This is a genomic window from Acinetobacter haemolyticus (assembly GCF_900406815.1).
GTDB lineage: Bacteria > Pseudomonadota > Gammaproteobacteria > Pseudomonadales > Moraxellaceae > Acinetobacter > Acinetobacter haemolyticus_A.
Window position 1 is genome coordinate 1 of sequence record NZ_OVCN01000015.1, and the last position, 99,755, is coordinate 99,755.

Below are 99,755 nucleotides of genomic sequence, written 5' to 3' on the forward strand. Positions count from 1 at the left end.
ATATAAATGACTGATATAGAAATAGAAACACATCCCTTACAACCTTTTCTCTCTTCTAATGCAAAGCTGTTAATGTTAGGAAGTTTTCCACCGCCGCAAAGCCGTTGGAAAATGGATTTTTACTATCCGAATTATCAAAATGATATGTGGAGAATATTTGGTCTAATTTTTTTTAAAGATAAAAATCATTTTTTAGATTTACCAAATAAGAATTTTAAGGAACAGCATATTCGTGACTTCTTGACCGAAGTTGGCATTGGAATATCTGATACGGCTTATCAGGTGAAGCGACTACAAGGTAATGCATCGGATAAGTTTTTAGAAATCGTTACACCTACAGATTTATCAAAATTGCTTGAGCAAATGCCATTGTGTCATACCATCATGACCACAGGTGATAAAGCAACAGATACACTAATGCAGCATTTTCCAGAGCAATCGAACAAGCCAATGATAGGGCAGTCTGTGCAGGTTAAACATCTTGATCGGGAATTGAATTTATACCGACTACCATCATCATCACGGGCATATCCATTGGCTTTAGAGAAAAAAGCAGATGTTTACCGTCAATTATTTATGGAAATAGGATTAATCTAGTAGCTGTTTACATCATCCATTCAACAGGAAAGTAAGTCACAACATTCATTGTAAATCTTTGAAAGGGAGTACTTTCAGGATCATGAGAATGCTTAATAATTTCGCCATCTTGTTTATGTTCGTACCAAATGATATTTCCATTTTCATCCAGTCCGAGTTGATAGGCAATTTGTAGCAAATGTTGGTCAAGCATTTCAGTAATTTGGTTTTGTAGTTGATCAGATTCAACCACCAAACCGACCTCGGTATTTAACTGAGCCGATCGTGGGTCAAAGTTAAAAGAACCAATAAAAACTTTACCATCTACATCGAAAAATTTTGCATGTAAGCTTGAACGATTTTTACCTTTTACTGGAATGACGCTGCCTGTGGCAACTTCATACCAAGTCCTTTTCTTACGTTCGATATTCGGTTTAAACTCATAAAGCTGTACATCATTTTCTAAAAGAGATTTTCGATATCGACTATAAAAAGAATGAACTACGGCGACATCATTGGCAACTAGACTGTTGGTCAATACACGAACCTTGATACCGTTATTTGATAATTGATTTAAGTATTCAGTACCACGTTCGGTGGGTACGAAATATGCTGAAACCAATTCCATATGCTGTTCAGGTTTTCCCATAATTTTTAAGACCTGAGAATACAAAAGATCCTGTTGCTCTGCTTGTCCAGTGACTTTGTTGGGGTGATCTGCCACAAAATGCGCTTTGGCCCATTGAATAGGGTGGTTTTGAAGTCGGATTTTTAAATAATCTTGAGCCGTTTCCAATTTATTCTCTGTTAAAGTATTTTTTTCATCTAAGGCTTGATAGCGCTGTTTAATTTGTTCGAATTGTTGATTTGTTCCTTTACCAATTAACTGTTCAGTTGAATAACTTAAGTCGCTATTCCAAAACGCATTGAATATTTCAACTGCATGATCAACCGAAGATCCATAGAATAAAATATCCATATCACTAAACTGAAATTGTTCACTTGCTTCAAAATACTCACTACTAATATTACGACCACCTGTCACAGCAATTGATGAGTCAGCAATCGTGAGTTTATTGTGCATACGATGGTTGATCTGTTTGAACCGAAAAATATAATCAATAAATCGCAGATGTCTAAACTTATATGGATTGAAAATACGAATGTTTAAATTAGGATGCTGAGAAAGTGCTTTAAGGTTTTTATCAAGTTTTGTTCCATTTTGATCGTCGATTAATATACGGATTTTTACCCCGCGATCTGCAGCTTTAAGTAACTCATACAGCATCAAGTTACCGATAACATCATCATTCCAAATATAATATTGCAGATCCAGTTGATGTTTGGCATTTCGAATTAAATGCATACGAGAGGCAATACTTAGAAAGGCATCATCCAAAGCTAAAACAGCTGTTAAGCCCTGTTCAATGTTAAGCTCAGATTGTGGGTCATTTACCCATTTTGTTTTATTATCCAAGGGATTACTCCACTCATTATTTTGATTGGTTGGTAAAGTGCAACCATTCAGCCAGAACACGATTGCCAATGTAGTAACTTTAAAAAGGTATAAATTCTTTATCATTTCGTTATGAAGGCTAAATCCCTTTGTAATTTATATGTTATTGATTTTATATATCTCTAAAAAATTTTTATTTCTAAGGGTTTAATGTAACTAATCACCTTAATTCCATGTAAAAGTATTGCTATTGAGTAAGGGTACTATACTGGTGTATAGTATATTTTTGGATTTAATGTGATGACATTATGCCTAAACAATTTGAAGACAAGAAAAAGATTCTTACGCGTGTGAGACGAATCCAAGGGCAGGTTCAGAGTGTAGAACGTGCGTTGGAAAATGATGCCGAATGCGCTGATATTTTGCAGCAAATTTGTGCAGTGCGTGGAGCAATCAACGGTTTGATGACTGAGCTGCTCGAAATTCATTTAAAAGATACATTAGTTGTAGGTGATTCTTCAGAGTTGCAACGCAGCCAAGAGTTAACTCAAGTCAGTAAAATTCTTAAGTCTTATTTAAAGTAATATTAAGGAGCAATATTGTGATTAAATCTCGTGCAGCCGTGGCCTTTGCCGCAGGCGAACCATTACAAATCGTAGAACTTGATGTTGAACCACCAAAGGCAGGCGAAGTCCTCATCAAAATTACTCATACTGGTGTATGTCATACTGATGCCTTTACGTTATCTGGTGACGATCCTGAAGGTGTTTTTCCAGCAGTATTGGGTCATGAAGGTGCAGGGGTTGTCGTTCAAGTTGGTGAGGGCGTTACGAGCGTTGCGGTGGGTGACCATGTTATTCCTCTTTATACCGCTGAATGTAAGGAATGTTTATTCTGTAAATCTGGTAAAACCAATCTTTGTGTTGCGGTCCGCGCGACTCAAGGTAAAGGTGTGATGCCTGATGGGACAACCCGTTTTTCTTATAATGGTCAACCGATTTATCACTATATGGGATGTTCAACCTTCAGTGAATATACGGTAGTCGCAGAAGTTTCTTTAGCTAAAATCAATCCAGAAGCAAACCATGAACAAGTGTGTTTGTTAGGCTGTGGCGTGACGACTGGAATTGGTGCAGTACACAATACTGCTAAAGTTCAAGAGGGCGATAGTGTTGCTGTATTCGGTTTAGGTGGTATTGGTCTTGCTGTTGTGCAAGGCGCACGTCAAGCCAAAGCTGGACGTATTATCGTGATCGATACTAATCCAGATAAATTTGAACTTGCAAAACAGTTTGGTGCGACTGATTTCTTAAATCCTAAAGATTATGATCAACCTATCCAACAAGTTATTGTTGAAATGACAGGTTGGGGCGTAGATCATTCTTTTGAATGTATTGGTAATACCAATGTGATGCGCTCTGCTCTGGAATGTGCACATCGTGGTTGGGGTCAATCTGTAATTATTGGCGTAGCGGGTGCAGGTCAGGAAATCTCAACTCGCCCATTCCAATTGGTGACAGGTCGTAAGTGGATGGGTACTGCTTTTGGCGGGGTAAAAGGGCGTACTCAATTACCTAAAATGGTTGAAGATGCAATGAATGGTGAAATTCAACTTGAGCCATTTGTAACACATACAATGCCATTGGATGACATTAATGAAGCTTTTGATTTAATGCATGAAGGCAAATCAATTCGTACGGTTATTCACTTCTAATTATTAACGTTTAGATTTGATGATGCTTTTGCATCATCAAATCTCAATAATGAAGCGTTTCAAAGCCACATTTCAAAAAATACCTAAAATATAGATGCTCTCATGATCAAGATTTTTGGTCTGCTCAAAGCTGATTACTGACAATGATCAAATTGATAGCTTTAATTTCTCAACTTGTAAATCCAAGAAAAACTTTGCTCTAAAACTAAGCTTAATTTCTTAAATCTAATCGCGTCTTGCTGGATTGTGGCGCAACTGCATTAAAACAAAGCCTTTTTAGCACCATTACTTAATCTGTAAGTTTAAAAATTCATGATGAATAAAGTAATTAATTGAATTTTATATAAAAAATAAACTGGCACACTTTCTGCATTTAATTATCCAAACTTGTATACAAGATGGGATTCATAAAATGCATGAGATAAAAACTTTAGGTTGGACAATTTCAGAGTGGCAAATAGCTTATTCGAAAAATGAGATCCAACTTGATACTTTAAAAGATTTGGTTGCATCAATTGATCCTCAAGACAATGCGTGGATTTCAATTGCGACGGTGGAACAGATTGAACAGCAAATTCAAGTTCTCAATGAATTAACTAAAGAAGCTGAAAGTTTAGCAAAACAATTTCCACTCTACGGTGTTCCATTTGCAGTTAAAGATAATATTGATGTTGCTGGGTTTGTAACTACCGCAGCTTGTAAAGCTTTAACTACTGTTGCAGCAGAAGATGCTGAAACAGTACGTTTGTTAAAACAAGCGGGAGCAATCGTAGTTGGTAAAACCAACCTTGATCAGTTTGCAACAGGTTTAGTAGGAACTCGTTCTCCATATGGTGCTGTTGCAAATACATTTAATTCTAAATATGTCAGTGGCGGTTCAAGTTCAGGTTCAGCAAGTGTGGTTGCTCGTGGATTTGTTCCATTTGCATTAGGCACAGACACCGCAGGTTCAGGGCGTGTACCCGCAGCGTTTAACAATATTGTTGGGCTGAAACCAACCAAAGGGCGTTTTTCAAATCGTGGGTTATTGCCAGCATGTAAAAGTCTAGATTGTATTTCGATCTTTGCCTTAACGGTTGCCGATGCAGATCTAGTCGCTCATCAAATCGAAGCCTACGATGCTCTGGATAGTTATTCACGTAAGCATCCAAAGAATGTGCCAGCGCATTTCTCTAGCAAATTAAAATTTGCCATTCCAGAAAAGCTAAATTTCTTTGGAGATGAACAAGCTGAAAAAGCATTTCAGCAAACAATCCAATTACTTGAGTCATTAAATGCTGAAATCACTAAAATTGATTTTTCAGATTTTGAGCAACTGGCAGCGCAACTATATCAAGGTTCATGGGTAGCAGAACGTACCGCAGCCGTTGAAGATTTACTGAAAGCTAATCCTGATGCATTTGATCCAACGGTATTAGAAATTATTAAAAACGGCGAAAAATATTCAGCGATGGATGCCTACAATGCAGAATATTTAAAACAAGATTTAGCTCGAAAAATCCAACAAAGATTGGCTGATTTTGATGCCTTAATTGTTCCAACCGCACCTACAATTTATACCATTGAGCAGCTTCAACAAAATCCGATTGAATATAACGCTCATTTGGGAACATATACCAATTTTACCAATTTAGCCGATCTCAGTGCGCTTGCATTGCCAGCAGGATTTAGAGCTGATCATCTACCGTTTGGAATCACTCTAATTGCGCCAGCTTGGCACGATGCGGCATTGGTTCATTTTGGTAAAGCTTGGCAAAACTATCTTGCACTGAAATTAGGAGCATTGGATAAAGCTCTGCCTTTAAGTTCTGCTACGCCTATTTCGCAACATCATATTCGTGTTGCAGTCGTTGGTGCTCATCTAACAGGTATGCCATTAAATTTTCAATTAACCACACGCGATGCCGTGCACATCGAAACCACAACAACTTCTAAAAACTATGCGCTTTATGCTTTGAATGGAACAGTTCCGCCGAAACCCGGCTTAGCACGTCAGCAAGATGGACAAAGCATCATTGTTGAATTGTGGGATGTTCCTACTGCTCGATTTGGTGAATTTGTGGCAGAGATTCCAACACCTTTAGGGATGGGCAATGTCGAATTACAAGATGGGCGCTGGGTGAAAGGTTTTATCTGTGAGCCTTATGGCATAAATGATGCAGAGAATATTAGTCATTTTGGTGGATGGAGAGCTTATATCCAGCATCGTAACAGCCAAGCAGCAAACACAGCGAATTAATTGGGGGGGAAATCATCATGTTTAAAACTGTACTTATTGCAAACCGTGGTGAAATTGCTGTTCGAGCGATTCGCACACTTAAAAAATTAGGTATAACCAGTGTTGCTGTGTATTCGGATAGTGATCGTTATGCGCAACATGTCGAAGATGCTGATATTGCGATTGGATTAGATGGTTTAAAACCAGCCGATACTTATTTGAGTATTGAAAAATTAATTCAGGCAGCTAAACAAACTGGCGCGGAGGCAATCTTTCCAGGTTATGGCTTTCTTTCTGAAAGTGCAGATTTTGCTCGTGCTTGCGAAGAAAATAATATTGCTTTCATGGGACCAACGGCTGAGCAAATTCTAGAATTTGGTCTAAAGCATCGTGCTCGTGAATTAGCTGCTGCTGCCAATGTACCAATGACACCGGGAACTGGATTGTTGGATAGCTTAGAAGAAGCACTGATTGCCGCAGATCGTATTGGCTATCCAATTATGTTGAAAAGTACTGCTGGCGGTGGTGGTATTGGTTTGACTCGTTGTGATTCGCCACAAGCCTTGACCGACGCTTACGAAAGTGTAAAACGTTTGGGCGAACAGTTTTTCAAGGATGCAGGCGTATTTATTGAATGCTTTATTGATAAAGCGCGTCATGTTGAAGTACAAATTTTTGGTGATGGAAAAGGGCAAGTCGTTGCCTTTGGTGAGCGTGATTGCTCTTTGCAACGTCGTAACCAGAAAGTGGTAGAGGAAACGCCTGCGGCAAATTTACCTGAAGCGACACGAAAAAAACTACATCAAGCAGCGGTAGAACTGGGTAAATCCGTTAATTATCGTAGTGCAGGAACAGTAGAGTTTATTTACGATGCCAATCGAGATGAGTTTTATTTTTTAGAAGTGAATACACGCTTACAGGTTGAGCATCCAGTCACTGAGATGGTTACAGGCTTAGACTTAATTGAATGTATGCTCAAAGTGGCTGCTGGTGATGAACTTGATTGGACATATCTCAACAATATTCAGCCTAAAGGCGCAGCGATTGAGGTTCGTGTTTATGCTGAAGATCCTGTTAAAAATTTCCAGCCTAGTCCCGGTGTACTGACAGAAGTTGCATTTCCAGAAGGTACACGTGTTGATACTTGGGTGAAAATGGGCACAGAGATTTCTCAATACTTCGACCCGATGATTGCCAAAATTATTGTACATTCTGACGATCGTGCTAGTGCTATTGAAAAATTAAAGCATGTATTGGCTGAAACTCGATTGAATGGCATCAGCACAAACTTAGATTACGCACGTGCCATCGTTTCAGATCAGCGTTTTGAATCTATGCAAATTTGGACAAGAATGTTGGATGATTTCAATTACACGCCAAACGTGATTGAAGTGGTTCAAGCAGGGACTTTAAGTTCAATTCAAGATTATCCGGGTCGTACAGGTTACTGGGATATTGGTGTACCGCCATCAGGTCCCATGGATGATTATGCATTTCAGCTTGCCAATCGTATTGTTGGAAATGATGCTAAAGCCGCAGGTTTTGAGTTTACCTTAGTTGGACCGACTTTAAAGTTTCATACAGATACAACCATTGCTTTGTCGGGTGCAAGCTGTACTGCGTTGTTAGATGATCAGGAAATTGATTTTTGGAAACCTGTTGAAGTTAAAGCAGGACAAATTCTAAAAATCGGTCAAGTTGAATCAGGTTGCCGTACATATTTAGCGGTACGAAATGGTTTGGATGTTCCTGTTTATTTAGGTAGTCGTTCTACCTTCGCACTTGGTAATTTTGGTGGTCATGCAGGTCGTACCTTACGTGTCGGCGATATGATTAAAATGGTTGATCCAGCATTTGCTAGTGCAGAATTGCCACTTGCACATGATGAACCCCAAGCGTTATCGGCTAACTTGATTCCTGAATACACTAATGAATGGGAAATTGCGGTGTTATATGGTCCGCATGGTGCACCAGATTTCTTTAAACCTGAGTACGTAGAAGAGTTTTTTGCTTCGGAATGGACAGTGCACTTTAACTCAAATCGTTTAGGCGTGCGTTTGTCAGGACCAACGCCAAGCTGGGCAAGAGAAAATGGTGGTGAAGCAGGTCTACATCCATCGAATGTCCATGACTGTGAATATGCAATCGGTGCAATTAACTTCACAGGCGATTTCCCTGTGATTCTGGCGAAAGATGGTCCAAGTTTAGGCGGTTTCGTTTGTCCTGTGACGATTGCCAAAGCAGAACTTTGGAAAGTGGGTCAGCTTAAAGCTGATGATAAAATTCGCTTTTATCCGATTAGTGTTGAACAAGCCAATGAACTTGAACGTCAGCAAATTGAAAATATCCAAAACTTTGCTGAAGCAAGCAAAGTTGTAGAAACGATTGAGCCAATTCAAGAGGTTGTGAGTACGATTTTGGCACAACGTGAACCAACTGAATTGTCGCCAAAAACAGTGTATCGTCAAGCAGGTGATAGTTATATTCTCTTAGAGTATGGTGACAATGTTCTGGATTTAGCTTTACGTTTACGTGTGCATCAACTGATTCAAATGATCCGTGATGCAAAAATTGCGGGTGTATTGGAGCTGTCACCGGGTGTTCGTTCACTACAGATTAAATACGACGGCTTAGTAATTCCACAATCACAATTGATTGCTCACTTACTTCAACTTGAAGAGGAAATGGGGGATTTAAGTCAATTAAAAATTCCATCTCGTATCGTACATTTGCCAATGGCATTTGAAGATAGTTCGACTTTAGGAGCTGTAGAACGCTATCAAGAAAGTGTTTGCTCTAAAGCACCGTGGTTGCCAAATAACGTTGACTTTATCCAACGCATTAATGGTTTGGCAGATCGGAATGAAGTTAAAGATATTATTTTTGATGCGAACTATTTAATTCTTGGCTTGGGTGATGTGTATTTAACTGCACCTTGTGCCGTGCCAATCGACCCACGTCATCGTTTACTGAGTTCTAAATATAACCCAGCTCGTACTTTTACAGCAGAGGGAACAGTTGGGATTGGTGGTATGTACATGTGTATCTATGGCATGGATTCACCGGGCGGCTATCAATTGATAGGACGTACTTTACCGATTTGGAATAAGTTTAAGAAAAACAAACAATTCGGTGATAAGCAATGGTTCTTACAATTCTTTGATCAAATCAAATATTTTGAGGTGACAGAAGAAGAACTGAATCAATGGCGTGCTGACTTTGAAAATGGTTGTGCTGAGATCAAGATTGAAGAAACAGAATTCGATTATGCGGATTATGTAAAATTCTTAGAGAATGAAGCTGAAAGTATTGCCGAGTTTAAAGTTAAGCAACAACAAGCATTCACAACTGAAGTGGATCGTTGGAAAGAGGAGTTTGCAGCTCAGCCTGTAGAACAGATTCAAGAAAATAACCATGCTGATTACAGTCATTTAGCATCATTAAATGCATCGATGACAGGTAATATCTGGAAAATTTTTGTTGAACATGGTCAAGAGGTTAAAAAAGGTGAAACTGTTGCTATTATTGAAGCAATGAAAATGGAACTTCCTGTTTATGCAGAAGAAGATGGCATTGTAAAAGCCATTATTTGTAGAGCAGGGCAAACCGTACATAGTGGTGAACCACTGGTTTATATGGAATAAGGCAAGGCTGCATGAAAGAAATCAAAATAAAAACTACAAAAAGCTCAGACAATTTGTCTGAGCTGGTTTACCAACGCATCAAGAATGATATCTTTGATTTCAAACTGATGCCGGGTGAACGTTTCACTGAATCTGAAGTTGCAAAAGCTTATGATGTAAGTCGTACCCCAATCCGACAAGCACTATATCGTTTGCAACAAGAGGGTTATGTGGATGTGAGTTTTCGTAGCGGTTGGCAAATCCGACCGCTTAATTTTCGATATTATGAAGAACTTTATGATGTGCGGATCGTATTAGAAAAAGATTCCATTCGTAAACTTTGTCAGATGGATCATCAAAATTCGGTTGAATTATCGGTTCTAAAAGATTTATGGATGATTGAACCTCATCAATATCTAAAAGATATTAAACAACTGTCACAACAAGATGAGGATTTCCATTGCGCTTTAGTTCGTGCCTCTGGAAATAATGAAATGGCGAGAATTCATCGTGATTTGAGCGAGCGAATTCGTATTATTCGTCGTTTAGATTTCTCGAAAGATTATCGCATTGAAGCGACTTATCAGGAACATCAGAAAATACTGGGTTATATTTTTAATCGTAAAGTAGATGAAGCCATTCAGGCGATTGAAGCACATATTATGCAAAGTCGTGATGAAGTGAAAAAAATTACTTTACAGATGTTGGACTCGAGTCAGTTTTATTGATTTACGAGTTCACTAACACCGCATAATCTTTACTAAGGTTGTATAAGCCTTAGTAAAAACTCTTCATTCCATGCCTAATCCTGCATAAAACTAACATCTTTTATTCATTTTCTATTTAATAATAAAGATCAAATTTACAATCATCAGATGAAACATGAAGAATGATCAAATAATTACATAAATTTTTCTGAAACTTGTGGATAAAGAAAGCTTCTTTGCTACAGAGATAGATGGCATCACTTTGATGCGCGTTGATCACAACACGCCGCCACTAACCGTACTGCAAGAACCGACTCTAGTTTTTGTTTTACAAGTAAGCTTAAAGCCCCATTCAATATTGGGTTTTTTCTTGAGTAAACTTTAAAATCTGTAAGCTAGCTGACAAATCGTGTCCGCAATATTGATTATGTTAGGAAAGTAGCAATAAACGAACAGATAGTTAGAGTTGATCAATGAAAATATGTATTTATGGTGCAGGCAGTATTGGATGCTATCTGGGCGGTAGACTCGTTGCTGCAGGTTATGACATAGATTTTATTGTTCGTCCTAAAACTCAGCAAGAACTTCAAACTTACGGTTTAACCGTTTCAGATTACACAGGATTCAAGCAAACCGTTCCTGCAAATCAATTCCAAATGAGCATTGATCCCAATGCAGCAGCTCATGCAGATATTATCTTGGTTTGTGTGAAATCAGCATCTACTGAACAAGTTGCTTTTGAATTAAAAGATATTTTAAAGAAAAAGACCATTATTATCAGTTTTCAAAATGGCTTAAGTAATGTGGGAGTTCTAAAACGAATTTTAACAGACCACACTATACTCGAAGGAATGGTACCTTTTAATGTCGCAGCTTTGGGAAATGGTAAATTTCATCAAGGAACAGATGGTGTTTTGTATGTAAAAAGCCATAAGCAATTGGCTGAACTCGTGCTTGCATTTCAAAAAGCAAAGCTAGAAATTCAGTTAGAACAAGATATGCAAGCTGTACAATGGGCAAAATTATTGTTGAACTTAAATAATTCAATCAATGCACTATCACAACTTCCACTGAAGCAACAATTATCTATTCGAGAATATCGTCAATGTTTAGCACTTGCCCAATTAGAAACATTAAATCTCTTAAAAATAGCCAAAATCAAGCCAGCCAAACTAACACCCATTCCAGTACAATTTATTCCTAAAATTTTAAAACTACCTAATCCTATATTTAAGATTATCAGTAAGAAAATGCTCGCGATTGATCCACTTGCACGTTCTTCGATGGCTGATGATCTAATGGCTGGAAGAAAAACTGAAATCGATTGGATCAATGGCGAAGTTGTTAATCTAGCGAGCCAATTGAATTTGACAGCACCAATTAACCAAAAATTAATTGAGCTGGTAAAACAAGCAGAATCACAGCCGAAAGCATGGTCTGGATCAAAACTTAAAGCACAGTTAATGCAATTGTGATTCGATTCTCCATAAAAAAAAAGCGTATAGCATCGCTATACGCTTTTCGATAAGAAATTTAGATTAGACCGCTTTTGTTGTCTCTTGTGGTCCGAATCTTGTTACCCAAATTCCAAAAATCGTCGCAAAGATATACATGAAGATTGAATACACAGCAGCAGGCATTGCGATGGTGGTACTAGCCATAACTGTGAGTGCAATGGTCATCGCCAATGTACTATTATGAATCCCGATTTCAAATGCACATGCACGTGCTTGATATGAACTGATACCAAGCATACGTGGAACGAAATAACCCACCATTAAACTAATTGCACAGAAAAGTGCAGTTGCCAAACCAATTTGTCCAATGTAATTCATCAGATTTTCGCGCTCAGTAATAATTGCACCTAGAATAATGATTACGAGAAAGATCACAGCAAAGATACGGACTGGACGGTTAAGCTTTTCAGCAAAATGAGGTGCGTAATGACGAATTAACATCCCGATACCCACAGGCACCAAAATAATTAAAAATACCTGCATCACTTTTGAAAACTGCAAACCAACTTGCTGACCTTCATTCATAAAATGAAGAATAGAAAAATTGACAATAAAAGGAAGGAATACGGCTGCTAGCACAGCATTAATCGCTGTTAAACTAATATTGAGCGCAATGTCACCCTTATATAAATAGCTAAATAAGTTTGCTGTTGTTCCTCCAGGGGAAGCCGCAAGTAGCATTAAGCCAACAGCCAATAATGGTGGTAAAACTAAGATTTTACAGATTAAAAAGGCAATCCCTACCAATAGAACCAACTGACAAAATAAAGCGATAAAAATGACTTTTGGTTGTTTACTAATCCGAGTGAAATCTTTTAATGTTAATTCTAAACCCAGTCCAGCCATAACTATTGCTAAAGCAATGGGTAAAAAAAGTGTGATCAACCCTGAATCCATATTTGTTTCTTCCTTTTAATAAATATTATTTGCACGAATAGATGTTGTTTCATCGTGCCCAATAAGAAATCGAATCCTTTGATTTCTTATTGCTCTTGGGAAAGCAGACACGAAGAAACAACATATTTAAAGAACCAATATTATATGCATGTGAATTTAGTTATTTTTCCTAAATCATTTCACTTATTTAATACTACGCATTTTTCTATCGGATTTTGTCTACTTTACGACAAATTTATAAAAATTTAATGCAATAATTTTAAACTTAGCATTCATATATAAGGTTTGGTTACATTTTTACAACCATTCGTAATGTTGACAGGTCTGTCTGACAAAAGAAATAAAAAATGTGAATAAGGCGGTATTTGATCCTCAGATTAGACGTCAGTATGAATAATAATATTTATTTTTATCATATAGATAAAGTGAAATTTTCAATAGAATAGAGATTTTAATTGATATAGTTAATAATTATTGTTTTCATTTAAACACTGGAAAATTAATTGACCTAAATGCACAAGTGTACTGAAATTATGGTCAATGACACTAAATTACATCGAGAAAGATAATTCTCGCCAATTTGATATGCGTAACCATTCATTTGTCTTAAATAAGTGAAAGTTACAGAAATCTTTAAGTCGAAATAAAAGAATTTATATTACAAATTTTGGAATGAAATATGGACGTCGTAGCACGTGTGGAGGCTGAGGAAATAGAGACCAAAGTGCAAAAAAAGCAAAAAGTCACTTGGATCGTTTTTTCTTTACTTTCGCTATTTTTATTAATTGGGGTGATGTATTACTTTTTTGTATTTCGATTTTATCAATCTACAGATAATGCCTATGTTCAGGCTGATCTCACTTGGGTGATGCCAAAAGTTACGGGTGAAGTTGTGGAACTGGTGATTGATGATAATCAATATGTCAAAAAAGGTGACACTTTAGCGATACTCGATCAGCGTGATTATCAAGCAAGATTTAACCAAGCAAAATCCTTGGTCACCTTAAAAGAAGCGGCACTTGTCGTCCAAGAGCAAAATGAAAAATCAGCACAATCTTCTATTCATGAAGCAAATAGTGGGGTACTTGCTGCTCAAGCAGATTTATCACGTCTAAAAAAAGATTTTTTACGTTATCAAGACTTGTTAAAAGATGGTGTGATTACGCGACAGAATTTTGAAAGTATTCAATCCCAATATTTATCTGCACAAGCTCAGCTTAGCCGTGCATTGGCAGGGGTAAATGCTGCAGAAGCACAATTTGGTAGTTTAAAAGCCAGTCGAGCGCAATTGCTTGCAGATATTCAAAATGCGAAGGCGAGTTTAGATCTCTTTCAGATAGATTTAGCATCAGCAAAGATTATAAGCCCTGTCACTGGCAAAGTAGGAAGTTTGGCGATACAGAAAGGTTCTCGCGTAAGTCCTCAAACTCGTTTAATGGCGATTATTCCTGAAAATAGTTTATACGTACAAGCTAATTTTAAAGAAACACAAATTGAAAAAATGCATATTGGGCAGTCTGTCATCTTAAAGCTCGATGCTTATCCAAGCCTATCTTATACAGGAAAAATTGAAAGTTTCTCTCCTGCATCGGGGGCCACTTTTTCGCTTATGCCTCCAGACAATGCCACAGGAAATTTTAATAAAGTCGTACAACGAATTCCTGTACGCATTGCGATTGATCCAAGTCCCCATACCGAACTTATTAAACCAGGTATGTCCGTCAAAGCCACCGTCAATTTAAAAACTTAACCATCGCGATTTTAGGGAACTAAATATGGATAAGCATTTAGATGAGGAATGGAAGTTCCCGACTAAAGTCGCGTGGGTCATTTTTACTGCCATGATTTTTGGCAATTTTATGGCGATTTTAGACATCCAGATTGTTGCGAGTTCTTTGAATGAAGTTCAAGCAGGCATGAGTGCGAGCCGTTATGAAGTAACTTGGGTTCAAACGGTGTATTTGATTGCTGAAATTATTGCGATTCCGATGTCTAGCATTATCTCGAGAGTTTTATCGACTAGGATTTATTACACCCTTTGTGCTGTAGGCTTCACGATCAGTTCTTTACTTTGTGCGATGGCATGGAATTTAGAAAGTTTACTGGTATTTCGTGCGATACAAGGTTTTATGGGGGGAGGAATGATTCCAACCTCTATGACAGCTCTGTATTTACTTTTTCCCGAAGCAAAACGTGCATTACCTTTGGTTATGTTTGGAATGATCAGCACCTTAGGACCTGCGATTGGGCCTACTATTGGTGGTTGGTTAACAAATAGTTTTTCATGGCACTGGATGTTCCTGATCAATATTATTCCTGGAATCATCATTGCAACCATTATTTTTTCTGGACCAGATATTGATCGCGCGGATCATAGCTTACTGAAAAAAATGGACTGGATCAGCCTTATTGCCATGGCAATGTTTTTAGGCGGTTTGGAATATTTCCTCGATGAAGGTGCTCGACATGAATGGTTGGTGGATACTGGTGTACGGACTGCATTTTTGATCTGCATTGCAGGGGGATTGATATTCTTCTATCGAAGTTTTACACAACCTAAACCTCTGTTGGACTTGAGTGTGTTTAAAAATAAAAACTTTACCCTAAGTGCCATTATCACCTTTGTGATTGGTATGGCGCTCTATGGTTTGGGATATATGATCCCCGTTTTTCTCGGACAAGTACGAGAAATGAATAGTAGCCAAATCGGACATATCATGATGGTCACTGGTGTGGTGATGTTCTGTTTTGCTCCATTTCTAGCATGGTTAATACCAAATTTTGATACCAGAAAAACCGTATTTGTTGGGATGATCATGGCTGGATTTGGAGTTTTGCTCAACTCGCATCTGAGTATTCATAGTGATTATGATTTTATGTTTTGGCCGCAAATTTATCGGGGCATTGGCCTGATGATTTGTTTGATTGTCGTCTCACATCTGGCGATGAGCACGCTGCCCTTAAACAAGATTGCGGATGCTAGCGGGATTTATAACCTGATGCGTAATATCGGTGGGGCGGTCGGATTAGCATTAATAAACTCATCACTAGATTGGCTCACGGCATTACACGTTACGGAATTAAATCAATATATGACCCCACAAAACTGGATTTTTGTGGAGCGTTTAGAACAACTGACAGCTCAATATCAGGAAGTGGGTTCAAATGCTCAGCAGATTGCACTGAGTATTATTTATCGTGACATCCATTATCAAGCATTGACATCAAGTTTTAATGATTTACTGCGTATGCTTGCAATCATTATGTTTATTGCTGCCTTTCTCACATTTTTTATGGACAGGGGGGAGAAAATGAAAGTTTAAAAAAATATCTGAGGGTAATTTTCCTAAAAAGGAAAATGTATTTCACATAAAAATAATATTTATATAAGTATCAAGCTGTCTTGGGGACGAGAATACTTATATAGGTTTAAAGGTTATATCTTATGATTAAGACAACATATAAGCTTATTTCTAAATTAAACAGCAAAGAAGCAACTTATGGGCAATACGTTGAAAAAGAGAAAATTGATCTTGCTCAGCTAAAAATGATGTATTCGATTTATGAGCAATACTATGAAAATACAAAATTCTCTATCTTTGCGGATGACTTTAAAAAGAAAAGTGGTGCAATATTAATTTTTAATTCAAAAACTGATGAAATAGTTGGCTTCTCAACAGTTGCTGTTCAACATTTTTATTTTGAAGGAAAAGATTATACCGTTTTATTCAGTGGAGATACGGTTATTCTGAAGGAATATTGGGGAACGCGTACTTTACAAAGTGCAATGTTGAAATTCATGATGAAACTTAGAGTTAAATACCCATTTAATGAACTCTATTGGTTATTAATCTCAAAAGGCTATAAAACTTATTTATTATTAGCCAATAACTATTATGTATATTATCCAAATATGCAAGATGAGAACCAACATCTGGCGGCAGTCGTTGATCATTATTGTGAGAATTTCTTCAGTGAATATTATGATAAAGATATTGGATTATTAAACTTTGGTGATGATTATCAGCCTTTAAAAGGTGAAGTTGCGCCAATTACTGATGAAATGAGAATAAAAAATCCTAAAATCGAATTTTTTGAGCAACTTAATCCAACATGGACAATCGGCACAGAATTACCATGTATAGGAAGGTTAGGTTGGAAAGATTTAGCTCGTTTTCCTGTGAAGTTAATTTCAAAACCGATGAGCAAGGGACGTTGTGAAGCAATTATCACAAAGCAAAACATCCAAACTGGAGTTTCAAAATGAAAAATGGACAATGGCTAAGCTCAGGATCACATTTTATTTTGAAGCAGTGGTGTAAAGCAACTGATAGAAAGTTTAGAAAAAAAGCAAATCAACTTGAAGCGACCCAACGTCAAATTCTTAGTTCTATTTTACAGTCTTCAACTTTAGCGATTGAAAATCGAGTTGTGAATTATGAGCAGTTCGTAAATGCTTTTATGCCAAGTCGTTATGGTGCATGGCGAGAAGATATCCATCTATATCGAGAAGAAAAACGTGTACTTTCAAATAGTAAGTTGATTCGTTTTCAACCTACCAGCGGCTCTAGTGAACAAATAAAATTTATTCCCTATACTCAACAATTTTTAAACGAGTTAGATCAAGCCATTGCAACATGGCTGGCAAGCTTATATCGAAAATGCCCTCAGCTCCAATCAGGAACCCATTATTGGTCAGTTTCGTGGTTACCTGAAAGTCAAAGAGAGATTTTAAAAGATAAAAATCTAAACGATGACAGCGCATTGTTAGGATTGGGGAAACGGATTTTATCTAAGTTTACGCAAGCGGTTCCAAGCAATGTTGCGTTTGCTTCAAATGCGGATGATGCTTTGTTTGCTACAATTTGTTATCTCGTTGCAAATCGCAATCTGGCAATGATCTCGGTGTGGAGCCCAACCTTCGCTTTACAGCTACTTGATCGTTTGCAAAATATGCAACAAGAAGTGAAAGATGTTTTAGCGACAGGGACATGGGGGAATCGAGCATCCTCCTTACAACAAGTTCAAGCTCCACACTGTCCATATAGTGCTGAGTGTTTGAGCATGAGCATCGTTGATGGGCAAATTGATTTTCAAAAACTATGGCCACGTTTAAGTTTAGTTTCTAGCTGGGATACGGCAGGCTCAAAAGCATGGGCTGATGTATTAAAAACTAGATTACCTTTCGTACAATTTGAAGGTAAAGGATTATGGGCGACTGAAGGTGTTGTAACAATACCCTATCAGGATCAATATCCACTTGCTTACCAAAGTCATTTTTATGAATTTGAATATTTAGAAGGCGAGCAACGTGGTCACGTTGTGCCATCGTGGAAGCTCAAGCTCGGTGATGTCGTTAGTCCGATCTTAACTTCTGGTAATGGCTTATTAAGATACTGTCTTGATGATTGCATTCGCGTCACAGGTTTCTTAGAACAAGTCCCATGCTTTGAGTTTTTGGGTCGTCGTTTTGGTGTTGATCTTGTAGGTGAAAAATTAGCGCCTGAAACAGCCCAGCAACTTTTATCTCATCTAAATCAAACCCAATCGAAGGCGATTTCTTTACTGGCGATTGATACACAACAACAAACAAAACCTTTTTATTGTGTCTTATTTGAGGGTGATATTCATCGCCAGATTGATCATGAGTATATTGACCAGATCTTACGGCAAAATTTCCATTATGAGCTGGCTCGTAATTTAGGGCAGTTGGATCAACCGCAAATTCGACAAGCAGATAATGGTTGGGATGCTTATAAAAAACTCGTGATGTTTGACGGTATTATTGAAGGTAATATCAAGCCTGAGCCTTTGAAGAAAATTAGCCTGAGCAGTTTAGAGCAGCTATGATACAAGGGATGAACCGGATGATGCGACTGGCACATCGAATTACTAAATATCAATATTTAATGCTTTCTAGTATTTTAACTATAACGAGTTCACTCAATGCCATGACTTTAGATCAGGCATTGAGTGCCAGTTTAAAGCATGAAAGTCGTCTAGAACTGAGTCGCTTAGATGTAAATCGTTCCACTGCAATGTTAGAACAAGCGAAGCAACGAGATGGTCTTAAAATTAATCTCGTCGGTCAGTTGGACTATGAAAAAATTGAAACACCTGAAACAGTGTTATTTCCCACTGAAGGTAATCGGCGAGGGCGTAGCCTGCAACTTCAGTTAGATTACCCGATTTATACTTCAGGTCGGCATCGTTTAGGTGTAGACGTCGCTAAAAGTCAAGTCGCGGCTCAACAGCAATCTTTTTCTGATCGTAGATCAGAAACGATCTTAAATACAGTGATGGTTTATACCGATGTATTGAAGAAAAAAGCTATCCTCGATTTGAGAAAGAAAACGCTTACCAACTTGCAGCGTTCGCTATTCGAATCACAACGTCGGTTTGATGTCGGTATGATTACCCGTGCAGATTTGGCTCAAGTCTTGGCACAAGTTGCTCAAGGGCAAGCCGATGTGACTCAGGCGCAATCAAATCTTAGTATCAGTGAGGCACAGTTTTATCAGATTACGGGTATTTACCCAGAACATTTGGCTAAAGTTGATCAATTACCAAGGGTTACACTGACTCTAGATGAAATTTTAGCTAAAACCAAAAATCATCCAGCACTGATCCAAGCCAAATATGAGAAACAAGCTGCCGAACAACAATTTGCGCTTAGCAAAAGAGAGTTATGGCCGACTGTGATGCTGACCAGCCGTGCAGGAAAGCAAGAAGAGGCCAGTTATATCGGCTCTGAAAGTAATAACTATATGTTTGGAGTACAGTTAAATGTGCCTTTATTCGATGATGGATTAAATCGTGCGAATGTACGCAAAGCCCAGGCGGATGTGGATTTAAGTCATCAGAAGATTAGAAGTTTAGAGCTGGATTTAAACCAACGAGTACAAACCACCTATGCCCAGCTTTTAAGTGTTCGGCAAAATAAAAATGCACTTCAAAATGCTATCGATGCAGCAGAAATCGCATTGTTATATACACGTAAAGAATTTGAATTGGGCACAAAAACGACTTTTGATTTACTTAATACCGAACAAAAATTACTCGATGTGAAAACACAAAAAACGGTGAATGAGCAAGATGAGATCGTTTTTGTTTATCAGTTATTGGATCAAATGGGTGAGTTAAATCAATTGTTCACAACACAGCATCAAAAATAAGGGAAATAATAATGAACACAAGCCCAGCCAGAGAACATCCTGAAAGTCATCTTGTGACAAGGGAAGCAACGCTAGAGGATGATCATGCCCTAAGAACATTGATCGCTGTACCCATGACTACCCGAGGGATTCAGATTAGTTTTCAACGTGAACCAAGCTATTTCAAAGCCTCTGATATCCTGTATAAACATAAATTGCATGTTCTGATTGAGGATAAAGAAAATCAGAAAAAAGTTGCCTGCTATAGCAATGGTTATCGACCATGTTATGTTAATCGAGAGATACAAAACTTTCGATATGCAAGTGATTTACGTGTTGATCATCAATATCGCGGAAAATCTCTAGTGAAAATGCTAGGCGCTCATGTCGAAAAAAATATGCATGATCCTAATTTTAGTCAAATGATTATTTTTGATGATAATCATGCTGCACGTGCGGCTATTCAAACACCTAAAACTGGCATGCCTGATTATTATGATGAAGGATTGATTGAGACATTAACATTAACGAGTTTAGGCCGACTGAGTAAACTAAAAAAATATATACAGGCTCAAACGTCGAATTATGAAACTGCTGATGAGATTTGGTCCTGCACTGCTGGGATTGAACATATTGCTGCAATGAATGCTTTTGTGACGGAAATGTCAGATTATTATAATTTTATGCCTGCATATAATTTTGAAGAATTGGCTGAAGGGAATTGTTATTTTTCTGGTTTAAAACTCTCGGATTTTTTACTTTATTTTCATAATGATAAAATCGTAGGAATGTTTGGGTTATGGGATCAACATGGTCTTAAACAAACCAAGATATTGCATTACAGTCGCATGATTGGATTGTTTCGTCCGATTTATAATTTATGTACGATTTTTAGCAAAAGTTTAATTTTGCCAAAACGTGGTGACTCTGTGAAATACCATGTATTACATAGTTTATTGTGTCATCCAAGCGCTTTGTTTTTGCACCATCGTATGCTCACCGATGCTTATCAGCGTTCCAAGCAACTGGGGATCGGCGCTGTAAGTTTTACCTTGTCCCATCAAGATCCCCGTTATCAGCTCAATCAATTTTATAAGGGAGAGCGTTTAACTGGAATGCATGGTTTTATTAGTTTTCAAGGTGATCCTCGCCCCAATTTTGACAAAAACTTAATCCCATATCTTGAGGTGGGACGGATCTAGCATAAATTGAACAGACTGCAAAATATTGAGTATTGAGCAGTCTTTTCAGAAATGAATGTTTTAAGCTGCTGTATTTCTGGACAGATTCCGGTTAAATCACTTCGAAATACAGACAAAAGTTATCAATTTCATAAAATACTTCTATAATAACGCCCATCATTACGAGTTGCAGAGCGCATGTCATCTCGACAATCTCTTGCGACTACGCATTATTAAGTCAATTTAACATTACAATTCGGCTTATTTATCAATATTTTCAATCTTTTGTGTCAACCACATCAGACTAACTTAGGTGCCAGCATGGAAATCAAGGTTAATTACCTCGACAACCTTCGACAAGAAGCCAAATTCGATGACTTTACGGTAATCGCCGACCAACCGATTCGCTACAAAGGAGATGGTTCGGCACCGGGTCCATTTGATTATTTCTTGGCATCATCAGCACTGTGTGCTGCTTATTTTGTAAAAGTTTACTGTGCCGCGCGTGATATCCCGACTGATAATATTCGTTTATCGCAAAACAACATTGTTGATCCAGAAAACCGCTATAAACAGATTTTTAAAATTCAGGTTGAACTCCCAGCTGATATTTCTGAAAAAGATCGTCAGGGGATCTTGCGATCAATTGACCGTTGTACCGTTAAGAAAGTCATTCAAACGGGTCCTGAGTTTGTCATTGAAGAAGTAGAAAGTATCGATGCGGATGCTCAAGCCTTATTGATGCCAAATCTTGCATCTGAAAATACCACTTATATTCAAGGTAAAGATTTACCTTTAGAAGAAACTATTGCCAATATGTCCGCGATCTTGGCTGGTTTAGGCATGAAGATCGAAATTGCATCATGGCGCAATATCGTACCGAATGTTTGGTCGCTGCATATCCGTGATGCGCAGTCACCGATGTGTTTTACCAATGGTAAAGGCTCAACCAAAGAAAGCGCATTAGCATCTGCATTGGGCGAGTTTATTGAACGTCTTAATTGTAATTTCTTCTATAACGATCAATTTTGGGGAGAAGAAATTGCCAACGCAGCGTTTGTGCATTACCCAGACGAGAAATGGTTTAAACCAGGGCCAAATGGCGAATTACCAAAAGAAATCTTGGATGAATATTGTCTTGAGATTTACGACCCTGAAAAAGAGTTATTAGGTACACATTTATACGATACTAACTCAGGCAATATCGAACGTGGGATTTGTTCACTTCCTTTTGTTCGCCAATCTGATGGTGAAACTGTTTATTTTCCATCGAACTTGATTGAAAACTTATATCTCAGTAATGGGATGAGTGCAGGCAATACATTAGAAGAAGCCCAAGTTCAGTGTTTATCTGAAATTTTTGAACGTGCTGTAAAACGTGAAATTATTGAAGGTGAAATTGCACTACCTGATGTTCCTGAAGACGTTTTGGCAAAGTATCCAAGTATTGTTGCAGGTATCCAAGGCTTAGAAGAACAAGGTTTTCCAGTATTGGTTAAAGATGCTTCTTTGGGCGGTCAATTCCCTGTGATGTGTGTCACTTTGATGAACCCACGTACAGGCGGTGTGTTTGCCTCATTTGGGGCACATCCAAGTTTTGAAGTGGCTTTAGAACGTAGTTTAACTGAGTTATTGCAAGGTCGTAGTTTTGAAGGTTTGAATGACTTACCTCAACCAACCTTCCAAAGTGAAGCAGTGACCGAACCGAATAATTTTGTGGAACACTTTATTGATTCAAGTGGCTTAGTCTCTTGGCGTTTCTTCAGCGCTAAATCTGATTATGATTTTGTAGAATGGGATTTCACCAATGATGGTGAAAACTCGAATGCGGATGAAGCTGCTGAATTGTTTGGCATTCTTGAAGAAATGGGCAAAGAAGTCTACATGGCTGTCTATGAACATTTAGGTGCTACAGCTTGTCGTATCCTCGTACCAGATTATTCTGAGATTTATTTAGTTGAAGATTTGATTTGGGACAATACCAATAAAGCATTGGCATTCCGTGAAGATATTCTAAATATTCATCGTTTAGATAATGAGCGTCTTGAAGCGCTGGTTGAGCGTTTAGAAGAATGTGAACTTGACGATTATACTGAAATCACAACCTTAATTGGCATTGAGTTTGATGACAATACGGTTTGGGGACAATTGACACTGCTTGAATTAAAGCTCCTTATTTATGTTGCTTTGAAGCAATTTGAAGAAGCCAAAGATTTAGTTGAGCAATTCCTCCAATACAACACCAACACTGTAGAACGTGGTTTGTTCTATCAATGTATGAACGTCGTGTTGGAAGTTATTCTTGATGACGAGATGGAGTTGGAAGATTACGAAAAGAACTTCCGTCGTATGTTTGGTGATGAACGTATGGATGCTGTCGTGGGTTCAGTTGAAGGTACTGTTCGTTTTTATGGTTTAACACCAACCAGTATGAAACTCGAAGGTTTGGATCGTCATTTACGCTTGATCGAAAGCTACAAGAAGTTGCATGCTGCTCGTGCAAAAGCAGTCGGTTTAAATAAATAATTAACAGCATGAGTTTTTAAATTCATACTGAATACACTTGACTAAAAACGCCTATATCGTGGATAGTTAAGTGTATTTTTTTATTAAAATCAGACAAATAAATTGAAATTATATTTTATTATGAATAGCATTCATAATTTAAGATTATAAAAAATCATTTCATGCATATTTAGATTTTTTGTAGGCTATTGAAATCAAGGGAATAGAATTAGGTACGGAGCGACCAATGAGAACCTATATAAATAGCTTATCGGTTCTATAAGATTTCAACAGAGTTTCTGAACTGTTATGAAAAATTAATTTTCAAAAAAAAGATATTACAACACTAAAGAGTAGAACAATGAAACAGCTCGATTTTTCTATTATTGATCCGCACATACACCAATGGGATCCTTACCATACTCCGCATTCAGCTGCTTTATTGGTTAAGACATTGGGGAAATATCCATTTCTTATGGATAAGATTCTTCGTTTAGTAAAATCTAAAGCCTTGTTGGACACTCTGGGGCAAACGCAACATGTATTAAACCCATATTTACCTCTGGATTATCATCAAGATTTAGATGGCATACGAGTTGAAAGTGTCGTCCATGTCGAAGCCAACTGGCATCACCATAAAGGGTTTGGCGTCGTTGAAGAAACGAGATGGCTAAGCCAGTTCGATTTTGCAACTTATGATTTAAAACTTGCTGCAATTGTAGCAACGGCAGACCCACGTCGCCGGAAATTCGCAGATATTCTAAAAGCTCATCGTGATGCGAGTCCTTTGTTTAGAGGAATTCGCAAGATGTCTTCTTGGCATGAGGATGATGGCATCTATCGATGGTCTAAAACACCTCATTTATATCAGTCTAAAAAATTTTTAAAGGGATTTGAGCAACTCGCCAAAATGGATTTGTCCTTCGACGCGTGGGGCTATTCAACTCAATTAAATGAAATCACCGCCTTGGCCAAGCAATTTCCAGAAACACGGATTGTCGTGGATCATCTTGCAACACCCGTTGGATTATTTGGTGCAGTAGGGAAGAAGACTGGAAAAACAGCAGATCAACGTGATGCGATATTTAAGCAATGGCAAAACGATCTGAGCACTTTAGCAGAACAGCCGAATGTGCATGCAAAAATATCAGGGCTTATGATGCCCGTATTGGGGCATACATTTTATAAAGAAAATCGGACGGCAACTGTTGCTGAAATGGTTCACCGATTAACTCCGCTAATACAGCATGCGATCCATGTCTTTGGTACAGATCGAATCATGTTCGCTTCAAACTATCCAATGGATAAACCTAACGCACGTTTAAATGATCTGATACAGGCTTACATCAAAATGATTGAGCCTTATGGTTCAGAAGCTTTGCAAGCAATCTTCAGACAAAACGCAATCAATTTTTATCAGTTTAATATCAACTAAATAAAGAGTCATCTTATGCAAAGTTTTAACCAAAAAGTCGCTGCAATTACAGGTGCCGGTTCTGGAATCGGACAACAACTTGCTATTTTATTGGCAAAGCAAGGTACACATTTAGCTTTGAGCGATGTGAATCAGGAAGGCTTAGCTGAAACATTTGATCTTGTTAAATCCTATCCAGTTAAAGTCACGCTTAGCACCTTAAATGTGGTTGATCGCACTGCTGTAGAGCAATGGGCTGCAAATACCGCCCAAGAACATGGAAAAATTAACCTCATTTTTAATAATGCAGGTGTGGCACTGGCAAGCACGGTTGAAGGAATGAGTTATGAGGAAATGGAATGGGTATTTGATATTAATTTTTGGGGTGTTGTACATGGTACCAAAGCATTTTTACCTTATTTAAAACAAAGTGGTGAAGGGCACATCATCAATATCTCTAGTCTATTTGGTTTGACTGCCCAACCTACGCAAAGTGCATACAATGCGACTAAGTTTGCTGTACGTGGATTTACCGAATCGCTTCGTCAAGAGCTTGACTTACAAGCCAACGGCGTAAGTGCAACTTGTGTGCATCCAGGTGGTATTCGGACCAATATCGCAAATAGTGCACGTATGAGTGACAGTATTCGTGCTTTAGGATTGAATCCCGCAAAAGCAAGTAAAGCTTTTAACAAGGTACTCAAAACCCCACCAGAAGAAGCAGCAAAAGTGATTTTGAATGCGGTCAAAAAAGATCAGCGCCGAGTTTTAATTGGCAATGATGCCAAAATCCTAGATCTAATTCAGCGTGTAGCACCATCACATTATGCGCAAGCATTGAATTTATTCACCAAAAAGAAAAAGTAAGATTTGAGTTCATCCTCTATTTGATTCACAAAGCTCTAAAGTAAGATGTCATTTAGGGCTTTGTGAATCAATAGATTATGCTAAATATTGAATGTTAAATTCTCTATAAAACATTCCCAAAGCCAACATAGCCATCATGACAGACAGCGTTCTTAATAAAATGGTTTGTACTTTTATATCATTGAGAACTTTCTTTAGATTCCACGAAAAAAAGACATAAAGTCCGCCAATGATGGCAAGCGTGAAGATGGTAATAGACACAAGAAACCAGCTTTGCTTTTGCAATGACTGCGCGCCGAAGATAGCAGGTACAATCGCAAGATAAAATGAAATGGTTTTAGGATTACTCAAAGTAATTAACAGCCCATCTTTATAGGAAAAAAGCGTGTTTTTGAGATTTTCAGGTGCTTCATTTTCCAAAAGATTACCTTTAAAAAACCAAAACTTATAAGCTAAGTAAAGCAGGTACGAACTTGATAGTAGTATCAAATAAAAAACCAAATGTGGACTGAAATGATGAAAAGAAGAAAAAAGAAAAATTGAAATCAATAAAAAAGTGAGATCTCCTGTGATGAGACCACACAGCATCATCAGTCCATTTTTATATCCCTGTACTAAAGTCTTAAACATAAGACCAGTCATGCCTGGTCTAGGGAGGATTGCAGCTAATCCTAAAGTTAAAACATAGGTCATTGTTTGTGTGAGATGTTCCATGTCAATTAAAACCAAATGAAATCGGATCTCTATTTTTTAATAAATACATAGGTAAATTTGATCTATATGTTCTAGTAAATATCAAAAATAGGGTATAAATAACCCTATATTTAACTTTAATAGAAATGTTATGCCTAGTTTGAAAATTGATAAAACTGATGCAAGAATTTTAGAGTTGTTGCAAAAGGACTCAAGAACCACAAATGCTGACTTATCAGAACAGTTAGGTCTTTCAACCTCGCCCTGTTGGCGAAGAGTCAAACATTTAGAAGACACCAAAGTCATCAAAGGATACGGCGTTTTACTTGATCGCAAAAAACTTGGCTTAGGTGTGATGGTGTTTGTCCGTGTATCGATTGATAGTCATAGCGAAAGAGAGGCAAAGAAATTTGAAGAAGAAGTCACTGCTTTAGATTATGTCGTTGCATGTTATAGCATTGGCGGTGATGCTGACTTTTTGTTGCAAGTCGTATCACCAGATCTCGATACCTATGCTGAATTTTCAATGACGACCATTCGAAGATTGCCCGGAATCAAAGAAATGCAAAGTATGTTTGTGCTAAAGGAAATAAAGCCTTTTTTATGTTTTCCAGTAAAAGCTCAGAAATAAGAGCCGCTTAAAGTTTAGAAAACTTTATTCTTATTCTTTCTTGATTTTATAAATGATAATTATTATCATTTATAAACACTTTGTTTTTGAGTCAATGATTGTGAACAAAAACCCGATACTCGTTGATGAATTATACAGAAACCATAGCGGGTGGCTTCATCATTGGCTGCGAAAGAAAATAGGAAGTTCTGAGCAAGCTGCTGATCTAGTCCATGATACATTTATTAAAATCTTGCAGACACGTGATGAGCTACTGGGCGTCAAAGAACCAAAAGCTTATTTGACTTCGATTGCCAAAAATTTATTGATCGATCAAGTAAGACGTAAAAGAATTGAACAAGCGTATCTTGATGGTTTGAGTGAAATGGAATACATGCTTGATGCGGTTGTATCTCCAGAAGAACAGGTGCAAATCATTCAGGCGATCCATCAATTATGTAAAGCGTTAGAAGCGGTTTCTGAAAAAGCACAACAGGCTTTTATCTTGCATTATTTAGAGGGTTATACGCATAGGGAAGCGGCTGAACGAATTGGGGTTTCAACCAAGATGATCCAAAAATATTTAGCCAATTGTTTAGTACAGTGCTATCAAAACCGAATGGATAGGGATGCATTGATGTAAATGACAAACAATCATAATAACCAACAATTGGTTGAAGAGGCGGCACAGTGGATTGTGCAATTAAGCGCGGATGATGAGGTGACTCGTCGTAATGCAGAAGTGCAATTCAAACAATGGAAAGAAAATAGTCAGCAACATCAAAAAATTGCAAATGATATTGAACGCTGTCTCGGTTCGATTCACAAATTATCTCATAATCACCATAAAAAAATTGCAAAATCGGCACTCAAAGCTGGGCTGGGATCAGGAAAGGTTTATAAAAACATTCGAACGGGTACAGCATTTGCGATCCTTCTATGTACTTTAGGTATTGGTACACTTTATTTATCAACTACATCATTAGGTTATATCACTGCGGATATTCGCAGTAATTCTAGCCAGTGGACCACTCAAACATTACAAGATGGTTCACAAATCATTCTTCGCGGTAAAAGTGCTGTCAATATTGATTTTAAGTCTGACCAAAGAGTGGTTGAGCTGGTGCAAGGAGAAATATTTGTTGATGTTGCCAAAGACCAGCAGCGACCTTTTATTGTCCGAACCTCTCATGGACAAATACAGGCACTCGGAACAGCTTTTAGTGTTGCTTATCAACCAGAGATAACAGAATTAAAAATGCTGCATTCAAAAGTTCAAGTGCGAGCCAAACCATTCAAGACCACGTCTGTAAATAAAGCCAATCAAACAATAGTTGAAGCAGGGCAAGCAATTGGAATAGATCAAAATGGTTTAACGCCAATTTCAGCACTAAATCGCTATAATGAGCAGCAAAAGTGGAATAAACATCAGTTGATGGTTGAAGATCTACCACTTAATCAAGTGCTGAAAGCCTTGGATCAGAACTACAAAGGAAAAATCATTTTTAATGATTCAGCACTAAGTAATATACAAGTCAATGCTGTATTACCACTAGACCAAACACAAGATGCACTTAAACTACTCGGCGTAGTTTTTCCTCAATTAAAAATATATCAAATTACGCCTTATGTGATTTTTGTGAAGACTTAGCATAAATTTTTAATTTTTTGGTTCCACTTTTTTCTTACTTGTTCGTCATAGTAAATAGAAGCAATAAATTTGGATTATTTTAATTATTTGTATTGAATGATTCTTATTTCTATTTACTGGGGTGTGTAATGGAAAACTTGGGAAATAGCCAGCAACAGAGAAAAAGTCTGTTTCGACTATCAAAGCTTGCACTTGCAATCTATACCGTGGGAATCGGGAGTATAGCCTTACCGTTACATTCTGCGTATGCAGCAACGACAAATGCCAAATCTTATAATATTTCAGCAGGTACATTGGCCAATGTGTTAAATCAATTTGCTGAGCAATCGGGCACTTCGCTTGCAATCGATGCACAACAGTTAAAAGGCAAAAATAGTACTGGCCTAAAAGGAAGTTACTCCATAGAGCAAGGCTTTCAACATATTCTCATGAACACAGAATTTTATGCTGTGAAAGTTGGGCAAGGCTATACACTCACAAAAAAAGCACCACCATTAACGGTCAATCAAGCTGCTTTAGTTTCACCTATGAGTGATCAGCGCGATTCAATGAACGAAGCCTCAGCTCGTTTAGCTCCTATCGTTGTCTACGGTCAAGAAGATCGTGATACACAAGGCTATAACAAAGTTTATGACGCAAATCATTCTTCAGTGTATGCAGGTAAAGAATATGTAGAGCGTTTTAAAGGTACGAATCCCGCTGATATATTACAAGGTATGGTCGGGGTGTATAGTGGTGATGCGCGGAATAGCGGCGCACTTGATCCAAGTGTTCGCGGTGTGCAAGGTGTCGGTAGAGTACCATTAACCATTGATGGAACAGAGCAATCGATCGCTGTTTGGCGAGGGTATAACGGTGTTAACAATCGGAATTATATTGATCCGAACTTGATCGCTGGGATCGAGGTCATCAAAGGACCTTCACTAGAACGTAATGCCACAACATCTGTTGGCGGTGGGGTGCTGGTTAAAACACTTGAAGCTGATGATATTGTTCGCGCAGGAAAAACCTTTGCTGCTGAATTAAAAGTAGAAGGCTCAACGAACTCAATAGATCCATCGCTACCCGACATGAGTAAGGTTGGTCGAGATTATAGTGAGACAACACCATGGATTGAAATAGATCGTGCACGATATGATCCTGATATTTACAAGAAAAATAGAACTCGAAAAGATAACTCTAATTTCTCTGGCGATGATTTAGCCGGTCGACTTGCACTGGCAATGAAACAAGATCAATTCGATTTATTGGCTGTTTATGCTGTTCGGGAACGTGGTAACTATTTTTCTGGTACGCACGGTGCTGGTTATTACAAACGTGCTGAACCTAATAATGACAATTTCGATTTTATTCCATACTTTGCACATGCCTATAAACCAGGTGATGAAGTTCCAAATACATCTAGCAAGATGGAATCTTGGCTTTTCAAAGGAACATATCGACCTACAGATTTCCAAACATTCAAACTTACTTATCGCGATACTAAAAATAAATTTGGCGAAATCATGCCATCGCGCATTCAATGGGGAATAACGCCTGATTTGGGTGTACCTCAATGGCCGCTCAGTGATGTCCGTTCAAAAGCATACAGTTTGGAATACAAATTTAAACCTGAGCACAATCAGTGGGTTGATTTATATGCCAATGTTTGGCAAACCGATACTGAAAGCCAGACTTATACTCGTGGCGGTTGGCCAACCACGATAGACTTTCGTGATAACAAAATTATTAATACCGCTATCAGTCATTCAGATAATACCCGTAAGGGCATTACCGTGAGCAATAAAGCACATTTAACTGATCAACTCGATTTGACGCTGGGTGGAAGCTTCTTAAAAGAAAAACTGACATCTGATGATGTCTATGGTGATCATGGCTCAAGCTATTCTTTATACCAAGCCTTACCTCGTGCAGGCCGTAGAGAAGAGAAAACATTTGATTTTAATTTTAATTATCGTCCATTGTCTTGGTTAAGCTTCGATGCGGGTATGCGTTACCGTTCTTATTGGGCTTTTGATGACTTCTTAAACAAATCAATCCGTGATGGGGTTGATCCTACGCTCAATCCATTATTTACCAAGAAAAATAGACTCAAAGAATATAGTTTTGAATATCGAACCATGCCTGGAAATTATGATGCTCAGCAGCAGCGCATGATCAACCTACTATCGCAACGCTATGCAACGAGCAATCCTGATTGGGATGGTCGCTTAGAGACTGTACCTGCATCAGAGACAAATTTATATAGCCGAATTTGGTCACAAATCAATACGTTGACATGGAAAGCAGATCCAAATGGTCATTTGGCTTTGGCTGACAACATTTTGGATCAACTGAACGCTTTAGATCAGAAATATGTAGTAATCGGAAATGGCTTTAAGCCCGCTGTAATTGAACAAGTTCCCATTGAATCTGTAAACAAAGTTAAAGATAGCGGTTGGGCACCTCAGTTAAGTGCTGCCATTCAATTGACTGAAAATAACCGACTCTATGCACGTTATGCTGAGGAATATCGTTTGCCGAGTTTATTTGAAAGCACTGTCGGTTTTTCAGCAATGATGCCTTATCAAACCGTCAAACCAGAACATGTTTTTAACTATGAAGTGGGTTATGTCTATGATATGCGTGACTGGTTCAGTTCAGCACGCAATGCTGATTTTAAACTGGCGTATTACTACAACAAGACCAAGAACGTGATTGAAAGAAATCAAAATCTGATTTTTACCAACATGGATGAGCAAAAACTTTCAGGTCTAGAACTGCAAAGCCGTTTTGACAGTGGTGCTTTCTTCACAGATTTAAGTTTGGCTTATAACCTCAAAAATGAAGTCTGTGATAGCAATAGTGCGATTGACAGGATGATCAATAGTGGCACTGTACAAACAGATCATGGCATTCAATTCCGTGATGCTTACCAACGCTGCGTCGATGATGGCTTTCCCAATGGTTATCTGGTGACAATGTCTACGCCAGAACTCAGTGCACATGCATTATTCGGCGCACGTTTTTTTGATGAAGCGCTTGAACTTGGGGCACGTGCAACTTTCTATAAAGGTTATGAAAGCCCACTGCGTAAAAATAATGATGATAGCGTCAATAAAGGTTACTACCTCAATGTTCCTTTGGCGTGGGACGATACATGGATTTTTGATGCTTATGCACGCTATCAAGTAGATACCTACAACACCGTTGAGTTTGTAGGAAATAATCTTTCAAACCAATTTTATATTGATCCGCTTACTCGGAGTGCGATGGCCGCACCTGGTCGCATTCTTAAAATCAGTTGGACCACTAAGTTTTAACTCAGAATTTAATTCCTGCTTTTGGTGAGTTGGAATTAGATAGGCGTAAATAATAGATTTGAATGATTATTATTTACATAACTAAAAAGCAGTTTTATAGATTCAACTGCTCATACAACGACATGATAGCGATAACGTTATCCTTATTGAAACAATAACTTATCTTCAAATAAATGGAGTAACAATAAATGAAATTCTCTCAACTATTCATCGGTTTGATCGCATGTTCTGCTGTATTTTCACATGCAGCTATTGATGGTGCTTCTAGCAATGAGGCAAACATTAGAATTGGTGCGGCAGCAAATGCTAACCATCCAGGCGGTGCAGCGGCAGTATCTGTAGAAGCTGCAGGAGCACCCTACAACGCATTTACAGGTTTTAGTTCTTTAAAAGGCTTGGCACAAGCATTTGCTGCACAAGGTACCAGCAATACCAATGTTACTGTGGGTACCAAGACCTTTAATATTTCTCACATTCCTGTATCGGCTATGCCACCTTCACATAGTGCTTTGGGTAATTTTAATTTTGGTCAGGTGGGTACGCAGGAAGTCTATTTTGGTGAGTGGTGGAAGGCTGGTGATACAGCAGCGAGTGCGAGTCATACGGTCTATTATGCGGGTGACAATAGCAATACCACCGTACCAACAGCAGGTACTGCAACTTATACCGTTGCAGGTATTAATGGATCTGCGACGAATCTGTTAACTGGTAATTTCACTGCGAATTTTGGTACGGGCACACTTGAAGGTTCTTTAAATGGAACAGGTACAGCGGTTTCAAACTTAACATTGAATGGTGTGACATTTAATCCAGGTACTGCTGAGTTTGCGGGCGCAGCAAGTGCCAATGGTACAGCGGGGTTAAATAATTCAGGTATTGTTCAAGGACATTTCTTTGGTGCAAATGCTGCGGCTTTAGCCGGTATCGCCGAGTTTAATAACGCATCTTATAACACTGCATTTGGCGGTGCGAAAAACTAATCGTAGCGAAAGGGATCTACATCTGTAGGTTCCTTTTGTTTTTTTATGTGTTGATGATTTTACTTTCTGGTTTGCGGTTGATATGAAACGAACATTGCTGTGTTGCTTGGCTTTATGGGCAAATACATCACTCTATGCAGATGATGAGACTCAACTTCGCCTAAATCAAAGCCTCGATCAGCAGTTATTCCAGCAACAGCGTTCACTTCAAGCACAAGGTACGATTCGGAGCATTGAAAAACTACCTGAACTCCAAATCAATGGAAAAGTCTATGTCGTAGAGAAGAACCAAGATGATCTAGCCAAAGCGCTATATCTAGCGGTTATGCAAAAACAATGGGTAAATGTTCAAATTTATTTGACGCATTATCAAAGCTATCCTGAGTATGATCAGGCTTTAACTGATTTCGCTGAAGGTGCATTGGCACGTGCTCAGGGACAACTAAAACTGGCTGAACAAAAATTCCAAAGCAGTTTAAATAAACAACCGAACAATCTGATTTGTGAACTCGAGTTAGCGCGTGTGCTGTTTGAACAACAGAAGAACAAAGAGGCAGCACACCTTTTTATAACGATTCAAAATAAATTAAAACAAAGTGATCACAGTGTCATTCCACCTGAAGTACAAAAAACGGTTCAGCTTTTCGTCAAAGCGCTTGCTCAACGAGATGCATGGCAAGGTTCTATTGCTATAGGTCCTACTTATGCGAGTAATCTAAATAGTTCATCAGAACAAAGTAAAACTTGGACGCTGTATGGCATGGATAAAGATGGCAACATTATCCCAGCTAAAATTACCAGAGGAAGCCCAAAAGCAGTTTCAGCAAATGGTCTAGATTATGACGCTAGCCTGATCAAACGCTTTTCCATTAAAGAAAATCATGGCGTTGCACTACGTGCTCTAGCTTATGGCCAGTCTTACGATAACCAAAGCAATTATAATGAATCCACCCTCAACGTTAATGTAGGTTATAGCTATTACAATTTAAAAAACCAAATTAATTTCAGTCCACTATTTGAACACAGACGTTACGGTAACGAAGGTTTATACGACGCTTGGGGCGGACGGATTGAATGGATGCGATTTATTTCAGGGGATAAAGCACTCAAACTTGAAGCAGAAATTAAAGACTTTGATTACCACACTTATAAAACACTTAATGGGCAAGAACGTTCGGTGCTGGCGACTTTTTGGAAAATTTTGCCACAACAATGGACATTCTTTGGTGGACTGGATGTCCTCGATCGTTCGACTCAAGAACAATATATCGCGGCTTACCAGCAACAAGGAATTCGTCTGGGTATAAGCAAACCATGGAATATTGGAATTAATACAACATTATTAAGTTCTTATCGTTGGCGACAGTTTGATCAATATGCAAAGGTTTATGAAGCAAGACGACATGATTTTGAACAAAATTATACTTTTGTTGTGCAAATGCCACGCTACAAATTTCATGGTGTAACACCGAATTTAACGTATCGCTATAACCATAATGATAGCAATGTGGATTGGTTGTACACCTATGACAAGCACAATGTCAGCCTGAAATTCGAACACCGTTTCTAGGAGAGGCTGATGAAATTAAAAAATCTATCTCCAAATTACAAACAACAATTTTCCCGCTCTTCTGATTTGGCATTTCTTCATCTTGGGAAATGGGGCGTTGGATGTACAGTCATGCTTTTGCATATCGCAGCATTGTGGTTGCTCAGCCATTTGATAGAACCGTATAGATTGGATAGCGCACCTAAAGTGAATGCATTGAAAGTGCATTTTGTTTCATTGTCCAGTGCAGAACAACCATCACTACGTTCATCTGAACAAAGTAACATTTCAAGCAAGTCAGAGAAGCAAAACCTAAGCGCATCAGAGAGTTCAAATGCAACTGTATCGTTTAAACCCGCGGAAAATACTCGCACACTCAGCAGCACACATGCTGATCGTGTGATATCAGATAGCCAGCCAAAACATAATCATAAAAATGAGCAAGCTACCTCAACTCAGGTGTCTATAGATTCAGAGCCAACCCTCAATAAAGATCTGACCTTAAAAACAAAACAGATTGAACAACAGCTCACAACGAAGCAAGGTCCAAGTGCATCTCAACAACAAGGAGAGAACCATTCCAACGCTGGTGGAGTGACGACACCCGCGACAGAACAGGAACTTGCACGTGCTCCAGATAGTCAAGTCGCCCCAAATGAACCATTACAAGTGAGTCGTGTAGATGTGTTGAGTTTTGCAAAACTAAGCTATGAGGATCGTGAACTAAAACAACAAGATCGCACGGTTGAACTTCGTATTCGTATTAATGAAAACGGTCAGGCGACAGATATTCAATTACAAAAAAGCTCAGGCATTAGCAGCTTGGATCAACGTGTCATACAAGCTGCACTTAAATCAAAATTTAAATCTTATCAAGTGAACGGTCGAGCAGTGGCCGTGGTCGTGGACTTCCCAGTCCAACTTAAACTCAGTCGGAATCGTTAAACCACCCATGCTATCTATTTTTAGGAGAAAGAAAATGAATGCAGCAACAGAACAAATGATTACCAATCAATTGTCACAACGTTTAAGGCAAGAAACCGCAACTGAACATGAGCGTATGCATAAATTGATGGCTGAAGCAGCGGTATTTTCGAGTAAAGAGCGATATACACAATTCACCTTGTCACAATACTACTTTCAGAAAGAGATTGAACATCTTTTCGAAAAGCAAGGCGTGGCGGAACTCATCCCGGATTTAGACATGCGTGGACGTTCTCAACAGGCACTGGCAGATTTGCAAGACTTGGGGCTACAACCCAAAGGCGAACCATTACAAAGTAAAAATGTCGAATTACCTGAAGCACTAGGTTGGATCTACGTTTCGGAAGGCTCAACTTTAGGCGCAGCATTTTTATTTAAAGAAGCACAAAAGTATTTAGGTTTTTCTGAAACTTTTGCTGCTCGAAATCTTGCTGCCTATCCAGAAGGACGTGCCAAAGTATGGAAACGCTTTGTACAGGCTTTAGATGAAGCAGGCTTTGATCAATCTCAACAAGACCGTGTGATCCAAGGGGCTTTAGATGCTTTTGGTTATTTTGGTGATGCACTTAACAGATTGGATCAAAAGCACTAAATCATTGAGAAGCAATTTTTATTTATCCAGATTGGGGAAATACACAGCAAAGATTAGAAAATTCTCAAAGCACTTAACTCATCAAACTATGCCTAACTGAGTATGAAACATATGGATCACACAGAGAATAAGTTAAATATGGAACTAACCTCCGCACCATCACCAGAAAATAAAGTCGCACGTTCGATTTGGTGGCGCATGTTATTTATATGTCTCGCTTGGTTATGCATTGCATTAGGCGTACTCGGGATTTTTATTCCCGGTTTACCAACTGTCGATTTTATTTTATTGGCAGTCTTCTTTGCGGCGAGGGGATCAGAAAAGCTTCATCAATGGCTATTAAATCATCGCTTTGTCGGTCCGATCATAAAAGAATGGAGGGAAAATCGTCGCATACCTAAAAAAGCGAAATATATGTCAACTGTGAGTATGAGTGTCGCTGCAGGTCTTATGATCTGGACGATTCCACATCCTTGGGTGGTATATCCGCTCATTGCCTGTATGGCTGCAGTTCTGATTTGGATGTGGAGCAAATAGTTAATTCGATCTATCTATACAGGATTGTGGGACTAAATGCATAAAATTGAACCATATATTTATGATAATAATTATCATTATTGTTATTTTTATTGGTTTTGTGTATCCTCCAAGCACTTTTTTAATAATAGATTAAGGTGGGGATGATCTCAAATAGTCCTCACCACTATTGGTATCGTTATGACTATTGAAGCATCAGTTCCCTTTGTCGCCACTAAGACCGTTTCCAAAAAAAATATTCAACGATCAGCTTTAATTAAATATCGTCTGATGGTCTTATCTCGCTTTGTATTGGCAATTTTTGGTGGTTATTACTTTGCAGCTATTGCAGCGATGCTAATTGTATTTTTATTTCCAACTGAACCATTAAAAGCAAATACTGTTTTAAGCGTCACCATGCTGGCTTTTATCATTCATTGTGCTTTGTTCATTTGGGTTTTTATGGTCAACTCAACGCTTAAAGTCTGGCTCTCAGTGGTACTGCCGAGTGTATTGATGACCCTGATCTATTTATTGTTACAAGGGTGACATCATGCGTGTTGATGGTAAAAATGAAGGACCACGCCAATCGATGTCTTGGCTGCATACTTGGGCGAGTTTACTGCTAGGTTGGTTGTTATATGCAGTATTTTTAACTGGAACGTTGAGCTTCTTCCAAAATGAAATTACCGTTTGGATGAAACCAGAGCTACACCAATCTGTGAATACAGTTTCACAGCAACAACAACTTAGCCATGCCTTGGCATATTTGCATCAGAAAGGTCAAAATGCTGAGAGTTGGAATATTCGTTTTGCCAATGAAAGACAACCCGCCATTATGCTGAATATCCGTCAAGCTGGTGAGGAGCGACGACGTGGTGGAGAGATTTACTTAGACACTCAAACAGGTCAAGAAATCAAAGCGAGAGAAACCAGAGGTGGAGCTTTTCTCTATCGGTTCCATTTTGAGCTATATGGCATGCCGCGTATTTGGGGACGCTGGATTGTCGGTATCGCAACACTGTTAATGTTTGTCGCTATTATTAGCGGGATTATCACGCATAAAAAGATTTTCAAAGATTTCTTTACTTTCCGACCTGCCAAAGGGCAACGTTCGTGGTTGGATGCACACAATGCGACGGCGGTTTTCGCTTTACCTTTTCACTTCATGATTACTTTTAGTGGTTTATTGCTGCTGATGCATTTGTTTATGCCTTGGGCGATGAATACACATTACGGTGATGTGCGAAGTTTCTATCAGATTCTCAATCAACCTGTTGCTCAAACACCTGAACAAGCCCGTTTACTGGAAGAACAAAAACAAAAAGGGGTGCTGACAGGACGAGGAAGTCGTGGTGGTGGTCGTGTTGAATCAGGACAAGATAATCAGCCTGTTGAGGCTGCGAAAATGGTTGAGTTAACTGCGCTGACACAATCTGTTCAACATAGTTGGTTAAACAATCCTATATCTTCGATCAGGGTCAATAAACCCAATACTGTAGAAGCCGAAATACAATATACCGCTACACGTACCACAACTTTAATGGATCGAGAAAGTATCCCATCATTAAAATTTAATGCGGTAACTGGTCAAGAAATAGATGAGGCGAAGCCTGTCAATTCGACTCCAAAAGCAATCTATACCTTAGTGACATGGCTTCATATGGCACATGGCGTAGATTCGGTTTTACGTTGGTTGTTATTTTTATCAGGCGTGTTAGGTACGATGATGATCGCATCTGGACTTATTCTATGGGTGGTTAAACGCGTACCTGATGTCCAAAAGTTGGGCTACAAACCTGTTGGACATCGTGTGGTTGAAGTTTTAAATATTGCAGCGATTACAGGATTACCAATTGCTTGTGCTTCATACTTCTTTGCCAATCGACTGATTCCAGCTCAAATTGTTGAACGTTCCCCAATTGAAATTAAGGTATTTTTTATCACTTGGTTGTTGTGTTTAGCCCATGCCGCGATTCGCCAGCATCGTCCTGCATGGTTGGAACAACTTGCTTTGGCTGCGGTCATGTTTTTATTGATTCCAATACTCAATGTTTTCACAGGAGGTTTGCCACTCTGGAAAAGTATTTATTTGGGTCAATGGATGATTGCAAGCTTTGATCTGGTTTCGATTACTTTAGGACTGATCTTTATTTATGCTTACTACAAGCTAAAACGTTATCAAGGTTTACCGATCAAGAAAAAAACACAGCCTAGAAATACGACTGCACAGGAGTCAGTAGAATGACAGCTTTGCTACTATGGTGTGTATGTGTGGTTGGGTTGTCGAGTCTGGCTTGTGCGATGGCGAAGCACCAACGTGATATTTTCTCAGATCAAGTCAGTCAACGAAAATGTCGTTTATTTCAAATTGTAGGTTGGAGCTTGCTGATTATATCTGCGGGACTCGCCGCATATTTTAAAGGCATCTCAATTGGTTTGTCAGAATGGCTAGGCTGTGTCAGTTTTGCCGCTTTGGCGGTTGGATTGTTATTAAGCTATACGCCTAAAAAGATCTTGAAAGCAAATGCTGTGGTCGCAGTGCTATTTTTGATTTTGTTGTTTATACACCTGCTATAGCATGTAATTCTGCATTTTCATAAACAAAGCGTTAAGAGCCAAACGCTTAACGCTTTGAAACCGAATTTAGATCATCACTTTTTAACAATTAGAACCAATTTTCCAACATGTTTTCCTTGCTGTAATAACTCATGAGCCTGACGGGCATTTTCAAGATCAAAGGATTGATAAAGTATCGGTTTGAGTTGTCCTTTTGAAATTAAGGGCCAAACTTTTTCCTGAAGGGCAGCCATAACTTCAGCTTTGGCTGTAGCAGATTGAGAACGTAACGTTGCGCCAGTATGTGTAAGACGTTTTGCCAACATTGGGAAAATGTTGATTTTCTCTGCAAGCCCTTTCAAGACACCAACTTGTAAAATCGTGCCATTCATCGCTGCAACTTCATAGTTTTTCTGAATATAATCGCCTGCAATAATATCTAAGACAAAGTCTACACCTTGACCATTGGTATGCTTTTTAACTTCTTCAACAAAATCTTGTTCCTTATAATTAATGGCAACATCCGCACCAATTTCTAAACTTGATTGTTGGTGTGCAGCGCTAGAAACTGTTGTAAAAATTTGAGTCGCGCCAAAGGCTCGCGTCAGCATGGTTGCGGTGGTTCCAATGCCTGAAGTACCGCCATGAATCAGAATAGAACTGTTTTCTCTAAATTTTGCATGTTGAAATAGGTGAGACCAAACTGTCATAAATGTTTCAAGCAGAATTCCACCTTCTATTAAGGTTAAACCTTCAGGAATAAACAAAACATTATCTTGATGTGCAACCACATATTCAGCATAACCACCGCCTTGTACCAAAGCACATACTTCATCACCAACTTTGAATTTATGAACAGATGCACCTACTTCTTTAACCACACCTGAAACTTCTAATCCAGGTATGTCTGTCACACCTGGAGGCGGAGCATATAAACCTTGTCGTTGCATTACATCAGGGCCGTTAATGCCAGCAGCAACTACTTCAATTAAGACGCCATCATCGTTTAGCTCAGGAATAGGACGTTCACTTACTTTAATAACTTCAGGACCGCCTGCACCGTCAAATGTAATACATTTCATAAATGTCTTTTTCCTTATCATAGTTTTAAATCAGTTAATTGTTGGAAACAGGATTTTCAATTTCCAATCCCGTTTTAAATAAAATTAATGCGGAGACGTTTTCTTACCTAATGTGATCGCTAAAGCAAACGCTATAAACTTACCAAAAGGCGCATGCAGTAAACTTGGAAAGTTCCACCGACCTTGATCAAATATGCCTTTGGCATGACTCATAGAGCGAAAGCCCTCAATTCCATGATAAGCACCCATGCCACTTGGACCTACTCCGCCAAATGGAAGGTCATCTTGAGCAACATGAATAAGGGTATTGTTAATGCCTACATTACCTGATGTAGTACGACGTAGTATTTTTTTGCAATCTGCATCTTTTTCACCAAAATAGTAAAGTGCTAAAGGTTTATCTCTCGCATTAATATAGTTAATCACTTCATCAACACTTCGATATGTACGAACAGGAAGAATTGGACCGAATATTTCTTCTCGCATAATGGCATCATCATCTTTTGCACCAATAACAAGCGTTGGGGTTAGTGTACGTGGTCGATTAATTGCAGATTCAGGATTCATACCTACCTGAATAATACGTGCGCCATTTTTCTCAGCATCGTTAATCAGATTTTGTAAACGGCTGTAATGACGTTCATTTACAATGGACGTGTAATCCACGGTATCAGGACCATTTGGATAGAATTTTTTAACTGTTTCATCGTATTCATTAATAAATGCTTCTAGATCATCTTCATGTATCAAAGCGTAATCTGGTGCAACACAAGTTTGCCCCGCATTAGACAATTTTCCATAAGTGATGCTCCTCAAAGTTCTTGGATTAACATGACCTTTAGCGACAATCACAGGACTTTTCCCACCTAACTCAAGCGTAAGCGGCACAAGATTATCACTTGCGGCTTTCATGACTTTACGACCAACAGGTGTACTGCCTGTAAATAAAAGATGATCAAAGGGTAAGGCACTAAATTCCGCACCAATTTCAGGCCCTCCAAGAACAACTGCAACCTCATCTATTGGAAATGTATTTGCCAACATTCGATAAATGACATCACTGGTGCGAGGTGTTAATTCTGATGGTTTTAACATGGCTCGATTTCCAGCAGCTAAAGCAGTAGCCAATGGGATCAATGTTAATGATATAGGATAATTCCACGGTGCCATGACACCAATGACACCTTTGGGTTGATATTCCACACGGGCAGTTGCAGAACGATAAAATAAACTGACATGGCGACGTTCAGCTTTCATAAAACGACCTAAGTTTTTAGTCAGGTAATCTATAGATTGAATGATACCCACCAACTCCATCACATCCGTTTCATGATGTGAACGATGTCCAAAATCTTCACTTACGGCAGTCTGCAATTCTGTGCGATGTGCAAGCACTGCATCACGTAATCTTTTTAAATTAGCTTTTCTTTGAAACAAAGTTGGTGGCTCTGATTGGAGAAAGGCTTGGCGTTGTTGATCCAAAATTTTATTCAAATTTTCAGTTGGATGGGTTTTATTTAAAGCATTCATTTTTCACCTCACGATATGAAGACAACGATTAATGTCTACATGGATGTGGAACTCGTTAAGATGACTATAAGATTAAAGCTAACTTCAATGTCAACTATAATAAATCAAAAGTTAGAAAATAATTTGAAGAGCTGTAGGAAATGTGTAAGTAAAATTTGATAGGAAATATGGGGGAATAAATAAATCTTTTTCTATTCAACAATCAACAGACCGATTAAATAAAATTCAATTTTTAAACTTACATTTTTGCAATCAAAAGCTGACTGAAAGCATTGACCTTGAGGTGAACTTTAATCTTAGTATGGAGTAACTATCTGAAGAGATAGTGCCATATTTATCCAATTTACTGACATTGATTAGAACATACATTAGCAATCGAAATGTGTAAATTTTGCACAGGAGAAACAAACAATGGCATACGTTACAACAAAAGATGGTGTTGAGATTTTTTATAAAGACTGGGGGCCTAAAGATGCTCAAGTCTTATTTTTCCATCATGGATGGCCACTTAGTTCTGATGACTGGGACGCACAATTACTATTCTTTTTAAATGAGGGGTTCCGTGTGGTGGCCCATGATCGTCGAGGACATGGTCGTTCTAGTCAAGTATGGGATGGTCACGATATGGATCATTATGCTGATGATGTTGCGGCAGTAGTACAACATCTAGGTTTAAAAAAAGCTATTCATATTGGTCATTCCACTGGCGGTGGTGAAGTTGCACATTATATTGCACGTCATGGTGAAGAGAATGTAGCAAAAGCGGTATTGGTTAGCGCAGTTCCACCCATTATGGTAAAAACTGAAAATAATCCTGAAGGACTTCCAAAAGAAGTATTTGATGATCTACAAAATCAGCTCTTTAAAAATCGTGCTGAGTTTTATTACAACCTACCAGCGGGACCATTTTATGGGTTCAACCGTGATGGTGTTGAGCCATCTGAACCTATTATTTGGAATTGGTGGCGTCAAGGCATGATGGGTGGAGCCAAAGCACATTATGATGGGATTGTCGCATTTTCTCAGACTGACTTTACCGAGGATCTAAAAAAGATCTCAGTGCCAGTATTAGTTATGCATGGTGATGATGACCAAGTGGTACCTTACGAAAACTCTGGGGCTTTATCTGCCAAACTCGTGCAGAATGGAACGTTAAAAACTTATAAGGGTTTTTCACATGGAATGCTGACGGTAAATGCAGATGTCATTAATCCTGATTTATTAGCATTTATCCGTGAGTCTTAAGTATTACATTAATCATATCTATGTTAAAAAATAGAGGCAGATACAGCCTCTATTTTTTTATAAATAAAAAATGAAAGTGCAATTAAACCTTTAATTAATCATTGTTTAGAAAATTGTATTAAGAAATTGAGAAAAACTATTGACATTAAAGTTGGCTTTAATCTTAAAGTATAACCATACTGAAAAGAGGACACCGAAATGAAAGTGTTTGAGAAATTAGTTTTACCAAATGGCTCCCAAATTCAAAACCGCATTGCCAAAGCAGCAATGGAAGAAAACATGGCTGATTTAAATCATGCACCATCTGAAGAACTGATGCGTTTATATCAAGCATGGGCAAATGGTGGAGTAGGACTCATTATCACAGGTAATGTTATGGTTGATCGTCGTGCCATGACAGGGCCGGGTGGTGTGGTTCTGGAAAATGATAAGTTTTTAGATATTTTCAAACGTTGGGCTCAAATAGGCCGATCTCAAGGTGCGCAAGTTTGGCTGCAGATCAATCACCCTGGTCGTCAAATGCAATCAAATTTGGGACAGGAAACATGGGCACCCTCTGCTATAGGACTTGATCTAGGAAAAATGTCTGATCGTTTTAGTGTTCCGATTGAAATGACTCAAGACATGATCCATGAAGTCATCCAACGTTTTGCGAATACTGCGCGTTTAGGTGAGCAAGCAGGATTTACGGGTGTAGAAATCCATGCGGCACATGGCTATTTATTAAGTCAATTCCTTTCCCCACTTAGCAATCAACGCCAAGACCAATGGGGAGGTTCGCTAGAAAATCGAGCACGAATCTTAATTGAGATTGTCAAAGCAGTACGCGCAGTAGTTTCAACAACATTTACAGTCGCTGTGAAACTCAACTCTGCTGATTTTCAACGTGGCGGTTTTAGCGCTGAGGATGCACAGCAAGTCGTTCGCATGTTGAATGAATTAGCTGTCGATTTGGTAGAACTGTCTGGTGGTAGTTATGAAGCACCAGCGATGCAAGGTCAATCACGTGATGGTCGTACATTAGCGCGTGAAGCATACTTCTTAGAATTTGCTCAAGAGATTCGTAAAGTTGCCAACATGCCTGTCATGGTGACAGGAGGAATACGTCGTAAACAAGTCGCTGAAAAAGTAATTGAAAGTGGTGTAGATATGGTGGGGATTGCGACAGCATTGGCGATTGATCCAAACTTACCAAATGAATGGCAACAAGGACGAAACGTTTCACCTGAGTTAAAACCAATTACTTGGGACAATAAAACCTTAGCTTCCCTTGCGAATATGGCGACAGTCAAATTTCAATTACGCAAATTAAGTCTTGGTAAAAGACCAAATCCGAAAGTCTCTCCTTTATGGGCGTTAATACTTCAACAAGCCGCGATGACACGCCGTACTCGTCAATATAAAAACCGTATGCGTGACTATGCATTTTCATCTTAAATATCGAGGGCAGATTTGATGACAAATACAAATGATTCCAATTGGATGATTTATGGTGCAAATGGCTATACGGGTGAGTTAATCGCCCGTGAAGCTGTTCGTTTGGGTCTCAAACCAGTTTTGGCAGGGCGTACACAAACCAAAGTACAACAACTTGCTCAAGAATTAGGGCTTGAATACAAAGCTTTTGGCTTAGATGATGTGACGGCAGTGAGTGAACACTTAACTGGAATGAAGCTGGTCATGCATTGTGCTGGCCCTTTTTCCGCCACCTCAAAACCGATGATGAAAGCTTGTATTAGAGCGGGTTCACACTATTTGGATATTACAGGGGAAATTGCTGTATTTGAACTGGCACAATCTCTAAATACAGAAGCCCAACAAGCAAATGTTGTGCTATGTCCTGGTGTTGGTTTTGATGTGATTCCAACAGATTGTGTTGCGGCTGCACTCAAAGAAGCTTTACCTGATGCGACACATTTGGCACTTGGTTTTGACTCAAAAACCGGACTGTCTCCCGGCACAGCAAAGACCAGTACAGAAGGCATGGCAGATGGCGGGAAAATAAGAAAAGATGGCAAAATCACTACCGTTGCTTTAGCACATCACGTACGTCAAATAGATTTTGGTGATGGAAAGAAGAGCGCAATGAGTGTGCCGTGGGGGGATATTTCAACAGCTTTTTATACCACAGGTATTCCTAATATCGAGGTTTTTGTACCAGCGCCAACGACCATGATTTGGGGTGCAAAAATGTTGAATTGCATACGTCCTATATTCAAACTTAAATCAGTTCAAAACTTGATGAAATCAATCATTGAGAAATCTGTAGTGGGGCCTGATGAAGAGTTACGCGCTAAATTGCCGACCTATGTGTGGGGCGAAGCAAAAAATGCAAAAGGTGAAATTAAAACCGCACGAATACAAACTCAAAATGCTTATAGCTTAACCGTAAACGGCGCTTTAACAGTCGTTCGTTATTTACTTGAGCATGATGTTAAGGGTGCAACATATACACCAGCGAAGTTAATGGGCTACAGCCTTGTGACTCAGATCGAAGGCTCAAGTGATATTGTAATTTCTTAGATGTACTAGGGATAGGATCTATCATCTTTTTTAAATGTTTGTGATCCTAATGAATTTAAACCAATTCCAAATATTTTATTTCGAATTGGTTTTTTTATTACTTTAGTTTTTTAAATGATGCAAGTTGATATTAAATATAGCCATGTAAATTTATCTTATCTCGTGATGACTAAAATACTAAAAATATTTTAATAATCATGAAAATTATTTATTAGGTGAAAGCTCAAAAATTAGTATCTATGTCAGATACAAACAAAAAAAGTACTTCATTGGGAAGTACTTTGATTTAAATATAGCTTACTTTTTATTACTTTCATTACCTAAAGACTTCAATGGAATTGGCATATTCAAAGCCAACTGAGCATCTTTGACTACATCTAAACGCAATACTTTACCAGCACCGAGTTCATCAAGTAGTTTAGTGATAGGACCGCCATTTCGAACAAGCTTTACATTTCTAGGAAATAGCTGTTGCCCAAAGGCAAGTGTATTAGATTCCACGGAAGTACTGTGCCATTGGCCATCAACTAGATTAAACATCGTTTTAGTTTCGATATGAGATTGCGGTTTTACATGCTTAATCTTTGGTAACGGTGCAGTTAAACTTACATCTGGTTTGCCGTCAGTATTAAAAATTTGAGCTTCTACATTTTTATTACCAATCGTCATATCAATTGCTGTCAACCATTTAGGCAGTTGATAACCATATACACCACGTACACGAGCAATTTCTGTATCTACTGGCAATGCCAAAACATGACCGTAATATTTATGGTTACGCATTGAACTTAGCAACTCTGTGGTATGGAACTTATGTGCGCCAGGTTGGCGAACCACCACTGCAACGGATACTTCATCGTAAGGATCAACATCGCCTACAGCATAGGAAAAGAACGTAAGGGAAACTAAGCCATAGCCAGGAAAGGGTTGTAATGGCTCAAGTGGAGCAGGGAGTTTTGCTTTTAACTTGGATACTGGAGCAAGCATCAACAGTTGTACATTGCTGGTACGATAGTAAAAGTTTGGCGACCAAACTTTGCCAACACGAGTCTCTACCATTTTTTTAGGGATAGTACGGAAATAATCGATATTTCCAGCAGCAGGGTCTTTAGCAACCTCATCCAAGTCTGGATTCATGCGGAAACGATCATAATAACCACCTTTAGGGACATGGACTTTATAGGGTCCAAATTCAACTATGGTCGTTTGTCGATCATTATTCTCAACATTGCTAGTGGTGGTATGGGGTGTCGTAGCATGAGCAGATAAACTCAAAAATAGACTAATTGAGGCAGCAGAAGCTGAGCGACGAAATTTAACTTGATTGAACATTAGGGTGTTCCTCCTATTAACCTTAATCAAATGCTAAGATTAAAGTAAGGTTTAAGGTCAAGCTTTTTATCGTTAATGATGGAATTATTTTTGTCTTTATTTTTTATAAAAAATGGAATAAAACCAGATTATATAAATCTGGTTTCAAAAGTTGAGTGCAAGATAGATTAATACAGGGTTTTTAAGCGTTGTATTACAGCCTCTGCAATTTCTTTGCTCGATTGAGGGTTTTGCCCTGTAATGATTCGATTATCAGTAATCACATAAGAGGTGAATGGAACAAAAGAACGTTTATATTTAGCCCCCCGTTCGATCAATTGGTTCTGAAGTAGAAAAGGGACTTGAGATTTCATGCCTGATAAGGTCTCTTCAATATTTGCAAAACCCGTTACTGTTCTCCCCGCAATCAGTGATTTACCGTTTTGATCCTGCAATGGTAATAATCCGCCAACACCATGACATACCGCAGAAACCACACCTCCTTGCTGATAAATTGTTTCACTGATCTTTTTCAATTCTTGGTTATTTGGAAAATCCCACATCGTGCCGTGACCACCCGTGTAATACACTGCTTTATATTGAGATGGTACAACTGCATTTGGTGCCAACGTTGTTTTGAGTCGTTGCATAAATTCAGGATTAGCTAAATGTACTTTTGCTGATTTATCTAGATAGATTGCTTTTAAACTGCGCTCATCAAGTGGAACAGCACCACCTTGAGGACTTACGAAATCCATTTCATAGCCTGCAGCAAGTGCAGCATCGTAGAAGTGGGTAAGTTCTGTCAGCCACAAGCCCGTAGTATCTTTACGATCAGGATAAGCAGAGTGATTGGTCATCACCACTAAAATTTTTCCATTCGAAGCCGAATGTTTAGTCGGTTCAGATGCATAGGCAAAAGTACTTGCTAGAATTAATACAAAAAAGCCAATGAACCAATTTTGCAGAGTCCAAGATTTAAACATGACAGGTTCCTCATAGATTACCTGTCTCCAATGCTATGTTTAAAGTTCAGTTTAAGGTCAATAGTTTTTATGATTTAACGACAAATGGAGGGCTTATACTTGATCATTAGCATAGTAAAGATTAAGTAAACGTTGCGCATTTTCTTCACAGGTAATTTCATCAGGTTTGTTATTAATCGCATTTATCATGCTACGTAGATTATTTTTACTCATCGCTAACTTTTGCTCTAACTCCTCAATGTCTTTAATCTTGCTTTCCAATAAACCAATCAAAATATCATGATCCCATGTTGTCACATTAGATGGCAAAAATGATTTTATTTCTGCTAAAGAAAAGCCAACTTGCTGAGCTTGTTGAATTAAATAAAGCTGTTTGAGGTCGTTCTCGCTATATTCTCTATAGCCATTTGCTTTACGTTTTGCCTTTGGAAGCAGCTTAATTTGCTCATAATAACGAATCGTAGGTGTGCTTAGACCACTTAGTTTTGATAATTCGCTTATATTCATTTCACTTAATTCCACTTGACATTAAAGCCAACTTTAGACTTATAGTGTATCAAAAGCAAGATCAATAAAATTGAAAATAGAGGTTGCTATGACTAAACGAATATTACACATTGTCACCAATGTGGGTAGTTATGAAGGCTTAGATTACCCGACAGGGCTATGGTTAGGAGAACTTACCCATGCTTATGATGAGTTCGAAAAATATAACTATATCCAAGATATTGTAAGTCCGCTTGGTGGAAATTCACCAATTGAACCTAAGTCATTGGGACGTTTTATGGCTGATCAATCAGTATTAAAACGTAAAAATGATCCAGACTTTATGAGATTACTTGAGAATACAAAGAAACCCTCTGACATCCATTGGCAAGATTACGATGCGATTTATTACACAGGCGGACATGGGGTTATGTGGGATTTTTTAGATAATCCAGAACTCCAAGAAATTACTAAAAATATTTATGAAAATCGTGGAATCGTCTCGAGTGTTTGCCACGGTTATTGCGGATTATTAAATGTTCGGCTTTCGAATGGCGAGTATTTGATTAAAGGTAAAAAGCTGACTGGTTTTGCATGGTGTGAAGAAGTATTAGCAGGAGTGGCAAAAAAAGTGCCATATAACGCAGAACAACTAGCCAAAGAGCATGGTGCATCTTACGATAAAAAGTTCATTCCTTTTGCCCCAAATGTTGTTAAAGATGGAAACTTGATTACTGGTCAGAATCCGTTTTCGGCACGTGTTACTGCTGAGGCAATTATTAAAGCATTGGAAAAAAAGTAACTTAAGTTTGAAAATCACAGCACCTGTCTTCAATTTATCTCGATTCAAGACTGTGCTGTGATTGATATTAATGTTAGAAAGCTGCAATTCCTGTCTGAGCACGACCTAAAATCAGCGCATGCACATCGTGTGTACCTTCATAAGTATTGACGACTTCAAGGTTAACGAGATGACGGGCCACACCAAACTCATCGCTAATCCCGTTACCACCCAGCATATCTCGAGCCAGACGAGCAATATCGAGCGCTTTACCGCAGTTATTGCGTTTAATCAGTGAGGTTGCTTCAACAGATGCAACTCCTTCATCTTTCATACGACCAAAACGGAGCGCAACCTGTAAACCTAAAGCAATTTCAGTTTGCATATCAGCAAGTTTCTTCTGGATAAGCTGATTGGCGGCAAGCGGTTTGCCAAACTGTTTCCGGTCAAGCGTATATTGACGGGCAGTGTGCCAACAAAACTCTGCTGCACCCATTGCACCCCATGCAATACCATAACGAGCACTGTTTAAACAGGTAAAAGGCCCTTTTAAACCTCGTACTTCTGGAAAGGCATTTTCTTCTGGTACAAAAACATTATCCATAACAATTTCGCCGGTAATGGAAGCGCGTAAGCCAACTTTACCGTGAATAGCTGGAGCAGAAAGTCCTTGCCAGCCTTTCTCTAAAATAAAACCGCGAATCGCCCCAACATTGCCTTCAACCGAAACTTCTTTTGCCCACACCACAAATACATCAGCAATAGGGCTATTAGTAATCCACATTTTGGCGCCATTTAAACGGTAACCACCTTCTACTTTTTTTGCCCGAGTTATCATGTTACCTGGGTCTGAACCATGATCGGGTTCAGTTAAGCCGAAGCAACCAATCCATTCACCTGTCGCAAGTTTAGGAAGATATTTCTGCTTCTGTTCTTCTGTTCCAAATTCATTAATCGGTACCATGACCAGTGAGCTTTGTACACTTGCCATAGAACGATAGCCTGAGTCAACGCGTTCAATTTCACGGGCAATAAGACCATAACTGACATAATTTAAACCTGAGCCACCGTATTGTTCTGGAATGGTTGGACCAAGTAGGCCTAATTCGCCCATTTCCCTAAAAATACGAGGATCAGTTGTTTCATTTCGGAATTGATCAAGCACTCGTGGCATCAGTTTGTTCTGGCAAAATACATGAGCAGTATCTCGGATCATGCGTTCATCTTCAGTGAGTTGTTGCTCAATTAAAAAAGGATCATTCCAGTTAAACTCTACGCGACTCATTATTTATTCCTTCATGTTTATTCTATAAAAATTCCTAATTTTTTTTAAACCTAGCCCCCTGGGGAACTAGGTTTACCTAAAAAATTCAAATCAAGAGTAGACATAACTCTAGATAATTTGGGTAAGTAGAGCAATCAAGGCCCCCACAAGAACGATTTAAACCAGATGTTTAGATCATTTCGCGCATCACCACCTACGATCGGCGATACCCATGTGATGTTCTTTAGTGAATCTTTATTTCGTATAGCGATACTATAGTTCATAAAAACAACAAGATCAATCCATCAATATTTTATATTCCAGTTTATTTATACATAAAAGATAATCCATATATATCTGTCTAATTTTATTTATTTTTATGCAAAAAAAATTATATTCAACTGGAAAATTTTACTTTAGATGGAATAGTTAAAGGCGATACTCAAACCACCATTTCATGTGTAAATTAAATTGATTTTTAAAATGTTATGTATATATTAAAAAATGTAATACCGCCATGCAAAACTTTTACTAAGATAGATATCAATAGAAACTCTAAAGAATGAAATGGAATAAGTATGGGTGCTTTAAATGGAATACGGGTACTGGACTTAAGTCGAGTGTTAGCTGGACCTTGGTGTGGACAAATTCTGGCAGATTTGGGTGCAGAAGTAATCAAAATTGAGAGACCCAAAGTAGGGGATGATACACGCTTTTGGGGGCCACCATGGATGCAGGATGATACGGGTAATGATACGCGTGAAGCCGCATATTATCAGTCTGCCAACCGTAATAAATTATCTGTTGCAATCGATATTGCTAGTCCAGATGGGCAAGAGTTGATCAAAGCCTTGATTCAGGAGACAGATGTTTTGATCGAAAATTATAAGACGGGTTCATTAAAGAGATTCGGCCTAGATTATGAGTCCTTATCAACTATTAATCCGGGACTAGTTTATTGTTCTATTACCGGCTTTGGTCAAAATGGACCGAGAGCTGAAGAACCGGGTTATGATTTTATTATCCAGGGAATGGGCGGTTTGATGTCTGTCACGGGTGAGCGAGATGACTTGCCGAGTGGTGGTCCGCAAAAAGTAGGCGTGGCTTTTTCTGATTTGGCAACAGGACTTTATTCCACGATCGCAATTCAGGCTGCTTTACTTAATCGCCATACGTCAGGTTTAGGGCAATATATTGATATGGCTTTGTTTGATGTGCAAATAGCAACTATGGCAAATCAAGGAATGAATTATCTTTCTTCGGGAGTGGTTCCGATACGTTATGGGAATGCCCATGCTAATATCGTTCCATATCAAGTATTTAAAGCATCCGACCGGGAATTTATTATTGCATGTGGAAATGACGCTCAATTTGTTCAACTTTGTAAGAGTATCGAATTGCCCGATTTAGCATCGGATCCTCGTTTCGTTCAAAATGCAAATCGAGTCAAACATCGTAATGAAATAGTTGAAATTTTATCCAATCATTTCTTAACAAAAACAGCGGATGAATGGGTAAAAGCTATATATGCTGTCAAAGTTCCAGTGGGGGTAATTAATGATTTAGAACAGGCATTTAAAGAGCCTCAGGTGAGTGCCAGAAAGATGCTGATAGAAATGCAACATCCTCAACGCAAAAAACTAACGGTGATTGGCTCTCCTATTAAACTGTCACGAACCCCCGTCGAGTACAAAACAGCACCTCCTTTATTAGGAGAACATACCGAAACGATTTTAGGGCGAATTGTTTCACCAGAAAAATTGCAAGAACTTAAACAAAAAGGAGTAATTGCTTAAGAAAATCCTGTAAAAGACAGGGGTTATTTATTCTAAAAATAAGGAAAAGATAATATTAGTTACTCATATATCAGGTTGTATGTTATGAGCATGAATAGTGAATCCGTGGCTTATTGCGGTATATGCTATTTATTAGAGTAAAAATAGATTATAATTTTCGCAGTGCGAAACTAAAGTTTAGGTTGGGAATGTAATGAACAATGATGCATTAGAGATTGAACAAACAGAAAAACTATTAGTCCCTTTACGACATGAACTGTTACATCCTATCGAAGATATGCAAGACGAAAATGACCGACAGTTTATTACTGCGCTGGCTCGCGGCTTAGAACTCTTACGTTGTTTTACGCCAAAGCATCAGCATTTGGGGAATCAAGAACTTGCACAAATGACAGGTTTACCTAAGCCTACGATTACTCGTTTAACACATACATTGTCACGTCTGGGTTATATCAAACACGTTCCAAATTCAAACAAGTTTCAGCTTTCAGTAGGTGTACTTGCTTTTGGTTATTCCATGCTTTCCAATGTCGCTATTCGCTCTATTGCCAATCAATACATGAAAAATCTGGCAGATTATGCCGGTGCGGCTGTAGCTATGGCGACACGTGATCGACTGAATATGATCTATCTCGATGTCGTGCAAGGTAAGGGAAATATGACAATGCGACGTCAAGTAGGGACTTATTTACCGATTCATTTAAGTTCGATGGGCCGTGCATGTTTGGCTGCCATGCCTGAAGATGAAAGAGAGTTTTTATTAAATGCAATTCGTAGTAAACACAAAGACGAGTGGATGAAAATTAATCGGGATTTAGACAAAGCATTTAAAGACTACCAAGATTTTGGTTATTGTTTTTCGATTGGTGAGTGGCATAAAGATGTCAACTCTGTGGCAGTACCTCTGATCCACGAACAGCACGGTTTATTAGTATTTAACTGTGGTGGCCCAAGTTTTATTATGAATCGTGAAAAACTAGAAGAGGACATTGCTCCACGTCTTTTACATATGGTGAATAATATCCGTACTGAAATCAGCTAATTGATTTCTTTGGCACTTAAACCATAAAACCCGTCAAGTTTTTGTATCGGTTTTATGGTTTTTAAATGCTATTTACCTAATTTTTCAAATTTTATTGAAAGACAGGTTTTCTTTTTTGCTGAAAAGCCATTAATGCCTCTTTAAATTCATCTCCTTGGATACACGCTGAAAAAATAGAAGATTCATCATCGATACGTTTTAATAGGTCATCAATTGGCATGTCGCGTAATAGCTTTTTGCTCAGTTGCAATGCGTTATTTGGCTTATTTGCTAGCGTCATAGCAGTATTTCTAACAAGCGGTTCAAGCTCTTGTTCTGTACAGACTTTATTTACAATACCGTAATTTTGAGCTTGCTCAGCTGAAAACTTTTCACCCAACAAAATGAGTTCCGAAGCGCGCGCAAAACCGAGTAATCTTGGTAGGATATAACTGGAACCTGCTTCGGGCACTAATCCTAAATTGACAAAAGGAAACTGAAAAATAGTTTTGTCACTTGCATAAACCAGATCGCAATGTAGCAACATGGTACTGCCTATACCTATAGCAACGCCTTCGACTTTGGCAATGATCGGTTTTGGGAAAGTAGCTAAGCTTTTCAAGAAACGAATAGAAGCAGGCGGTTCCGAACCAAAATTTTTACGGTTGCTAAAAGCATTCACATCATTTCCACTGGTAAAGACTTGATTTGCACCTGTTAAGATAACGACATGAACTTCATCATTTACAGCGGCCTGATCCAATGCATGGCTCATGGCTGAATACATATCGTAGCTGATTGCATTTTTCTTACCGACGGTATTCATGGTAAGCGTCATGATTTTTCCATCCAAGTCTGTATCAATTTTACCCGTGGTCAATTGAGTTTTGGCATTATCATCCCGTTGCATCATTCCTTCCTTTTAATCACATCATAAAATTTAAACTTTTTAAAAACAGTTAATTGAAGATTTTCATCTATAAAATAGTTTTTTTACTCATTTGATAGTATAGAAAAAATATTTCGCCAACAATGAATTTAATGTATTTTAATGGTATTAAATTTTGTATTATGAAATAAATTGGTGTGAATGACTCATGTGATTGCTTATGCAACAATGATTATTCATAGCACGATCAAAATGCCAGATATTTACGGAAATAAAGAATCTAAGCACGTCATACAGCAAGTGGGAAAACAATGAAGACGAAAATTACTGAATTATTTGAAATCGAACACCCTATTATCCAAGGTGGTATGCACTATGTCGGTTTTGCAGAACTTGCCGCAGCGGTGTCTAATGCAGGTGGCCTAGGTATTATTACGGGCCTGACTCAACGTACCCCAGAAAATCTAGCAAAAGAAATCGCACGTTGCCGTGAAATGACGGATAAACCATTTGGGGTCAATCTCACCTTTTTGCCCACTGTCAACACGCCGGATTATCCTGGATTTGTGGATGCCATTATTAAAGGTGGAGTGAAAATTGTGGAAACAGCAGGGAGTAACCCTGTTGAAGTTATGCCATATTTAAAAGCTGCGGGTATCAAAGTCATCCATAAATGTACTTCTGTGCGGCATAGTTTAAAAGCCCAGCAAATAGGATGTGATGCTGTATCCGTGGATGGTTTTGAATGTGGGGGACATCCAGGTGAAGATGATGTCCCAAATATGATTTTGTTACCATTGGCTGCTGACGCTTTAGAAATTCCTTTTGTTGCTTCAGGTGGGATGGCGGATGGACGCTCTCTTGCGGCTGCACTCGCAATGGGTGCAGATGGAATTAATATGGGGACACGTTTTATCGCGACTCAAGAGGCACCTGTGCATGAAAATGTTAAACAAGCGATTTTAAATGCGACTGAGCGTGATACTCGCTTAATTATGCGTGCTTTACGCAATACCGAACGCGTTTTAAATAATAGCGCAGTAGAAAAGATTGTCGCGAAAGAAAAGGCTTTGGGTGATAAGATTAAGTTTGAAGATATTATTGAAGAAGTGGCAGGCGTTTATCCTAGGGTTATGATAGACGGTGAGGTTGAAGCAGGTGCGTGGTCTTGTGGTCTCGTCGCAAGCCTTGTTCATGATATCCCAACATGTGATGAGCTAGTGAGTCGTATTGTAAAAGACGCTGAAAATATTATTCGTCAACGTTTAATGGGTTTTTTATAAATTGAATTTTTAGAACAAGCTCACTATTTAATAAAAAAACCAGCATAAGTCTATTATGCTGGTTTTCTATATATTTCATTCACTCTGTGAATCAAAATGAAACTAAAACTTCAATACCAGACCATTAAATTAAATGGATCAAGTGATTAATCTCAGTGAGTTTCATTCAAAGCGTCATGGATATTATTGACCATATGAATTAAACGCGGTCCAATCTCACCTTCGAGCTTTTCTGGATTCAAATGAAAGCTTGGTGCGCCACAGTTGAAAACATAAAGACCATGTTTAGAACTGACTAAAGGTACTGCTACAGAGTTTACTTCTTTTTGCCATTCACCTAAAGAAAGGCAATAGCCATAATCCTGATAATCTCTAAAAGCTCGTTCTAATGAACGTTTGATAACTGCCCAATTTTCAGGATGTTTCTTTTTCAAGGCATCCAGTAAAAATTCGCGCTCACGTTCAGGCGTAGCAGCAAGACAAGCTCTCCCCATCGAACTACTATAAAGCGGCAAGGTAGAGCCGACTGGACGGCGCATATTTAAAGTGGTTTCTATTTGTACCACATCAATATAAACCATATTTAGCCGGTCACGAGTAGCCATAGCGACTGGAGCCTGAGCATATTCACTCATCTCTTCCATATATGGATGAGCAATATTTCGGATAGATATATTTGATAAAGCCGAATAACCTAAAGCTAGAACACCAATATCAAGCATATATTTAGTCGAATTTGGCAATTGTTTTAGATAACCTAAAGACACTAAGGTATTTGTAATACGGGCAATCGTCGGTTTAGGTAATCCCGTCATTTTTGCTAATTCTTGATTACCTAATACTTGATTATTGGCAGAAAAACAGCGCAAAAGCTCTAAACCGCGAGCAAGTGAAGCAATGAATTGTGGGTTATTTTCTCGGTGAATATGGGAAATAGGATCAAGACGGATCTCATCAAAATTGATTGTTTTCTCATTTTCTAAATTTTGCGACATTCAATCCTCGAATATAATAAGGCAATAGTTTTGCCATTATATTTCGCTATGCAAAATAAATCCATTCATCAATGATATACATATGATGAATGGATACTGAATGTGACGCTTATGATGATGTATTTTCAATCACCATGGCAAGTCCTTGACCTACGCCAATACACAAGCTGACCACAGCATATTTTTTGTTACGGCGTATCAGTTCACGTGCCGTGGTGAGGGCAAGGCGGGCACCAGATGCGCCTAGCGGATGACCAATAGCGATCGCACCACCATTCGGGTTAACACGTGGGTCATTGAAATCAATATTTAGACCTTTGAGACAAGAGAGCACTTGTGAAGCAAACGCTTCATTAATTTCAATAATATCTATGTCATCGAGGGTCAAACCTGCACGCGCTACGGCTTTTTTAATCGCTTCAATTGGACCTGCGCCCATGATGCGTGGTTCAATTCCTGCGGCTGCACCTGACAATATTCTTGCCATAGATTTTAAACCATATTTTTGACCTGCTTCTTTTGAGCCAATAAGTAATGCGGCTGCACCATCATTAATACCAGAAGCATTACCTGCGGTCACGACACCACCTTCAAATAGAGTTTTTAATTTGGAAAGTGCTTCAAAGGTAGAGCTAGGGCGAGGGTGCTCATCTTCTAAAACAAGCTTTGGTGGTAATTTTTTACCCTGAGAAACTTCAATTGGTGTAATTTCACCTGCGAAGAAGCCTTCTTCTTTCGCTTTTTGATATTTGGCTTGAGATTGAGCGGCGAACAAATCTGCCTGTTCACGTGTAATACCAAATTCAACAGCCACATTATCACCTGTTTCAGGCATAGAGTGACCACCATACTGCTCAATAATTTTTTTATTCGGAAAACGTGTCCCAATCGTGGTGTCATAAATTTTGGCATCTCGACTATAAGCACTTTCTGCTTTACCCATCACAAAAGGTGCACGTGTCATACTTTCTACACCACCCGCAATATATAAATCACCTTCACCACAAGTAATAGCACGGGCAGAATCAATTACTGCACCCAAACCACTGGCACATAAACGATTAACCGTTTGCCCGGGTACCGTCACCGGTAATCCCGCTAAAAGTATGGCCATACGGGCTATATTACGGCTATCTTCACCAGCTTGATTAGTATCCCCTAAAATTACATCTTCAATATCTGCCCCAGGTACACCGGTTTTTTCTAATAATTTACGGATAACATCAGCGGCCAAATCATCTGGACGTACCGATGCGAGCTCACCTGCATGGCGACCTATTGGACTACGAAGACCATCATAAATATAAGCATTTAACATTGATAAATTCCTTTTTAATCCTTTGCGGTGAAAGTAAGCGGTAGATTTAAAGCAACGCGACGCTGCAGCCATGGGCTAGGACGGTAGCGGGAATCGTGCGTCAGTGTCGCCATGCGGTTTAGTGTAAGTAGGACTTTTTGGCCTCCTACATGGTCACCCCATTCAATTGGTCCGAATGGATAACCCAAACCAAGTCGAACAGCAGCATTAATATCGTCTACAGTGGCAATATTTTGTTGTGCAATATCACAGCCTAAGTTGATGACCATTGATAAAACACGCTGGCCTACAAAACCGATACTTTCTGCAATGACGCTCACCATATTTCCATCCAGATTGAATATAGAATGAGCAGCTTGGCGGTATGCCGTTTTTGTCACCAGTGATGGCATCAATGTTCGGTGTTTACCGATCCCATACAGCATATCAATGGCAACTGCTTGTTCTGGTGATACCTTAAGGCGTTTGGATGCATGAGTCGTATCTTCCCCATAGCAGGCAAGTAAACATAAGCTATCTGGCTGTGGTTGTTCGCCTGTATCCACAGCAATATTCTGGGCAATTAAATAGTCTTCAAGTTGTTTATGGTCTTCTGGAAAATCTGCTGCAATCCAGACTTTTGGATATTCCTTTAAACGTTCAACAGATTGAGCAGGTTGCTCTCCGACTTTTGCACCCGTTTCATAGTTATAAAAGCCATGATTCACCTTGCGTCCTAATTGTTTGCCATCAAGCATCTGTTTGGTGAGTGGACTTGGTTTATAGCGAATTTCTTCATAATATTGATGATAAATCGACTCCATAACTGGATGGGAAACATCAAGACCAGTGAGATCCATGAGCTCAAATGGTCCCATTCTGAAACCCACGCCTTCACGTAAAATTCGGTCAATTTCACTAAAGTGACAAACGTTTTCATTCAATATTTTAAGGGCTTCTGTACCATAACCTCGTCCAGCATGGTTAATAATAAAGCCAGGTGTATCCTTGGCGACCACAGGACGATGGCCCATTTTACGAGAGAGTTGATTAAGTACATCAACAATGTTTGGATCAGTTTTTAAGCCCTGAATCACCTCAACCACTTTCATGAGAGGAACTGGGTTAAAGAAGTGATAACCAACGACACGCTCTGGCTTACTACAGTTTGCAGCAATTGCAGTGATCGAAAGAGAGGATGTATTCGAAGCTAGAATTGTATTGTCAGAGATAATACTTTCGAGTTGCTGCATTAAACTTTGTTTGATGTCTAGACGCTCGATAATTGCTTCAACAATTAAGTCACAGGCTTTGAGATCTTCAAGTTGCTGGGCAATGACTAAATGATTATTCGCAGCTTGCGCTTGTTCTGCCGAAATTTTGTTTTTTTCGACGAGTTTTTCAAATGTTTGAGCCAGTTTTTCCTTGGCTTGTTGAGCCGCACCTTCTTTTGCATCGTATAAATAGGTGGTGTGGCCTGATTGGGCAGCAATCTGGGCAATGCCGCTTCCCATGGTTCCAACACCAATGATACCGATGGTCTGAATATCGTAGCGCATGTTTATCGTCCTAAAGATTTTCACTCTATTTCATTGTTTCGTTGTTATTGCTTTAAATCACTTACCTTGGTAATTCGGTTTCCTTTTTTCAATAAAAGACTGAATACCTTCGTTTTTATCCTCGGTTGAAAAGAGTAGTTGGAAAGACTTTCGTTCTAAAGCCAATCCAGCATTAAGTGGTACATCTTCACTCATCAAGGCAACTTCTTTGATTTGTCGCAAAGCAATTGGTGGCATCTTCGCGAGACTCTGTGCCATTTTAATCGCTGTTGGAATAGTCTGATCATCTTCGGTCACTTGGGAAACCAGCCCAATGGTGTAGGCTTCTTCGGCAGGAACCATTGCGCCTGTCATAATCATCCGCATGGCATGAAATTTACCCACAGCGCGGAATAATCGCTGTGTTCCACCAGCACCAGGCATTAAGCCAACTTTGATTTCTGGTTGACCGAAGATTGCACCTTTACCTGCGATAATAATGTCAGCATGCATCGCCAGCTCACAACCGCCACCCAAGGCATATCCGTTGACCGCTGCGATGACAGGTTTAGGGCACTGTGCAATGGCATTCCAATAACGCTCCGTATGCCGCAATAGCATTTCTGTCGAAGTTGCTGTAGACATTTCCTTTAAATCTGCTCCCGCAGCAAATACCTCATCTCCACCAGTGAGTACCACAGCATTGATCTCATCATTGAAACTTAATTCAATGAAAATCTGTGCCAACTCCTTACGAAGCTCACTATTTAGAGCATTTTTAGCCTCAGGCCGATTAATCTGAACCACAGCAACTTTAGGGATAGCGTAATCAATTTCAATGAAATTGTTCCCTGTTTTAGTATTCATTTTTATATCCTTTATTTCGCATAACAAAACTATATTTCTTTAATAATGCTTATTTTGGAACTTATTTCAAGTATTTTTTATTGAAATCCTATAAACAAAATTTTCTTTAGTTCGTAAGTTATTGAAAAATAATAGTGCAACAATAATAAATTTCGTTAAACGAAATTTATTATCAAAAAAGCTTGAAATTTTGGTTTTTATTCTCGTACTATGAAACACAACAACACTAAACAAGACTGAAAACGTAGCATCTGAAGGTGTAAGCACTGATGGGTGAGTACGAGGAAAATGAAATAAAAAGGGAGATCACTGATGATCCGTGATGAAGGGATGTTAGAACAACTGCTCACAACGATTCGCAATTTCGTAAAAAATGAATTAATCCCCCGTGAGCATGAAGTCGCTGAAACCGATAAAATTCCTGATGACATCGTGCAACAAATGCGTGAACTTGGTTTATTCGGGCTTACTATCCCTGAACAATATGGTGGTTTAGGTATCACTATGGAGGAAGAGGTGAATGTTGCTTTTGAACTTGGTCATACTTCACCTGCTTTTCGTTCACTGATCGGCACCAATAATGGAATCGGTTCAAGTGCGATTTTGATTGATGGTACTGAAGAGCAAAAACAAAAATATCTTCCACGTTACGCTAGTGGTGAAATTATTGGCTCATTTTGTTTGACAGAACCAGAAGCAGGCTCGGATGCAGCGTCATTAAAAACATCGGCTGTAAAAGACGGTGATTTTTATATTCTTAATGGCACTAAGCGTTTTATTACCAATGCACCTCATGCTGCAACGTTTACGGTGATGGCGCGAACTAATCCGCAAATTAAAGGGTCAGGCGGTATTTCAGCATTTTTAGTAGAAGCCAATACCCCAGGAATCACCCTCGGCAAAATTGATCAAAAAATGGGGCAAAAAGGCTCCCATACCTGTGATGTGATTTTTGAAAATTGCCGTATCCCGACTTCTGCATTGATTGGTGGAGTTGAAGGCGTAGGGTTTAAGACAGCGATGAAAGTTTTAGATAAAGGTCGCCTACATATCGGGGCATACAGCGTCGGTGTTGCGGAACGTATGTTGGATGATGCGCTTAACTATGCGATTGAACGTAAACAATTTGGTCAACCGATTGCTAACTTTCAGTTAATTCAAGCCATGCTTGCTGACTCAAAAGCTGAAATCTACGCAGCTAAATGCATGGTGATCGATGCAGCACGACGTCGTGATAATGGCGAGAACATTAGTACGGAAGCTTCATGCGCCAAAATGTTTGCGACTGAAATGTGTGGTCGAGTCGCAGATCGTTGCGTCCAGATTCATGGCGGGGCGGGATATATTAGCGAATATTCAATTGAGCGTTTCTATAGAGATGTACGTTTGTTCCGTCTATACGAAGGTACGACTCAAGTTCAACAACTCATCATCGCAAAAAATATGATTAAAGAAATAACAGGCTAATACGAATAACAAAAGGGGCAAGGATAGATGCCCTAATTTAAGACATTGAGGATGTGAATATGACAACCGACGTACTTAACTCAGCACAGATGAATGAGGCGATCCAAACACCTAAACGTGTTTGGATGACGGCATTCATTTTTTGTTTTTTTGTTCTACTTTGTGATGGCGCTGATCTCGGGATTTTGGCGTTTACATTAACCAGTTTAAAGGCTGAATTTGGACTAACCAGTGTTCAGGCTGGTGCTTTAGGAAGTTGGTCAATTCTAGGAATGGCGATTGGTGGACTTTTTGGCGGGTGGGCAAGTGACCGATTTGGGCGTGTTCGTATTATTGTTATTGCGACAGCATTGTTTGCCATACTCTCAGCGTGTACAGGCTTTGCTCAATCTTATGAACAAGTGGCAATTCTGAGATTTTTTACCTGTCTTGGTTTAGGTTCGTTATACATCACTTGTAATACATTAATGTCTGAACTTGTACCGACCAAATACCGTACAACGATTTTGGCAACATTAATGACGGGCTTTACCTTAGGTTCACTTACGATTACGGGGCTATCGGGTTGGATCGTTCCTGAATACGGCTGGAGAATGCTGTATTTTATTACGATTGTACCCATTATTCTGGCTGTTTTAATGTGGATATTGGTGCCAGAACCTGAATCATGGAAACAATCTCGTGCTTTAAAGCTCACTAAAGCAGACTCAACCAATACAAAAAAATCTGTAAATCCTTATATTGCATTATTTAAAGATAAACAACACGGCAAGATGTTGATGCTATGGTCATTCAGCTCTGGTTTTCTATTGTTTGGTTATTTCGGTGTCAGTAACTGGCTGCCTTCTTATCTGGAAGCAGAATTGGGAATTAAGTTTAAAGAAATGGCCGTTTATATGGTGGGTACTTTCTTGACCATGATGTTTGCAAAAGTGGTTGCGGGCTTTGTTGCGGATCGTATTGGACGTCGTACAGTATTTGCTTTCGGCACCATGGGAACCGCACTTTTTATTCCTATCGTTGTATATATGCATACTGCTGAAAATATTGGCTGGTTGATGCTGATTTTCGGTTTCCTTTATGGGATCCCATATGCAATTAATGCAACCTATCTAACAGAAAGTTTTCCAACCTCGATTCGTGGTACAGCAGTAGGTGGCGCTTTTAACATTGGTCGTATTGGGGCAGTGTTTGCACCTGTTGCAATTGGATATTTAGCACTAAATGGCTCGATTGGTGCAGGCTTGCTATTGATGGGCGCTGCATATTTTCTAGCGGGTTTGATTCCAACATTATTCATTAAAGATCGTCTCTATGATCCTCAGAAAGCTGAATAATGGGAAAGAGGAGATGGGAAATGGTGAATAAGATTACGAATAATATTGAGCCGATACTCAAGACAATTCCTGACGGTGCGACAATTATGACCAGTGGTTTTGGTGTGACAGGTCAACCGACGCAACTGATTGAAGCCCTGATTGATCTGGGTAAAAAAGACTTAGTCATTATAAATAATAATGCTTCATCTGGCCCAGAAGGACTCACGAAACTGTTCTTGGCTGGATGTGTCAGAAAACTTATTAGTTCCTTTCCCAAATCTGCCAGCTCAACCGTTTTTCCTGATTTATATCGTGCCGGAAAAATTGACCTGGAATTGGTTCCTCAAGGTAATCTCGCATGTCGGATTCAAGCTGCAGGTGCAGGTTTAGGTGCAGTATTCACACCCACAGGTTATGGAACAAAAATTGCCGAGGGTAAAGAAACCAGAACCATTAATGGTAAAAATTATGTACTTGAATATCCGCTTGACGCTGATTTCGCTTTGATTTATGCGGATAAAGCGGATCGTTGGGGGAATTTAACTTACCGTAAAGCTGCCCGAAACTTTGGCCCAATCATGGCAAAGGCAGCTAAAACAACGATTGCTCAAGTCAATGAAACAGTAGAGCTGGGCAGTCTCGATCCTGAATGCATTATTACACCGGGAATTTTTGTACAGCATATTGTAAAGGTAGGAGATATCACATGACAGTTCAAAAACGTTCTCGTGAAGATATCGCAAAAATTATTGCTCACGATATTCCTGACGGTGCTTATGTCAATCTGGGTATCGGTTTGCCAACCAATGTCGCCAAATATCTACCAAAAGATAGGGAAATATTTTTACATTCAGAAAATGGTGTCTTGGCTTTTGGTCCGCCACCACAACCTGATGAAGAAGATCCCGATTTAGTAAATGCAGGAAAGGAGTTGATTACTTTACTTGATGGTGGTTGCTTCATGCATCATGGTGATTCCTTTGACATTATGCGCGGTGGTCATCTGGACATTTGTGTAATTGGAGCATTTCAGGTTGCGGTAAATGGTGATTTGGCTAACTGGCATACAGGCAAAGTCGATGATGTGCCTGCTGTTGGAGGGGCGATGGATTTGGCCGTGGGTGCTAAAAAAATCTATGTTTACATGGAGCATCTAACCAAACACGGAGAGCCAAAAGTTGTCTCGGAACTTACTTATCCCATTACGGGTGAATGCTGTGTAGACCGGATTTATACCGATTTATGCATTATCGATTTGAAAGATCAAAATGCTTATGTCACCGAAATTGCTCCGGGACTAAGTTTTAAGGAATTACAAAAAATGACAGGCTGTTTGCTCACTGACTCACGCACAGTCTAGGTATAAGAAACGCTCAAAAGGATTAACAGATGAAAAAGATTATTTTAGCTGCAGCTTGTGCTGCGGTATCAGGGACTGTTTTTGCAAACTCTACGCTAAATACAGAACAGCGGATTAATCTATTAGAAGCAGAGTTACAAAAATTAAAAGTTGAACTTGCAAACCAAAAAGAGGCGCAAACGAATTTGCAAGTTAAACAAGAGAAAATCCAACAGGACGTAGAAAAAGAAAAAATAATAACGAATGTAGAGAAACCAATTGCACCATCTTGGATTACATGGACAGACAATGTGAAGGTCTATGGGATTGCACGTATGGATGCCACGGTTGATTTTAAATCATCTCCAGATAGCGGCGGACGCACAACCAGCGCATTATTTCGTACACCTTTCGAAAATGATAAACGTTCCAATCACACACGTTCAGATGTCGGGATGACAGCCAGTCGCTTAGGGGTATATTTTAATAATCCGAGCAAGACAGTAACAGGGAATCTTGAAGCAGACTTCTTTGATAGTAGCAATATGGGACAGGGTGATGGAAAGTTCCGTATCCGCCAAGCCTTCTTCAATTATAAAGATTGGACTTTTGGTCAAACTTGGTCATTGATGTCTAATATGGAGACACGTACAGAGTCGGTGGATTATACCCAGTTCGTTGGGACGTCTTATACACGTACTCCACAGATGCGCTATAACTGGAATATTGATGCGAACCATAACCTAAAAGTCGCTTTCGAGCATACAGGGTCACGTGTTTCTGCTTTCCCATCACTTACTGGAAAATACACATTTAAAGATGGCCCTTGGTTGGCAATTGCTCAGGGTTTCGTAAATGAAAAATCAGTAGATGTAGCGACGGATACCGTAAAAAAGGTGAGCTGGGGAGCAGGTGCGGGCGTAAAATACCAAGTTGATCCTAAGCAATCAATTCAAGCAAATTACCAACATATTGTGGGTGACCAGAAGTTTATGTCCTATACCTCTCAAAGTGGATTGGCAAATGCTGGCAGTCTAAATGCTGCAGGGGATTTTTCTCTAAATGAAGAAAAAGACGATTTGCTCATGAATAAGTTAAACAGCATAAATCTTGGTTATTCATACAAATTTAATAAACAATGGCGCGCGAACTTATCAGCTTCAATGTTTGAATATGATTCAACAGCCTACTCAAAACTCAACCCAGATACTAATAAACGTCTCACAGATTATGCAGCGAATGTTTTTTATTCGCCGGATGAGCAAATGGATTTTGGTGTAGAGTACCATCAAGGTAAGCGTGAAGTGTTTGATGGTAGAACCGCGGATGTGTCGCGTATTAACTTCGTATCGATGTATAAATTCTAATAGAGCATCATAAATGATGGACAAAACAGTTCGACCTCCGACCGAAGATATCTTGTCAAAAGGCTTTATTTTTATCATGGCCATGACATGTGGTATTTGTGCGGGGTCAAACTATTACAATCAACCCTTAATTTATTCTATTGCTCAGGCACTTCATGTAAGCGCAGAGCAGGTTGCTTTTACCATTGTTATTGGTCAGCTGTCTTATGCAGCTGGCCTTTTTATTTTAGTGCCGTTGGGAGACCTTTTTGAGAAGCGAAGCTATATCTGTTTACTGATGTGTTTTACTGGTTTATCCCAAATCTGCTTATCTCTTAGCCCCAATTTATCTACTTTATATAGTTTCACTTTTTTAGCTGCTTTTTTTTCTATCGCAACTCAAGTTTTGGTGCCATTTGCAGCAGGATTGGCTAGTCCTAAAAAAAGCCCCCACGTCGTAAGTATGCTGATGAGCGGTTTATTCTTAGGCATACTGTTGGCGAGATCAATTGCTGGTCTATTATCCACACTTTGGTCATGGCATGCGGTTTATCTGTTAAGTGGAGGGCTTATTTTGGCATGTGCCATAATGATGTGGTTAAAACTCCCCGTGAGTCGCAACACCCATCACATGACTTTGATACAGATTTATCGTTCTTTATTTACTTTGGCCACTCACCAACCTCATTTACTCAGGCGTGGTCTGGCTGGAGGAATCGGCTTTGGAATCCTGGCACTCATTTTTACGACGATGACATTTATTCTCGCCAATGCACCCTACCATTTTAATGATTTTCAAATTGGTCTATTTGGTATTGTCGGGCTGGCAGGGGTATTTGCGACACATTGGGCAGGAAAGCAAATCGCTGCACAACATGAAAATAAAGTTGCACTAGTTTGTATGTGCTTATTGATCTTGGCTTGGATTCCCTTATTTTTTGCTCAATATTCACTGTTTGCTTATGCACTTGGCGTGATAATGGCTTACTTTGGGTTATCCGCTATCCATGTTTTAAATCAGAATTTGATTTACCGAATCTCTGTTCAGGCCCGTTCTCGTATTAACTCAATTTATATGACTTTATATTTTGCTGGCGCAGCATCAGGCTCATTTATTGCAGTTTATGCATGGAAACACTGGGGATGGGAAGGGTGTGCCATGATTGGTTTAGGCATGGCCACCATTAGTTTTGTCATAGATCGAATTGATTTCATCATGATGAAAAACAAAGCTGAAATCAGCTCGTACCTATAAGTACTCGATCATTTACTTTCGATGAATGACCATGAGGGTTGCTGAAGCAAAGGCATAGACTTTTCCTTCGCGGTCAATGATTTTCCCTTCTGTAGTTATAATATTGCGTCCAGCATTGATAAGCTCGGCTTGTGCATAATAAATCATGTTGACTTGCATAGGACGAATCATTTTTACATTTAGGTCAATAGTACCGTAATTAACATCAGCATCAAGTAGGCTATGTGCTGCACTTCCCGTTACAGTATCTAAGACGGTGGCATAAAATCCGCCATGTACGCCGCCCTGAATGTTCATGTGTTCAGGACCTGGTCGCACCTCGTAAGTGGCTTTACCTATAGAAACTTCGATTAATTTCATAGGAATAGTATGGGCCATAGGTGAGGCAGGAACTTCTCCATTTTTTAATGCGGTTAAGAATTCAAGACCTGTGTAATTCGAGCCATGCATAAATCATCCTTTGATTGTTATGAATAAAATCACCATATTATAATTCAATATAATGAAATAAAATTTTGTAATACAAAATATATCACAATAGATTTGATTCAAAGTTTATTTTTTAAAAATAAGTTAAATTACTGTATTAATTTATTTTTATGGATTTAATTTGTCTTTTTTATATAAAATTACACGGAATTAATGAAAATTAATTTTGCAATATGAAATTTATTTGATATTTTTAGATGACTGAAATAATAAAAGTTCATTCAAGGAAAAATTTATATCTGCTTACCCTCAGTAAACAGATGCGAGAGATGAAAGGAAAAAACAATGCCTCTATATAAAGCCCCGTTACGTGATATGCAATTTGTCTTACATGAACTGTTGCAAACAGAAAAAACGTATCAATCTCTACCTGATTATCAGGAGACCATAAGTCGAGAATTGATTGATCAATATTTAGAGGCTGCCGCGGATTTTTGTGAAAATGAGCTATCACCCATCAACCACAGCGGTGATCAAGAGGGATGTCATTTAAACCAAGGCGTCGTAACAACGCCCGCGGGTTTTAAAGAGGCGTATCACAAATATGCTGAACTTGGTTTTACCTCACTGACCGCGGCCCCTGAATATGGCGGCCAAGGACTGCCAACTTTATTACGTATCGTAATTTCAGAAATGTTATGCAGTTCAAATTGGGCTTGGGCGATGTATCCAGGTTTATCTCATGGTGCAATGCGAACGATTGAACATCATGGAACCGAGCAACAAAAACAAAAATTTCTCCCTCATCTTATTAAGGGTATCTGGACAGGAACCATGTGTTTAACAGAATCACATGCTGGCTCAGATCTCGGGATTATTCGAACAAAGGCCGAGCCTAACCCGGATGGAAGCTATGCAATTACGGGCGAGAAAATTTTCATTTCAGCGGGTGAGCATGATCTTTCTGAAAACATTATTCATATCGTACTTGCAAGATTGCCAAATGCACCATCAGGTACAAAAGGAATTTCACTGTTTATCGTTCCAAAATTTAATGTAGATGATGCTGGAAATCTACAGGATCGAAATCACGTGGTATGTACTTCTATCGAGCATAAAATGGGCATCCACGGTAATGCAACATGTGTATTGAATTTTGACGGTGCAAAAGGATATTTAATTGGTCCTGAAAATCGTGGGCTGAATTGTATGTTTACGTTCATGAACACAGCTCGAATTGGTACAGCTATGCAAGGTTTAGCCGCTTCTGAGATAGCTTTTCAAGGCGCGTTGAACTATGCCAAAGAACGTCTGGCAATGCGTTCTCTGTCAGGTGCCAAATGCACAGAAAAAAATGCTGATCCGATCATCGTTCATCCAGCGGTGCGTTCCATGTTGATGACCCAAAAAGCATTTTCGGAAGGTGGACGTGCGCTTGCTTATCTTCTCGCTGAGCATGTTGATCGGGTGGAAAAATCTGATGATCTGACCCAGAAAAAGTATTCAGATGAACTATTGGCTTTCCTGACCCCGATTGCTAAAGCATTTTTAACTGAATCTGGCAATGAGTCTGCTAAGCATGGTGTACAAGTTTTTGGTGGTCATGGGTTTATTGTTGAACACGGTATGGAGCAAATCATTCGAGATGCTCGTATCTCGACTTTGTACGAAGGCACTACCGAGATCCAGTCACTCGATTTATTGGCGCGTAAAGTTCTCAAATCTGAAGGCAAATTATTAAAAAATATGACCAGTTTGATTGAGCAATTTATTCAGGACCATCACAACAATGCTGAATTGAAGCCATATCTTGACAAACTGGCTCAGCTCAAACAACGCTGGTTATCGCTCACGGATCATATTGCAAAAAGAGCTAAGAAAAACCCAGAAGAGATTGGTGCTGCTTCAGTAGATTATCTCTATTTCTCAAGCTATACCGTATTTGCTTATCTTTGGACGCGTATGGCACAAGTTGCACTCGATAAACTGAAAGCAGGATCGCAAGACGAGAAGTTCTATAAGGCGAAGCTGAGTACAGCCAAGTTTTTCTATCAAAAATTGCTACACCGTACCGAGGCCCATGCGGCGGCAATTGAAACAGGTGCCGAATCGGTGATGGAACTCGAAGAAGATGCTTTTGCTTTCTAATGTTTAGCGGATCTGAACGACGGTGGACAGACTCAAAAACAAGGCAAACCTCGTTTGCCTTGTTTCTTTCAGACTGATGGCTCTTTCGGAAAAATAGTTAAGTAGGGATATAAAATGAGTTTAAGAACTGTGGTAGCGGCGACAGAATGGGAAGCACGTTGTCAACTGGCGGCTTTATATCGATTAATTGCCTATTATCGGATGACTGATTTAATCGATACACATATTAGCTTGCGTGTACCAGACGAAAAGGGACATTTTCTGATTAATCATTATGGTATTCCTTTTGAAAAAATACGGGCATCCGATTTGGTTAAAATTGATGAGGAAGGCCAAATCGTTGAAGAATACGATGCAGGTAAACAGGTCAACGTTGCGGGTTTTGTGATTCATTCTGCCTTGCACGCAGCACGATCAGATGTGCATTGTGTGATTCATACGCATACCGCTGATGGGATTGCCGTTTCAGCACAAAAGCATGGTTTATTACCAATATCTCAACACGCATTAAAGTTTTATAACAAAGTGAGCTATCACGATTATGAAGGAGTTGCATTACTGACCGAAGAAAGAAACCGCTTGGTTCAGGACATGGCCGACAATCGTGTCATGATTTTGAGAAATCATGGTTTACTTGCCGTTGGTGATAGTATTCAACGTGCTTTTCATGAGATTTATTTCCTTGAACGCGCTTGTCAGGCACAAATCAAAGCACTTGCAGGAGGAGGAGAGTTAAATTACCCCTCAGAAGCCGTTTGTGTGCATACCGCAAAACAGTTTGAGTCAAAGGCCATTGAGCAAATTATTTTAAATGCTTGGCAGGCAGCTTTATCTCTAATTGAACAGCAACGTGAGGAATACTGCTCATGATTGTGATTTCAACCACTGTTCCAAAAATCCAAAAATGGCTAGAAGATGCCTTTGCAAAGTATGCACCTAACGAATCCTATTGCTTGGCGCATAGTGCAGAAGCATTACATGCCACCACTGCTGTTTCTTGGTTCCCCGATTTAGATTATCTGGAGACTTTGCCTCAACTTAAACTGATTCATTCGATGGCAGCAGGTGTTGAACATCTAAATCTGGAGAGAATTGGTCAGCGTTATCAAGTCTGCCGAGTTGTGGATCAGCTTCATCAAAAAGGAATGTTTGACTATTTACAATGGGGTGTCCTTTATTATCAGCGTTTCTTTGATCAGGCCTTTGAGCAAAAAAAGCAACTACGATGGCGGCAGTATCCTCAACGTAGTGGTGCTGAGATAAAGATCGGAATTATGGGGTTGGGGCAAATGGGAGGATATATTAGTCAACGATTTGCTGCATTGGGCTATCAAGTATCAGGTTGGTCACGTAGTCTTAAGTCCCTAGAGAATGTACAGTGTTTTGCAGGCGACTCAGACTTTGGTGCTTTCCTCAGTCAGGCAGAAATTTTGATTAACTTGTTACCCCTAACGGAAAGTAACCGAGGGATTTTATCTCGGGATTTATTTGACCAGTTACCCGAACGAGCGTGCGTCATTAATTGTGGTCGTGGTCAACATTTGGTCGAGCAAGATTTAATTGATTACCTAGATTCGGGACATTTGCGTGGCGCAATTCTGGATGTGTTTAGCCATGAACCTTTGGCGGTAGAAAGCCCACTTTGGCAGCATCATAAAATTGTAGTCACACCGCATGTTGCCTCCCACGCACCATGGTCTGTTGTAGTGGAACAGATTTTAGAAAATGATAGACGGATTAAACAGGGGCGAAATTTGCTCAATCCAATAGATACAACTAAAGGTTATTGATGATATCCGCTTCGAAAGATTCAATCCCCAAAAGGACATTATCCCGTATGACTTACGGGATAATGTCTGACTTAAAGTAAAGTTTAGAGGTTATGAAGCACGTTGTTTTTGTAGACTGAACGCTAACTCATCCCAACGTTGCATCGCTGTTTGCATGGCTTGGGTTTTAATATGACCAAAACCACGTACTTCTACAGGTAGTTTGGCAATTTCTTCAGCCACAGCAAGGTCATAACGTTCAGGGGCAGCAACCAATCTTTCAACAAATGCGATATAACGATCACGCCAAGCTTGTTCACGTCTGCGTTCTTCATGACGTGCAAATGGATCGAGGAAGGTTTCCCGAAGCAACTGCAAACGTGCAAGTAACATCATTGGGAAACGAATCCAGTATCCGAAAGCACGCTTACGAATATTTTGATCAGCACCTAAAGTCGGTGGAGCAAGATGGTAAGTTAAGCGTAAACCTTTACCAAAATGGGTTTCAATCGACTCTTTGAATTTTTTACCGGTTAAAAGACGAGCGACTTCATATTCATCTTTATAAGCCATCACACGATACAGTTGTGTGGCAATGGTCGCGGTCAATTCTTCTGGTAATGCTTTCAATGCTTGTTCAACTAAACGACGATACTTCATCGCATAGGCTTCATTCCAATAGTCAACCAAACGTGCTGAACGATCCTCGATTAATTCAGCCAATGTTTCAGGTTTTTTAGTTTTTTGCATGGCTGCAAGCAATCGTGGCGCTAAACTTGGATCACTGGCAAGATGGCACCCAACTCGGAAAGCTTCGAGATTCTTTTCTACGGCAGTGCCATTGAGTTGAATCGCTTTTTCAATGCTTTGACGTAATAGCGGTATACGACCTGATTGCCATGCCATACCAAGTAATAGTTGATTGGTAAAGATTGCATCGCCCAGTACTAAAGTTGCGATACGTGTCGCAGATAGTGATACTAGTGTGCCTTTGCGGGTACGACCACGTAGACGATCAACTAAGTCACTGATAGGCGCATACCAGTCACGAGAGTCAATAAAGTCTGATGTCGGTGAAGCATCTTCATTCACAATCACCACCGCATTTTCTTTTAAGCGAGAAAGTGCAGCACCACTACCGGCAACCACAGCATCTGCACCGATTAAAAGATCACATTGACCCGCTGGAATCTTGGTTGAAGAAATATGCTCATCTGAATTTGCGACTTGGATATAGGAATAAACCGTACCGCCTTTTTGAGCCAGTCCAGCCATATCCATCACACGTGTTGCTTTACCTTCAAGATGTGCTGCCATACCGAGTAGGGCACCAATCGTCACCACACCTGTACCACCAACACCACCTACCATAATACGATTTGGTACATCATCAAGTACTGGAATGATTGGTGTTTCAGGCCAACCTGCAGCAATACCTTCAAATTTTTCAGGACGTTTCATGTCGCGGGTATGTACCGTGACAAAACTTGGACAGAAACCGTCAACACAAGAAAAATCTTTGTTACACGTGCTTTGATTAATCTGGCGTTTTGGTCCTAATGCAGTTTCTACAGTTTCAATGGATAAACAATTCGATTTTTTAGAACAATCACCACAGCTTTCACATATATCCGTATTGATATAGATACGTTCTGCTGGATCAGGATAGGCATCACGTTTACGGCGACGACGTTTTTCGCTGGCACAAGTTTGTACGTAAATTAAAGCAGTAACACCTGACGTTTCGCGTAATTGACGTTGAATCGCATCCAATTCATTTCGATGATGAATTTCTACATTTGCTGCAATTCCTTCTTCTGCATGAATCAGTTCAGGTTCATCCGTCACAATGACTTGTTTTTTTATCCCTTCCGCTGCTAACTGGCGGGTTAATTGAGCGACACTCAAGTGACCATCGACATGTTGTCCACCTGTCATGGCAACCGCATCGTTATAAAGGATTTTGTAAGTAATATTCACTTTAGCGGCGATCGCTTGGCGAATGGCAAGATAACCTGAATGGAAATAGGTCCCATCACCAAGATTTGCAAATATATGTTTTTCATTGGTGAAAGGAGATGCACCAACCCAACTCACACCTTCACCGCCCATCTGAGAGAAGGTTTCTGTGCCGCGATCAAGTGAAACCGCAATATAGTGACAACCAATACCACCAAGCGCACGACTTCCTTCAGGAAGGACGGTTGAGGTGTTGTGTGGGCAACCGCTACAGAAATAAGGTTTGCGCTCTGCGAGATCAGTTACACCGTGAGACGCTTGTTCTGCTTTAAGTAATAAGTCTGCTTTATTTTGAATTTGTGTTCTTAACGCTTCTGGTAAATCAAGGCCTAAGAATCGAGTTGCAAGCATTTTAGCAATCGGTTCAGGCTGGAATTCATAATGTCCAATGAGTGGTGCTTCTTCAACTGAGGTACTCCATTCACCTTTTCCATCACAGGCTTTACCAATGACTCGAGGACGTTGATCATCTGGGAGGGAATAGAGCTCATCTTTGATCTGTGCTTCAAGGATCGGTCGTTTTTCTTCGACCACGATCAGCTCTTGTAAGCCTTGTGCAAATTCACGGATACCTTGAGGTTCTAACGGCCAAATCAATTCAACTTGATAAACACGTAATCCGAGTTGTTCGGCTGTTTCACCTTCAATGCCTAATATACGCAATGCTTCAATAGTATCTAAATAACTCTTACCACTTGCAACGATACCCACACGAGCATTTTCGCATGACCACGTTTCACGATTCAGTTTGTTGGCACGTGCATAGGCCAGAACAGCAGGTAGGCGATATTTATAGAGACGTTCTTCTTGTTGTATCCCATGATCTGGCCAACGGATATTGACACCACCATCAGGAAATTCGATATCTTCTGGAATAATTGGCGTTACGCGGTCTAAACCAACTTTAACTGATGCCGAGGTTTCAACAATTTCACTTACCAATTTCATTGAGGTCCATACGCCTGCAAAACGAGACATGGCAACAGCGTGAACACCAAGATCTAAAATATGTTGAACAGATGTTGGATAGAAAATAGGAATACCGCAACCAATCATGACATGTTCGGATTGATGCGGAACTGTAGAAGACTTACAGGAATGATCATCACCAAACAGGGCAACAACGCCGCCGTGTTCGGCTGTACCTGCGAGATTGGCATGGCGTAGGACGTCACCAGAACGATCGACACCAGGACCTTTGCCATACCACCACGAAGTCACACCATCATATTTCCCTTGTCCTGCAAGGTTGGCCTGTTGGGTCCCCCAAATGGCGGTAGCGGCTAAATCCTCATTTACTCCCGGCTGAAAAACCACATGATGATCTTTCAGTAAACCGCCTATTTGCCAAAGGAAGCTGTCGTAATTACCTACAGGTGAACCACGATATCCTGAAATAAAACCTGCAGTTTGGTAACCTTTTAAAGTATCCCGACGTGTTTGGGCAAGTGGTAAACGAACCAATGCCTGTATACCCGTCATATATGCAGTACCGTCATCACTTATATATTTATCGTCAAGTGATACATCCTTTGTAGCAATCATTCTTGGAGTAAATTTTGTCGCTATATTCATTTATGTCTCCTTAGTATTGTGGTCGTTCGTGCGACTTTCTTTTCTCAACATCCGAGTTGAAGTTTGGAGCAATTGACATACAAAAAATTAAAATGGGCTTAGCGTCTAAAAGAGAGGGCTGGCTCAAATGTATGTACATATTTACCATTGTGGTTGATCTAATCTGGTGCAACAATGCGTAATTTAGGAAAAGATATTTACGTTATGCGCAAAAATCACGAGGGTGGACTGTTGCATGCCATGCATGCTTTCCTGAAAGTGATTGACAGTGGAAGTTTTACAGCAGCAGCAGAACAAATGGATTTGACCACGGCACAGGTGTCACGTCTGATCAGCGAATTAGAAACGCGTTTGGGTGTTAAGTTGTTGCAACGTTCGACTCGACAACACTCATTGACCGATATTGGGGCGACCTATGCGGAACGCTGTCGTCAAGTGATTTCAATCATTGAAGAAGCTGAAGCCGAAGCGACAGGTACAGCAACCAAACCCAAAGGTCGGTTACGAATCTTGAGTATGGCAAGTTTCGGTCATTATTATGTTGCGCCTGTCATGGCAGAATTCTGCCAAACTTATCCAGATTTGACGGTTGAATATCGCACGTCTCAAAATGCACCTGACCTTTTAGCCAAAGGGATTGATGTCAGTTTGTATTTAACGGAGTCTTTGACCGATTCAAGATTTGTTGCTCGTCGAATCGGCACTATTTTTTCTGTGTTATGTGCTTCACCTACTTACTTGCAAAAACATGGCATTCCTCAGTCACCAGATGAGTTACATGAACATGCGTGTTTGCGGTTGGTGAATCCATCCATCACACCACAATGGCATCTTGTCAGTGAAAATAGCTGTTCTTATCAAATAGACATTTCAGGTCAGTTAATTGCCGATACGCCTGAACTTTTATTAGATATGGTACAACAAGATATGGGGATTGCATTGTTGCCTATGTTTGCTGTGATTGATGCGGTTCGGGCGGGACATTTATGTCACATTTTGCCAACTTGGCGCTCTCCCGATATTGGGGTTTATACCTTATTGCCATCACGACACTTTATTGATGCCAAAACACGTGCGTGGTTAAATTGGGTCGAGCAATATATTGCACCCAAGATAGAGGCCGACACTTCTTATTTTTATCAATTGACCCATAGTGAACAGGACATTCAAAATATAAAATAACTGTAATAACTCATTCAAAATAATAATTTTTTAAATGCTCCTTCAAATCGAATTTGCGGAGCATTTAGGATCGCTGAATTTATTTATGCACAATGTTGCTGCAGATAGGTATTTGCATAGTTCGATAAATTTTTTCGGTTCAATGTCTGATTGATATTTTGGCTTGCCAACATCAACTTCTCTAAATTAATGCCTGTTTCATATCCAATATGAGACAGTAAATAATACAAATCCTCAGTCGCGACATTACCTGATGAACCTTTGGCATAAGGACAACCACCCAGTCCAGCAAGAGAAGAATCAAAGACTCGAATACCTTGCTGTAAAGACTGATAGATATTGGCGATTGCCATCCCATAGGTATTATGAAAATGTCCTGCCAAAATCTTGCTGTCCAATTCTGCTAAGCATGCTTGCCAAACTTTTTGCACTCGATCTGGTGTCGCTGTCCCAATGGTTTCACCCAATGAAATCTCATAACAACCCATGTCATGCAGCCGTTTGACGACATTCACGACTTGTTTGGGATCAATTGCACCTTCATAAGGACAGTCCACCATACAAGATACATAACCACGTACTCGGACATTATTTAATTTCGCTGCTTGAAAAATCTCAGAGAATCGCTCTAGGCTTTCTTCTATCGAACAATTGATATTCTTTCGGGTAAAGCTCTCAGAAGCCGCGGTAAAAACCGCAACCTCTTTACATCCTACGGATAGGGCAGCTTCGAAGCCTTTAAGATTTGGCGTGAGCAAGCTCAAATTTAAATCATCGCGTTGTGGCAACAATTTAAATAACTCATCGCTCTGTGCCATTTGTGGCACCCATTTGGCTGATACACATGAACCAACTTCAATTGACTTCAAACCTGCATCAATTAAATCATTGATGAAGCTCAATCGTTGTTCAATGCTTAAAGCTTGTTTCTCGTTTTGCAAACCATCACGAGGCCCAACTTCCACAATCTTTACATAGTCACTCATGCAACTTCCTCCTCAGCAGCTTGGAAGTCCACAAGTTCATCGCCAGCTTTGACCTGATCGCCGACTTGGAAATAAGCATCTAAAATCACACCATCTTTTGGAGCACGAATGGTGTATTCCATTTTCATCGCTTCTAGGGTTAAAAGCACATCATCTTTTTTCACGGTGTGGTTTGCACCCACCAGTAATTGTGTCACTACACCTGGCATCGGTGCTTTGAGGTGTCCTTGCTCAGATTGACCATCCGTTTGATTATAATCTTGACGCAAATAGCTAAACTTATAACTTTGTCCAGCGTTGAACAGGGTAATACCTTGCGCACCTCGATTAAAGGCGAGTTTTTGCTTAATCCCACCAATTTGAATATTAGCACTATGCTGATCAGTCAATTGACCTGTGATGTGGTAGTTTTGACCGTTAAATTCTGCATTAAATCCTTGTTCAGCAGCAGAAAATTTAATCTGAATATCTTGGTTTAGATAATTCAATTTAATGCTGTGCTGATAAGCGACATTACTACGCCATAAGGGTTGCGCCAACCACAGTTGTTTTTGACCTGATTTGTTGTTTTGCATTTGGCTTAGAAACTCAATAAATGCAGTCGCAACAACAAACTCAGGTTTTATATTCGCTGGGCTAAACAAGAACTGTTCTTCACGCTGGATCAGATTAGTGTCCAACTTTGCTTGTTTAAATGAATCACACTGTACAATCTTTTGCAAAAAGGCAATGTTATTGCCTAAACCATCGACATGGAATTGACTAAGCGCGTGTTGCATTTGAATCAAAGCAGCTTCACGGTTTTTACCCCATACGATCAATTTGGCGATCATTGGATCATAGAAGGTGGTAATTTCATCGCCTTCAACAATGCCACTGTCTACACGCACATATTGGTTTTGCGTTGGGTAGCGTAGATAGTCAATTTTACCAATCGCAGGTAAAAAGCCTTTTTCTGGTTCTTCGGCATAAATACGTGCTTCGAGGGCGTGCCCGTGAATTTTTAATTCATGTTGTAATTTTGGTAAAGGCTCGCCATACGCAACACGTAATTGCCATTCAACTAAATCTTCACCTGTAATCATTTCAGTCACAGGATGTTCGACTTGTAAGCGTGTGTTCATTTCCATGAAATACGCCGTACCGTCTTGTTCAACAATAAACTCAACCGTACCTGCACCAACATAATCTACAGCACGTGCAGCATCAATTGCAGCTTGACGCATTGCATCGAGCTTTTCGCTTGGCATTTGTGGAGCAGGGGCTTCCTCTAGTACTTTTTGATGACGACGTTGAACAGAACAATCCCGTTCAAATAAATGTACATAGTTGCCATGCGTGTCGCCAAATACTTGTACTTCGATATGACGTGGTTGAATCACATAACGTTCAATCAGTACATCATCATTACCAAAACTCGATTTGGCTTCACGTTTACAAGATGCAAGAGAATGTAGGAAATCTTCACTACGCTCCACCAGACTCATGCCTTTACCACCACCGCCAGCACTGGCTTTGATGAGTACAGGATAGCCAATACGATCTGCTTGCTGTTTTAAAAATTCAGCATCTTGGTTGGTTCCGTGATAACCCGGCGTTAAAGGTACACCCGCTTTTTCCATCAAAGCTTTAGAGGTTGCTTTTAAGCCCATCGCTAAAATGGCATCAACAGGTGGCCCGATAAAGCAAATATTGTGCTGCTGGCAAGCTAAAGCAAATTGATCATTTTCCGAAAGAAAACCATAACCAGGATGAATCGCTTGGCTTCCCGTATCAATCGCCGCTTGAATAATACGATCAGCTTGTAAATAACTTTGTATTGCAGGAGATTGACCAATATAAATCGCTTCATCAGCAAGTTTAACGTGTTGGGCATGAGCGTCTGCATCTGAATAAACCGCAACCGTTGCAATACCTAATTTTTTGGCAGTACGAATCACACGGCAAGCAATCTCACCACGGTTCGCAATTAAAATCTTTTCAAACATGTTGATCATCCTTAATTGTTGTTATTGGAATTTGAAGTCCACGCAGGGGCTTGCTTACTTAAGAAAGCAGTTAAGCCTTCTTTTGCCTCACTGCCTTGACGGACTTGTGCGATGTGTTGAGCAGTTTGTCGAAGTAATTCATTATTCATACTTTGATTGCTGACCATTTGAATCAGTTGCTTAGATGCTGCTTGAGCATGTGGTCCACCCAGCAGTAAAGCATCAATAATCTCTTGAACTTTTTTATCTAAATCTTCTGCATCCGCAATTTCATGTGCCAAGCCGATTTGTTTTGCTTCATGCGCTGAGATACGTTCAGCAGTTAAAAAATAGCGTGAAGCTTGTCTAGCCCCAATCGCACGAATTACATATGGGCTAATCGTAGAAGGGGCAAGACCTAATCGAACCTCAGAGGTTGCAAATTTGGCATCGGTACTGGCAATGCAAATATCACATGCAGATGCCAAACCCATACCACCACCAAAAGCAATGCCATGAACACGTGCAATCGTTGGCTGTTTTAAGGCTGCAAGTGCTTCAAGCATCTGTGCGAGTTTTAAAGCATCGGCTTCATTTTCTTCTGTAGAAGCTTGACCCGCTTGTTTCATCCAATTTAGGTCTGCACCCGCTGAAAAGCTTTTGCCACGACCTGCTAAAACCACAACTCGAATATTGTCACGGGTAGCAAGTTGCTTAAAACAAGTATGCAATTCTTCAATCACCGTTGTATTGAAGGCATTGTGTAGCTCAGGGCGATTCAGCCACACATATGCCACTTGATCATGCTGTTCCAGTTGTAAAAATTGATAGCTCATAAACACCTCTTACATGCGGAACACGCCAAATTTAGTCGGTTGAATTGGAGCATTCATTGCAGCGGCTAGACTTAAACCAAGTACTTGACGCGTTTGCGCTGGATCAATCACGCCGTCATCCCATAAACGGGCAGAAGCATAGTAAGGATGACCTTGACGTTCATACTGATCACGAATCGGTTGCTTGAATTCATCTTCTTCTTGTGCTGACCATTCTGCGCCTTTTTGCTCGATCTGATCACGCTTCAAAGTTGAAAGTACACTGGCTGCTTGCTCACCCCCCATGACTGATATACGAGAGTTTGGCCAAGTCCATAAGAAACGTGGAGAATAAGCACGTCCACACATACCGTAGTTACCTGCACCAAAAGAACCGCCAATGATGAGTGTAAGTTTTGGTACATTAGCTGTTGCAACCGCCATCACCAGTTTTGCACCGTGCTTGGCAATACCTTCATTTTCGTATTGGCGACCCACCATAAAGCCTGTGATATTTTGAATAAATAACAACGGAATATTGCGTTGGGTACATAGCTCAATAAAGTGTGCACCTTTTTGTGCTGATTCAGAAAATAGAATGCCATTATTTGCGATGATTCCGACGGGCATCCCATAAAGTGATGCAAACCCTGTGATCAAGGTTGAGCCAAAACGAGCTTTAAATTCATCGAAACGAGAACCATCGACGATGCGTGCAATCACCTCACGTACATCAAATGGCTTACGCGCATCGGTAGGGACTACGCCATACAACTCTTTCGCATCGAACAATGGTTCATCAATCTGCTTATTGAGTTCATTTGGTTTTTTATTCAAATTGGCAACGATATTACGTGCAATCGCAATCGCATGTTCATCATTTTCAGCGAGGTGATCAGCAACACCTGAGAGACGCGTATGTACATCACCACCACCGAGATCTTCGCTACTTACGACTTCACCTGTTGCAGCTTTAACCAGAGGAGGACCACCTAAGAAAATAGTACCTTGATTACGCACGATGATGGTTTCATCTGACATCGCAGGGACATAAGCACCACCAGCAGTACAGCTACCCATGACGACCGCAATTTGGGCAATACCTTGGCTCGACATACGTGCTTGATTGTAGAAGATACGTCCGAAGTGATCACGATCAGGGAATACCTGATCCTGCATAGGTAAATATGCACCACCTGAATCTACAAGATAAATACAAGGTAAGTGGTTTTGTTCAGCAATTTCTTGGGCACGTAAATGCTTTTTAACCGTAAGCGGGTAATAAGTGCCACCTTTAACCGTTGCGTCATTGGCAACGATCATGCATGTCACACCATTGACTTGTCCAATACCCGCAATGACACCAGCAGCAGGAATATCATCTTCATAAACCTTATACGCAGCAAGTTGTCCGATTTCTAAAAAAGCTGTGCCAACGTCAATCAGTTGATCTATACGTTCACGCGGAAGCAATTTTCCACGTGCTAAATGCTTTTGACGTGCATTTTCTCCACCACCTAATGCGATATTCTGGGCAACTTGTGTTAAATCATTGACCAAACTTTGCATAGCTTGTTGGTTTGTTTTGAAGTCTTCACTTCGCACATTAATTTTGCTTTGTAATTGATTCATATGATGCATCCTGATTTATCGTTATTATTTGGTTTCATTAAACAATTCACGTCCGATCAACATACGACGAATTTCAGATGTGCCTGCACCAATTTCATAAAGTTTTGCATCGCGCCATAAACGACCTGCAGGGAACTCATTGATATAACCATTACCACCTAAAGTTTGAATCGCTTCTCCCGCCATCCATGTCGCTTTTTCAGCTGCATATAAAATGGCACTGGCAGCATCTTTACGTAAGCTACGATCATGATCTGCTTTGTCACACGCCGCACCAACAGCATATACAAGCGCCTTACATGCCAACCAAGTTGAGTACATGTCTGCCAGTTTGCCTTGCATTAGCTGAAACTCACCCAAAGCCTGTCCAAACTGTTCGCGTTGATGTAAGTAAGGAATCACCACATCCATACAGGCATCCATAATGCCAAGAGGGCCTGCGCTTAATACCGCACGCTCATAGTCCAAACCACTCATGAGGACTTTAGCGCCATTGCCCACACCGCCCAATACGTTTTCAACAGGTACTTCTACATTGTCAAAAAATAATGGATAGGTATTTGAACCACGCATACCAAGTTTGTCTAAATGGTTCCCATGGCTAAAACCTTTCATGTCTTTTTCAATTAAAAAAGCAGTCATGCCTTTTGCACCTGCTTGTGGATCTGTTTTTGCGTATACCACTAGAACATCCGCATCACCACCATTGGTAATCCACATTTTTGAACCATTTAAAACAAAATGATCGCCTTTCTGCTCAGCACGTAATTTCATACTGACCACATCAGAACCCGCATTCGGTTCAGACATCGCAAGGGCACCGACGTATTCACCAGAGATTAATTTAGGAAGATATTTCTGCTTTTGTTGCTCATTCCCATTACGGTTAATTTGATTGATGCATAAGTTAGAATGTGCGCCGTAGGAAAGCGCAATTGCCGCTGAAGCACGAGAAATCTCTTGCATAGCAATGATATGAGCGAGATAGCCGAGATTAGTGCCACCGTATTCTTCTGAGACTGTTAAGCCTAGTAAGCCCATATCGCCAAACTTTTTCCAAAGATGAGCAGGGAATTTATTGTCTTGATCAACTTGTTGAGCAATTGGTGAAATTTCCTTTGCACAGAATGCGGCAACTGAGTCTTGTAGTGCAACTAGCGTTTCATCTAGACCAAAATTCAAGCTACGTAGGTTCATTGTATACATCCCATTGGTTATATTTGTTGTTCCATAAGCATTGTTGTAGGTGCTTGTGAATTACCATACAATGATTTTTTAAAAAAGTGAATAGAGATTCATAAAATGATTTACAATTCACTTTATTTGTTAGAGAATAAATTTCATGAGTTATAAACGATCATCTTTAATGCAAGAACGGATGGAACAAAATCGCAAATCGATTTTAAGTTCTGCCAGAAAGTTAATTTCGGAAGGAGGGTTTAAAGACGCACAGATACAAACGATTGCGGAACAAGCAGGCGTTTCGAGTGGGTTGGTTTATCGCTACTTTGACAATAAGAGTCAGGTACTCATTGAAGTTCTGTCAGAAGCAATCAATACCGAACTTTTGGTAATTGATGCGATTACAGACAGTGATTTGTCAGCAGAGCATAAGTTGCACAAAGCAGTAGCAACTTTTGTAAAACGGGCGTTAAACAGTCCTCAGCTTGCATATTCACTCATGTTTGAGCCTGTTGATTCTTTGGTAGAACATGAGCGTTTTCGTGTGAAGCAGTTGATTAAACAGAGTGTGATTAAAATACTCGCGGATGGAAAGGCAAGTGGTGAGTTCGATCTGGAAGATCTGAATACCACCGCACTCTGTGTGGTTGGTGCAATGACTTACGTTGTAGTTGAGCCCTTAGACCCAGCTCAAAATACGAAGTTTGATCAGCAACACAAAGACTATTTTTCAAAGCAAATAGCTGATTTTTGTGTGGATGCAGTACGGAAAAAATAGCGCATGTACAGCGAATAAAACATGGAATAGGCAGTTTGAAGAGTAGTTGCAGTAACAACAATTAGACCAGTTAAGATGAGAATTAGAAAGAATCAAGGAGAATGATTCAATGCAACATGTACGGTTAAGCTATGCCTCTGGACCAAGTTCGCAACCTTTGATTGGGATGACGATTGGAGAAAAATTCGACCAAGCTTGCCAGCAATATGCTGAGCAAGAAGCAATTGTAAGTTCGCATCAGAATAGACGGTTGACTTATAAACAACTACAAGATGAAGTAAATGCTTTTGCTTGTAGTTTGCTCCAGCTTGGTTTGAAAAAAGGGGATCGACTTGGTATTTGGTCGCCAAACTGTGTCGAATGGACAGTCACGCAGTTTGCTGCGTTTAAAGCAGGGATTATTTTAGTCAATCTAAATCCAGCATATAAAAGTCATGAACTCGAATATGTGTTAAATAAAGTTTCCTGCAAAGGTTTGATCATTGCATCACAGTTCAAAACCACAGATTATCAAGAGCTTCTGACACGTATAGCACCCGAGATTAATTTTTGTACGGACAAGAAAATCCATTCAGAACGTCTAGCTTTCTTAAAATTTGTCATCAAAATTGATGAAAAACAACATACAGGTATTCATCGTTTTAGTGATCTGGTCGTTCCCCCAACACAACAACAACTCGATCAATTACAGTTAGCAACGCAACAGTTGCAGTTTGATGAAACTATTAATATCCAATTTACATCAGGTACAACAGGCAATCCCAAAGGTACGATGCTCACCCATCATAATATTTTAAATAATGGTTATTTTGTCGGTGAGGGTATTCGTTTAACGCCACAAGATAAAGTGTGCATCTCAGTACCTTTATTCCACTGTTTCGGTATGGTCATGGGAAATCTAGCCTGTATCACACACGGTTCTACCATGGTGTATCCATCAGCTGTTTTTAATCCATTAGAAACACTAAAAACAATTCACAATGAACGTTGTACGGCAGCATACGGCGTACCTACCATGTTCATCGCGACTTTAGAGCATGAACAATTTAATGAATTTGACCTCTCTAGTTTACGTACCGGGATTATGGCGGGAAGTCCATGCCCACGTGAAATTATGCAGCGTGTGATTGATCGTATGCATATGTCAGAAATCACGATTTGCTATGGCATGACTGAGACTTCACCTGTAAGTGTACAAAGCTCAGTCAACGATACGATTGATAAACGCGTCAGTACAGTTGGACATGTCCACCCACATGTAGAAATCAAAATCGTTGATTCTGAAGGGCAACTCGTACCACAAGGTACCTTAGGTGAGCTGTGCGTCAGAGGTTACTCAGTGATGGCAGGCTATTGGGGCGAAGAAGAAAAAACCCGTGGAGTGATTGATACCGCAGGTTGGATGCATACAGGTGATATCGCAGAGATGGACGCAGAGGGCTTTGTCAAAATCAAAGGTCGTATCAAAGATGTCGTGATTCGCGGCGGGGAAAACCTATTCCCAAAAGAAATAGAAGACTTCTTATATACTCATCCTGCCATTTGTGATGTTCAAGTGATTGGTTTGCCTGATACACGTTATGGTGAGGAGCTGTGCGCCTGCATTATTTTGCATGAACACCAACAGACCAATGAGGACAGCATTCGTAGTTTCTGTAAAGAGCACATTTCACATAATAAAGTGCCACGTTATGTCAAATTCTTTAATGAATTTCCTATGACAGCCTCTGGAAAAGCGCAGAAGTTTAAATTACAGGAAATCATGCGCGCTGAACTGAACTTAACTGGAAACGTATTCGACTAAATGATGTTTTACATCAAATAGAAAAAGCAGCATTTTAAAGTTGCACAAGTAAAGGATCGGGGCGCATGGCAAAAGATTTCAGCAGTCCAAGAGTCGTTGAAGAATATGATCAACATATCCGTAAATTAATACCAGGATATGAAATCATTCATCAACAAGTAGATGCGATTTTACAGTCTACCTTAAAACCAGATGCTCACATCTTGATTGTGGGATGTGGGACGGGATATGAGCTGGAATATCTTCTAAACAGACATCCGGGCTGGAAATTTACAGCGCTTGATCCTTCCTTAGCCATGCTTGAGAAAGCACAGGCGAGAGTTAAACAATTGAGTAATTCCACACAGGTTAAATTTGTTCATGGTGATACTTCAAATTTACCAGATCAGATTTTTTTTGATGCAGCTCTAACTATTTTGGTGGCGCATTTTATTGCCGATGAAAACAAGCCTACTTTTTTTACAGAGATCCATGAGCATTTAAAAGAAAATGGAATCTTGCTGACCTATGATTTGATGACCTGTACAGACCCTCAGCAATTTCAAGCTTTACGTTATGTCTGCTTGGCACAAGGTTTGACTGAAGCACAATGTCAGAAAATGTTAGAACGAATGGAAAGCGATTTTTTCACTGTCTCAGTTGATGAATATCAGGAATTACTTCACCGCACAGGTTTTATGAATGTGTCTTCATATAGCCAAATTTTAATGTATCAAGGATTGATCGCGCAGAAAAAGAAACGTCATGCGTTTTCTGCACAAGCATCCTAAGCATGGACTAAATCTATGAAGGAATAAAGATGAGTACGCAAACTTAAATCCAGCATCTATTTTTTACCAAATGGTTAATTAACAGTGGTTTATCTCACCACTGCGAGCTTCCTTTGTCTTTAAAAAGTAGGAATTTCAAAATATCAGCATATCCATAGGAGGTGGAATTTAAATAAAACCAACAGTTAAAGCTTTAAAACAAGAAATGCGATGCAGTGCAACTAACTGCAAAGGATATAACGCAAACAAATAGTGATCTTAAAGGATATTTAGGGTCAAAAAAGAAGGAAACTTATTTTAATGAAAAAGTTAAAATTGACGGTACAAAAAAGCATATTGGCGCTGTCTGTTGTTGCCGCTATGCCTTCTGTATATGCGGCTTCCGAACGTGATGAAGTTGCCCAATTACGGCAAGAGGTACAAGAATTAAGAGCAATGTTACAACATTATGTTCAGCAACCTGTACCAGTTCAACCCACAACACAACCTAAGGCAACAGTTCCATCAAGCGTCCAAGGGTCACAGCTGAAATTAAAATCTGGCGCAGAGGTGAATTTATACGGTTATATCCGTGCAGATGCATCTTACCAAGCGCAAGGTGCCTCTACGATGTATAACAATATCAGTGGCGTACCATTAAAAGGGACTGCTGAAGAAGCACAACAGAAAGATCGTTTGGAGACTACGGTAAATGTCACCCGTTTAGGCTTAAATTTCACCACACCAACTGCGGTAGGCGATGTAGGTGGGAAACTAGAAATGGATTTCTTCGGGGGAGCCTCACGTGATCAATTTCGTATTCGTCATGCCTATTTAACCTTTGATAAATGGTTACTGGGTCAAACATGGTCTACTTTCATTGCACCTGAATATTATCCAGAAACAATTGATGCAGCGACCTATGTAGGTGGAGCATTACAACGCTCACCATTGGTTCGTTATAGTGACAATATTACGGCCAATACCAGCTTTGCATTATCCGTTGAAGACCCTAAATACACAGCAAGTTCTGATCCTGAAAATAAAATGCGTTTACCTGCCTTTGTTGGCCGTGTAAATCATAAATTCGAAAATGGTTCGATGCTGTCTGGACGTAGTTTTGTGGCAGAGAAAAAAACCAGCAATGATGATGCTTGGGCATGGGGTGTGGGTATCGGTGGAAAATATCAGTTAACGCCAACAACCTTTCTAAAAGCAGATTATAACCATATCAAAGGCGATGGACGCTTCCTGATGTGGAGCAATAGCAGTTATGCCATTGATGATCAAAACAATATACATAGCAATGAGTTTGATTCCATCTCTACAGGGATCACACATCAATTCACCTCGCAGTTCCGTTCAACCTTAGGCTATGGCTATATGAAAGCCAAAAGTGACAATACCTTCGCTCGCCTAAATAGAGACAGCTCAAATCAAAATAAAGAATTATGGCAAGGCTGGATTAATGGCATGTACAACCCGTACAAACCGATCACGCTGGGTATGGAATATGTCTACGGTGAACGTGAAACCTTTGATGGCCGTACAGGTGCAGATAACCGTATTAACATGATGGCGAGTTATGATTTTTAATATATATAAGACCTTGAATTATATGTTTTTTCTTTAAGGTGCAGTATGTCGTTTTAATAATGATTAGGAATTTATCTCATTGAGGAGATGCAGAATGACAACATCTACAGTTAATGTAAATGCAGTAATTGACGAAGCAAAGTTTACGCCTTTTCACTGGAGTATTTTACTTTGGTGTTTATTGATTATTATTTTTGATGGTTACGATCTGGTCATTTATGGTGTGGTTTTACCCTTACTGATGCAGGAGTGGTCACTTACTTCTGTGCAAGCAGGCATGCTTGCCAGTACCGCATTGTGCGGCATGATGTTCGGCGCCATGCTATTCGGTGCATTGGCAGATAAAATCGGACGCAAAAATGTAATTTTAATTTGTGTGACTTTTTTTAGTGGGTTTACTTTTTTAGGTGCGTTTGCATCTAATCCTTTTGAGTTCGGTATTTTACGGTTCTTAGCTGGCTTAGGGATCGGCGGGGTAATGCCAAACCTCGTCGCACTCACCTCAGAATATGCCCCTAAGCGTATTCGCAGTACCTTAGTCGGCACGATGTTTAGTGGTTATGCAATTGGCGGAATCTTGTCAGCATTAATAGGAAGCTATTTGGTTGAAAGTCAGGGTTGGCAAATCATGTTCTTGATTGCTGGCATACCATTACTTTTATTACCTGTCATGTGGAAATTTTTGCCTGAATCTTTAACCTTTTTGGTCAAAACGGGTAAAACTGAGCAAGCACAAAGCATTGTACAAAAAATCTCACCTCAACAAGCCATCAGCAGCAATACGCGTTTAACGCTAAATGAGGAAAATATTCCAACTGGTAGCTCGGTTAAAGGGTTATTCCAACAAGGTCGCGCATTCAATACGCTTATGTTCTGGGTATTGTTCTTTATGTGCCTACTGATGGTATACGCATTAAGTAGTTGGTTACCAAAACTTATGCTTGCAGCAGGATATTCACTCGGCAAGAGTATCTTATTCTTGTTCGCTTTGAATGTTGGTGCAATGATCGGTTCAATCGGTGGCGGTATTCTCTCGGATAAATTCCATTTAAAACCAGTCATCATGGGAATGCTCATGGCTGGTGTAGTGGCACTGATCGGCTTAGGATTTAACTCTCCAGCTTATGTTTTATACGGTCTTGTTACTGTTGCAGGCGCGGCGACCATTGGTACTTCAATCCTTCTTTATAGCTATGTTGCGCAATACTATCCATTGAGTGTTCGCTCGACTGGAATCGGCTGTGCTTCTGGTGTAGGTCGAATTGGTGCAATCGTTGGGCCGATTTTGACAGGGTTGTTATTGACCTTAAACTTACCGCATACCATGAATTTTGTGATGATTTCTGTCCCTGCCATGTTGGCGATTTGCGCAATATTAAGCTTGAAACGTCATAAATTTGATGAAGAACAACAAGTAGAAGAAGTTAAAACCAATTTAACTGAATCAGGCAATGCTTAATTTAGTTTCTTGTTGATTATCTTTCAATCATTAAAGGCACATCTATTAATTGGATGTGCTTTTTTCTTTAAGTGCACATTATTTCCCACTAAATCATAATTCATTCTTGAGTATTTGATTAGTCACAGAGACGATCCAAAATCTTATCGGTTTTAAAGATAAATATTTAAAAAGATTTCAATTTTAAACAGATAAAAAAATGCACCTCTTATCTGAGATGCATTTTTAAATTTTTAAAACTTAAATTTCAATCGCTACAGCCGTTGCTTCACCGCCACCAATACATAATGCAGCAACGCCTTTCTTCTTACCTAAACGTTTTAATGCATAGATCAATGAAAGGATAATACGTGAACCTGTGGCACCAATCGGATGACCTAAAGCACATGCACCACCGTGAATATTGACTTTAGCTTCATCGATACCTAACTCATGAATCGGTGCCATAGCCACCATCGCGAAAGCTTCGTTAATTTCCCATGCATCGACCTCATCAACTGACCAGCCGGCATGATCAAGTACTTTTTGAATCGCACTGATCGGCGCAATCGTAAACTCACTTGGATGCTGCGAATGGCTCGAAGTAGCTACAATCTTAGCCAAGACATTTAAACCATTTGCTTGAGCATAATCTTCTGTAGAAAGTACCAAAGCGGCGGCACCATCCGAAATCGAACTCGAATTGGCTGCCGTAATCGTACCGTCTTTGCTAAAAGCAGGGCGTAGGGTCGGGATTTTATCGAGATTTGCGTTGAGTGGTTGCTCATCTTGATCAATTACTTCAACACCTTTACGTGTTTTAACTTCAACAGGGACGATTTCAGCTTTGAAATATCCTTCTGTAATTGCTGTTTGAGCTTTTTTTAGTGAAGAAATCGCAAAGTTATCCATTTGCTCACGGGTGAAGCCTTTGGTATTTGCCATATCCTGAGCAAACGAACCCATTAAACGACCCGTTTCAGCATCTTCTAAACCATCCAAGAACATATGGTCTTTGATTTCACCATGTCCCATACGGTAGCCACCACGTGCTTTAGGTAAGATATATGGTGCATTGGTCATAGATTCCATACCACCTGCAACCACAAGATTTGCACTACCAGCTTTCAATGCATCTGATGCCATCAGAACTGCTTTCATCGCAGAAGCACAAAGTTTATTGATGGTCACAGCGCCAACATGATCTGGAATACCCGCTTTACGCATTGCTTGACGAGCAGGGCCTTGACCAATGCCTGCACTTAACACACAGCCAAAAATCACTTCATTGACTTGCTCTGGAGCAATACCCGCACGTTGGATAGATTCACGGATTACAGCAGCACCTAATTCTGGGGCGGTTAAACTAGAAAGACTACCTTGAAAACCGCCCATCGCGGTACGACTACCTGACACAATAACAATAGAACTCATTTTTATATCTCTTTAAATGTATGTTGTTATAAAACTGCTCCAGTTCAACAGACTAGAGCAGAATATCCAATCTCATTAAGCCACTAAAGATTTATCAAAAATTAATGGCACACCTGTTACCGCACGAATTTGCTCGAGTGTCACATCTTTTGCGAGTTCAATCAGTTCAACACCTTCAGACGTAATATCCATTACACCTAAATCTGTAATCACACGATGGACAACGGCTTGACCAGTAAGGGGTAAGCTACAGTTTTTCACAATCTTTGGCGTACCATCTTTCGCACAATGTTCCATCAGAACCACAACTTTTTGAACACCTGCAACCAAGTCCATTGCACCGCCCATACCTTTGACTTTCTTACCTGGAATCATCCAATTGGCTAAGTCGCCTTGCTCAGAAACTTCCATCGCGCCTAATATCGCAATATTGACATGACCGCCACGGATCATTGCGAAAGATTCTGAACTTGAGAAAAATGCCGCACCCGCACGTGCAGTAATCGTTTGCTTTCCAGCATTGATCAAATCTGCATCTAAAGTTTCTTCAGTAGGAAATGCGCCGATACCAAGCAATCCATTTTCAGACTGCAACCATACATTCATGTTTTTTGGAATGTAGTTAGCAACAAGGGTAGGTAAACCAATACCCAAGTTCACATAGAAGCCATCTTCGAGTTCTTGTGCAGCACGCTGTGCCATTTCATTACGTGACCAAGCCATTTTAAACTGCCTCCATGCTTAAAGTTTTTTGTTCGATACGTTTTTCAGGTGAAGCATTTAATATAATGCGATTCACATAAATCCCTGGTAAATGGATTTCATCTGGATCTAATTCACCAATCTCAACGATTTGCTCCACTTCGGCAATGGTGATTTTCCCAGCCATTGCACATTCAGGATTAAAGTTCTGAGCCGTCTTACGGAATATTAAATTTCCTGCTTTATCTGCCTTGTAAGCTTTAATAAGAGAAACATCAGCAGTAAGAGATTCTTCTAAAATGTATTTTTTACCATGAAAACTGCGTTCTTCTTTACCTTCAGCAATCAAAGTTCCAACACCAGTTTTCGTATAAAAAGCTGGAATACCAGCACCACCAGCACGTAATTTTTCCGCTAATGTTCCTTGTGGAGTTAATTCAACTTCAAGCTCGCCATTTAGATATTGACGTTCGAATTCTTTATTTTCACCCACATAAGATGAGATCATTTTTTTGATCTGTTTGGTATGCAATAAAATACCTAGACCAAAATCATCAACACCTGCATTATTTGAAATGCAAGTCAGACCTGTTACACCACTTTCTTTAACCGCTACAATAAGCTGTTCAGGAATTCCACATAAGCCAAAGCCGCCCACGGCAAGGGTTTGGTGATCAGCAACCACATCTTTGATTGCAGCCTCAGCACTGGCATATACCTTATTCATTCTATTATTGTCCTATCGTCCCTTAGTGATTTAGTTTTAGCATTAGGACTAAGCGTATAGAAGTTGATTTTTCTCAAGGATTAATGAGTTAAGTTAATGAATTGATTTTTTGGATAGATTTTATGCGCAAAAAAATCAATAAGACGAAATAATAAATATTTGAAATAATTGACAATAAATTAATTGTTCAAGATAAAAAAAATATAAGAGTAACCATAATAATGAGTTATTTAAAATTTATACCTTATCAACGACTCAATAAATTGTGCCGAAATATGTGATATTTCAAAATTCTTTTTATAGACGATACCAACCGTTTTGTGGATGGTTCCATCCTCAAGTTCGAGTAATACATTCTCTGTTAAATCAATATGCTTGGCAAAATGACGAGGAATCGCGCTTACCCCAATACCATGTGCAACAAAACTAGATAATGAAGAAATCTGATGACACTCAATTTTTAAATCCAAAGTCATATTGTTGCGCAAACAGTTTTGCTCAACCAAGTGACGAACAATCGATGGCTTTTGTAGGGTAATAAAAGGATTGGCAAACAATTGTTGCCACGAAATACGTGCTTTGTCTGCTAAGAGATGATTTTTAGGAAGTAAGGCGAGAAAGTCTTCATCAAACAAAGGCACAAACTCTAAGCCTTCGGTCAGTTCTGGTTCAAAACAAATGCCTAACTCAAAGATACCATCTTGGACTTTTTCGATAATGGTTTCATTTGGAATATCGTGGATCGAAAAATTAAGGTTTGGATGCTCAGATAAAAAAGAATGAATCACATCAGGCAAGATCGCATGAGTAAAAAAGGGCATCGAGGCGATACTGAGTGTGCCGCGATTTAATTTAAAGCGTTGTTTAACGTCATTTTCCATTTCATCCCAATTTGCCAATAGTTTTTTTGCGTAGGGAATAAGAGATTTACCTTCTTGAGTCAGCTCAACACGACGTGTATTTCGATTAAACAGCTTACCGCCAAGTTCATCTTCTAAACTTTTTATACTTAGACTTAAAGCAGACTGACTTAAGTGCAGTTCCAGCGAAGCATTGGCATAATTCAAAGTACGCGCAAGTGCTAAAAATGCCTTTAGCTGCTTAAGAGTCATCGCTTTTCCTAAGTAAATTATTGAATAGATCTAATTTATCGTAAAAATGAACTAAATGTTATTTTAGAAATTAATTTTCAAAGAAAAGTTGATTAATACGGCAAATAAAAAAACTCCCACCATTAGAAAATAGGGGAGTTCACTTAAAAGTTTCGAAAAATTCAGTTTTATCTAAAAATTATATTTTCAGCTTTTTAAGTCCACGACTTACACCGTTTTGTAATGCCAATTTGATGATTGGTCCAATAAAAGGCACACGCCCTTTAAAGCTAATCGTATAGTCCAAATGACTGCGATTATTGCCCAAATCAGTAAACTTCATCACGCCGCGATGCGCTTTGATTGGCGCGATACCACTGGTAATTGCGTATTCAATGAGTTCATTTTCTTTATACACCAAATTTGTTTCGACAAATGAAGGCGTCAGTGGAATAGATAGCTTACGTGCTGAGCCAACCCCATTACGTGCATCTTGACCATCGCTCAAACGAGTCACTTTTGCTGGAGCAAAAAGTTTATTCAAATTTTCATGTTCACTGAGAATCGCAAATACCTTTTCGACAGGTGCATTGAACTCTTGAGTGATATTGACTTGTTGCATTTTTAGCATAGCAATTCCTTTCTTTTTTAATTTGACATGATGAATTGTCATTTTTAAATACTAACACGGTTTGGCTGAACTGGTCATTTTGTTTGTCGGATTATCCGAGTAGCTAAAAATTCAGATATATGTAAGCGAATATGCTTGTTCAATCCAAGAAAATTGTGAATACTCATGCCACAAAGTTGAAGCTATAAAATTATCTTTTGGGGTTAAGCAACACTGTGAAAACTTTTCCATTTTCTCGTTTACAAAGCGCATTATTAGCCGTAAGTTCATTTTCTTACCTCGGATTTAGTTCAACAACAGCATATGCGGAACAAGAAAATGAGATACAACGTCTCCCAACAATTACAGTTATAGCTGAGCAAAATGCCAATCACCAGAACAGCGTAAATTTACCTGGTTTTGCTGAGCAAACCATTTCCAAAATCCCTGCATCAATCAATATTATTAATGCCGACCTTATTGCAGATCAACATGCAAAAACGCTAAAAGATATTGTAAAAAATGATGCGGCGGTCGGCGAGGGCTACGCACCTATTGGCTATTATTCAAACTTTGTGATCCGTGGTTTTGCGCTCAATCTAGGATCAAGTTATCTACTCAATGGTAACTTGTTGAGAGGAGAACAAAATGTAGCTTTAGAAAATAAAGAACACGTCGAGATCTTAAAGGGTATTAGTGCGATCCAAAGTGGTATGTCTACGCCAGGTGGAATAGTTAACTACGTGACTAAACGTCCAAAGGATATTCGTTCAGTTACATTAGAAACAGATAGTGAGGGTGGTTATCGTATCGCAACAGATATCGGCGATATCGTGGGTGAAAATCAACAATTTGGCTATCGAATTAATTTAGCGCATGAAGAGATTCATCCATATGTAGAACATGCCAATGGAAAGCGTTTATTTGGTTCAGTTGCTTTGGATTGGAAGATTTCTGATGATTCAAAACTTGAGTTCGATATTGAATCACAACGCCAACGTCAGCGCTCCGTGCCAGGTTATCAATTATTGGATGGAAAAACTGTACCGACTAATGTGGAATGGGATCGCTTACTAGGTTATCAAAGCTGGAGTAAACCCGTTACCAATGAGAGTCTGAATACGAGTTTAAAATATACACATCGTCTCAATCATGATTGGACAGCAAACTTATCTGCTTCACAAAGCCGTGTCGTGGTTGATGACTATTCAGCATTTCCATGGGGTTGTTATAGTGAGATTTGTGAATATACAGGTCTAGGCAATACCTTTGATAAGAATGGTAACTACGATATTTATGATTTCCGTAGCCCAGATGATAGTTACTTAACAAATCAGTTTAAAACAGAGTTAAACGGCAAGTTCGCAACAGGGACATGGCAACATAGCTTAAATATCGAGTTATCTCATACCTATAAGCGACGTGCACAATATGATGCAATCAATGAACTCGTTGGTACAGGTAACATCTACAACAATACAGTGAACTATGCGCCTACGGATGTAGCCTTGGGCAATCGATATAAATCCCTTGATAGTCAGCAAACCGCATTGAATCTACTAGACCAAATCCGTTTTAATGACTCATGGTCAGTTCTCATGGGTGGAAAAATCATTTCTTTAGATGAAAAGGCCTATGATGCAGCAGCGAATAAGATTCGTGATACGGATTTAAATCGATTCTTGCCCCAATTTGCAGTGATGTATCAACCTTGGGAAAATACGCAGGTTTATACATCATTTAGTAAAGGTTTAAGTGATGGTGGACAAGCGCCGTGGTATGCATTCGGTAATGAAGAAAAAGGAATTGTCGGAAATGCATTTGAAACACTTGCCCCGATCAAATCCACCCAATATGAAGTGGGCATCAAACATCAATTACCATCTATGTTGTTTACAGCAGCAATATTTAATCTAGAGCAAGACCATCAATATACCAATGCTGATCACTATTACTTAACTGATGGTAAACAGCATAACGTAGGCTTAGAACTTGGTTTACAAGGGCGAGTTACTGAAAATTTAGATATAAGCTCAACTTTAGCACTGACTCGTTCACGTTTAAAAGAGATCAGTGTCTCTGAATATCAAGGTCATCAAACCCAAAATGTTCCGAAAGTACGTTTCGCAAGTTACTTATCTTATCAATTACCACAAGTGGAAGGTTTAAGATTACTGGCAGGTATGCAATATAGTGCAAGTAAATATGCCAATAAAATAGGCAGTGTAAAAGTTCCAAGCTACACAGTTTTCAATGCTGGTACAGCTTATAACTTTAAAGCTAATGGCTATGAAAATACCTTGAGATTTAATGTTGATAATCTATTCAATAAAAAGTATTGGAGAGATGCGGGAAGCTTCTTTGGGGATGATTATTTGTTCCTAGGCGCTCCACGTACCGCACAGTTGTCTTGGACTGTAAATTTTTGATTGATCTGTCATCTTAAAAGTGAATATGCACTCGTCGATTTGTCCATGATTTAACAAATTAACAGCAGTCTATATTCATTTTCTTTTTCGACAGGCGCACGATGCACACACGGTAAAACCTGTTGCGATGGATGGTCAACCGCCAATCGCCATAGATGGCCTAAACCTAAATTCACAGGTTTTGTATTTGGTTTGGGTTGATAATGCAGATCAAAGAAATTTTCTTCTAAAAAATTATCAAACTCATTTTCCGGACCATGATGTAGTTGCTTAAGTTTATCTCTGATGTCAGGAATCAAAATCTTTTGTTCCACCTGATCGTTTGGCAAAATCTCACTTGCCACGCCGTGATAAGTACATAAAAAAGTATCTGTCGGAATAGGTGAGCGATCGACATGAAATGAATAAACATCTGTCGAAATAAAATCGAACTCATCATCTCGTTCGTAGTTTTGGATCAAGTTAAGCACTGGTGATACACCGAGAGCTGTTAATTGCTGGATATCCGCAATAATAATTTCTCTTGCTAAATGACCATTTTCTGAAAGTTGTAATGCTAAAAGATCGTCAACAGAAACTTCCGTGATATTTTCTTTTAATTCAATCTTCCCCACAATCTCTTTAAAATCGCCTACCAAGTTCCGATACCAACAAATTGCATTACTTTCTCTTTGGAAATTGAAATCAATAAGTTCAGAAAAAGTAGAAACTACACTAATTTGCTTGTGATCAGAAAAAATATTCTTCATTTAAGCACTAAATTCATAAATAAATAGGTGCCTAATCATACACTCTTCTTTAGTTGCTTGAGTGCTCTTAGATGAGGGCGAATAAAGTAATTTTGAATAAATTAAATGCGTATTGAACAAATAGAAAATGAGCAAAATTATGCTCATAAAATCATGTAACAAACATTTTTGAGCAAATATATTCACAAAAAACAAATTTTATAGTATTTTTGAGAAAATAATTGCTCATTTATATCAATGCAAAAATTAACAATACAGGCTTTACTCGACCAGAATTGGTTAGATATCGCTGAACTTAAACTATTAGAACCTAAACTGGGCTCAGCAAGCGCTAGTGAATTGGTCTACGAGTTGGAATACGCAATCCAAAATCTGGATAAGCGGGATGAACATGCCTGTAGTCTCTCACTACCTGTACAAATACTTATAAACCATGAATCTAGCTCATGGTTTGGTTTTTTGGATGATATTGTTCCTTCAGGTGCAGCACGCCGTTATTGGGTCAATTTTTTAGGCTTACAACGACTCACTTATGCAGAGCAAGATAGTATTTTATTGGAAAAAGGTGGTATTGCGCCCGTAGGTAACTTGAGAATTAAAGAAGCACTTCCGCCTATAAATCCTGACTCTACTTTACATTTACGCTATTTTAGTCAAAATGATGTTGCCGATCGAAATGTTGATTTTCTTGAATATGCACAGCAAATGGGTGCAATTAGTGGTGGTGCAACAGGAGCGGGCGGTGAAGCTCCCAAGTTACTGATTCGTGAGACAAAAGATCAAAATATTTGGATTGACACCTATCAACAAAACTTTGATCAACCTGATCAACACTATTTAGTTAAATTTCCTCGAAATAATCGTAGTGAGATCGACTGCAATATTCTCAGAGCGGAATACTATTACTATCAAGAACTAAAAGAATTAGGTTTCAATACCATTGAAACAACAGAAATGAAGCTGATCGAAGGTGAAAAATATCCATCATTATGGCTGCCAAGATTTGATGTGGAATGGGGCAATCAACAATGGCATCGTCATGGTTTGGAGTCTGTTTATTCCGTATTGAATAAAGCTTCAGGTAGTCATCTTAATCATTTTGAAGTAATAGAAAACCTGTGTGATTTGCTGGTAGTAATTGATTCAAATTTTGATTCAACACAATTCATTTGTGAGTGGTTACAGAGAGACTTGCTCAATATTATATTTGGTAATTCTGATAATCATGGGCGCAACACTTCATTTCTAAAAAAATCTGGAAAAATTTCTCTTTCTCCCATTTATGATTTTGCGCCTATGAAAGCCGATCCAGAAGTCGTGACAAGATCAACGACGTGGGGAAGTCCTTACGAAGAAGGTGGAGAGTATCGTTGGGAGCAGATTACCCAAAAACTTGCACATTTATGCGATCCAAATTTGTCTATGAAGACATTAAAATCATTAGCAAACAATCTTGTTGGGCTAAAACAACGGTTAAATGATAAAGGTGTCCCAAAACAGATTATGGAGATGCCAGCGCTTTCATTCGATTATGTTGAAGCTAAATTAGAAAGATGGGAACTATTATGAATATAAAAAATCAGCCTCAAGATCGCCAGCAAGTTCTTATTGATCTATATATGCAATATCTATTGAATGAAATTACATTGGGGCAATTATTGGCGTATTTGCGAAAAAATATACTTGGCATGTCTCAGGAACAATACGCAAATTTGGTTGGTGTTAGTCGCCGGACATTAACGGACATAGAACAAGACAAAGGAAAACTCACGCAATCTGTTTTAGATAAAGTATTTAAACCACTTGGTTTACAAGCAGGTCTTGTACCGACACATGAGCATATTGTGCGGAAGATTATTAAATCATCAGAGTGATATGAAATCAAAATTGCTTTAATCATTAGAGTCCAAAAGTTATGAGTCTGAAAATTATAAATAGATTTGAAGACTTAATTAAAGAAGCTATACAATTAGATGCTTTAATTGATTCAAAAATTACTGTTGAAGGTATAGTAGATGAAAATTTTTCTGACAATAATGTAGGGAAATTTTTAAAATGGAAAATTAAGACAAAAAATATTTTTCTTTTATCTTGTGGGGATAGATCCATTCATTTTACTGAATTTTTGAAAGCTGAGAAAATTCAATATTATGATACTAATGCTAAATTATTTAAACGTTTACTAACAGTTTTACTTGCTACTTATGATGATTTGAAAAATGGTTTTTTAATATCTTTCAAACAGATAGTGCAAGCTGAGGTTTTTGAGACTGAACTTGAACAAGCTAAATCTCTTTTAGAAAATGGCTATAAAAACGCTGCTGGAGACTATGATCAGTTCACGAAAGAAGACGTAGAACGAATGATTTATGATATAGAGAGGTTTTTACTGAATCATTCATCCTGAGTTCAACACATAGGGCTGTAACTCATTTAAACAAGCTACACAGACTTGCGTAAGATCGAATGATGCGCAAGCCGAGTAGCGGTCTGATTTTTACATGACTTATATTATGTTACTTAGGATACTCAGCAACGTGAATTATAATCGCAGATCATCACGTTACTGAGCTGTGGCAACAAACAGGTTGTGTAGGCCACAGTCTTAGATATTCTATTTAACATAATATACATTATACGAAGTAATGTAATGTAAGCCTTTGATTGTTATGGTGTTTTCAACTGTGTAACATTGATCAACGTTGTCTTAGGAAACTGTCCGCTAAACTCCAGATTAAACTCAAACTCACATTCACACGGCACAGGCAGATTTTTAAAACGCTCATAGTTCACTGAGCCAGCCATCTTCTGAATGATGCCTTTAGTACCGTGACCATTCTTAACTGGCGTCTGCACATAAAAGTTTGTGCTGTCATAATCAATGTTTTTACCAGTTTTAGGGTCAACGAATGTTCCTTTGCTTGGATCAACACCTGTTACTAGAAATACTTGTTTATTCATGGTTTAAACACCTCTGTTATGAAACTAAACGCAACTTCGGTTGCGGACGGAAATCGAAACTTGATACAGGCTCTTCGTACCAGTCAGGTACTTGCTTG

The 99,755-nt window shown here is 39.3% G+C and carries 82 protein-coding genes and 1 pseudogene; 55 read left to right on the top strand and 28 right to left on the bottom strand.

Features of this window, described 5'->3' with window-relative positions; genetic code table 11:
• Positions 1–6 precede the first annotated feature (6 nt).
• Positions 7–597 carry a uracil-DNA glycosylase family protein gene (locus DK207_RS11450; protein WP_109441289.1) on the top strand — a complete coding sequence of 197 codons (591 nt, stop codon included), beginning with the start codon at positions 7–9 and terminating at the stop codon, positions 595–597.
• A 7-nt stretch (positions 598–604) separates the two neighbouring features.
• On the opposite strand, the gene DK207_RS11455 is transcribed toward DK207_RS11450, so the two are convergent.
• Positions 605–2,158 (bottom strand): phospholipase D family protein, encoded by a 1,554-nt coding sequence (locus DK207_RS11455; RefSeq protein ID WP_109441290.1) that lies wholly within the window; start codon positions 2,156–2,158, stop codon positions 605–607.
• 182 nt (positions 2,159–2,340) lie between these two features.
• Here DK207_RS11455 and DK207_RS11460 point away from each other — a divergent pair, with 182 nt between their 5' ends.
• The 7 genes and pseudogenes from DK207_RS11460 (at position 2,341) to DK207_RS11490 (ending at position 11,769) form a co-directional block, all read left to right on the top strand.
• The gene (locus DK207_RS11460) at positions 2,341–2,616 is read left to right on the top strand and encodes a metal/formaldehyde-sensitive transcriptional repressor (RefSeq protein ID WP_109441291.1); all 276 of its coding nucleotides are present in this window, start codon (positions 2,341–2,343) and stop codon (positions 2,614–2,616) included.
• 20 nt (positions 2,617–2,636) lie between these two features.
• Positions 2,637–3,746 (top strand): S-(hydroxymethyl)glutathione dehydrogenase/class III alcohol dehydrogenase, encoded by a 1,110-nt coding sequence (locus DK207_RS11465; protein WP_109441364.1) that lies wholly within the window; start codon positions 2,637–2,639, stop codon positions 3,744–3,746.
• A 412-nt stretch (positions 3,747–4,158) separates the two neighbouring features.
• Positions 4,159–5,985, top strand: a complete 1,827-nt coding sequence (atzF, locus tag DK207_RS11470) for an allophanate hydrolase (RefSeq protein WP_109441292.1) — start codon at positions 4,159–4,161, stop codon at positions 5,983–5,985.
• A gap of 17 nt (positions 5,986–6,002) precedes the next feature.
• Positions 6,003–9,608 (top strand): urea carboxylase, encoded by a 3,606-nt coding sequence (gene uca, locus DK207_RS11475; protein WP_109441293.1) that lies wholly within the window; start codon positions 6,003–6,005, stop codon positions 9,606–9,608.
• Between the two features lie 11 nt (positions 9,609–9,619).
• A complete protein-coding gene (locus DK207_RS11480; protein ID WP_109441294.1) occupies positions 9,620–10,315 on the top strand; it encodes a GntR family transcriptional regulator in 696 nt (231 codons plus the stop codon).
• A 181-nt stretch (positions 10,316–10,496) separates the two neighbouring features.
• Positions 10,497–10,628 (top strand): annotated as a pseudogene (locus tag DK207_RS11485) (AraC family transcriptional regulator); the annotation flags it as partial.
• Positions 10,629–10,767: 139 nt separating this feature from the next.
• Positions 10,768–11,769: a 2-dehydropantoate 2-reductase gene (locus DK207_RS11490; RefSeq protein ID WP_109441295.1), complete on the top strand. Its 1,002-nt coding sequence runs from the start codon at positions 10,768–10,770 to the stop codon at positions 11,767–11,769.
• Positions 11,770–11,832: 63 nt separating this feature from the next.
• Here DK207_RS11490 and DK207_RS11495 read toward each other — a convergent pair whose 3' ends face one another.
• Positions 11,833–12,708 (bottom strand): bile acid:sodium symporter family protein, encoded by an 876-nt coding sequence (locus tag DK207_RS11495; RefSeq protein WP_109441296.1) that lies wholly within the window; start codon positions 12,706–12,708, stop codon positions 11,833–11,835.
• A gap of 679 nt (positions 12,709–13,387) precedes the next feature.
• Here DK207_RS11495 and DK207_RS11500 point away from each other — a divergent pair.
• The 9 genes from DK207_RS11500 to DK207_RS11540 all read left to right on the top strand — a co-directional run bounded on the left by DK207_RS11500 (position 13,388) and on the right by DK207_RS11540 (position 25,829).
• Complete coding sequence (locus DK207_RS11500) at positions 13,388–14,458, top strand: HlyD family secretion protein (protein WP_109441297.1); 1,071 nt, start codon at positions 13,388–13,390, stop codon at positions 14,456–14,458.
• 25 nt (positions 14,459–14,483) lie between these two features.
• Positions 14,484–16,031, top strand: a complete 1,548-nt coding sequence (locus tag DK207_RS11505; RefSeq protein WP_109441298.1) for a DHA2 family efflux MFS transporter permease subunit — start codon at positions 14,484–14,486, stop codon at positions 16,029–16,031.
• 122 nt (positions 16,032–16,153) lie between these two features.
• Positions 16,154–16,975: a hypothetical protein gene (locus DK207_RS11510; protein WP_109441299.1), complete on the top strand. Its 822-nt coding sequence runs from the start codon at positions 16,154–16,156 to the stop codon at positions 16,973–16,975.
• The gene (locus DK207_RS11515) at positions 16,972–18,558 is read left to right on the top strand and encodes a GH3 family domain-containing protein (RefSeq protein ID WP_109441300.1); all 1,587 of its coding nucleotides are present in this window, start codon (positions 16,972–16,974) and stop codon (positions 18,556–18,558) included. The genes DK207_RS11510 and DK207_RS11515 overlap by 4 nt, the downstream gene beginning before the upstream one ends.
• Before the next feature lie 17 nt (positions 18,559–18,575).
• Entirely contained in the window at positions 18,576–19,883 is a 1,308-nt protein-coding gene (locus DK207_RS11520; protein ID WP_109441301.1) for a TolC family protein, read from the top strand.
• Between the two features lie 11 nt (positions 19,884–19,894).
• Positions 19,895–21,064 (top strand): hypothetical protein, encoded by a 1,170-nt coding sequence (locus tag DK207_RS11525; protein ID WP_109441302.1) that lies wholly within the window; start codon positions 19,895–19,897, stop codon positions 21,062–21,064.
• Positions 21,065–21,364: 300 nt separating this feature from the next.
• Positions 21,365–23,569, top strand: coding sequence for an OsmC domain/YcaO domain-containing protein (locus tag DK207_RS11530; protein ID WP_109441303.1), 2,205 nt, complete (start codon positions 21,365–21,367; stop codon positions 23,567–23,569).
• 340 nt (positions 23,570–23,909) lie between these two features.
• Positions 23,910–24,983: an amidohydrolase family protein gene (locus DK207_RS11535; RefSeq protein ID WP_109441304.1), complete on the top strand. Its 1,074-nt coding sequence runs from the start codon at positions 23,910–23,912 to the stop codon at positions 24,981–24,983.
• A gap of 15 nt (positions 24,984–24,998) precedes the next feature.
• Positions 24,999–25,829: an SDR family NAD(P)-dependent oxidoreductase gene (locus DK207_RS11540; protein ID WP_109441305.1), complete on the top strand. Its 831-nt coding sequence runs from the start codon at positions 24,999–25,001 to the stop codon at positions 25,827–25,829.
• A gap of 75 nt (positions 25,830–25,904) precedes the next feature.
• Here DK207_RS11540 and DK207_RS11545 read toward each other — a convergent pair whose 3' ends face one another.
• Positions 25,905–26,543 carry a LysE family translocator gene (locus DK207_RS11545; RefSeq protein ID WP_109441306.1) on the bottom strand — a complete coding sequence of 213 codons (639 nt, stop codon included), beginning with the start codon at positions 26,541–26,543 and terminating at the stop codon, positions 25,905–25,907.
• Positions 26,544–26,673: 130 nt separating this feature from the next.
• On the opposite strand from DK207_RS11545, the gene DK207_RS11550 reads away from it, so the two are divergent.
• The 12 genes from DK207_RS11550 to DK207_RS11605 all read left to right on the top strand — a co-directional run bounded on the left by DK207_RS11550 (position 26,674) and on the right by DK207_RS11605 (position 39,286).
• Positions 26,674–27,153: an Lrp/AsnC family transcriptional regulator gene (locus DK207_RS11550; protein WP_109441307.1), complete on the top strand. Its 480-nt coding sequence runs from the start codon at positions 26,674–26,676 to the stop codon at positions 27,151–27,153.
• A gap of 100 nt (positions 27,154–27,253) precedes the next feature.
• Positions 27,254–27,775, top strand: coding sequence for a sigma-70 family RNA polymerase sigma factor (locus DK207_RS11555; protein ID WP_162540228.1), 522 nt, complete (start codon positions 27,254–27,256; stop codon positions 27,773–27,775).
• Positions 27,776–28,783 (top strand): FecR family protein, encoded by a 1,008-nt coding sequence (locus tag DK207_RS11560; RefSeq protein WP_109441308.1) that lies wholly within the window; start codon positions 27,776–27,778, stop codon positions 28,781–28,783.
• Between the two features lie 128 nt (positions 28,784–28,911).
• Entirely contained in the window at positions 28,912–32,085 is a 3,174-nt protein-coding gene (locus tag DK207_RS11565) for a TonB-dependent receptor (RefSeq protein ID WP_109441309.1), read from the top strand.
• 188 nt (positions 32,086–32,273) lie between these two features.
• Entirely contained in the window at positions 32,274–33,065 is a 792-nt protein-coding gene (locus tag DK207_RS11570; RefSeq protein ID WP_109441310.1) for a Slam-dependent surface lipoprotein, read from the top strand.
• An 82-nt stretch (positions 33,066–33,147) separates the two neighbouring features.
• Positions 33,148–34,635, top strand: coding sequence for a surface lipoprotein assembly modifier (locus tag DK207_RS11575; protein ID WP_109441311.1), 1,488 nt, complete (start codon positions 33,148–33,150; stop codon positions 34,633–34,635).
• 9 nt (positions 34,636–34,644) lie between these two features.
• Positions 34,645–35,559: an energy transducer TonB gene (locus DK207_RS11580; protein WP_109441312.1), complete on the top strand. Its 915-nt coding sequence runs from the start codon at positions 34,645–34,647 to the stop codon at positions 35,557–35,559.
• A 34-nt stretch (positions 35,560–35,593) separates the two neighbouring features.
• Positions 35,594–36,190 (top strand): biliverdin-producing heme oxygenase, encoded by a 597-nt coding sequence (locus DK207_RS11585; RefSeq protein WP_109441313.1) that lies wholly within the window; start codon positions 35,594–35,596, stop codon positions 36,188–36,190.
• A gap of 111 nt (positions 36,191–36,301) precedes the next feature.
• Positions 36,302–36,727: a YbaN family protein gene (locus DK207_RS11590; protein WP_109441314.1), complete on the top strand. Its 426-nt coding sequence runs from the start codon at positions 36,302–36,304 to the stop codon at positions 36,725–36,727.
• 180 nt (positions 36,728–36,907) lie between these two features.
• Entirely contained in the window at positions 36,908–37,255 is a 348-nt protein-coding gene (locus tag DK207_RS11595; protein WP_109441315.1) for an iron transporter, read from the top strand.
• 4 nt (positions 37,256–37,259) lie between these two features.
• Positions 37,260–38,954, top strand: a complete 1,695-nt coding sequence (locus tag DK207_RS11600) for a PepSY-associated TM helix domain-containing protein (protein WP_109441316.1) — start codon at positions 37,260–37,262, stop codon at positions 38,952–38,954.
• Positions 38,951–39,286 (top strand): DUF3325 domain-containing protein, encoded by a 336-nt coding sequence (locus DK207_RS11605; protein ID WP_109441317.1) that lies wholly within the window; start codon positions 38,951–38,953, stop codon positions 39,284–39,286. Before DK207_RS11600 ends, DK207_RS11605 begins: the two co-directional genes overlap by 4 nt.
• 74 nt (positions 39,287–39,360) lie before the next feature.
• On the opposite strand, the gene DK207_RS11610 is transcribed toward DK207_RS11605, so the two are convergent.
• Both DK207_RS11610 and DK207_RS11615 read right to left on the bottom strand, forming a co-directional pair.
• Positions 39,361–40,347: an NAD(P)H-quinone oxidoreductase gene (locus tag DK207_RS11610; protein ID WP_109441318.1), complete on the bottom strand. Its 987-nt coding sequence runs from the start codon at positions 40,345–40,347 to the stop codon at positions 39,361–39,363.
• 84 nt (positions 40,348–40,431) lie between these two features.
• The gene (locus DK207_RS11615; RefSeq protein ID WP_109441319.1) at positions 40,432–41,877 is read right to left on the bottom strand and encodes a coniferyl aldehyde dehydrogenase; all 1,446 of its coding nucleotides are present in this window, start codon (positions 41,875–41,877) and stop codon (positions 40,432–40,434) included.
• Positions 41,878–42,288: 411 nt separating this feature from the next.
• On the opposite strand from DK207_RS11615, the gene DK207_RS11620 reads away from it, so the two are divergent.
• From DK207_RS11620 to DK207_RS11630, 3 genes are all read left to right on the top strand, one after another.
• Positions 42,289–43,122, top strand: coding sequence for an alpha/beta fold hydrolase (locus DK207_RS11620; RefSeq protein ID WP_109441320.1), 834 nt, complete (start codon positions 42,289–42,291; stop codon positions 43,120–43,122).
• Between the two features lie 198 nt (positions 43,123–43,320).
• Positions 43,321–44,559, top strand: coding sequence for an NADH:flavin oxidoreductase/NADH oxidase family protein (locus tag DK207_RS11625; protein ID WP_109441321.1), 1,239 nt, complete (start codon positions 43,321–43,323; stop codon positions 44,557–44,559).
• An 18-nt stretch (positions 44,560–44,577) separates the two neighbouring features.
• Entirely contained in the window at positions 44,578–45,645 is a 1,068-nt protein-coding gene (locus DK207_RS11630) for a saccharopine dehydrogenase family protein (protein WP_109441322.1), read from the top strand.
• 297 nt (positions 45,646–45,942) lie between these two features.
• Here the strand turns inward: DK207_RS11630 and DK207_RS11635 are convergent, their stop codons facing one another.
• The 3 genes from DK207_RS11635 to DK207_RS11645 form a co-directional block, all read right to left on the bottom strand.
• Positions 45,943–46,977, bottom strand: a complete 1,035-nt coding sequence (locus DK207_RS11635; RefSeq protein WP_109441323.1) for an acetoacetate decarboxylase — start codon at positions 46,975–46,977, stop codon at positions 45,943–45,945.
• A gap of 167 nt (positions 46,978–47,144) precedes the next feature.
• Positions 47,145–47,942, bottom strand: coding sequence for a type 1 glutamine amidotransferase domain-containing protein (locus DK207_RS11640; RefSeq protein ID WP_109441324.1), 798 nt, complete (start codon positions 47,940–47,942; stop codon positions 47,145–47,147).
• Positions 47,943–48,035: 93 nt separating this feature from the next.
• A complete protein-coding gene (locus DK207_RS11645) occupies positions 48,036–48,449 on the bottom strand; it encodes a MerR family transcriptional regulator (RefSeq protein WP_109441325.1) in 414 nt (137 codons plus the stop codon).
• 88 nt (positions 48,450–48,537) lie between these two features.
• Between DK207_RS11645 and DK207_RS11650 the strand changes: the two genes are divergently transcribed.
• Complete coding sequence (locus tag DK207_RS11650; protein WP_109441326.1) at positions 48,538–49,230, top strand: type 1 glutamine amidotransferase domain-containing protein; 693 nt, start codon at positions 48,538–48,540, stop codon at positions 49,228–49,230.
• Positions 49,231–49,303: 73 nt separating this feature from the next.
• Here the strand turns inward: DK207_RS11650 and DK207_RS11655 are convergent, their stop codons facing one another.
• Positions 49,304–50,494, bottom strand: a complete 1,191-nt coding sequence (locus DK207_RS11655; protein ID WP_109441327.1) for an acyl-CoA dehydrogenase — start codon at positions 50,492–50,494, stop codon at positions 49,304–49,306.
• 557 nt (positions 50,495–51,051) lie between these two features.
• Here DK207_RS11655 and DK207_RS11660 point away from each other — a divergent pair.
• Both DK207_RS11660 and DK207_RS11665 read left to right on the top strand, forming a co-directional pair.
• Positions 51,052–52,269, top strand: a complete 1,218-nt coding sequence (locus tag DK207_RS11660) for a CaiB/BaiF CoA transferase family protein (protein WP_109441328.1) — start codon at positions 51,052–51,054, stop codon at positions 52,267–52,269.
• 193 nt (positions 52,270–52,462) lie between these two features.
• A complete protein-coding gene (locus DK207_RS11665) occupies positions 52,463–53,311 on the top strand; it encodes an IclR family transcriptional regulator (protein ID WP_109441329.1) in 849 nt (282 codons plus the stop codon).
• Between the two features lie 91 nt (positions 53,312–53,402).
• Here DK207_RS11665 and DK207_RS11670 read toward each other — a convergent pair whose 3' ends face one another.
• A complete protein-coding gene (locus DK207_RS11670) occupies positions 53,403–54,200 on the bottom strand; it encodes an enoyl-CoA hydratase (protein WP_109441330.1) in 798 nt (265 codons plus the stop codon).
• A gap of 290 nt (positions 54,201–54,490) precedes the next feature.
• Between DK207_RS11670 and DK207_RS11675 the strand changes: the two genes are divergently transcribed.
• The gene (locus tag DK207_RS11675) at positions 54,491–55,462 is read left to right on the top strand and encodes an NAD(P)H-dependent flavin oxidoreductase (protein WP_109441331.1); all 972 of its coding nucleotides are present in this window, start codon (positions 54,491–54,493) and stop codon (positions 55,460–55,462) included.
• A gap of 152 nt (positions 55,463–55,614) precedes the next feature.
• Here the strand turns inward: DK207_RS11675 and DK207_RS11680 are convergent, their stop codons facing one another.
• The 4 genes from DK207_RS11680 to DK207_RS11695 all read right to left on the bottom strand — a co-directional run bounded on the left by DK207_RS11680 (position 55,615) and on the right by DK207_RS11695 (position 60,159).
• Positions 55,615–56,457, bottom strand: coding sequence for an IclR family transcriptional regulator (locus tag DK207_RS11680; RefSeq protein ID WP_109441332.1), 843 nt, complete (start codon positions 56,455–56,457; stop codon positions 55,615–55,617).
• A 109-nt stretch (positions 56,458–56,566) separates the two neighbouring features.
• Positions 56,567–57,775 (bottom strand): 3-oxoadipyl-CoA thiolase, encoded by a 1,209-nt coding sequence (locus DK207_RS11685; RefSeq protein ID WP_109441333.1) that lies wholly within the window; start codon positions 57,773–57,775, stop codon positions 56,567–56,569.
• 14 nt (positions 57,776–57,789) lie between these two features.
• Positions 57,790–59,313: a 3-hydroxyacyl-CoA dehydrogenase gene (locus DK207_RS11690; RefSeq protein ID WP_109441334.1), complete on the bottom strand. Its 1,524-nt coding sequence runs from the start codon at positions 59,311–59,313 to the stop codon at positions 57,790–57,792.
• A 57-nt stretch (positions 59,314–59,370) separates the two neighbouring features.
• Positions 59,371–60,159, bottom strand: coding sequence for an enoyl-CoA hydratase (locus tag DK207_RS11695; RefSeq protein ID WP_109441335.1), 789 nt, complete (start codon positions 60,157–60,159; stop codon positions 59,371–59,373).
• 312 nt (positions 60,160–60,471) lie between these two features.
• Here DK207_RS11695 and DK207_RS11700 point away from each other — a divergent pair, with 312 nt between their 5' ends.
• Genes DK207_RS11700 through DK207_RS11725 form a run of 6 tightly spaced genes read left to right on the top strand, consistent with a single transcriptional unit; the run spans position 60,472 to position 66,885 of the window.
• Positions 60,472–61,626: an acyl-CoA dehydrogenase family protein gene (locus DK207_RS11700; RefSeq protein WP_109441336.1), complete on the top strand. Its 1,155-nt coding sequence runs from the start codon at positions 60,472–60,474 to the stop codon at positions 61,624–61,626.
• Between the two features lie 59 nt (positions 61,627–61,685).
• A complete protein-coding gene (locus tag DK207_RS11705; protein ID WP_109441337.1) occupies positions 61,686–62,963 on the top strand; it encodes an MFS transporter in 1,278 nt (425 codons plus the stop codon).
• A 20-nt stretch (positions 62,964–62,983) separates the two neighbouring features.
• Entirely contained in the window at positions 62,984–63,655 is a 672-nt protein-coding gene (locus DK207_RS11710) for a 3-oxoacid CoA-transferase subunit A (RefSeq protein ID WP_109441338.1), read from the top strand.
• A complete protein-coding gene (locus DK207_RS11715) occupies positions 63,652–64,305 on the top strand; it encodes a 3-oxoacid CoA-transferase subunit B (RefSeq protein WP_109441339.1) in 654 nt (217 codons plus the stop codon). Before DK207_RS11710 ends, DK207_RS11715 begins: the two co-directional genes overlap by 4 nt.
• A gap of 29 nt (positions 64,306–64,334) precedes the next feature.
• Positions 64,335–65,651 (top strand): outer membrane trimeric porin-like protein DcaP, encoded by a 1,317-nt coding sequence (gene dcaP, locus DK207_RS11720; protein WP_109441340.1) that lies wholly within the window; start codon positions 64,335–64,337, stop codon positions 65,649–65,651.
• A gap of 16 nt (positions 65,652–65,667) precedes the next feature.
• Positions 65,668–66,885 carry an MFS transporter gene (locus DK207_RS11725; RefSeq protein ID WP_109441366.1) on the top strand — a complete coding sequence of 406 codons (1,218 nt, stop codon included), beginning with the start codon at positions 65,668–65,670 and terminating at the stop codon, positions 66,883–66,885.
• Between the two features lie 12 nt (positions 66,886–66,897).
• Here the strand turns inward: DK207_RS11725 and DK207_RS11730 are convergent, their stop codons facing one another.
• On the bottom strand, positions 66,898–67,335 hold the full coding sequence (locus DK207_RS11730) for a PaaI family thioesterase (protein ID WP_109441341.1): 438 nt from the start codon (positions 67,333–67,335) through the stop codon (positions 66,898–66,900).
• 324 nt (positions 67,336–67,659) lie between these two features.
• On the opposite strand from DK207_RS11730, the gene DK207_RS11735 reads away from it, so the two are divergent.
• From DK207_RS11735 to DK207_RS11745, 3 genes are all read left to right on the top strand, one after another.
• Positions 67,660–69,462 (top strand): acyl-CoA dehydrogenase C-terminal domain-containing protein, encoded by a 1,803-nt coding sequence (locus tag DK207_RS11735; RefSeq protein ID WP_109441342.1) that lies wholly within the window; start codon positions 67,660–67,662, stop codon positions 69,460–69,462.
• A gap of 114 nt (positions 69,463–69,576) precedes the next feature.
• Complete coding sequence (locus DK207_RS11740) at positions 69,577–70,332, top strand: class II aldolase/adducin family protein (RefSeq protein WP_109441343.1); 756 nt, start codon at positions 69,577–69,579, stop codon at positions 70,330–70,332.
• Positions 70,329–71,252, top strand: coding sequence for a 2-hydroxyacid dehydrogenase (locus DK207_RS11745; RefSeq protein WP_109441344.1), 924 nt, complete (start codon positions 70,329–70,331; stop codon positions 71,250–71,252). The genes DK207_RS11740 and DK207_RS11745 overlap by 4 nt, the downstream gene beginning before the upstream one ends.
• A 90-nt stretch (positions 71,253–71,342) precedes the next feature.
• Here DK207_RS11745 and DK207_RS11750 read toward each other — a convergent pair whose 3' ends face one another.
• Positions 71,343–74,825, bottom strand: coding sequence for an indolepyruvate ferredoxin oxidoreductase family protein (locus tag DK207_RS11750; protein WP_109441345.1), 3,483 nt, complete (start codon positions 74,823–74,825; stop codon positions 71,343–71,345).
• Between the two features lie 204 nt (positions 74,826–75,029).
• Between DK207_RS11750 and DK207_RS11755 the strand changes: the two genes are divergently transcribed.
• A complete protein-coding gene (locus tag DK207_RS11755) occupies positions 75,030–76,007 on the top strand; it encodes a LysR family transcriptional regulator (RefSeq protein WP_109441367.1) in 978 nt (325 codons plus the stop codon).
• 83 nt (positions 76,008–76,090) lie between these two features.
• On the opposite strand, the gene DK207_RS11760 is transcribed toward DK207_RS11755, so the two are convergent.
• Genes DK207_RS11760 through DK207_RS11780 form a run of 5 tightly spaced genes read right to left on the bottom strand, consistent with a single transcriptional unit; the run spans position 76,091 to position 82,604 of the window.
• Positions 76,091–76,993, bottom strand: coding sequence for a hydroxymethylglutaryl-CoA lyase (locus tag DK207_RS11760; protein WP_109441346.1), 903 nt, complete (start codon positions 76,991–76,993; stop codon positions 76,091–76,093).
• The gene (locus DK207_RS11765) at positions 76,990–78,981 is read right to left on the bottom strand and encodes an acetyl/propionyl/methylcrotonyl-CoA carboxylase subunit alpha (protein ID WP_109441347.1); all 1,992 of its coding nucleotides are present in this window, start codon (positions 78,979–78,981) and stop codon (positions 76,990–76,992) included. The genes DK207_RS11760 and DK207_RS11765 overlap by 4 nt, the downstream gene beginning before the upstream one ends.
• Before the next feature lie 11 nt (positions 78,982–78,992).
• Positions 78,993–79,796, bottom strand: coding sequence for an enoyl-CoA hydratase/isomerase family protein (locus DK207_RS11770; RefSeq protein ID WP_109441348.1), 804 nt, complete (start codon positions 79,794–79,796; stop codon positions 78,993–78,995).
• A 9-nt stretch (positions 79,797–79,805) separates the two neighbouring features.
• Entirely contained in the window at positions 79,806–81,407 is a 1,602-nt protein-coding gene (locus DK207_RS11775) for a carboxyl transferase domain-containing protein (protein ID WP_042874297.1), read from the bottom strand.
• 24 nt (positions 81,408–81,431) lie between these two features.
• Positions 81,432–82,604, bottom strand: a complete 1,173-nt coding sequence (locus DK207_RS11780) for an isovaleryl-CoA dehydrogenase (protein ID WP_109441349.1) — start codon at positions 82,602–82,604, stop codon at positions 81,432–81,434.
• Between the two features lie 145 nt (positions 82,605–82,749).
• Here DK207_RS11780 and DK207_RS11785 point away from each other — a divergent pair, with 145 nt between their 5' ends.
• From DK207_RS11785 to DK207_RS11805, 5 genes are all read left to right on the top strand, one after another.
• Positions 82,750–83,367 (top strand): TetR/AcrR family transcriptional regulator, encoded by a 618-nt coding sequence (locus tag DK207_RS11785; RefSeq protein ID WP_109441350.1) that lies wholly within the window; start codon positions 82,750–82,752, stop codon positions 83,365–83,367.
• A gap of 109 nt (positions 83,368–83,476) precedes the next feature.
• Positions 83,477–85,171 carry an AMP-binding protein gene (locus tag DK207_RS11790; RefSeq protein WP_109441351.1) on the top strand — a complete coding sequence of 565 codons (1,695 nt, stop codon included), beginning with the start codon at positions 83,477–83,479 and terminating at the stop codon, positions 85,169–85,171.
• Positions 85,172–85,236: 65 nt separating this feature from the next.
• Complete coding sequence (locus DK207_RS11795) at positions 85,237–85,941, top strand: class I SAM-dependent methyltransferase (RefSeq protein WP_109441352.1); 705 nt, start codon at positions 85,237–85,239, stop codon at positions 85,939–85,941.
• A 300-nt stretch (positions 85,942–86,241) separates the two neighbouring features.
• The gene (locus DK207_RS11800) at positions 86,242–87,516 is read left to right on the top strand and encodes a DcaP family trimeric outer membrane transporter (protein ID WP_109441353.1); all 1,275 of its coding nucleotides are present in this window, start codon (positions 86,242–86,244) and stop codon (positions 87,514–87,516) included.
• A gap of 94 nt (positions 87,517–87,610) precedes the next feature.
• Positions 87,611–88,975, top strand: coding sequence for an MFS transporter (locus DK207_RS11805; RefSeq protein WP_109441354.1), 1,365 nt, complete (start codon positions 87,611–87,613; stop codon positions 88,973–88,975).
• A 240-nt stretch (positions 88,976–89,215) separates the two neighbouring features.
• Here DK207_RS11805 and DK207_RS11810 read toward each other — a convergent pair whose 3' ends face one another.
• The 5 genes from DK207_RS11810 to DK207_RS11830 form a co-directional block, all read right to left on the bottom strand.
• Positions 89,216–90,388 carry a thiolase family protein gene (locus DK207_RS11810; protein WP_109441355.1) on the bottom strand — a complete coding sequence of 391 codons (1,173 nt, stop codon included), beginning with the start codon at positions 90,386–90,388 and terminating at the stop codon, positions 89,216–89,218.
• A gap of 75 nt (positions 90,389–90,463) precedes the next feature.
• Positions 90,464–91,111, bottom strand: a complete 648-nt coding sequence (locus DK207_RS11815; protein WP_004954392.1) for a CoA transferase subunit B — start codon at positions 91,109–91,111, stop codon at positions 90,464–90,466.
• A 1-nt stretch (position 91,112) separates the two neighbouring features.
• The gene (locus DK207_RS11820) at positions 91,113–91,817 is read right to left on the bottom strand and encodes a CoA transferase subunit A (RefSeq protein WP_075315588.1); all 705 of its coding nucleotides are present in this window, start codon (positions 91,815–91,817) and stop codon (positions 91,113–91,115) included.
• Between the two features lie 230 nt (positions 91,818–92,047).
• Entirely contained in the window at positions 92,048–92,929 is an 882-nt protein-coding gene (locus tag DK207_RS11825; RefSeq protein ID WP_109441356.1) for a LysR family transcriptional regulator, read from the bottom strand.
• 178 nt (positions 92,930–93,107) lie between these two features.
• A complete protein-coding gene (locus DK207_RS11830) occupies positions 93,108–93,539 on the bottom strand; it encodes an SRPBCC family protein (protein WP_109441357.1) in 432 nt (143 codons plus the stop codon).
• A gap of 215 nt (positions 93,540–93,754) precedes the next feature.
• On the opposite strand from DK207_RS11830, the gene DK207_RS11835 reads away from it, so the two are divergent.
• Entirely contained in the window at positions 93,755–95,947 is a 2,193-nt protein-coding gene (locus DK207_RS11835) for a TonB-dependent siderophore receptor (RefSeq protein ID WP_109441358.1), read from the top strand.
• A 50-nt stretch (positions 95,948–95,997) separates the two neighbouring features.
• Here DK207_RS11835 and DK207_RS11840 read toward each other — a convergent pair whose 3' ends face one another.
• A complete protein-coding gene (locus DK207_RS11840) occupies positions 95,998–96,696 on the bottom strand; it encodes a DUF1826 domain-containing protein (protein ID WP_109441359.1) in 699 nt (232 codons plus the stop codon).
• A gap of 237 nt (positions 96,697–96,933) precedes the next feature.
• Here DK207_RS11840 and DK207_RS11845 point away from each other — a divergent pair, with 237 nt between their 5' ends.
• The 3 genes from DK207_RS11845 to DK207_RS11855 are packed head-to-tail and all read left to right on the top strand — an operon-like array spanning position 96,934 to position 99,103.
• Positions 96,934–98,265, top strand: a complete 1,332-nt coding sequence (locus DK207_RS11845; protein WP_109441360.1) for a type II toxin-antitoxin system HipA family toxin — start codon at positions 96,934–96,936, stop codon at positions 98,263–98,265.
• Complete coding sequence (locus tag DK207_RS11850; RefSeq protein ID WP_109441361.1) at positions 98,262–98,570, top strand: helix-turn-helix domain-containing protein; 309 nt, start codon at positions 98,262–98,264, stop codon at positions 98,568–98,570. The genes DK207_RS11845 and DK207_RS11850 overlap by 4 nt, the downstream gene beginning before the upstream one ends.
• A 41-nt stretch (positions 98,571–98,611) precedes the next feature.
• On the top strand, positions 98,612–99,103 hold the full coding sequence (locus DK207_RS11855; RefSeq protein WP_109441362.1) for a hypothetical protein: 492 nt from the start codon (positions 98,612–98,614) through the stop codon (positions 99,101–99,103).
• Between the two features lie 260 nt (positions 99,104–99,363).
• Here the strand turns inward: DK207_RS11855 and DK207_RS11860 are convergent, their stop codons facing one another.
• Positions 99,364–99,657 carry a hypothetical protein gene (locus DK207_RS11860; RefSeq protein ID WP_109441363.1) on the bottom strand — a complete coding sequence of 98 codons (294 nt, stop codon included), beginning with the start codon at positions 99,655–99,657 and terminating at the stop codon, positions 99,364–99,366.
• Positions 99,658–99,755 lie beyond the last annotated feature (98 nt).

Coding starts and splice junctions, on each gene's coding strand:
- DK207_RS11655 (WP_109441327.1), bottom strand. CDS start 50,494: ATGAGTCGCGTAGAGTTTAACTGGAATGATCCTTTTTTAATTGAGCAA.
- DK207_RS11815 (WP_004954392.1), bottom strand. CDS start 91,111: ATGGCTTGGTCACGTAATGAAATGGCACAGCGTGCTGCACAAGAACTC.
- DK207_RS11570 (WP_109441310.1), top strand. CDS start 32,274: ATGAAATTCTCTCAACTATTCATCGGTTTGATCGCATGTTCTGCTGTA.
- DK207_RS11490 (WP_109441295.1), top strand. CDS start 10,768: ATGAAAATATGTATTTATGGTGCAGGCAGTATTGGATGCTATCTGGGC.
- DK207_RS11505 (WP_109441298.1), top strand. CDS start 14,484: ATGGATAAGCATTTAGATGAGGAATGGAAGTTCCCGACTAAAGTCGCG.
- DK207_RS11785 (WP_109441350.1), top strand. CDS start 82,750: ATGAGTTATAAACGATCATCTTTAATGCAAGAACGGATGGAACAAAAT.
- DK207_RS11780 (WP_109441349.1), bottom strand. CDS start 82,604: ATGAACCTACGTAGCTTGAATTTTGGTCTAGATGAAACGCTAGTTGCA.
- DK207_RS11685 (WP_109441333.1), bottom strand. CDS start 57,775: ATGTTAAATGCTTATATTTATGATGGTCTTCGTAGTCCAATAGGTCGC.
- DK207_RS11640 (WP_109441324.1), bottom strand. CDS start 47,942: ATGTTTAAATCTTGGACTCTGCAAAATTGGTTCATTGGCTTTTTTGTA.
- DK207_RS11675 (WP_109441331.1), top strand. CDS start 54,491: ATGAAGACGAAAATTACTGAATTATTTGAAATCGAACACCCTATTATC.
- DK207_RS11635 (WP_109441323.1), bottom strand. CDS start 46,977: ATGTTCAATCAAGTTAAATTTCGTCGCTCAGCTTCTGCTGCCTCAATT.
- DK207_RS11605 (WP_109441317.1), top strand. CDS start 38,951: ATGACAGCTTTGCTACTATGGTGTGTATGTGTGGTTGGGTTGTCGAGT.
- DK207_RS11860 (WP_109441363.1), bottom strand. CDS start 99,657: ATGAATAAACAAGTATTTCTAGTAACAGGTGTTGATCCAAGCAAAGGA.
- DK207_RS11615 (WP_109441319.1), bottom strand. CDS start 41,877: ATGAATGCTTTAAATAAAACCCATCCAACTGAAAATTTGAATAAAATT.
- DK207_RS11515 (WP_109441300.1), top strand. CDS start 16,972: ATGAAAAATGGACAATGGCTAAGCTCAGGATCACATTTTATTTTGAAG.
- DK207_RS11520 (WP_109441301.1), top strand. CDS start 18,576: ATGATGCGACTGGCACATCGAATTACTAAATATCAATATTTAATGCTT.
- DK207_RS11510 (WP_109441299.1), top strand. CDS start 16,154: ATGATTAAGACAACATATAAGCTTATTTCTAAATTAAACAGCAAAGAA.
- DK207_RS11540 (WP_109441305.1), top strand. CDS start 24,999: ATGCAAAGTTTTAACCAAAAAGTCGCTGCAATTACAGGTGCCGGTTCT.
- DK207_RS11565 (WP_109441309.1), top strand. CDS start 28,912: ATGGAAAACTTGGGAAATAGCCAGCAACAGAGAAAAAGTCTGTTTCGA.
- DK207_RS11760 (WP_109441346.1), bottom strand. CDS start 76,993: ATGAGTGACTATGTAAAGATTGTGGAAGTTGGGCCTCGTGATGGTTTG.
- DK207_RS11855 (WP_109441362.1), top strand. CDS start 98,612: ATGAGTCTGAAAATTATAAATAGATTTGAAGACTTAATTAAAGAAGCT.
- DK207_RS11550 (WP_109441307.1), top strand. CDS start 26,674: ATGCCTAGTTTGAAAATTGATAAAACTGATGCAAGAATTTTAGAGTTG.
- DK207_RS11715 (WP_109441339.1), top strand. CDS start 63,652: ATGACAGTTCAAAAACGTTCTCGTGAAGATATCGCAAAAATTATTGCT.
- DK207_RS11745 (WP_109441344.1), top strand. CDS start 70,329: ATGATTGTGATTTCAACCACTGTTCCAAAAATCCAAAAATGGCTAGAA.
- atzF (WP_109441292.1), top strand. CDS start 4,159: ATGCATGAGATAAAAACTTTAGGTTGGACAATTTCAGAGTGGCAAATA.
- DK207_RS11725 (WP_109441366.1), top strand. CDS start 65,668: ATGGACAAAACAGTTCGACCTCCGACCGAAGATATCTTGTCAAAAGGC.
- DK207_RS11705 (WP_109441337.1), top strand. CDS start 61,686: ATGACAACCGACGTACTTAACTCAGCACAGATGAATGAGGCGATCCAA.
- DK207_RS11580 (WP_109441312.1), top strand. CDS start 34,645: ATGAAATTAAAAAATCTATCTCCAAATTACAAACAACAATTTTCCCGC.
- DK207_RS11690 (WP_109441334.1), bottom strand. CDS start 59,313: ATGCGCTACGATATTCAGACCATCGGTATCATTGGTGTTGGAACCATG.
- DK207_RS11625 (WP_109441321.1), top strand. CDS start 43,321: ATGAAAGTGTTTGAGAAATTAGTTTTACCAAATGGCTCCCAAATTCAA.
- DK207_RS11700 (WP_109441336.1), top strand. CDS start 60,472: ATGATCCGTGATGAAGGGATGTTAGAACAACTGCTCACAACGATTCGC.
- DK207_RS11680 (WP_109441332.1), bottom strand. CDS start 56,457: ATGTCGCAAAATTTAGAAAATGAGAAAACAATCAATTTTGATGAGATC.
- DK207_RS11575 (WP_109441311.1), top strand. CDS start 33,148: ATGAAACGAACATTGCTGTGTTGCTTGGCTTTATGGGCAAATACATCA.
- DK207_RS11595 (WP_109441315.1), top strand. CDS start 36,908: ATGACTATTGAAGCATCAGTTCCCTTTGTCGCCACTAAGACCGTTTCC.
- DK207_RS11710 (WP_109441338.1), top strand. CDS start 62,984: ATGGTGAATAAGATTACGAATAATATTGAGCCGATACTCAAGACAATT.
- DK207_RS11600 (WP_109441316.1), top strand. CDS start 37,260: ATGCGTGTTGATGGTAAAAATGAAGGACCACGCCAATCGATGTCTTGG.
- DK207_RS11850 (WP_109441361.1), top strand. CDS start 98,262: ATGAATATAAAAAATCAGCCTCAAGATCGCCAGCAAGTTCTTATTGAT.
- DK207_RS11825 (WP_109441356.1), bottom strand. CDS start 92,929: ATGACTCTTAAGCAGCTAAAGGCATTTTTAGCACTTGCGCGTACTTTG.
- dcaP (WP_109441340.1), top strand. CDS start 64,335: ATGAAAAAGATTATTTTAGCTGCAGCTTGTGCTGCGGTATCAGGGACT.
- DK207_RS11590 (WP_109441314.1), top strand. CDS start 36,302: ATGGATCACACAGAGAATAAGTTAAATATGGAACTAACCTCCGCACCA.
- DK207_RS11495 (WP_109441296.1), bottom strand. CDS start 12,708: ATGGATTCAGGGTTGATCACACTTTTTTTACCCATTGCTTTAGCAATA.
- DK207_RS11750 (WP_109441345.1), bottom strand. CDS start 74,825: ATGAATATAGCGACAAAATTTACTCCAAGAATGATTGCTACAAAGGAT.
- DK207_RS11765 (WP_109441347.1), bottom strand. CDS start 78,981: ATGTTTGAAAAGATTTTAATTGCGAACCGTGGTGAGATTGCTTGCCGT.
- DK207_RS11800 (WP_109441353.1), top strand. CDS start 86,242: ATGAAAAAGTTAAAATTGACGGTACAAAAAAGCATATTGGCGCTGTCT.
- uca (WP_109441293.1), top strand. CDS start 6,003: ATGTTTAAAACTGTACTTATTGCAAACCGTGGTGAAATTGCTGTTCGA.
- DK207_RS11735 (WP_109441342.1), top strand. CDS start 67,660: ATGCCTCTATATAAAGCCCCGTTACGTGATATGCAATTTGTCTTACAT.
- DK207_RS11805 (WP_109441354.1), top strand. CDS start 87,611: ATGACAACATCTACAGTTAATGTAAATGCAGTAATTGACGAAGCAAAG.
- DK207_RS11775 (WP_042874297.1), bottom strand. CDS start 81,407: ATGAATCAATTACAAAGCAAAATTAATGTGCGAAGTGAAGACTTCAAA.
- DK207_RS11560 (WP_109441308.1), top strand. CDS start 27,776: ATGACAAACAATCATAATAACCAACAATTGGTTGAAGAGGCGGCACAG.
- DK207_RS11845 (WP_109441360.1), top strand. CDS start 96,934: ATGCAAAAATTAACAATACAGGCTTTACTCGACCAGAATTGGTTAGAT.
- DK207_RS11755 (WP_109441367.1), top strand. CDS start 75,030: ATGCGCAAAAATCACGAGGGTGGACTGTTGCATGCCATGCATGCTTTC.
- DK207_RS11630 (WP_109441322.1), top strand. CDS start 44,578: ATGACAAATACAAATGATTCCAATTGGATGATTTATGGTGCAAATGGC.
- DK207_RS11610 (WP_109441318.1), bottom strand. CDS start 40,347: ATGAAATGTATTACATTTGACGGTGCAGGCGGTCCTGAAGTTATTAAA.
- DK207_RS11790 (WP_109441351.1), top strand. CDS start 83,477: ATGCAACATGTACGGTTAAGCTATGCCTCTGGACCAAGTTCGCAACCT.
- DK207_RS11480 (WP_109441294.1), top strand. CDS start 9,620: ATGAAAGAAATCAAAATAAAAACTACAAAAAGCTCAGACAATTTGTCT.
- DK207_RS11650 (WP_109441326.1), top strand. CDS start 48,538: ATGACTAAACGAATATTACACATTGTCACCAATGTGGGTAGTTATGAA.
- DK207_RS11830 (WP_109441357.1), bottom strand. CDS start 93,539: ATGCTAAAAATGCAACAAGTCAATATCACTCAAGAGTTCAATGCACCT.
- DK207_RS11795 (WP_109441352.1), top strand. CDS start 85,237: ATGGCAAAAGATTTCAGCAGTCCAAGAGTCGTTGAAGAATATGATCAA.
- DK207_RS11820 (WP_075315588.1), bottom strand. CDS start 91,817: ATGAATAAGGTATATGCCAGTGCTGAGGCTGCAATCAAAGATGTGGTT.
- DK207_RS11460 (WP_109441291.1), top strand. CDS start 2,341: ATGCCTAAACAATTTGAAGACAAGAAAAAGATTCTTACGCGTGTGAGA.
- DK207_RS11840 (WP_109441359.1), bottom strand. CDS start 96,696: ATGAAGAATATTTTTTCTGATCACAAGCAAATTAGTGTAGTTTCTACT.
- DK207_RS11695 (WP_109441335.1), bottom strand. CDS start 60,159: ATGAATACTAAAACAGGGAACAATTTCATTGAAATTGATTACGCTATC.
- DK207_RS11450 (WP_109441289.1), top strand. CDS start 7: ATGACTGATATAGAAATAGAAACACATCCCTTACAACCTTTTCTCTCT.
- DK207_RS11730 (WP_109441341.1), bottom strand. CDS start 67,335: ATGCATGGCTCGAATTACACAGGTCTTGAATTCTTAACCGCATTAAAA.
- DK207_RS11645 (WP_109441325.1), bottom strand. CDS start 48,449: ATGAATATAAGCGAATTATCAAAACTAAGTGGTCTAAGCACACCTACG.
- DK207_RS11660 (WP_109441328.1), top strand. CDS start 51,052: ATGGGTGCTTTAAATGGAATACGGGTACTGGACTTAAGTCGAGTGTTA.
- DK207_RS11770 (WP_109441348.1), bottom strand. CDS start 79,796: ATGAGCTATCAATTTTTACAACTGGAACAGCATGATCAAGTGGCATAT.
- DK207_RS11535 (WP_109441304.1), top strand. CDS start 23,910: ATGAAACAGCTCGATTTTTCTATTATTGATCCGCACATACACCAATGG.
- DK207_RS11810 (WP_109441355.1), bottom strand. CDS start 90,388: ATGAGTTCTATTGTTATTGTGTCAGGTAGTCGTACCGCGATGGGCGGT.
- DK207_RS11620 (WP_109441320.1), top strand. CDS start 42,289: ATGGCATACGTTACAACAAAAGATGGTGTTGAGATTTTTTATAAAGAC.
- DK207_RS11665 (WP_109441329.1), top strand. CDS start 52,463: ATGAACAATGATGCATTAGAGATTGAACAAACAGAAAAACTATTAGTC.
- DK207_RS11545 (WP_109441306.1), bottom strand. CDS start 26,543: ATGGAACATCTCACACAAACAATGACCTATGTTTTAACTTTAGGATTA.
- DK207_RS11455 (WP_109441290.1), bottom strand. CDS start 2,158: ATGATAAAGAATTTATACCTTTTTAAAGTTACTACATTGGCAATCGTG.
- DK207_RS11670 (WP_109441330.1), bottom strand. CDS start 54,200: ATGCAACGGGATGATAATGCCAAAACTCAATTGACCACGGGTAAAATT.
- DK207_RS11585 (WP_109441313.1), top strand. CDS start 35,594: ATGAATGCAGCAACAGAACAAATGATTACCAATCAATTGTCACAACGT.
- DK207_RS11740 (WP_109441343.1), top strand. CDS start 69,577: ATGAGTTTAAGAACTGTGGTAGCGGCGACAGAATGGGAAGCACGTTGT.
- DK207_RS11530 (WP_109441303.1), top strand. CDS start 21,365: ATGGAAATCAAGGTTAATTACCTCGACAACCTTCGACAAGAAGCCAAA.
- DK207_RS11525 (WP_109441302.1), top strand. CDS start 19,895: ATGAACACAAGCCCAGCCAGAGAACATCCTGAAAGTCATCTTGTGACA.
- DK207_RS11500 (WP_109441297.1), top strand. CDS start 13,388: ATGGACGTCGTAGCACGTGTGGAGGCTGAGGAAATAGAGACCAAAGTG.